At 64.7% G+C, this 115343-nt stretch carries 106 protein-coding genes and 2 pseudogenes (2 of these 108 cut by a window edge); 59 read left to right on the forward strand and 49 right to left on the reverse strand.

The window, feature by feature from the left end; genetic code table 11:
* From P9217_RS05325 to P9217_RS05345, 5 genes are all read right to left on the reverse strand, one after another.
* Positions 1 to 1024, reverse strand: partial view of a tetratricopeptide repeat protein gene (locus P9217_RS05325; protein WP_095823828.1) — the 5' portion only. Its footprint begins 752 nt before the window's first position; 1024 of the gene's 1776 nt are visible here — the first part of the coding sequence; its start codon is at positions 1022 to 1024; its stop codon lies off the left edge, out of view.
* Between the two features lie 187 nt (positions 1025 to 1211).
* Positions 1212 to 1628, reverse strand: coding sequence for a DUF1284 domain-containing protein (locus P9217_RS05330; protein WP_095800916.1), 417 nt, complete (start codon positions 1626 to 1628; stop codon positions 1212 to 1214).
* Positions 1625 to 2233 carry a biotin transporter BioY gene (locus P9217_RS05335; protein WP_095800917.1) on the reverse strand — a complete coding sequence of 203 codons (609 nt, stop codon included), beginning with the start codon at positions 2231 to 2233 and terminating at the stop codon, positions 1625 to 1627. The genes P9217_RS05330 and P9217_RS05335 overlap by 4 nt, the downstream gene beginning before the upstream one ends.
* Before the next feature lie 188 nt (positions 2234 to 2421).
* Positions 2422 to 3087, reverse strand: coding sequence for a GntR family transcriptional regulator (locus tag P9217_RS05340; RefSeq protein ID WP_278086476.1), 666 nt, complete (start codon positions 3085 to 3087; stop codon positions 2422 to 2424).
* Positions 3088 to 3194: 107 nt separating this feature from the next.
* Entirely contained in the window at positions 3195 to 4208 is a 1014-nt protein-coding gene (locus P9217_RS05345; RefSeq protein WP_278086475.1) for a polyprenyl synthetase family protein, read from the reverse strand.
* A 162-nt stretch (positions 4209 to 4370) separates the two neighbouring features.
* Here P9217_RS05345 and P9217_RS05350 point away from each other — a divergent pair, with 162 nt between their 5' ends.
* The 6 genes from P9217_RS05350 to moaB all read left to right on the forward strand — a co-directional run bounded on the left by P9217_RS05350 (position 4371) and on the right by moaB (position 8081).
* Positions 4371 to 4595 (forward strand): DUF2007 domain-containing protein, encoded by a 225-nt coding sequence (locus P9217_RS05350; protein WP_066999078.1) that lies wholly within the window; start codon positions 4371 to 4373, stop codon positions 4593 to 4595.
* A complete protein-coding gene (locus tag P9217_RS05355; RefSeq protein ID WP_067327811.1) occupies positions 4595 to 5389 on the forward strand; it encodes a methyltransferase in 795 nt (264 codons plus the stop codon). Before P9217_RS05350 ends, P9217_RS05355 begins: the two co-directional genes overlap by 1 nt.
* Before the next feature lie 108 nt (positions 5390 to 5497).
* Positions 5498 to 6355 (forward strand): S49 family peptidase, encoded by an 858-nt coding sequence (locus P9217_RS05360; RefSeq protein ID WP_066999014.1) that lies wholly within the window; start codon positions 5498 to 5500, stop codon positions 6353 to 6355.
* Between the two features lie 84 nt (positions 6356 to 6439).
* On the forward strand, positions 6440 to 6625 hold the full coding sequence (locus tag P9217_RS05365) for a hypothetical protein (protein ID WP_066999017.1): 186 nt from the start codon (positions 6440 to 6442) through the stop codon (positions 6623 to 6625).
* 26 nt (positions 6626 to 6651) lie between these two features.
* Complete coding sequence (locus P9217_RS05370; RefSeq protein ID WP_127246438.1) at positions 6652 to 7533, forward strand: 4-(cytidine 5'-diphospho)-2-C-methyl-D-erythritol kinase; 882 nt, start codon at positions 6652 to 6654, stop codon at positions 7531 to 7533.
* Entirely contained in the window at positions 7533 to 8081 is a 549-nt protein-coding gene (gene moaB / locus P9217_RS05375) for a molybdenum cofactor biosynthesis protein B (protein ID WP_067327808.1), read from the forward strand. Before P9217_RS05370 ends, moaB begins: the two co-directional genes overlap by 1 nt.
* 14 nt (positions 8082 to 8095) lie before the next feature.
* Here the strand turns inward: moaB and P9217_RS05380 are convergent, their stop codons facing one another.
* A complete protein-coding gene (locus P9217_RS05380; RefSeq protein ID WP_278055479.1) occupies positions 8096 to 9070 on the reverse strand; it encodes a hypothetical protein in 975 nt (324 codons plus the stop codon).
* Positions 9071 to 9264: 194 nt separating this feature from the next.
* Positions 9265 to 9768 (reverse strand): glycosyltransferase, encoded by a 504-nt coding sequence (locus P9217_RS05385; protein ID WP_067327807.1) that lies wholly within the window; start codon positions 9766 to 9768, stop codon positions 9265 to 9267.
* A gap of 148 nt (positions 9769 to 9916) precedes the next feature.
* On the opposite strand from P9217_RS05385, the gene P9217_RS05390 reads away from it, so the two are divergent.
* Together P9217_RS05390 and P9217_RS05395 are read left to right on the forward strand one after the other, a co-directional pair.
* Positions 9917 to 11071, forward strand: coding sequence for a PA0069 family radical SAM protein (locus P9217_RS05390; RefSeq protein ID WP_127246440.1), 1155 nt, complete (start codon positions 9917 to 9919; stop codon positions 11069 to 11071).
* A 255-nt stretch (positions 11072 to 11326) separates the two neighbouring features.
* Positions 11327 to 12025 carry a ribonuclease HII gene (locus P9217_RS05395; protein WP_067327805.1) on the forward strand — a complete coding sequence of 233 codons (699 nt, stop codon included), beginning with the start codon at positions 11327 to 11329 and terminating at the stop codon, positions 12023 to 12025.
* Between the two features lie 232 nt (positions 12026 to 12257).
* On the opposite strand, the gene P9217_RS05400 is transcribed toward P9217_RS05395, so the two are convergent.
* From P9217_RS05400 to P9217_RS05435, 8 genes are all read right to left on the reverse strand, one after another.
* Positions 12258 to 12749, reverse strand: a complete 492-nt coding sequence (locus tag P9217_RS05400; RefSeq protein WP_066999035.1) for a F0F1 ATP synthase subunit B — start codon at positions 12747 to 12749, stop codon at positions 12258 to 12260.
* A 10-nt stretch (positions 12750 to 12759) separates the two neighbouring features.
* Entirely contained in the window at positions 12760 to 13341 is a 582-nt protein-coding gene (locus P9217_RS05405) for a F0F1 ATP synthase subunit B (protein WP_127241844.1), read from the reverse strand.
* Positions 13342 to 13403: 62 nt separating this feature from the next.
* Complete coding sequence (locus P9217_RS05410; protein WP_066999040.1) at positions 13404 to 13628, reverse strand: F0F1 ATP synthase subunit C; 225 nt, start codon at positions 13626 to 13628, stop codon at positions 13404 to 13406.
* A 79-nt stretch (positions 13629 to 13707) separates the two neighbouring features.
* Complete coding sequence (locus P9217_RS05415; RefSeq protein WP_066999043.1) at positions 13708 to 14469, reverse strand: F0F1 ATP synthase subunit A; 762 nt, start codon at positions 14467 to 14469, stop codon at positions 13708 to 13710.
* A gap of 65 nt (positions 14470 to 14534) precedes the next feature.
* Positions 14535 to 14927, reverse strand: a complete 393-nt coding sequence (locus P9217_RS05420) for an AtpZ/AtpI family protein (RefSeq protein WP_066999046.1) — start codon at positions 14925 to 14927, stop codon at positions 14535 to 14537.
* Positions 14928 to 15217: 290 nt separating this feature from the next.
* Positions 15218 to 16399, reverse strand: coding sequence for a cell wall hydrolase (locus tag P9217_RS05425; RefSeq protein ID WP_067327803.1), 1182 nt, complete (start codon positions 16397 to 16399; stop codon positions 15218 to 15220).
* A 140-nt stretch (positions 16400 to 16539) separates the two neighbouring features.
* On the reverse strand, positions 16540 to 16989 hold the full coding sequence (locus tag P9217_RS05430) for an MFS transporter (protein ID WP_278086474.1): 450 nt from the start codon (positions 16987 to 16989) through the stop codon (positions 16540 to 16542).
* Positions 16986 to 17813 carry an MFS transporter gene (locus tag P9217_RS05435; protein ID WP_278086473.1) on the reverse strand — a complete coding sequence of 276 codons (828 nt, stop codon included), beginning with the start codon at positions 17811 to 17813 and terminating at the stop codon, positions 16986 to 16988. Before P9217_RS05435 ends, P9217_RS05430 begins: the two co-directional genes overlap by 4 nt.
* Positions 17814 to 17931: 118 nt before the next feature.
* On the opposite strand from P9217_RS05435, the gene P9217_RS05440 reads away from it, so the two are divergent.
* Positions 17932 to 18849 (forward strand): LysR substrate-binding domain-containing protein, encoded by a 918-nt coding sequence (locus tag P9217_RS05440; RefSeq protein WP_278086472.1) that lies wholly within the window; start codon positions 17932 to 17934, stop codon positions 18847 to 18849.
* Between the two features lie 108 nt (positions 18850 to 18957).
* Here the strand turns inward: P9217_RS05440 and der are convergent, their stop codons facing one another.
* Together der and P9217_RS05450 are read right to left on the reverse strand one after the other, a co-directional pair.
* Positions 18958 to 20388 (reverse strand): ribosome biogenesis GTPase Der, encoded by a 1431-nt coding sequence (gene der, locus P9217_RS05445; RefSeq protein WP_278086471.1) that lies wholly within the window; start codon positions 20386 to 20388, stop codon positions 18958 to 18960.
* 6 nt (positions 20389 to 20394) lie between these two features.
* Positions 20395 to 21060, reverse strand: coding sequence for a tetratricopeptide repeat protein (locus P9217_RS05450; RefSeq protein ID WP_066999055.1), 666 nt, complete (start codon positions 21058 to 21060; stop codon positions 20395 to 20397).
* A gap of 202 nt (positions 21061 to 21262) precedes the next feature.
* Here P9217_RS05450 and P9217_RS05455 point away from each other — a divergent pair, with 202 nt between their 5' ends.
* Complete coding sequence (locus P9217_RS05455; protein ID WP_278086470.1) at positions 21263 to 22267, forward strand: polysaccharide deacetylase; 1005 nt, start codon at positions 21263 to 21265, stop codon at positions 22265 to 22267.
* Between the two features lie 69 nt (positions 22268 to 22336).
* On the opposite strand, the gene sbmA is transcribed toward P9217_RS05455, so the two are convergent.
* From sbmA to P9217_RS05470, 3 genes are all read right to left on the reverse strand, one after another.
* The gene (gene sbmA / locus P9217_RS05460; RefSeq protein WP_066999060.1) at positions 22337 to 23596 is read right to left on the reverse strand and encodes a peptide antibiotic transporter SbmA; all 1260 of its coding nucleotides are present in this window, start codon (positions 23594 to 23596) and stop codon (positions 22337 to 22339) included.
* A gap of 122 nt (positions 23597 to 23718) precedes the next feature.
* Entirely contained in the window at positions 23719 to 24879 is a 1161-nt protein-coding gene (locus P9217_RS05465) for a YbfB/YjiJ family MFS transporter (RefSeq protein WP_095800926.1), read from the reverse strand.
* Positions 24880 to 24951: 72 nt separating this feature from the next.
* Positions 24952 to 25149, reverse strand: coding sequence for a hypothetical protein (locus tag P9217_RS05470; protein ID WP_095800927.1), 198 nt, complete (start codon positions 25147 to 25149; stop codon positions 24952 to 24954).
* Between the two features lie 95 nt (positions 25150 to 25244).
* Between P9217_RS05470 and P9217_RS05475 the strand changes: the two are divergent.
* The 3 genes and pseudogenes from P9217_RS05475 (at position 25245) to P9217_RS05485 (ending at position 27927) form a co-directional block, all read left to right on the forward strand.
* Positions 25245 to 26160, forward strand: a pseudogene (locus P9217_RS05475) (LysR substrate-binding domain-containing protein).
* Positions 26161 to 26300: 140 nt separating this feature from the next.
* On the forward strand, positions 26301 to 27557 hold the full coding sequence (locus P9217_RS05480; RefSeq protein WP_278086469.1) for an aminopeptidase: 1257 nt from the start codon (positions 26301 to 26303) through the stop codon (positions 27555 to 27557).
* Positions 27558 to 27579: 22 nt separating this feature from the next.
* Positions 27580 to 27927, forward strand: a complete 348-nt coding sequence (locus tag P9217_RS05485; RefSeq protein WP_067327797.1) for a DUF488 domain-containing protein — start codon at positions 27580 to 27582, stop codon at positions 27925 to 27927.
* Positions 27928 to 28125: 198 nt separating this feature from the next.
* Here the strand turns inward: P9217_RS05485 and P9217_RS05490 are convergent, their stop codons facing one another.
* The 9 genes from P9217_RS05490 to P9217_RS05530 form a co-directional block, all read right to left on the reverse strand.
* Positions 28126 to 28461 (reverse strand): ArsC family reductase, encoded by a 336-nt coding sequence (locus P9217_RS05490; RefSeq protein WP_278086468.1) that lies wholly within the window; start codon positions 28459 to 28461, stop codon positions 28126 to 28128.
* A 196-nt stretch (positions 28462 to 28657) separates the two neighbouring features.
* Entirely contained in the window at positions 28658 to 29011 is a 354-nt protein-coding gene (locus P9217_RS05495) for a nuclear transport factor 2 family protein (protein WP_066988871.1), read from the reverse strand.
* 107 nt (positions 29012 to 29118) lie between these two features.
* Positions 29119 to 30096: a 2-dehydropantoate 2-reductase gene (locus P9217_RS05500; RefSeq protein ID WP_278086467.1), complete on the reverse strand. Its 978-nt coding sequence runs from the start codon at positions 30094 to 30096 to the stop codon at positions 29119 to 29121.
* Positions 30096 to 31625 carry an acyl--CoA ligase gene (locus tag P9217_RS05505; RefSeq protein ID WP_278086466.1) on the reverse strand — a complete coding sequence of 510 codons (1530 nt, stop codon included), beginning with the start codon at positions 31623 to 31625 and terminating at the stop codon, positions 30096 to 30098. The genes P9217_RS05500 and P9217_RS05505 overlap by 1 nt, the downstream gene beginning before the upstream one ends.
* 50 nt (positions 31626 to 31675) lie before the next feature.
* Positions 31676 to 33262, reverse strand: coding sequence for a gamma-glutamyltransferase (ggt, locus tag P9217_RS05510; RefSeq protein ID WP_278086465.1), 1587 nt, complete (start codon positions 33260 to 33262; stop codon positions 31676 to 31678).
* A 24-nt stretch (positions 33263 to 33286) separates the two neighbouring features.
* Positions 33287 to 34087: an ABC transporter permease gene (locus P9217_RS05515; protein ID WP_067327792.1), complete on the reverse strand. Its 801-nt coding sequence runs from the start codon at positions 34085 to 34087 to the stop codon at positions 33287 to 33289.
* Entirely contained in the window at positions 34084 to 35007 is a 924-nt protein-coding gene (locus tag P9217_RS05520; RefSeq protein ID WP_278086464.1) for an ABC transporter permease, read from the reverse strand. The genes P9217_RS05515 and P9217_RS05520 overlap by 4 nt, the downstream gene beginning before the upstream one ends.
* The gene (locus P9217_RS05525; protein ID WP_095823935.1) at positions 35004 to 36086 is read right to left on the reverse strand and encodes an ABC transporter ATP-binding protein; all 1083 of its coding nucleotides are present in this window, start codon (positions 36084 to 36086) and stop codon (positions 35004 to 35006) included. Before P9217_RS05525 ends, P9217_RS05520 begins: the two co-directional genes overlap by 4 nt.
* A gap of 76 nt (positions 36087 to 36162) precedes the next feature.
* The gene (locus tag P9217_RS05530) at positions 36163 to 37203 is read right to left on the reverse strand and encodes an ABC transporter substrate-binding protein (protein ID WP_278086463.1); all 1041 of its coding nucleotides are present in this window, start codon (positions 37201 to 37203) and stop codon (positions 36163 to 36165) included.
* A gap of 226 nt (positions 37204 to 37429) precedes the next feature.
* On the opposite strand from P9217_RS05530, the gene P9217_RS05535 reads away from it, so the two are divergent.
* A complete protein-coding gene (locus P9217_RS05535) occupies positions 37430 to 38131 on the forward strand; it encodes a GntR family transcriptional regulator (RefSeq protein ID WP_164748502.1) in 702 nt (233 codons plus the stop codon).
* 9 nt (positions 38132 to 38140) lie between these two features.
* Here P9217_RS05535 and P9217_RS05540 read toward each other — a convergent pair whose 3' ends face one another.
* The 6 genes from P9217_RS05540 to P9217_RS05565 form a co-directional block, all read right to left on the reverse strand.
* On the reverse strand, positions 38141 to 39226 hold the full coding sequence (locus P9217_RS05540) for an ABC transporter ATP-binding protein (protein ID WP_278086462.1): 1086 nt from the start codon (positions 39224 to 39226) through the stop codon (positions 38141 to 38143).
* On the reverse strand, positions 39216 to 39818 hold the full coding sequence (locus tag P9217_RS05545; protein ID WP_095823847.1) for a cupin domain-containing protein: 603 nt from the start codon (positions 39816 to 39818) through the stop codon (positions 39216 to 39218). The genes P9217_RS05540 and P9217_RS05545 overlap by 11 nt, the downstream gene beginning before the upstream one ends.
* A gap of 203 nt (positions 39819 to 40021) precedes the next feature.
* A complete protein-coding gene (locus P9217_RS05550; protein WP_066988891.1) occupies positions 40022 to 41092 on the reverse strand; it encodes an ABC transporter substrate-binding protein in 1071 nt (356 codons plus the stop codon).
* 27 nt (positions 41093 to 41119) lie between these two features.
* Positions 41120 to 41941, reverse strand: a complete 822-nt coding sequence (locus P9217_RS05555) for an ABC transporter permease (RefSeq protein WP_278086460.1) — start codon at positions 41939 to 41941, stop codon at positions 41120 to 41122.
* Positions 41938 to 42825, reverse strand: coding sequence for an ABC transporter permease (locus P9217_RS05560; protein WP_095776234.1), 888 nt, complete (start codon positions 42823 to 42825; stop codon positions 41938 to 41940). Before P9217_RS05560 ends, P9217_RS05555 begins: the two co-directional genes overlap by 4 nt.
* 95 nt (positions 42826 to 42920) lie before the next feature.
* Positions 42921 to 44204, reverse strand: coding sequence for an FAD-dependent oxidoreductase (locus P9217_RS05565; protein WP_278086459.1), 1284 nt, complete (start codon positions 44202 to 44204; stop codon positions 42921 to 42923).
* 195 nt (positions 44205 to 44399) lie between these two features.
* Between P9217_RS05565 and P9217_RS05570 the strand changes: the two genes are divergently transcribed.
* From P9217_RS05570 to P9217_RS05590, 5 genes are all read left to right on the forward strand, one after another.
* The gene (locus P9217_RS05570; protein ID WP_127324340.1) at positions 44400 to 45557 is read left to right on the forward strand and encodes a fumarylacetoacetate hydrolase family protein; all 1158 of its coding nucleotides are present in this window, start codon (positions 44400 to 44402) and stop codon (positions 45555 to 45557) included.
* 271 nt (positions 45558 to 45828) lie between these two features.
* Positions 45829 to 46761 carry a substrate-binding domain-containing protein gene (locus tag P9217_RS05575; RefSeq protein ID WP_066988900.1) on the forward strand — a complete coding sequence of 311 codons (933 nt, stop codon included), beginning with the start codon at positions 45829 to 45831 and terminating at the stop codon, positions 46759 to 46761.
* Between the two features lie 104 nt (positions 46762 to 46865).
* Positions 46866 to 47852 (forward strand): ABC transporter permease, encoded by a 987-nt coding sequence (locus tag P9217_RS05580; RefSeq protein ID WP_095776237.1) that lies wholly within the window; start codon positions 46866 to 46868, stop codon positions 47850 to 47852.
* 5 nt (positions 47853 to 47857) lie between these two features.
* On the forward strand, positions 47858 to 48652 hold the full coding sequence (locus tag P9217_RS05585) for an ATP-binding cassette domain-containing protein (RefSeq protein ID WP_127246460.1): 795 nt from the start codon (positions 47858 to 47860) through the stop codon (positions 48650 to 48652).
* A gap of 55 nt (positions 48653 to 48707) precedes the next feature.
* A complete protein-coding gene (locus P9217_RS05590; RefSeq protein ID WP_067327781.1) occupies positions 48708 to 49730 on the forward strand; it encodes a LacI family DNA-binding transcriptional regulator in 1023 nt (340 codons plus the stop codon).
* A gap of 388 nt (positions 49731 to 50118) precedes the next feature.
* On the opposite strand, the gene P9217_RS05595 is transcribed toward P9217_RS05590, so the two are convergent.
* Complete coding sequence (locus P9217_RS05595) at positions 50119 to 50700, reverse strand: TetR/AcrR family transcriptional regulator (protein WP_095823937.1); 582 nt, start codon at positions 50698 to 50700, stop codon at positions 50119 to 50121.
* Positions 50701 to 50952: 252 nt separating this feature from the next.
* Here P9217_RS05595 and P9217_RS05600 point away from each other — a divergent pair, with 252 nt between their 5' ends.
* The 11 genes from P9217_RS05600 (at position 50953) to P9217_RS05650 (ending at position 66706) form a co-directional block, all read left to right on the forward strand.
* Positions 50953 to 51189: a hypothetical protein gene (locus P9217_RS05600; protein WP_278086458.1), complete on the forward strand. Its 237-nt coding sequence runs from the start codon at positions 50953 to 50955 to the stop codon at positions 51187 to 51189.
* Positions 51183 to 54377, forward strand: a complete 3195-nt coding sequence (locus P9217_RS05605; RefSeq protein WP_095800938.1) for a multidrug efflux RND transporter permease subunit — start codon at positions 51183 to 51185, stop codon at positions 54375 to 54377. The genes P9217_RS05600 and P9217_RS05605 overlap by 7 nt, the downstream gene beginning before the upstream one ends.
* A 14-nt stretch (positions 54378 to 54391) precedes the next feature.
* Positions 54392 to 55546: an efflux RND transporter periplasmic adaptor subunit gene (locus tag P9217_RS05610; RefSeq protein WP_095823938.1), complete on the forward strand. Its 1155-nt coding sequence runs from the start codon at positions 54392 to 54394 to the stop codon at positions 55544 to 55546.
* Between the two features lie 161 nt (positions 55547 to 55707).
* The gene (locus tag P9217_RS05615) at positions 55708 to 56400 is read left to right on the forward strand and encodes a GntR family transcriptional regulator (protein ID WP_095800939.1); all 693 of its coding nucleotides are present in this window, start codon (positions 55708 to 55710) and stop codon (positions 56398 to 56400) included.
* Positions 56401 to 56427: 27 nt separating this feature from the next.
* Positions 56428 to 57531 (forward strand): mandelate racemase/muconate lactonizing enzyme family protein, encoded by a 1104-nt coding sequence (locus P9217_RS05620; protein WP_278086457.1) that lies wholly within the window; start codon positions 56428 to 56430, stop codon positions 57529 to 57531.
* A 326-nt stretch (positions 57532 to 57857) separates the two neighbouring features.
* Positions 57858 to 59522, forward strand: a complete 1665-nt coding sequence (locus tag P9217_RS05625) for an ABC transporter substrate-binding protein (RefSeq protein ID WP_067327776.1) — start codon at positions 57858 to 57860, stop codon at positions 59520 to 59522.
* An 85-nt stretch (positions 59523 to 59607) separates the two neighbouring features.
* Entirely contained in the window at positions 59608 to 60546 is a 939-nt protein-coding gene (locus tag P9217_RS05630; RefSeq protein ID WP_278057229.1) for an ABC transporter permease, read from the forward strand.
* Positions 60543 to 61427 carry an ABC transporter permease gene (locus P9217_RS05635; RefSeq protein WP_278086456.1) on the forward strand — a complete coding sequence of 295 codons (885 nt, stop codon included), beginning with the start codon at positions 60543 to 60545 and terminating at the stop codon, positions 61425 to 61427. Before P9217_RS05630 ends, P9217_RS05635 begins: the two co-directional genes overlap by 4 nt.
* Complete coding sequence (locus tag P9217_RS05640) at positions 61420 to 63441, forward strand: ABC transporter ATP-binding protein (RefSeq protein ID WP_278086455.1); 2022 nt, start codon at positions 61420 to 61422, stop codon at positions 63439 to 63441. The genes P9217_RS05635 and P9217_RS05640 overlap by 8 nt, the downstream gene beginning before the upstream one ends.
* A gap of 321 nt (positions 63442 to 63762) precedes the next feature.
* Positions 63763 to 65085: a homoserine dehydrogenase gene (locus P9217_RS05645; RefSeq protein WP_278086454.1), complete on the forward strand. Its 1323-nt coding sequence runs from the start codon at positions 63763 to 63765 to the stop codon at positions 65083 to 65085.
* Positions 65086 to 65206: 121 nt separating this feature from the next.
* A complete protein-coding gene (locus P9217_RS05650; protein ID WP_127325177.1) occupies positions 65207 to 66706 on the forward strand; it encodes an FGGY family carbohydrate kinase in 1500 nt (499 codons plus the stop codon).
* Here P9217_RS05650 and P9217_RS05655 read toward each other — a convergent pair.
* The gene (locus P9217_RS05655) at positions 66696 to 67658 is read right to left on the reverse strand and encodes a sugar-binding transcriptional regulator (RefSeq protein WP_127246468.1); all 963 of its coding nucleotides are present in this window, start codon (positions 67656 to 67658) and stop codon (positions 66696 to 66698) included. The genes P9217_RS05650 and P9217_RS05655 overlap by 11 nt on opposite strands.
* Positions 67659 to 67897: 239 nt before the next feature.
* On the opposite strand from P9217_RS05655, the gene P9217_RS05660 reads away from it, so the two are divergent.
* From P9217_RS05660 to P9217_RS05755, 20 genes are all read left to right on the forward strand, one after another.
* Complete coding sequence (locus P9217_RS05660) at positions 67898 to 68884, forward strand: ABC transporter permease (RefSeq protein WP_278086951.1); 987 nt, start codon at positions 67898 to 67900, stop codon at positions 68882 to 68884.
* Positions 68885 to 68997: 113 nt separating this feature from the next.
* A complete protein-coding gene (locus tag P9217_RS05665) occupies positions 68998 to 69936 on the forward strand; it encodes a sugar ABC transporter substrate-binding protein (protein ID WP_067327770.1) in 939 nt (312 codons plus the stop codon).
* A gap of 27 nt (positions 69937 to 69963) precedes the next feature.
* Positions 69964 to 71472, forward strand: a complete 1509-nt coding sequence (locus tag P9217_RS05670; protein WP_095776247.1) for a sugar ABC transporter ATP-binding protein — start codon at positions 69964 to 69966, stop codon at positions 71470 to 71472.
* 108 nt (positions 71473 to 71580) lie between these two features.
* A complete protein-coding gene (locus P9217_RS05675; RefSeq protein ID WP_278086453.1) occupies positions 71581 to 72345 on the forward strand; it encodes an SDR family oxidoreductase in 765 nt (254 codons plus the stop codon).
* Between the two features lie 12 nt (positions 72346 to 72357).
* A complete protein-coding gene (locus tag P9217_RS05680; RefSeq protein WP_278086452.1) occupies positions 72358 to 73143 on the forward strand; it encodes a glucose 1-dehydrogenase in 786 nt (261 codons plus the stop codon).
* 188 nt (positions 73144 to 73331) lie between these two features.
* Positions 73332 to 74063: a helix-turn-helix domain-containing protein gene (locus P9217_RS05685; protein WP_127240608.1), complete on the forward strand. Its 732-nt coding sequence runs from the start codon at positions 73332 to 73334 to the stop codon at positions 74061 to 74063.
* Positions 74064 to 74362: 299 nt separating this feature from the next.
* Positions 74363 to 74650 carry a hypothetical protein gene (locus P9217_RS05690; protein ID WP_066988933.1) on the forward strand — a complete coding sequence of 96 codons (288 nt, stop codon included), beginning with the start codon at positions 74363 to 74365 and terminating at the stop codon, positions 74648 to 74650.
* A gap of 11 nt (positions 74651 to 74661) precedes the next feature.
* Positions 74662 to 75039: a hypothetical protein gene (locus tag P9217_RS05695; RefSeq protein WP_067327765.1), complete on the forward strand. Its 378-nt coding sequence runs from the start codon at positions 74662 to 74664 to the stop codon at positions 75037 to 75039.
* A 15-nt stretch (positions 75040 to 75054) separates the two neighbouring features.
* Positions 75055 to 75216, forward strand: a complete 162-nt coding sequence (locus tag P9217_RS05700) for a hypothetical protein (protein ID WP_082953998.1) — start codon at positions 75055 to 75057, stop codon at positions 75214 to 75216.
* A 14-nt stretch (positions 75217 to 75230) separates the two neighbouring features.
* Positions 75231 to 76634 (forward strand): amino acid permease, encoded by a 1404-nt coding sequence (locus P9217_RS05705; RefSeq protein ID WP_066988937.1) that lies wholly within the window; start codon positions 75231 to 75233, stop codon positions 76632 to 76634.
* 45 nt (positions 76635 to 76679) lie between these two features.
* Positions 76680 to 77369: a hypothetical protein gene (locus P9217_RS05710; RefSeq protein WP_278086451.1), complete on the forward strand. Its 690-nt coding sequence runs from the start codon at positions 76680 to 76682 to the stop codon at positions 77367 to 77369.
* Complete coding sequence (locus tag P9217_RS05715) at positions 77366 to 77695, forward strand: hypothetical protein (protein WP_278086450.1); 330 nt, start codon at positions 77366 to 77368, stop codon at positions 77693 to 77695. The genes P9217_RS05710 and P9217_RS05715 overlap by 4 nt, the downstream gene beginning before the upstream one ends.
* Before the next feature lie 84 nt (positions 77696 to 77779).
* Positions 77780 to 78676 carry a glutamine amidotransferase family protein gene (locus P9217_RS05720; protein ID WP_278086449.1) on the forward strand — a complete coding sequence of 299 codons (897 nt, stop codon included), beginning with the start codon at positions 77780 to 77782 and terminating at the stop codon, positions 78674 to 78676.
* A gap of 4 nt (positions 78677 to 78680) precedes the next feature.
* A complete protein-coding gene (locus P9217_RS05725) occupies positions 78681 to 79412 on the forward strand; it encodes a GXGXG domain-containing protein (RefSeq protein WP_164746766.1) in 732 nt (243 codons plus the stop codon).
* 6 nt (positions 79413 to 79418) lie between these two features.
* Positions 79419 to 80747, forward strand: coding sequence for an FMN-binding glutamate synthase family protein (locus P9217_RS05730; RefSeq protein WP_066988947.1), 1329 nt, complete (start codon positions 79419 to 79421; stop codon positions 80745 to 80747).
* Between the two features lie 37 nt (positions 80748 to 80784).
* On the forward strand, positions 80785 to 82092 hold the full coding sequence (glnT, locus tag P9217_RS05735) for a type III glutamate--ammonia ligase (RefSeq protein WP_066988949.1): 1308 nt from the start codon (positions 80785 to 80787) through the stop codon (positions 82090 to 82092).
* 70 nt (positions 82093 to 82162) lie between these two features.
* The gene (locus tag P9217_RS05740) at positions 82163 to 83416 is read left to right on the forward strand and encodes a sarcosine oxidase subunit beta family protein (RefSeq protein ID WP_278086448.1); all 1254 of its coding nucleotides are present in this window, start codon (positions 82163 to 82165) and stop codon (positions 83414 to 83416) included.
* 10 nt (positions 83417 to 83426) lie between these two features.
* The gene (locus tag P9217_RS05745; protein WP_278086447.1) at positions 83427 to 83702 is read left to right on the forward strand and encodes a sarcosine oxidase subunit delta; all 276 of its coding nucleotides are present in this window, start codon (positions 83427 to 83429) and stop codon (positions 83700 to 83702) included.
* 234 nt (positions 83703 to 83936) lie between these two features.
* Positions 83937 to 86918, forward strand: a complete 2982-nt coding sequence (locus tag P9217_RS05750) for a sarcosine oxidase subunit alpha (RefSeq protein WP_278086950.1) — start codon at positions 83937 to 83939, stop codon at positions 86916 to 86918.
* On the forward strand, positions 86911 to 87537 hold the full coding sequence (locus P9217_RS05755) for a sarcosine oxidase subunit gamma family protein (protein ID WP_095823940.1): 627 nt from the start codon (positions 86911 to 86913) through the stop codon (positions 87535 to 87537). The genes P9217_RS05750 and P9217_RS05755 overlap by 8 nt, the downstream gene beginning before the upstream one ends.
* Before the next feature lie 102 nt (positions 87538 to 87639).
* Here the strand turns inward: P9217_RS05755 and P9217_RS05760 are convergent, their stop codons facing one another.
* The 4 genes from P9217_RS05760 to P9217_RS05775 form a co-directional block, all read right to left on the reverse strand.
* On the reverse strand, positions 87640 to 90789 hold the full coding sequence (locus P9217_RS05760; protein WP_127214926.1) for an efflux RND transporter permease subunit: 3150 nt from the start codon (positions 90787 to 90789) through the stop codon (positions 87640 to 87642).
* A 243-nt stretch (positions 90790 to 91032) separates the two neighbouring features.
* A complete protein-coding gene (locus P9217_RS05765) occupies positions 91033 to 92199 on the reverse strand; it encodes an efflux RND transporter periplasmic adaptor subunit (protein ID WP_278086446.1) in 1167 nt (388 codons plus the stop codon).
* A 54-nt stretch (positions 92200 to 92253) separates the two neighbouring features.
* On the reverse strand, positions 92254 to 92859 hold the full coding sequence (locus tag P9217_RS05770) for a TetR family transcriptional regulator (protein ID WP_066988962.1): 606 nt from the start codon (positions 92857 to 92859) through the stop codon (positions 92254 to 92256).
* Positions 92860 to 93126: 267 nt separating this feature from the next.
* Positions 93127 to 94767, reverse strand: a complete 1641-nt coding sequence (locus tag P9217_RS05775; RefSeq protein ID WP_127325032.1) for an acyl-CoA synthetase — start codon at positions 94765 to 94767, stop codon at positions 93127 to 93129.
* 203 nt (positions 94768 to 94970) lie between these two features.
* Between P9217_RS05775 and P9217_RS05780 the strand changes: the two genes are divergently transcribed.
* The 4 genes from P9217_RS05780 to P9217_RS05795 all read left to right on the forward strand — a co-directional run bounded on the left by P9217_RS05780 (position 94971) and on the right by P9217_RS05795 (position 100001).
* The gene (locus tag P9217_RS05780) at positions 94971 to 95936 is read left to right on the forward strand and encodes a sugar-binding transcriptional regulator (RefSeq protein WP_278086445.1); all 966 of its coding nucleotides are present in this window, start codon (positions 94971 to 94973) and stop codon (positions 95934 to 95936) included.
* An 84-nt stretch (positions 95937 to 96020) separates the two neighbouring features.
* The gene (locus tag P9217_RS05785; protein ID WP_127216824.1) at positions 96021 to 98075 is read left to right on the forward strand and encodes a bifunctional aldolase/short-chain dehydrogenase; all 2055 of its coding nucleotides are present in this window, start codon (positions 96021 to 96023) and stop codon (positions 98073 to 98075) included.
* Between the two features lie 216 nt (positions 98076 to 98291).
* Positions 98292 to 98906, forward strand: coding sequence for a hypothetical protein (locus P9217_RS05790; protein ID WP_278086444.1), 615 nt, complete (start codon positions 98292 to 98294; stop codon positions 98904 to 98906).
* Between the two features lie 18 nt (positions 98907 to 98924).
* Positions 98925 to 100001, forward strand: coding sequence for a D-alanine--D-alanine ligase family protein (locus P9217_RS05795; RefSeq protein ID WP_278086949.1), 1077 nt, complete (start codon positions 98925 to 98927; stop codon positions 99999 to 100001).
* A gap of 60 nt (positions 100002 to 100061) precedes the next feature.
* On the opposite strand, the gene P9217_RS05800 is transcribed toward P9217_RS05795, so the two are convergent.
* From P9217_RS05800 to P9217_RS05810, 3 genes are all read right to left on the reverse strand, one after another.
* Positions 100062 to 101114: a substrate-binding domain-containing protein gene (locus P9217_RS05800; protein ID WP_066988974.1), complete on the reverse strand. Its 1053-nt coding sequence runs from the start codon at positions 101112 to 101114 to the stop codon at positions 100062 to 100064.
* A 40-nt stretch (positions 101115 to 101154) separates the two neighbouring features.
* Complete coding sequence (locus P9217_RS05805; protein ID WP_067327737.1) at positions 101155 to 102150, reverse strand: ABC transporter permease; 996 nt, start codon at positions 102148 to 102150, stop codon at positions 101155 to 101157.
* 78 nt (positions 102151 to 102228) lie between these two features.
* Complete coding sequence (locus P9217_RS05810) at positions 102229 to 103740, reverse strand: sugar ABC transporter ATP-binding protein (RefSeq protein WP_278086443.1); 1512 nt, start codon at positions 103738 to 103740, stop codon at positions 102229 to 102231.
* Between the two features lie 137 nt (positions 103741 to 103877).
* Between P9217_RS05810 and mtnK the strand changes: the two genes are divergently transcribed.
* The 5 genes and pseudogenes from mtnK to P9217_RS05835 all read left to right on the forward strand — a co-directional run bounded on the left by mtnK (position 103878) and on the right by P9217_RS05835 (position 108497).
* Complete coding sequence (gene mtnK, locus P9217_RS05815) at positions 103878 to 105146, forward strand: S-methyl-5-thioribose kinase (protein ID WP_278086442.1); 1269 nt, start codon at positions 103878 to 103880, stop codon at positions 105144 to 105146.
* Positions 105143 to 106237, forward strand: coding sequence for an S-methyl-5-thioribose-1-phosphate isomerase (gene mtnA, locus P9217_RS05820; RefSeq protein WP_127214206.1), 1095 nt, complete (start codon positions 105143 to 105145; stop codon positions 106235 to 106237). The genes mtnK and mtnA overlap by 4 nt, the downstream gene beginning before the upstream one ends.
* A gap of 7 nt (positions 106238 to 106244) precedes the next feature.
* Positions 106245 to 106394: pseudogene (locus P9217_RS05825) on the forward strand (6,7-dimethyl-8-ribityllumazine synthase); the annotation flags it as partial.
* Positions 106395 to 106553: 159 nt separating this feature from the next.
* Positions 106554 to 107618, forward strand: coding sequence for a class II fructose-bisphosphate aldolase (gene fba / locus P9217_RS05830; protein ID WP_067327727.1), 1065 nt, complete (start codon positions 106554 to 106556; stop codon positions 107616 to 107618).
* A 177-nt stretch (positions 107619 to 107795) separates the two neighbouring features.
* A complete protein-coding gene (locus tag P9217_RS05835) occupies positions 107796 to 108497 on the forward strand; it encodes an MgtC/SapB family protein (protein ID WP_278086441.1) in 702 nt (233 codons plus the stop codon).
* A gap of 43 nt (positions 108498 to 108540) precedes the next feature.
* Here the strand turns inward: P9217_RS05835 and P9217_RS05840 are convergent, their stop codons facing one another.
* The 5 genes in view from P9217_RS05840 to P9217_RS05860 are tightly spaced (at most 19 nt apart) and all read right to left on the reverse strand, a layout consistent with a single transcriptional unit that may run on beyond the window.
* Entirely contained in the window at positions 108541 to 109773 is a 1233-nt protein-coding gene (locus P9217_RS05840; protein WP_278086440.1) for a VWA domain-containing protein, read from the reverse strand.
* Positions 109766 to 112024: a DUF5682 family protein gene (locus tag P9217_RS05845; RefSeq protein ID WP_278086439.1), complete on the reverse strand. Its 2259-nt coding sequence runs from the start codon at positions 112022 to 112024 to the stop codon at positions 109766 to 109768. Before P9217_RS05845 ends, P9217_RS05840 begins: the two co-directional genes overlap by 8 nt.
* Positions 112025 to 112027: 3 nt before the next feature.
* Positions 112028 to 113107, reverse strand: a complete 1080-nt coding sequence (locus P9217_RS05850; RefSeq protein ID WP_278086438.1) for an AAA family ATPase — start codon at positions 113105 to 113107, stop codon at positions 112028 to 112030.
* 19 nt (positions 113108 to 113126) lie between these two features.
* Complete coding sequence (locus P9217_RS05855; RefSeq protein ID WP_278086437.1) at positions 113127 to 114572, reverse strand: DUF5691 domain-containing protein; 1446 nt, start codon at positions 114570 to 114572, stop codon at positions 113127 to 113129.
* Positions 114569 to 115343, reverse strand: the 3' portion of a protein-coding gene (locus tag P9217_RS05860; protein WP_278088274.1) for an SWIM zinc finger family protein. The gene runs 614 nt beyond the window's last position; the window shows 775 of its 1389 coding nt (coding positions 615-1389); the start codon falls outside the window, past its right edge — the gene reads right to left on this strand; it ends in the stop codon at positions 114569 to 114571. The genes P9217_RS05855 and P9217_RS05860 overlap by 4 nt, the downstream gene beginning before the upstream one ends.

Genomic DNA, 115343 nt, shown 5'->3' on the forward strand with positions numbered 1-115343 from the left:
GCGAGGAGGCCGGAATGCGCCGATAGAGCGCGATCGCGCCTTCGCCGTCCTTCAGCTGCTCGGCGACGGCGGCGAGCTGCACGAGGGCGGCGTCGCTGTCCGGCTTCAGCGCCAGCGCATATTGCAGATAGAGCCTCACGAAAGGCTCGCCGCCGCCACGATTGAGCGCGGTGGCGAGGTCGAGCAGGATTTCCGAGGCGCCGTCGGCCGGGGTAGCGACCAGGGGCTCGATCTTGTCGCCTTTGCTGATCCTGTCGCGCAGCGTGGTGATTTCGAGCTTGCCAGGCGCGAAGGCTTCGGCCTGGTTCAGCACCGCCATCGCCTTTGTCTTGTCGCCCTTGCGGGCGAGGAACGAGGCATAGGCCTGGGCATTGCGCATCCACGTCTCGGGCGCGGAGCCGCCGGCGGCGGTATCGGCCAGGGTGGCGGCGTAGATCTCATCGGCCTTGGCGGAAAGGCCGGCGGCGTCGGCGATGAGGGCGCGATGGAAGGACTTGAACAGGCCGAACCAGTCCGGCCCCTTCAGCTTGTCGATCGAAGCCATCGCCTCGGAGGCATCGCCCGCGCCTTCCTTGGCCCAACCGTCCATGACGCCGGAGAGCAGCCGGTCGAGATCGGATTCGAGCGACAGCTTCAGCCAGTACTGAGCCTTGGCGTAGTCCTTCTTGTGGAAGGAATCGACGGCAAGCGCCAGACGCGAGAAGCGCTCGACATCGGGAACTTCCTTGAGCTTGTCGGCATAGACCAGCGATTCCTCGAAGCGGCCCTGGGCGACCAGCGCCAGCATGAGGCTCTGCTGCAGTTCGGTGTCATTGGGGGCAAAGGCCAGGGCCTGCTTGTAATAGGCGATGGCATTGTCGAGATCGTTGTCGCTTTCGGCAATATGGGCGGCAAGATAGGCGCCCGAAAAGGACGTGATCTGGACCGGTTGGGAGTTTTCCTTGGCATGGGCAGGCGGCACCGACAGCGCCACACCCGCTAAAAATGCCAGCCTCGTCAGCCAGCGCGCACGTCCTTGCCGCATTGTATCCCTTTCAGCCAGACGCGATCCCCCCTTGGCGGACCGCCCACAGAGTCGATGTTTTCCCGACAAAGCATGGCCTTTTTGGGGTCAGGCTTCAATCCGCAGCGAATCACAATGCAATCATCGGGCTTAAAAAATACGGCGTGCATCCAAAAAGTCCGGCGCGGGAAGCCGCAGACAGCGCCGCCTAAAGACGCGTATCTTGGAATCCGCTGAGGGCAACCGCGCTGCACAGGTCGGACCATTCGCAGCCCGAGCACGCCTGACGCGTCAGGCCGGAGGAAAACGCCTTGCGCATCGGCGCCAGGCTGGAGGCATCCAACACGAGCCGGTCGCCGGCCCGGACGGGCCGGCCGAGGAGAGCGCCGACGTCGCGCGCCGCGAGCGCGTCGCGCTCGGCGGCGCCTTCGCCCAGGCAGTGCGGCTCGCGCTCGTCCAGCATCGGGGCGCAGATGGCGTCCGGCCCGGACACGATCAGGACCGCCTCGCCCTCGCCCAGCCGCTTCACCACCTTGTCGTAGTTGGCGGTGAAGGCGGGCGAGTAGCCTTTGCCGACATAGGTCAGCAGGCAGAGCAGATGGTGGGCGCGCAGCCTGACAGTCATTGCATCTTTGACGAGCGGTCGCGCGGTTCGGCCCGATAGGTGGAAAAGAGCTTCAGCGTCGCGGCGCCCAGCGCCGACTTCAGGAGGCCGCCGACAATGAAGGGCAGGAAGCCGAAGGTGATGGCCTTCTCGGCGCCGATCATGGCGGCAAGCCAGGCCGTGCCGAGAACCAGGCAGAGAAGATTGCCGATGAGCATGGCGGCGAAGGCAAGCATCACCCGATTGCCGTTCCAGCCGCGCTCGGCCAGCCAGCCGACGATCGCACCGACGATCGGGAAGGAGAAGAGATAGCCGCCGGTCGGGCCCATAAAATGCTGCACGCCGGCCGCACCGCCGGCCAGAACCGGGAAGCCGGCGGCACCCTCGACAAGCCAGGCCGCGATGGTCAGCGCGCCGAAGCGCCAGCCATAGAGCGCACCGACCAGCGTCACCGCGAAGGTCTGCATGGTCACCGGAACCGGCACCATCGGCACCTCGATATAGGATGACAGCGCCAGGAACAGCGAGCCGAGGACGACGGCGCCGAACTGCCAGGCAACGGAGCGGCTGTGCAGTTGGAGCGGGCTGAAGGAAGACTGGCGGGTCGAAACGGCGATGTTTGTCACGGTGAGGCCCCTGGTTGAGTTGAAATTATAGATAATTCCTGCAATCGATCTATTATCGAATCCACATTTTTGCGGAGATAGCAAGCGCTGCCTTGCGGAGGCAGATCGCAGGAGCAATGAGGCTCAGCCATTCACCGACATTTGACTGCTACGGAGCGCAGAAAGGCAGCTGTGTCTGCGTTCTCGCGCTAGCCGACGATGGCGAAGGCGTCGCGAGTCCTGCCGGAAGCGGTCTTGACCGGTTTCTGCCCGATCCATTGCACATGCCGGCCGAGCGTGGCGGCAGCCGATTCCGTGTTGCCTTGCCTCAGCGCGCTCAGGATCGCGCGGTGATCCTGATCGGTGCGGGTCTCCCATTCGGAGCGCCAGGCGGCGAACAGGAAACGCGCGCTTGCGGCATGCAGGTCATCGATGGTGGAGAGAAGACGCGGCATGTTGCAGGGCGTCAAGATCAAGCGGTGGAAGGTGCGATTGGCCTCCTCCCAGGAGCGGACATCGCGGGATTTGTCGCCCGCCTTGGTCGCCTCGTCGGCGCGGTCGAGGATCGCCGGCGTCAGATGCGGCGCGGCGTGGCGCAGCGCCAACACTTCGAGCGCGGCGCGCATCTCGGCCACTTCCCTGACCTCGCCGAGATCGAAAGCGGCCACACGCACGCCGCGGCGCGGCTCGCTGATCGCCAAACCCTGCGCCTCGAGGCGGCGGAAGGCCTCGCGCACCGGCACGTGGCTGGTGCCGAATTCCTCGGCGACATGATCCTGGCGCAGCCGCGATCCGGGCTCGATAGCGCCCGAAATGATGCGGTCCGCCAGTTCCTTGCTGATGCGGACGGCGATCGTGTCCTCTGTGGTGGCCATGTTTTATAGATAATTTGCTGAGCTGCCGTTTGTCGAGACGGCCAGAGCGGAATCACAGGCGCCCGCCCGGCGGACGCCAGGCGATGCCAAGGAGAACCGACAGGCGCTCAGTTGACGCGGCTGATGCAGAAATCGATGACGTCGATCAGCGCCGATTTCTGCGGCGTCGCCTCCAGCGGCGCGAGCGCGTCGCGGGCGATCTCGCCGAAGTGACGGGCGCGGCCAATCGTGTCGGCGATGGCGCCATGGCGGGTCATCAGACCGATCGCCTTTTCGAGCCCGGCATCGTCGGCGACATTTTCCTCGATGGCGCGCTTCCAGAAGGTGCGCTCGGCCTTGGTGCCCCGCCGATAGGCGAGGATCACCGGCAGCGTCACCTTGCCCTCGCGGAAATCGTCGCCGACATTCTTGCCGAGATCCTTGCTGGAGCCGCCATAGTCCAGCGCGTCGTCTATGAGCTGGAAGGCAAGGCCGAGATTCATGCCATAGGAGCGCAGCGCCGCCCGGTCGGTGCGGGAAGCGAGCGCGATCACCGGACCGACCTCGGCGGCGGCCGAGAACAGGGCGGCGGTCTTGGCCTTGATGACGGCGAAGTGCTCGTCCTCGGTGGTCTCCAGATTCTTGGCAGCCGCAAGCTGCATCACCTCGCCCTCGGCGATGATGGAGGCGGCGCTCGACAGGATGTCGAGAGCCTCCAGCGAGCCGACTTCGACCATCATGCGAAAAGCCTGGCCGAGCAGGAAGTCGCCGACCAGCACGCTCGCCTGGTTGCCCCAGATCATGCGCGCCGTCTTCTTGCCGCGGCGAAGCGCGCTCTCGTCGACGACGTCATCGTGGAGCAGCGTCGCGGTGTGCATGAATTCGACTGCGGTGGCGAGCTTGACGTGCCCCTCGCCCGCATAGCCGAACATCTGGGCGGCGGCGAGCGTCAGCATCGGCCGCAGCCGCTTGCCGCCGGACGAGATCAGGTGGTTGGCGACCTCCGGGATCATCTCGACGTCGGAGCCGGCCTTCGACAGGATCAGCTCGTTGACCCGTCCCATGTCGGCTGCCGTCAGGTCGATGAGATCCTGGATGGAAGCAGGCCCCCGCTTGCCTTCGATATTCAGAACGACACCCACCACGATCACTCCCGTCTCATTGACGCGCCCGACAACACCCTGGTCCCGGTGGGACTCTAGGTCGGCACAACCGCGCACGGCAAGAGGCGAATTGGCGCGGTTTGGCTGGCGCTGGGCGGCCCCGGCGTTTACATGAGCGCCGCAACCTGCGATTTTCATTCCATGATCGAGCTTGTCCGCACCAACGACGCCGTCCTCATCTCCTTCGTCGAATCGCTCATGCGCGACGCCGGCATCGCCTGCTTCGTCGCCGACCAGAACATGAGCGTGCTCGACGGATCGATTGGCATCCTGCCCAGGCGCGTCATGGTCGATGCCGAGAAAGCCGATGCCGCGCGGCGCATCCTGAAGGATGCCGGCATCGAGAACGAGATCCGCCGGCAATAATGGCAGCATCAACCGCCCTCGCCCCGGACACGCCGGCCCACACGGTCGACGCCTTCCATCGCGGGCGCTTCTGGCTGGTGCAGCCGCGACAAGGCCACCGTGCCGGCATGGACGCCATGATGCTGGCTGCTGCCGTCCCGTCCGGCTTTTCCGGCCGGCTCGCCGATTTCGGCGCGGGCGCCGGTGCGGCGACGCTCGCCGTGCTGTCGCGCTGCCCTGAGGCACACGCGGTTCTGGTCGAGCGTTCCGAGGAGATGGCGGCCTTTGCCGCCGCCACGCTTGCCCACCCCGGGAACGCGCATCTCGGCGACCGCGCCTCGGTGCTTAAGGCCGACGTCACGCTTGCGGGACGGGCACGGCACGGAGCCGGACTTGCCGACAATTCGTTCGACTTCGTCGTCATGAACCCGCCCTTCAACGCGGCACAAGACCGCGCAACGCCGGACGCGCTGCGCAGAGAAGCGCATGTCGCGGAGGACGGCCTGTTCGAGCGCTGGATCAGAAGTGCGGCCGCCGTCGTCAAGCCGCGCGGCGGACTGGCGGCGATTGCGCGGCCGGAGCAGCTTGTCGCCATCCTGGATGCGATGGAAGGCCGCTTCGGCGATGCCGAGATGCTCTGCGTGCACCCGCGCCCAGACGCGGCGGCGATCCGCATCGTCGTCAGGGCGGTGCTCGGCGCGCGCGGAAAACTGTCGATCCGGCCTCCGCTCACCTTGCACGGCGCATCCGGCAACGAGCCGACGGAGCGGACCGAAATGATCAACAACGGGCTGGCGTCGCTGTTCGGCGATTGATCAGAGGCCGGCGATGCGGCATTGCCGTTGCGCGGCGAATTCCTACATGCCCGGGAGCAAGGATGAGGTCTGACCTTGCTCTAGCATCTCTTGTGGAGACAAGCTTTCGTGAAACGCTTCTTCAACCGCCTGCTGCCGAAATCCTGGCGCTCGACAGTCGTCACCATTCCGGTCATCCGGCTGCATGGCACGATCATGCCCGGCGGCGGCCAGTTCCGGCCAAGCCTGTCGCTCGCCTCGACGGCCGGGCTCATCGAGAAAGCGTTCGGCTTCGACGCGCCGGCGGTTGCGATTTCGATCAACTCGCCGGGCGGCTCGCCGGTGCAGTCGCGGCTGATCTTCAAGCGCATCCGCGACCTGGCGGCAGAGAAGGATAGACGAGTGCTCGTCTTCGTCGAGGATGTGGCGGCCTCCGGCGGCTACATGATCGCAATCGCCGGCGACGAGATCTTCGCCGACCCTTCCTCGATCGTCGGCTCGATCGGCGTCGTCTCCGCCTCCTTCGGCTTCCCGGAGCTGATGAAGAAGATCGGCATCGAGCGTCGCGTCCACACCGCAGGCCAGAACAAGGCCGTGCTCGACCCCTTCAAGCCGGAAAAGAGGGAAGACGTCGAGCGGCTGAAAGCCTTACAGCTCGAAGTGCACGAGACCTTCATCGATCTCGTCAAGGAACGGCGCGGCACCAAGCTCAAGGACGACCCGGATCTGTTCACCGGACTGTTCTGGACCGCCAAGAAGGGTCTCGAGCTCGGCCTCGTCGATGCGCTGGGCGACATGCGCAGCGTGCTCAAGACCCGTTTCGGCGAAAAGACGCAGCTCAGGCTGATCACCGCGCCGCGCGGGCTTTTCGGCCGTTTCGGCTTGTTCGGATCGCGTTTTTCGGCGCCGGACATCGCCGCGGCCGCGGCCAGCGGCGTCATCGATGCGGCGGAAGAGCGCGCGCTGTGGGCGCGCTTCGGGCTTTGAAAAAGCCATGATTGCGTCTAGCATGGCCGCTTGACCGACCCATCCGGCCGGCCTTGCCGCGAGAAACGCGGGAGGAGTTGTGAGATGCCGCAGATCATTTTCTTCGTTGTCGTCGGCGCCGCCGCCTATTTCGGTTATCGCGCTTTCGTACGCGAGGCCGAGCGCGTGACGGCCAAGATCCGGCGCACCGAGAAGCAGGCGGCCAACGGCACGATGGGAACGCTGGTCAAGGATCCGAAGACCGGCGAGTACCGTCTGGCCAAGGACTGAACACCATCTCGCCAGCAGCCGACATTCTGGAGGCCGAGGCCAAGTCCCGGACATGGCTTGCGCCTGCCAAGATCAACCTCGCGCTGCACGTCACCGGACGGCGCGCCGACGGTTATCACCTACTCGACAGCCTTGCCGTGTTCACGCGCTTCGGCGACCGGCTCGAGATCGAGCTGGCGCAAGACGATGCGTTCTCGGCGTCTGGTCCCTTCGCCGCCGGCGTGCCAATCGATGGCGACAATCTGGTACTCAAAGCGCGCGACGCGTTGCGGCGGGAAGCCGGCGCGCAACAGGCGCCACCAGTCGCCATCCGGCTGGAAAAGAACCTGCCGGTCGCTTCCGGCGTCGGCGGCGGCTCGAGCGACGCGGCGGCGGCGCTCAACGGCCTTTCGCGCCTCTGGGAGCTCGACATCGGGGAGGCGGGGCTGGCGCGGATCGGGCTGACGCTCGGCGCCGATCTCCCGATGTGCCTCAAGGCAAGGCCGCTAATTGCGCGCGGCATCGGCGATGAACTGTCGCCGCTGACGGAGTTTCCGGCGCTTGCGCTGGTCCTCGTCAACCCGGGCGTCGCCGTTTCGACACCCGAAGTATTCAAGGCGCTTTCCGGACCTGACAATGCGGCATTGCCGCCGCTGCCCGGCCGGCTCGATTTTCACGGCATACGCAATTGGCTGGACACGACGCGGAACGATCTCGAACCTGCCGCTCGCGCCATCCAACCGGCGATTGGCGATGCGCTCAAGGCGCTGAAAAAAGCGGGAGCCGCCTTTGCCCGCATGTCGGGCTCCGGCGCTACCTGCTTCGGCCTGTTCGAGACTGGCAATGTCGCCAAGCGCGCGGCGATCGACATCCGCCGCCGCCATCCCGGTTGGTTCGTGGCCGCGACGCGCAGCATGGAGACCGACTGATGGCCAACGAAAGCCGCCCCTTCATCCCGGTGCGCATCGCGGTGCTGACCGTTTCCGACACGCGCAGCCTGGCCGAGGACAAATCCGGGCAGATATTGGCCGACCGCATCGCAGAGGCTGGCCATATACTGGTGGCTCGCGACATCGTCACCGACGACCGCGAGAAGATCCGCGAAAAAGTGCTCGCCTGGTCGAGGGATGAAACGGTGGACGTCGTTATCACCACGGGTGGCACCGGCTTCACCGGCCGCGACGTAACGCCGGAAGCGCTGGAGCCGATTTTCGAAAAGCGCATGGACGGCTTTTCGGAAGTCTTCCACCGGATTTCCTATGACAAGATCGGCACATCGACGATCCAGAGCCGGGCGACCGGCGGCGTCGTCAACGCCACCTTTATCTTCGTGCTGCCGGGCTCGCCCGGCGCGTGCAAGGATGCTTGGGACGGCATCATCAAGGCGCAGCTCGACTACCGGCACATGCCCTGCAACTTCGTCGAGATCATGCCGCGGCTGGACGAGCACCTCAGGCGCGGCGGCAAGCCGGAGTAGCGGCCCCGTCCGGTTCAGCGGATGACCGGCTCGCCGTGGAAGCGGCGGCGCGACGGCCGCGAGACGCCGAAGCCGATTTCCATCATCAGCCGCGGCGTATGCGTCGGCACCGTTCCCATATGGAAGCCGAACGGATCCTCGACGAAGCCGAGGCCCGCCTCGCCCGTCAGCGTCGCAGCGCTTTCCGGACCGTAGACGTCCAGCACGTCTTCCGCGGGGTGGCCGACCAGAAGCGTGAGCTGGTGCTTGAGCGCGCGGCGCCTGTGGCTGCCGCGGACATAGACATGCGGGCCGGTGCCGGCGTCGACCGGCACCAGATAGAAGAAGAATTTCAGCATCCGCCAATCGTCGAGATCGAAATGGTATTTGCCGAGCGAGGCGAGATTCTTGTCGGCATCCGAGGCCTTGCCGGTCGGAAAGCTCCACCACACGCGCGTCGTGATCAGTTTCGCCTGGCCGCCGAGATAGTGCTGCGCGACCTCGAGGAGCAGCGGATCCCGCTGGATGGCAAGCGCCGCCGGGCAATCGAGAATGCGTTCGAAATAATGCCCGCTGAGCAGCGAGCGGCCGAAACGCTTCTCCGCCTCGGCATGGTCGCCCGGCATGAATTCGAGACGGCGGTCGAAATTGCCGAAACAGGGCGTGCGTTGCGCAAAAACGGCGATCTCCTCATGGATCGCCGACGGCAGCGTGAACCCCGAAAACAGTCCATCGGAGCGAAGCGCCGCGACCACCGCCTCGCGATCGACGCCGGCAAACATCGTCTCTCCCGCATTGTCGAGCGGGCGAACGCGTCTGGCGCCTAGCCAGTGCATGCGGCGCCCCGGCATGGTGCGCGCCAGCACGAACATCGGCAGCCAGGCCGGATTTTCGCGTAGATCTTTCAGATAGGTCGGGATGCGCACGGCGATGCGCCTGAACAGGCTGCCATTACGAGCGATCGCCTCCAGGCTGGCCGCGCCTGAATTGTCTGGAGTACCAAGGTTCATCGGGTTCCTCGTATGCATGGCGTCCGACGAAGCGCCAGCCGTCTGCCGCTTCATCGTCACCCAATCCCGATTGTCCCGCTTCAAGCAGATGCTAATCCACTGCAGGTTTTTGTGCAATGCACAATAGAATGGGCCGGCAAAGTTCGCGGCCTTTTTCTCTCTTTTCGCCTTCTGGAGAGAAGGAGGGCATGCGCTCACTTCGGCGGCGCCACCCAGATTTCGGCAATCAGCCTTCTGGTGGCGAGGCCGCGCGCCAGGGCTTCGGCGCTGCGGGCGCTTTTCGCCAGCACCGTGGCCTGGCGCTTGCTGATGACAAGCCCTTCCTCCAGAGCCCGGTTGCCCGAAAAAACCCGGACCAGAAACGGCGTGCGATTGCCGCGGACGCGTGAAAAACGCGCCGGCATCGTCTGCCTCGCCGCGTGAGCGACGACGTCGTCGATCCAGCCTTCGGCGAGCCGGGCGCCGGGTTCCAGAAGCAGGAGCCAGTCGCCCTTGGCCTGGCCGATGCCTGTTGCGATGCCGCCGGCGACAAGGTGGCAGCCGGCATGCTCGGCGACGCGATGCGTCTGGTCGGTCGAGCCGGTGTCGCAGACGATGACGTCGCGCACCACGCCCTCGACCGCGCCGCCGATCAGCGAGGCCAGCGTGCGGGCAAGGCCTTCTTCGTCGTTCCTGGTTTCGATGAGGACGCTGAGCATTTTAGCCGAATAGCGGAAAGCGCGGCGCTGCGCCAGATGCGCGTTCTGAACGAAAAAGTTCTTGCTTTGTTCTCGTTGGCAAAATAGGAATAGTTTCATGAACAGAGCGATTCGACAGCCTGCCGAGAGTCCCTGGGAGAGGGCGAAAATGGAACAGATCGTGCGCGCCGACATTGCCGCTTTCGGAGCAGGCAGAGCCGAGATGGCAAATGCAATGATAGACCAGAGCGGCATGCGCGTGCGGCCGGACCGCAATCGCGGACGCTCCGCGGGCATCAATCCGTCCGGCCGCTTCGAGCCGGTCAGCCGGCATGTGTTCGACGATGGCTGGAACTCGCTGGAGGAACTGCCGCCGTTCAAGACGGAGGTGCAGGTCGAGAAGCCGCGCACCATCATCACGCGCAACGAGTCGCCGGACATTTCCTTCGATCGTTCGATCAATCCCTATCGCGGCTGCGAGCATGGCTGCGTCTACTGCTTTGCCAGGCCGACGCATTCCTTCATGGGCCTGTCGCCGGGGCTCGATTTCGAATCGAAGCTCTTTGCCAAGCCCGATGCGGCGCGAATGCTGGACAGGGAATTGTCGAAGCCCGGCTACCAGCCGCGCACCATCGCCATCGGCACCAACACCGATCCCTATCAGCCGATCGAAAAGCAATACCGCATCATGCGCGAGATCCTGGAGGTGCTGGAGGCGCGTGGCCATCCGGTCGGCATCGTAACCAAGTCGGCACTGGTGACGCGCGATATCGACATCCTGTCGCGCATGGCCGAGCGCGGGCTCGCCAAGGTGGCGCTGTCGGTGACGACGCTCGACCGCATGCTGGCGAGAACCATGGAGCCGCGTGCCTCGACGCCGACAAAGCGGCTGGAAGCGATAAGGCAGCTTTCGGATGCCGGCGTCCCCGCCTCGGTGATGGTGGCGCCGATCATTCCCGGCCTCACCGATCCGGAGATGGAGCGCATCCTCGATTCGGCGCGCGCCGCCGGCGCCAGGGAGGCAGGCTATGTCGTGCTGCGTCTGCCGCTCGAGGTGGCGCCGATCTTCAAGGACTGGCTGTTGCGCCATTATCCGGATCGCTACCGGCATGTGATGTCGCTGATCCGCTCGATGCGCGACGGCAAGGACTACGATTCGGAATGGGGCAAGCGCATGAAGGGCGCCGGACCCTATGCCTGGCAGATCGGCCGGCGCTTCGAGATCGCCGCCAAGCGGCTCGGCCTCAATGCCGAGCGGCGGCAGCTTCGGACCGACCAATTCGTCGCAGGCTCCGGCGTCGGCGAGCAGTTGATGCTGCTGTGAAGATGATGCCGGCCGCGAAGGCCGGCGGCTAGGGCAACTCGGGAGGCAGAGTTTTGCGCCCGGATTGCGATCCGCTAACCCTCTGTTTTGATGTAACTTCGTACGGAAGGCCCGCTACGCACTCTTCCTGGAATTGCTCAAGAATCCCGTCCGGCCCAGTCCCCCGGCCGTGAGACGGTGCCCTCCCGGTCCGAAGCCCCATCCGACCCGGAGGGACTTGCGGAGAATCGGAGCCGATGCGAACCTCGCCGCACCATGGCTCGCGCGCGTTCCGATTCTCCGCTTCTCTTCGAAATGGTCGAGAAGCCCGACTTCTCGATTGAAACGAAAGCGATGGCCGAGGGGCTGTGGCCGGTAGCGGGGATGGACGAGGCGGGCCGCGGGCCGCTTGCCGGTCCGGTGGTGGCGGCGGCCGTGGTGCTCAACCCGGCCAACATTCCCGAAGGGCTCGACGATTCCAAGCGCCTCACCCATCTGCAGCGCGAGGCGCTGTTCCTCAAAATCCTGGGCTCGGCGCTCAGCGTCTCGATGGCCTCGATCAGCGCCGAAGGCATCGACAACAGCAACATTCTGAAAGCCAGCCTGGAAGCCATGCGCCGCGCCGCCGCCGGACTGTCGCTGCCGCCCAAACTGGCGCTGGCGGACGGCCGCGACGTGCCGCCAGGGCTCACCTGCGAGGGACGCGCGCTGATCAAGGGCGACCAGCGCTCGCAATCTATCGCCGCCGCCTCGATCATCGCCAAGGTGATGCGCGACCGCATGATGTGCGGCTGCGGCGGCCATCATGAGCATTACGGCTTCGAAATGCATATGGGCTACGCGACGGTCCGCCACCGGACCGCGATCGAGGCGCATGGCCCGGTGGCGCGACTGCACAGGGCGTCGTTCGCACCGTTCCGGTTTGGCGGCGTCGAGGTGGCGGAAGCGGAAGAGAGCTTCGAGGGAATAGATTAATCTTCCCCGTCGGGGGGGGAAATGGCCGGCTGGCGGAGAGGGTCGTCGCGCGTGAAGCACCGACGCCCTCTTTAGTCGCACAAGGCGTCGAGCTCTACGCGCAACGATCCTCTCTGTCGGCTTCGGCGAAAGCTCCCCCTCAAGGGCCCTCAAGGGGGAAGATTATTCGCGCCCAAAACAAAAAAGCCGCCGGGTTGCCCAGGCGGCTTCATGTCAGCAACGGCAGAGCCGCTCAGTTCAGCTTGGCCTTCACGTCCTGCAGCGCCGACTTGAACAAATCGGCGCCGGCCTTGGCGTCGACCTTGGCGGCAAGCAGCGCACGGGCGGCCTCGACGGCGATGTCGACGGCGCTGGCACGCACCTCGCCGATCGCTTCGCGCTCGGCCTGGCTGATCTTCTGCTCGGCAAGCGCCGTGCGCCGGGCGACGTAGTCCTCGGTCTTCTTATGCGCCTCGGAAGCAAGGAGCTCGGCCTCGCGCTTGGCGGCGGCGACGATGTCGGCGGCCTCCTTCTCGGCTTCCTTGCGCTTCTGCTGGTATTGGCCGAGCAGCTGCTGGGCCTCTTCGCGCAGGCGGCGCGCTTCCTCGAGTTCGCTGCTGATCTTGGCCGCACGGGAATCGAGCGACTTTGCGAGCATGCCCGGCACCTTCAGATAGATGACGGCGCCGAGGAAGATGATCAGGGCAATGGTGGCCCAGAGCGTGGCAAGTGATGTGGCGTCCATGATGGCCTCCTCACCGGGTCGCGGATTTGACCGCGGCCGAAATCTCGGCCTTGTCGGTCTTGCCGCCGACCAGCGCCTCGACGATGGCCGACGTGGTGTCCTCGGCGATCGTGCCGACTTCCTTCATCGCCTTGGCCTTGATCGAGGCGATGCTCGCCTCGGCCTCGCCGAGCTTCTTCTCGAGTTCCGTCTCGAGCTTCTTGCGCGTGCTTTCGGCTTCGCTCTTGGCGGCGTCGCTCGCCTGCTGGCCGATCTTGTTGGCGTTGGCCTTGGCTTCCGTCAATTCCTGCTCATAGGCGGCAACGGCAGCGTCCGCCTCGCCCTTCAGCCTGGCGGCGTGGTCGAGATCCTGGGTGATGCGATCGTTGCGGACATCGATGATACCGCCGATGCGCGGCATCACAACCCGCTTCAGGAACAGATAGAAGAGCCCGAAGGTGATGACGAGCCACAGGATCTGCGACGGGAAGGTCTCGGCATTGAACGGCGGGAACGTGCCATGCTCCTCGGCAGGCACGGCGGTGCCCGCATGCGTATCGCCCTCGGCCGTGGCCGGCGCGGATTCTTGCGCAAAGGCAGATGTCACGAACATCTCATTCCCCTGTCCATACGGCGGGGCCGCACCATGCGGCCCCTTTCGTCAGCGCGTGGTTCTTACCTGAAGACCAGCAGCAGCGCGATGAGGAGCGAGAAGATGCCCAGCGCTTCGGTCACGGCGAAGCCGAAGATCAGGCGGCCGAACTGGCCGTCAGCGGCCGACGGGTTGCGGAGCGCACCCGAGAGATAGCTGCCGAAGATGTTGCCGAGGCCGATGCCGGCGCCGCCCATGCCGATGCAGGCGATACCAGCGCCGATAGCAGCTGCTGCAGTTGCGTCCATTTCAAAACTCCTGTGGTTTTCGTAATCGTTGCGGTTGGTACGTTGGGTATGCTGGCGCCGGGGCGCCGGTGAAAATCGATCAGTGGCTCGGGTGCAGAGCGTCGTTCAAATACATGCAGGTCAGCACCGCGAAGACGTAGGCCTGCAGGAAGGCGACCAGCAGTTCCAGCGCCGTCAGGGCAACCGCCATGGCGAGCGGCAGGACCGAGCCGGCGATGCCGACCGCACCCAGTGCGCTGAGGCTGACGACGAAGCCCGAAAACACTTTCAGCGTGATGTGGCCGGCCAGCATGTTGGCGAAAAGACGAACGGAGAGGCTGACCGGACGCGAGACAAAGGAAATGACTTCGATCGCCACCACCAGCGGCATCAGATAGCCAGGCACGCCATGCGGCACGAACAGCTTGAGGAAGCCGAGGCCGTGCTTGGCGAAGCCGTAGACGATGACGGTGCCAATGACCAGGATCGCCAGCGTGAAGGTGACGATGATGTGGCTGGTGACGGTGAAGAAATAAGGGAACAGGCCGATCAGGTTGGCGACCAGCACGAACATGAACAGCGAGAACACCAGCGGGAAGAACTGCATGCCCTGCTTGCCCGCCGCATCGCGCAGCATGTTGCCGACGAACTCATAGGCCATTTCCGAGACCGACTGCAGGCGGCCAGGAATGAGGGCGCGGCTGGCGGTGCTCATGTAGAGGAAAGCGGAAGCGACGGCGATCGTCACGACCATGAACAGAGCGGAGTTGGTGAAAGAAATGTCATAGCCGCCGATATGAAGCGGGATGATCGGATGGATCTGGAACTGGTGGATCGGATCGACCTGGTCAGCAGCAGCCACTTTAAATCCCCGTCAAAGCCACAACCGGCTTCTTAAGTTTCTTTCGCGCCTTGCGGCGCCTTACTTCAGTCCTTCGGTTCGGGCGGCTTGCCGCCCTGGCCGAATTCCGATGCAAGTCCCGACGAACGCAGGACATTGAGTATACCGGCGCCAAAACCCAGCAGCAGGCCGACGATCAGACCCCAGGGCGCGATTCCCGCCAAGCGGTCGATGATCCAGCCCAGGCCGACACCAACCACCACTCCGGCGATGAACTCGCTGGACAGTTTCAGGGCCTGACCGTAACCGGTCGCAGCTTTCGCTTCGTCTTTCCCCTCGAGCCGGTCCGTGCGTCTTGATGCAAGCGATGCTTCAAGCTCGCGCCGGCGGCGCTCAAGTTCGTCGTCGCGGATGGTGGCTTCTGGCTGCCTGCCGCGGCCGGTTTCTCCGGTTCCGTCTGGCCCGTTTTTGTCGGCCATCGCAACCCCCCTGCCCGGGCAGACGATCACCGTCCGTCCGCTTCTAAAGTCGCCGGCAACATAGTTAGCGGGTCCGCGCCCGTCAAGCCACGGGCCGAACTTCAAAGCGATGTATTTTCCGCTTTCAAATCAATGGCTTATCCGGGTGCGACATCGTGCCCGTCACGCCTGTGCGAGGACTCGGCGCGAATCCGGGCGACAAGCCGCGCTGATCGGTGCGCGCAGCAAACGAGAAAGAGCGTTGCCGCGGGGTGCCGATCAAGCGGCTCAGTTCGAGCCGCCTAAACGGCTCAGCTCCAGCCGCCGCCATAGGTGCGATAGAAGATATGCAGGCCGATCCTGGTCATGCGCTGCATGGCGCGCGCCCAGCCCGGATGGACGTAATTGGCGTAGTAATGCGTCGAGGATCCGACCTCGGGGATGAAGATCTTGCCGGCGGTCACCGCCATGGCGACATCCTGGGCGGTCTTGTACGCGACAGGGTCGTTGATGCGCTTCTTCCTGCCGTCACAGGCGAAGGAGAACTGGCAGCGGTTGAACCAGTTGTCGTTCTGGTAGACGACACCGCAGATCGTCTTCGGATAGGCAGGGTTGCGGACGCGGTTGAGGATCACCTGCGCCACCGCGGCCTGGCCGCGCACCGGTTCGCTGCGCGCCTCGAAATAGATGCCCTTGGCGAGGCATTCCTGTTCCGGCTTGGAGAAGACGGCCGCAGGCAGCGGATTCTGCATCCAGGCGTGATCCCCCTTGCCCATCGGCGGGATGAAGCGGCCGTCATTCGGATCGTCCTGCAGCAGAGCCTCAAAGGGCGAGGCCTTGGCATAGTCCGGCGCCGACTGGGCATAGGCGGTGGCGAGGATGTCCGGCTTGTCGTTGTTGACGAGAGCGACGAGAGCCGCCGGCAAATCCGGATCGGGCTTCTTGTCCTCGCGGATGTGGAAGGCCTGGGCGATCTGGATTTCCTTGCCCTTGATGCCGGGCTTGGCGAAAGTCAGCTTCAGGCCGCTGTCCATCGCCGGACGGAGCAGCGAGGAGGTGCGCTCGAAGATGGAGCCGGCGCTGAAATTCTTCGGCGGCGCAACGGGCGACACCTGGACGAGGCGGCCCTTCTTGTCGGCGCGCACGACGCGGTCCTCATCGGGCGTAGCGCCGGCGACATTGCCCTTGCCGCGGAGCGCCACCGTGCCAACGCCAGGCAGGTCCACGCCGGAGCCGGAGATCGAGCCCGTGGCGGCCGAATCGACGAACGGCATCTCGGCGGCGTGCACCGAGCCGGCGACGGATTTTTCGACATAGGCATTCCAGCGATGACTGGGCGACTCCAGCCCGGACACGAGGCTTGCCATATCCTGGTAAGCGACGACGGACGGAAAGCCGACCCAGAAGCCGAGCCCCAGAACCAAAGGAGGAAGGAAGGAACGTTTATTCGCAACGGCGGCGGCGACGAGCCGCGTAAGAACGCGTCGATGCACGGAACTCTCCAGAAACGCTACTGACCCCGGAGAGCCAAAATGAAGCATTAACCTTGATGGGGGGTTAACGGCACCGATCGTGTTTTTTTCATGTTGCAGATAAGCCGGCCTCCGCCAGCTGTGGAAAGCCGGCGAAAACGTCAGGCCGTGCGCAGAAAAATCGGCCATGCGATCGCCGCGCAGATCGCGGCCGCCAGCCACACGCCCGGCCATGCGAAGAGAAGCAGAAGCCAGGGAATGGCGATCGGCACCAGGCAGAAGCCGACAAAGACCAGAGTGTTGGCGAGGCTGAGCGCGGTGCCGACATGGCCGGCACCGGCAAGTGTCGCAAGCTCGGTATAGGCAACGCCATGCCAGGCCGATACGCAGATGCCGGCTACGATCACCATAAGGGGCAGGAGCAACAGCAGCGACGGCTGCCTGGCTGCAGGGATGGCCAGAACCCATAGCACCAGGAAGGCCAGCGCGCTCAGCGCGCTGCAGAACCTCAGGAACGGCCTTCGGTTGCGGTGGCGGTCGGTGTAGCGGCCGCTCCAGACACGCATCACCATGGCGCCCGTCTGCACGGCGGCGAGGGTGGCGCTGGTCACCCATGTGCCCGTGCCGGCAAAGTCGTGCAGGAAGACGGAGGCAAAGGTGAGCACCGCCACCTGCGGGAGCAGAGCAGGCCGATGGCTGCCGAGATGCGCCAGACCTCGATGTTGCGCAGCGGCGCCGGGCCGGTCGTGACGGCGGCGGCATGCGCGTCGCCTTGCGTCGGCGGCTCCTGCAACCAGCGCCGGGCAAAGCAAGCCGAGAGCGCGGAGAGAGCCGCCAGCAGGCCGAAGACGGCGGCGAAGCCGAAGCCCAAGGCTAGCCACGGCAGGACGAGCGCGCCGAGCCCGCCGCCAAGCGGCACCGCCGTCTGCCTGATGCTCATGGCGAAGCCGCGCTCGTCTTCGCCGAACCAGCCCATGATGGCGCGGCCGCTGGAGCCGTTGACGCTGCCGCCGAGCAGGCCTGCAACGAGCAGGCTGGCCGAAAGCAGCACGACACCGGGAGCGGCTGTTTTCGTCGGCACGACGAGGATTGCCATGGCAAAAAGCCACACGGCGGTCGCGCCGAGCCCGGTCAGCAGCACGCGGCGGTGGCCCCAGCGGTCGGTAAGCACGCCCCAGGGCAGTTCGCTGAGCGCCACGCCGAGGCCGAGCAGACCGAGCGCAGCGCCGAGCGAGGCATTGTCGAGATGGTAGTCCTGGCGCATCACCACAGCCGTCGCCGGGATGCCGGAGAAGGTAGCGGAGAAGCCGGCATTGGCGGCGACGCCGATGCCGAGCACTTTCCATCGATGGGTGGGCCCGAAGGCGCGGCCAGCCGAAGCGGCGGCGCCTGCCGCGGGCCGCCGGCAATCGTTGCGAGTTACGATGGCGGACATGATCTCGTATTCCCTCTGCGCCGGTCGATCGGTCTTGACCGGTCGGATGTAGCGCCATAGCTTCATCCAGAAAATCAGCAAGTTTTTGATCGATAATCCTGAAAATAAGGACGATCTCATGCGACGCGTCACATTCGACCTCGACGTGCTCAGGACCTTCGTCACCGGCATGGAGCTTGGCAGTTTCGCCAAGGCGGCCGAGCGGCTCGGCCGCTCGACCTCTGCCGTCAGCGCGCAGCTGAAGAAGCTGGAAGAACAGGCGGCGACCCCGGTCTTCCGCAAGGCGGGGCGCGGCCTGGCGCTTACCGAAGCCGGCGAGACGATGCTCAGCTATGCGCGGCGTCTCATCGAGCTCAATGACGAGGCGGCCTCAGCTATCCGCGACGTCGAGCTGGAAGGCTGGGTGCGGCTCGGCCTGCAGGAGGACTTCGGCGAGGCCGTGCTGCCGGAGGTGCTCGGCCGGTTTGCCCGTGCGCATCCCAAGATCCGGATCGAAGCGCGGATCGGACGCAGCCATGAGCTCGCCGAGCGCGTCGTCTCAGGCAGCCTCGACATCGCGCTGGCCTGGCACGACGGCACGATCCTGCCCTACAGCCGGCATGTCGCCGAGGTGCAGGCGCGCTGGATCGGCCCGGCGAAACCGATGCAAGCCGGCCACAATGGTGAAGCGCTGCCGCTGGTGTTGTTCGAGGCGCCATGCCTGCTGCGCACCGTGGCGACCGAGACGCTCGACCGCGCCGGCCTCGCCTGGCGCATGGCGTTCTCGAGTCCCAGCCTCGGCGGCATCTGGGCGGCGGTCGCCGCGGGTCTCGGGCTGACGATCCGCACCGATATCGGCCTGCCAGCCACTGTCAGGGCGATCGCGCCGGGCGTGCTCGGGCTGCCGCTCCTGCCGATGATGGCGCTGCATCTGCACCAGAAGGATGCCGAGCTCGATCCGGTGGCGGCACGGCTGGCAGAGATATTGCTGGAGGCGGCGCTGGATACGCTGCCGGAGGGAGCGCGTTTCGGCGAGGGCTTGCGAGCGGTCGCGTAGGATTCCACGCTATTCTTCATCCTCGAGCGGAGCAAGGAGCGAAGCGACACGGCACAGACCCGTGAATGACGACGGGAGGGGCGCTGCCGACCCTTTCCCACAAAGGGCTCAGCGCTTCTTCGCCCGACCTGCGAAAGGATTCTCCGAGGTGCGCAGCGCCATGCGGATCGGCACGCCGGGCATGTCGAAAGCCTCGCGCAGGCTGTTCGAGAGGTAGCGGACATAGGATTGCGGCATCGCGTCCGGGCGCGAGCAGGAGACGACGAAACCCGGCGGCCGGGTTTTTGCCTGCGTGACATATTTGATCTTCAGCCGGCGGCCGGCGACGGCGGGCGGCGGATGATGCGCCAGAATGCCTTCCAGCCAGCGGTTGAGCTTGCCGGTCGAGGCGCGGCTGTTCCAGACCTTGTGCGTTTTGATGACGGCGTCCATCAGCCGATCGAGGCCGCGCCCGGTCTCGGCAGAGACCGTCACCGCCTGAATGCCGCGCACTTGGGGAAGCAACCGCTCGGTCTTTTCGCGCAGCTCGGCCAGAAGCTCCTGCGGGTTGTCGATCAGGTCCCATTTGTTGAAGGCGATCACCGGCGCGCGGCCCTCGCGAATGATCAGGTCGGCGATTTGCAGGTCCTGCTTCTCGAAGGGGATGGTGGCGTCGAGCACGATGATGACGATCTCGGCGAAGCGGATAGCGCGCAGGCCATCCTGCACCGAGAGCTTCTCGAGCTTTTCCTGGACTTTGGACTTGCGCCGCATGCCGGCGGTGTCGAACAGCTTTATCCGGCGGCCGCGCCAGTCCCAGTCGACCGAGATGGAATCGCGGGTGATGCCGGCCTCGGGTCCGGTCAGCAGCCGCTCCTCGCCGATCAGCGCATTGATCAGCGTCGACTTGCCGGCATTGGGGCGGCCGACCACGGCTATGCGCAGCGGCTTGGTCTCGTCATAGGCCGGCTCGGCGTCGGGGTCGGCGATATCCTCGCCGATAAGCACCTCGCTCACGGCGATCTCATCGCCCGGCTGTTGCGCGTCCTCGCCGAAGGCGCGTTCCTCGCCGAGTGCCGCGATCACCGCATCGCGCAGATCGGGCATGCCTTGGCCATGCTCGGCCGAGACGGGGATCGGCTCGCCGAGGCCGAGTTCCCAGGCTTCCAGCATGCCGCCTTGCGCGCCTCGCGCTTCCGCCTTGTTGGCCACCAGCACCACCGGCTTGCCGGATTTGCGGACCACGTCGGCGAAGGTGCGGTCGTCGGGCATCAGGCCCGACTTGGCATCGACAGTGAAGAAGATCAGGTCGGCCTCGCGAATGGCGATCTCGGTCTGCTGGCGCATGCGGCCGGGCAGCGTCGAGGCCGCCGCATCCTCGAAGCCGGCGGTGTCGATGACGTCGAAGTGAAGATCGTAAAGCTTGGCGGCATGGACGCGACGATCGCGCGTCACGCCCGGCGTGTCGTCGACAAGCGCCAGCTTCTTTCCCACCAGCCGATTGAAAAGAGTCGATTTGCCGACATTAGGCCGGCCGATGATGGCGACTTTGAACGTCATCCGGGGTCACGAAGCGTTGCCCGACCCGCGGATCAGCTCGGACATCAACTGCGCCCGCTGGCGCGCATTGCGCGGGGCGCCGTCATCCGAAGCGATCTGGTCGAACAGTTTCAGCGCATCCGCCGACTTGCCTTCCTTCCAGGCGGCAAGGCCGAGCGCCTCACGCGCCGAGCTGCGCAGCGGATTGGTGTCGGCGGTGAGCGCCTCGACACGGCTGGAGACATCGGCAAACGAGCCGTGATCCACCAGCAGCAGCGCCGCTCTCAATCGCGCCATGTCGCGGATGCCTGCGGGAATGGCGCTGTCGGCCGCGACCGCATCGAAATCCTTGACGGCGGCGTCGACGTCTCCCTTGTCGGCCTTGACGGTCGCGGCCCGCATGCGGGCGAGCAGCGGATAGGCGCCATAGCCATCCTTTTCCAGCTGATCGAGAGCGGCGATCGCCTCGTCGTTCTTGCCGTCATTTGCGAGCTTGAGCGCCTGCGAGAAGGCATCGCCCGACCGGTTGGCGCGGGTCTCGTCCCAGTAGCGGTAGCCGACGAAGGCGGCAGTCGCCACCACGATCAGGATCGCGGCACCGAGCAGGGCCGGACCAAAGCGGTCCCACAGCGCCTGCGCCTGCTCGCGACGAATCTCTTCGTTGACTTCGCGGATAAAACTGTCGTCCGACATCAATCAAAAACCATTGCGGCCCCGGAACGGAGCGCTTCTTGAGCCCCGCGTTTTAGCGAAATTTCGTCGGCATGGAAGGGGGATCGCCGGAAAATCGGCGGAGGCTCCCAGTGCCCCACAGGCCTTGCCGGAACGCATCGATGCTACATTTGGGCGATAGACGGCTTTCCTACAGCCCCAAAGGTTGCCCAAAAGGTTGCCAGTGCCACGTTCGTTCCGCGTCCTTGCGTTCAGCCTCGCCTGGCTTGGCTCCGTTGGCACGGGGCTTGCCGATCCGCCGAAACCGATGGCGGCGAAACCAAAGCAGATCGTGCTTATCTCCTTCGACAGCGCACGCGAGATCTCGCAATGGGAGCGCAGCCGCGCGCTGGCAAAGCGCACCGGCGCGCATTTCACGTATTTTCTGTCCTGCGTCTTCCTGCTCTCGCCGAAAACGCGCGCCGAGTACGTCGCGCCCGGCAAGGGTGCCAGCAAATCGAATATCGGCTTCGCCGCCTCGGAGCCGGATGTCGCGGACCGGCTGCAACAGATCCGGCTCGCGGCCGCCGAAGGTCACGACATCGGCAGTCATGCCTGCGGACATTTCGACGGCAAGGGCTGGAGCAAGGCCGAATGGCTGGCCGAGTTCTCAGCGTTCCGCCGCGTCCTCGAAAACGCCTATGCGATCAACGGCATTTCGCCGGAGCCGCCTGGCTGGCGTGATTTCGCCCGCCATGCCGTGATCGGTTTCCGCGCGCCGTACCTCTCGGCCGGCAGGGCCCTTTACGAAGCGCTGCCCGAGGCCGGCTTCCAATATGACGCAAGCGGTGTCTCGAACGGCCCTGCCCTGCCGCGCGCAAAGGACGGCACCACCCGCTTTGCATTGCCGCAGATTCCGGAGGGGCCGAAGTCGAAGCGGGTGGTGGCGATGGACTACAACCTCTATGTCCGCCATTCGGGCGGCTTCGAGAAGCCGTCGATGGCAGGCGAGTTCGCCGACCGCGCCTATCGGGCGTTTCGCGCCGCCTTCGATGCGCAATACAACGGCAAACGACTTCCGCTGGGGCTCGGCTTCCACTTCACGCAGATGAATGCCGGCGCCTACTGGAACGCGCTGGAGCGCGTTGCCGGTGAAGTCTGCGTCATGGAGCAGGTCGAATGCATCAGCTTCCGCGACTATATCGAGCGGCAGCGCTCCGGCGATGCACGGGTTGCCGTGGGCGGCTGAGCCACCCACTTCCAATCTCTTGCCTGGGCGCAATTCCGGACGGAAAGGCGCTCCGCAATTGTTCCGAGTTCAGGCCGGATCCTCCGCGCTCTGCCGCGCGAGATAACGCTGGTCGATGTCTGGCAGCGGCTCGCCTTCCAGCGTCGCCTCGAAGGCGCGCAGGCGCTTGTGCACCGACTGCAGCTCGACGATGGTCGACCAGGAATTCAACAGGAACTGCAGCGAATTCGTCACCTTGCCGAAGGCGTTCGAAATCTGGTTCAGCGCACCGAAGGTGATCTTGTGCGCAACCAGCGAGGGCCCGAGGATCAGCAGCGAGAAGATGTTGTCGGCCTGCAGGTAGGTGTACCGGACGACGTTGAAATAGATGTAGTGGAAATAGAGCCTGAAGTAGTTGCGGCGCACATTGTCGAACAGTTCCGTCGTCGTCGCCGGCTGCGCCCGGTCGGGATGGTCTTCGCCGTAGACGAGTTCCTTGCGATAGGCGGCCTCGACGCGCTGGTTGCGGAACTGGAGGCCCGGCAGCTTGATGCCGGCGAGCATCACCGAGGCCGTGCCGAATATGCACCACCCCAGCGCGGCAACGACCAGGGGCTGCGGCACCGCGCCCAGGATCGGCAACTCGGTGATGTGCGCTTGCAGCTGGATCATCACCGGCAGGAAGGCGATGAGGGTCATGATCGACTGGACGAAGCTCGAGCCCAGGTCCTCCATGATCTGCGAGAAGCGCATCGTATCTTCCTGGATGCGCTGCGAAGCGCCCTCGATGTGGCGCAGCCGGCCCCAGTTCGCCATGAAGTAGTCGTTCATCGCCGTGCGCCAGCGGAAGATCCAGTGGCTGACGATAAAGGCGTTGACCACCTGCACGTTCATGCCGACCAGCGCCAGCCAGGAGAAGTCGGCCAACCCCCTGTAGAACTCGATGTCAGTCGATGGCGTCGTCCCCGACATCAGCCCCTGGACATAATCGAAGAAAGGTCCGTACCAGTTGTTGACGGCGACGCTGACCTGCACGTTGAAATAGATGAAGAAGAGAATGACGGCGGTCATCAGGATCGACCAGTTCTGCCACGGATGCGGAGCATACCAGCTCCAGAACGCGTAGAAGATCGCCACACAGGCCACGAAGTACATGTAGAACCACAAGAACGGCTTCGACCATAGAACCGCGATGCCGATGATGGGCGGCGCACCCGCAGCCGCCGGCGGCATGCCGAGGATGGCGCCCAGCTGTTCGCCGCCGAAGAACCAGAACAGGATCGCCGCAAGGCTCCAGAGGGCGGCCGAGGTGAAGAAAAGCTTCGGCTGCGGGAAGAAGGATACGAACACTGTGGCGGGTTTCCTCGGTCTGACCGCAAATCAGCGGCGTTGCTGTTCGGCGGGCATAAGGTCACACATTACTGGGAAAGAAAATGCCCGGCCCGGCGCTCGGCACCGAACAAGACCACAAATCATGGCGATTTTGGTGCAGCCGACCAGGCAACGACGCCGGAGACCAGCAGAGCGGCAGCCGCCATGATCGAGGCGAGCACATAATTGCCCGAGGCCTGGGCGAGCAAGCCGGCGGCAATCGGACCGATGATCTGGCCGAGGCCGAAGGCGGCGGTCATCACCGCGAAGATGCGGCGCGGCGCCTGCGGCGCAAGCTGCCTTGCTGCCTGCAGGCCGAACGCGGTGATGGCGATGAACGTGCCGCCGAGCAATATGGCAGCCAGAAGCGGCCCGCTGAAACCTTTGACGACGACGCTGGCGATGACGCCGACCACTTCGACCAGGCAGCTCACGGCATAGGCCGTATAAAGCCCGATCCTGGCGGCGAGCTTTTGCCAGAACCAGGTCGAGGGGAAGCCGGCAAGACCGGCGATCATCCAGACCGAGGCCTCGAAGACACGTCCGCCGCCGTCCTGGCGAACGATGGCGACCAGAAAAGTGGCCGTCACCACATAGCCCAAGCCGAACAGCCCATAGGCAAGGATTATCTTCGTCAGCGATCTATCCTTCGGCAACGCCGGTTCAGGCCCATCGACGCCATTGGCGGGCGTGGCGGAGCCCGCGAGGATCGCGACGAGGAGCAGGCCGACAGCGGAAATTGCTCCCGACCATAGCCAGCCCGCGGGCCAGCCGGCATGGGCCGTGACGAGGATGGCCAGCAGCGCCGAGGACGCCGCAATGCCCAGGCCGACACCGCCGAAATGCAGCGCTTGCAGATCGCCGCGGCCTGCCTTTGCAAGATGGCTGAAGACGATCGACGACATGAAAACCATGACGAAGGCGCTGGCCAGGCCGGCGAGAAAACGAATGGCGAGGAAAGCGGCCATCGTCTCGTTCAGTCCCATCAGAGCCGCGAGCACGGCGCTCGCGGCAAGGCTTGCGAACATCAGCAGACGCTCGCGGCCATGCGCCCAGCCGCCGGCCGCGGCGAGCGCGCCAATGAGATAGCCGAGATAGTTAGCGGAAGCGATCCAGCCGGCGTCTGCCGGCGTCAGGTGCAACTCTTCCATCATGCCGGGCAGGATCGGCGTGTAGACGAAGCGGCCGATGCCCATGGCGACGGCGAGAGCCGTCATGCCGGCGAGGGCAAGGCGCAAGGGAGATGGCGAAGCGGCTTTCATTGCAGCGCAGCATAAATGTGTGCACGTGCGAAACAATGCGATTGCGTTGGGCCAGGCCGGCTTGGCCCGCCTTCAGCGGCAAGCCGTCTCGTACACCGTGCGGCCGGCCGTGAGCCGGAACGGCATATCGCCGAGCTCGCGCTCCGACATGGAGTCCAGCACCGGATGCGACAGAGGATCGACCGTCCAGCGGGCAATCTCGCCGTCGTCCTGCCAAGCCTGTCTTGGCTCAGCGCCGGAAAGCCCCTTCAGCAAAGAGAAAATCTTCATCGACCTGCCTCCAAGCCCGGTTTGCCTCGCTAGAATCCGCTTTTCTTCGGCACGTTTCAATTGAGATTTGAGACCAGCAAGTTTAGAAAAACTGGATGACGATCCTGAACCGTGTCCACCTCAATGGCTTGCGTGCCGTCGAAACCGTTGCCCGCGTTGGATCGCTTGCCGCGGCGGCTGCCGAACTCAATGTTTCGGTCAGCGCCGTCAGCCAGCAGATCAAGCGCACGGAAAAACAGCTGGGGCAGGCGCTGTTCGAGCGGACGTCCGGCGGACTCGTGACGACGGAATTTGGCGTCGTTTTCACGGCCCGGCTGAGCGCCGGCTTCCGCGAGCTTGCGCAAGCGGTGGCGTTGGCCGACGAGGCAACGGAATGCACCCTGGTGGTGTCGGTGGCGCCCGCCTTCGCCTCGAAATGGCTGTTGCCCAGGCTGTCGCGGCATTTTGCCCGCCATCCCAACGTGCTCTTGCGCATAGACGCTTCAGGCAGGCTCGCCGATCTCGACCATTCCGATATCGACATTGCGATTCGGATGGGCGACGGCGCTTGGCCGGGAGTAAACGCGGAACTGCTTTTGGCGCAGGAAGTGTTTCCGGTCTGCGTACAAGCGATCGCGGCCAAGCTGAACTCGATCGAGGACCTGGCGCGGACCTGCGCCATCACCGACGAGCGGGCAATGATCAGCTGGGATAGCTGGTTCAAGGCGGCCGGCGTCGAGCCGGTCACTTTCCAAAAAGGCGCGCGCTTCACCGATCCGATGCTCTGCCTGGAATCTGCAATCGCCGGCCATGGCGTGATGCTCGCCTGGCAATTGCTGAACCGCCGATGCGCTGGCCGATGGCCGGCTGGTCGCCCCTTTCGGCGTGCGAGCTGAAAGCGGGCTCGGCTACTGGATGGTGACCTCGGCCACCAAAAGCGAAAGCCGAAAGGTGCGCGACTTCAAGGCCTGGGTCCGCGAGGAGATCGAAGCGACCAAGGCGCAGTTCCGGGCGCTCGACAGCGCCGCCTGAGCTCGTTTGAGCATGATCTTGTCCGAACGCCGCCATGCACTTTTCGCGATCATGCCTGGAGGCCCAGTCGATCGCGGTGGAAAGGCCGGGCGCAGCGGTCTATGTAAGGATCAGACCCCACAATCACGGCAGGCAGGATCATGACCACACATTCGCGCGGCGTCTCGGCAACCATCGACCCGGTGAAGCTCGACAGGCTGGCCGAAGTCGCCGTCAAGGTCGGGCTGCAGCTGCAGCCGGGACAGGACCTGGTGCTGACGTCCTCGATCGCGGCGCTGCCGCTGACCCGGCGCATCGTCGAGCATGCCTATAAGGCCGGCGCCGGGCTGGTGACGCCGATCTTCAACGACGACGAGATCACGCTGGCGCGTTTCCGCTATGGCGCCGACGCCGGCTTCGACCGCGCCGCCGGCTGGCTTTACGAAGGCATGGCGAAAGCCTTCGCCAACAATGCGGCGCGGCTTGCGGTGCGCGGCGAGGATCCGTCTCTGCTGTCGGCGCAGGACCCGGCCAAGGTGGCGCGGGCCAACAAGGCGAATTCGATGGCGTACCAGCCGGCGCTCGAAAAGATCACCGGTTTCGACATCAACTGGAACATCGTCGCATATCCGGATGTTGCCTGGGCTCGCCAAGTGTTCCCGGGCGAGCCCGACGATGTCGCGGTGGTGAGGCTCGCCGACGCGATCTTCTCGGCCTCGCGCGTCGATGTCGAGGATCCGATCGGCAACTGGAAGGCGCACAACGCGGCCTTGGCCGAGCGCACGAAATGGCTGAACGAGCACAATTTCCACGCGCTGCATTTCACCGGACCGGGCACCGACCTCACCGTCGGCCTGGCGGAAGGTCATGAATGGATGGGCGGCGCTTCGACGGCGAAGAACGGCATCACCTGCAATCCGAACATCCCGACCGAGGAAGTGTTCACCACGCCGCATGCGAGGCGCGTCGAAGGCCATGTCTCCTCGACCAAGCCGCTCTCCTACCAGGGCACGCTGATCGACGAGATCTCGGTGCGCTTCGAGGGCGGTCGGATCGTCGAGGCCAAGGCCTCGAAGGGCGAGGACGTTCTGAAGAAGGTGCTGGACACCGACGAGGGCGCGCGCCGGCTCGGCGAAGTGGCGCTGGTGCCGCATTCCTCGCCGATCTCGAAGAGCTGCCTGCTGTTCTTCAACACGCTGTTCGACGAGAACGCCGCCTGCCACATCGCGCTCGGACAGTGCTATTCGAAGTGCTTCGTCAACGGCGGCTCGCTCAGCCAGGACGAGATTGCCGAGCGCGGCGGCAACAAGAGTTTTATCCACATCGACTGGATGATCGGCTCGGACAAGATCGACATCAACGGCGTCGGCAAGGACGGCAGCCGCGTGCCGGTGATGCGCAAGGGCGAGTGGGCCTGAGAGACCCGACGCGGAGACAGCCTTGGACGTGGCGGTAAAGCGCGTCTACGAAGCGCCGGAGAGGAGCGATGGCCAGCGTGTGCTGGTAGACCGCGTCTGGCCGCGCGGCGTCTCCAAGAAGGACGCCGCGCTGGACCTTTGGCTGAAGAAGATCGCGCCGAGCACCGAACTGCGCAAATGGTTCGGGCATGATCTCGAACGATGGCCGGAGTTCCAGAAGCGGTACTGCGCCGAGCTGGACGGCAACGAGGAGGCTGTGGCGCAGCTGCGAGAACTGCTGCGCCACGGCAAGGTGACGCTGCTCTTCGGCGCGCATGACGAGGCGCATAACAATGCGGTGGCGTTGATGGGGTATTTGCGGAGGGAGTAACCTCTCTCTCGTCGTCATCCTCGGGCTTGACCCGAGGATTCCATGCCGTGACTGTCACCGAAGGACGCAACGGAGCAGAACTCTTAAACCGCCACAACGCTTTAGCGTCGCGGCATGGAATCCTAGGGTCTGCGCGCGTCGCTTCGCTCGTTGCTCGCCCTAGGATGACGAGGGATAGTGTGCCGCGGCTGCCGAATCCTACTTCACCGCCTCTTCATAAACATCCGGCTTGAAACCAACCAAGATGCGGCCACCCACCTCCAGCACGGGCCGCTTGATGATAGTGGGCTTGGCGAGCATCAGCTTCTTCGCTTTCTTCTCGTCGAGCGCTTCCTTATCCTTCTCCGGCAGTTCGCGAAAAATCGTGCTGCCCTTGTTGAGCAGTCTCTCCCAGCCGACCTTATCGACCCAACCATTCAGCCTTTCCGCCTCGATCCCTTCGGCGCGATAGTCATGGAAGCGGTAGGGAAGGTCGCGGCTCTCCAGCCAGACGCGCGCCTTCTTGATCGTGTCGCAGGTGGTGATGCCGTACATGGTGATCGTTAATTCGGACCTCGGGCGGATGGATTGCGAATCTGGCCGAATCCTAGGCTTGCCTTGCCCGCTTTGCCAGCGTGACTACGTGAAGACGATTTGGCGCTCTCCATGGCGGCCGGAATATCATCTTGGCCGCCATGTCTGATTTTCAGATCCTGCAACGAAGATTCGGAATGCCAGACGCCGATCGGCTTCAATAGTAGAAGCGCTCTTCGCTGATCTTGCCGTTCTTGACCGTATAGAGGCCAACCTCATCCATTTTGACGCGTTCGCCGGTAGATTTGGGCGTCACGTCAAAGGTGAAGCGCAAGGCGAACTGGTCGCCATTGACGTAGGGGCCCTCGATCGAGCCGCCGTGAACCTCATGGTTCGCTTCCCACCATTCGCCCTTCTGCTTTACGGCGTCCCTGCCGCTGCAAACGGCCATGGGCCCTTCCATCGCCTCGTAGCTGACGATGTTATCGGCATTGTATTTCGCGGCAGCGCCGCGGTTGTCGCCCTGCTTGAGGAGTTCGGTGAAATGCTTGGCGACTTCGGCAGTGGTCATGATTTCCTCCCGGTTTGGACAGACCCGAGATAGGGAGCTCCCTCGTGACCTGCCATCGCCGAAGCGTCGGTAGCTGACAAATCGTGTCAGGATCGAATGCCGGTCTGCTAACAGCAGCCGCGCTGGATCGCCAGCCGGCGCACCAGCGCCAGCACGGTGTCGATGGCGGGCGTCGGCTGGCCGGTCAGGCGGCCAAGCTCCTGCACTGCCGTTACCAGCGCGTCGACCTCCATCGGGCGGCCGCGTTCGAGGTCCTGCAACATCGAGGTCTTGTGCCCGCCGACGTCGCCGGCCCCCTTGATGCGCCGGTCGACGGGGATCAGGAAGCGCACGCCGAGGCGCTCGCCAATCGCCTGCGCCTCCAGCATCATGGCGCGGGCGACGGCCCGCGTGCCTTCATCGGCGACGATCGCCGCAAGCGTGCTGCCGGTCAGCGCCGAGATCGGGTTGAACGAAAGATTGCCCCAAAGCTTCACCCAGATTTCCGAACGTATGTCCTCGCGGACCGGCGCCTGCAGCCCGGCCTTGACCATCTCGCGCGCCAACACACTCACCCGCTCGCTCTTTTCGCCCGAAGGCTCGCCGAGCGAAAAGCGCGTGCCCTCGACATGGCGGATCCGCCCGGGCGCATCGACCTCGACGGCTGGATAGACGACCGAGCCGATGACGCGGCCGGGCCCGATGGTCTCCCAGATCCTTCCGCCGGAATCGACCGCATCAAGCCGCGTGCCTTCGAGCGCGCCGCCGGCCTTGTAGAAGTACCACCAGGGCACGCCGTTCTGCATGGTGACGACGGCTGTCCCCTCGCCCAGCAGCGGTGCAATCTCGCCCAGCGCCGGCGCCAGCGAATGCGCCTTCAGCGCCAGCACCACGTAATCCTGAATGCCGAGTTCTTCGGACGTGGCCGCTGCCCTCACGCGCGCGATCGTCTCCTTGCCGTCCTCGATCAGGCGTAGGCCATCGGCCTCGATCGCTTCGAGATGCGCGCCGCGCGCCACGATCGACAGATCGACGCGGCCGGCAGTCGCCAGCTTGGCGGCGAGATAGCCGCCGATGGCGCCGGCGCCGAAGACTGTAATGCGCATCAGCTCAAACCGAGTTTTGCCGCGAGGCCTATGCGCTGCAATTTGCCGGTGGCGCCCTTCGGGATCTCGTCCAGGATCACCACCTTGCGCGGCACCTTGAAATCGGCGAGCCGAGTCGCGGCAAAGCCGCGAATGTCGGCCTCGCTGGCGCTCTGGCCTTCCCGCAGCACGACAGCGGCAGCCACTTCCTCGCCGAGCTTGTCATGCGGCATGGCGAAGGTGACGACCTGCGCCACCGCCGGATGATCCATCAGCACGCCATCGACCTCGAGCGGAGAGATCTTTTCGCCGCCGCGATTGATGATCTCCTTCAGCCGGCCGGTAACGCGCAGATAATTGTCCTCGTCCAGCACGCCCTGGTCGCCGGTGTGGAACCAGCCATGCGCGAAGGCGCTGGCGTTGGCGTCCGGATTCTTCTCGTAGCCGGCGGTGACGTTCGGGCCGCGAATGACGATCTCGCCGATCTCGCCGGGCTCGAGCAGCCTTCCATCCGGCGCCATGACGGCCACTTCCGGTCCGGCCGAGGCGCCGACGCTGCCCGGCTTGCGCAGTCCGGGTGGCAGCCGGTTGGACGCCATCTGGTGCGCAGCCTCGGTCATGCCGTAGGCCTCGATCACCGGACAGCCGAAAGTCGCCTCCAGCTCTGCCATGACCTGCGCCGGGAGTGAGGCCGACGACGAGCGGATGAAACGCAGCTTCGCTTCGGCCAGTTGCCCGGGATTGCGCGCGGCGCGCGGCAGGATCGCCTGGTGCATCGTCGGCACCGCCGTATACCAGGTTGGCTTCGCTTCGGAGAGCCATTGGAAAAAGCGCAGCGCGTTGAAGCCCGGCGTGCAGAAGACGCTGGCGCCGGCGGCGAGCGAGGACAGCACCGCCGCGATCAGCCCGTGGATGTGAAACAGCGGCATGATGTTGAGGCAGCGGTCGGCCGAGCCCAGGCCCAGCGTGGCGCCGATATGCGCGGCCGAGGCGGCGAGATTGGCGTGGCTGAGCGGCACCAGCTTCGGCCGCGATGTAGTGCCGGAGGTATGCAGAAGGAGAGCGGTGTCGCTGTCTTCGGCCAAGCCGGAGGCAACCGGCGGCCCGACCGGGCCGCCCTCGATGGTAAAGATGCCGGCCGGCGCGCCTTCAGGCACCGCCAGCCGCAGCACCGCAATGCCGAGGCGTTCGGCAACTTCGACCGAGGGTCCTTGCTCGTCCTTGCCGACAAGGATCGCCTTGACGCCGATGTCGCTCAGATAGAAATCGAGCTCGTCGGCCCGGTAGGCTGGATTGAGCGGCGCTGTGGACGCGGCTGCGGCGACCGCGATGAAGGCCGTTGCCATCTCCGGGCCGTTCGGCAGCACGATGGCAACGCGGTCGCCACGGCCGATGCCGAGCGTGTTGAGCCGGGTCACGGTCTCTTGGATCAGACGGCGCAGCCCCCCATGCGAGAGGACTGTCCGGTCGGGCGCGGCGATGGCTGGCGCGTCTTCGGCGCCGGGCGCGAGGCGATGAGCAAGATCAAAGGGATTTTCGCTTGTTGTCATGGTTCCAGACTATGTTTCGAACGATCGGCCGATGTCCAGCAAAGGGCTGCTCAATATCCGAGCGCCGAGCCGTCCTTGCGCGGATCGGAGGCGCCGGTCAGCGTGCCTTTTTCCCAATCGATGAGCACCGCCTGCCCGCCGCCGAGCGGATGGTCTGGCTCGACAACACGATGGCCGCGGCGGCGCAGGCCTTCGATCGTATCGGGACGCACGCTTCGCTCGGCTTCCACGACGTCGTGATTGTAAAAGACGCGCGGCGCATCCAAGGTCTGCTGCGGATCCATGCCGAAGTCGATCATGTTGGTCAAAAGATGGACATGGCCGAAGGGCTGATAGCCGCCGCCCATGACGCCGAAGGGCATCACAGCACGGCCGTCCCTCACCATCATGCCCGGCATGATCGTGTGCATCGGCCGCTTGCCCGGCGCTATTGCGTTCGGATGCTTCGGATCGAGCCGGAACGAAGTGCCGCGGTTCTGCAGCACGACGCCGGTCTTCGGACCGACGACGCCGCTGCCGAAGGAATAATAGGTCGAGTTGATGAAGCTCACCGCGTTCCGGTCGCGGTCGACGACGGTGATGTAGACCGTGTCGCTGCCCGGCAAATCGACGCGCGGCAAATGCGTCATGGCGCGTTCCCGGTCGATCTCGGCGCGCAGCCGGTCGGCATAGGCGATGGAGAGGAGTTCCTTCACCGGCACCGCAACGTGATCCTGATCCGCGAGCAGATTGTCGCGGTCGCGATATGCCAGCCGGCCGGCCTCGATCTCCAGATGCAGGCGCTCTGCGCCATTCGGTTCAAGCGCGCCGAGATCGAAGCCAGAGAGCACGTTCAGCATCAATAGCGCGGTCAGGCCCTGATTGTTCGGCGGCATCTGGTGGATGTCATGACCGCGATAGGAGGTGCTGACCGGCGTCTTGTAGTCGCCTTTCGTCGCGGCGAAATCGTCCAGCGTATGAAGGCCGCCGAGTTGGCGAAGCCGACCGACGATGTCTTCCGCAACAGCGCCTTCGTAGAAACCGGCGCGGCCGCGCTTAGCGATGATGCGCAGCGTTTCCGCCAGTTCCGGCTGGCGATGCACATCACCGGGCTTTGGCGGCTTGCCGCCCGGGAGGAAAATGCGCGTCGCCACTTCGTCGGCCGACAGGTCGGTTTCCGGATCCTCCCAGTCGAAGGCGACGCGGTCGTGTACGACGTAGCCTTGTTCGGCGTAATGGATGGCGGGAGCGAGCGCTTCGGCTATGCCCTTTCGGCCATGGTCTTCCAACAGCCGACACCAGGCGTCGACGGCGCCGGGAATGGTGACCGCGTGCGCGCCCTGCTTCGGCAGCTCGCTGAAACCTCTCTCCAGATACCAGTCGACCGTAGCGGCCTGGGGCGCGCGGCCGGAGCCGTTGAAGGCGATCACATTGCCTTCTCCCTTCGGGCAGTAGAGCACGAAGCAGTCGCCGCCGATACCGGTCGATTGCGGCTCGACAACCGCCTGCACGGCCGCGGCGCAGACAGCCGCATCCATGGCGTTGCCGCCGGACCGCAACATGTCGATGGCGGCAAGTGTGGCGAGCGGATGCGAGGTCGCGGCCATGGCTTCGGTGGCGCGGACCGGCGAGCGGCCTGGAAACTGGAAATCACGCATTCTGTTCGAGGTATCCCTGTATTCTCAACGTCCGCGGCCGAAAAGCTGGGCGGCGGACAACAAGACGATCGATAGCACGATCAGGCAAGTCGAAATGGCGGCAATCGTCGGATCGATCTGGTCGCGCAATGCATTGAACATGCGGCGCGTCAGCGTCGTGGTCTCACCGCCCGAGATGAAGAGCGACACCACCACCTCGTCGAAGGAGGTGATGAAGGCAAAGAGCGCGCCCGAGACGATCGAGAAGCGCAACTGCGGCATGGTCACCTGGAAAAAGGCCGCGAAGCGGCCGGCGCCAAGGCTGCGCGCCACCATCTCCTGGTTCATGTCGTAAGAGCGCAGCCCCGACAGGACGGTGAGCACGACCAGCGGCAACGCCTGGACGGTGTGGGCGATGACGAGGCCGGTCAGCGTGTTGTTGAGGCCAATGCGGGCATAGAGAAAGAAAGTGCCGATGCCGATCAGGATGACCGGAATGATCAGCGACGCCGTGAGCAGCGCATTGATGGCGCCGGTCAGCCTGAGCGTGCCGGCGTTGATGGCATAGGCAGCTGCGGTGCCGAGCGGCGTCGCCACGATCGCGGTCATCACCGCCACCTTCACCGAGACGATGGTGGCGTCGCGCCATTCGACGGAACCGAAATAGCTCTCATACCAGCGCAGCGACCATTGCTCGGGCGGGAACTGCAGCAGCGTCGAGCCGGAGAAGGACATGATGACAATAATCACCGAGGGCGCGATCAAAAACAGCATGACGAGGCCGCCCAGCAGATAGAGCCAGAGGCGTTGCCAATGCGTTATAGGCAGGCTGCTTTCGGCGCTCATCGCTGGCTCCAAACGCCGGTGGCGCGCGCGCCGAGCAGCCACTGGAAGAAGCCGAGCAACGCCAGCGTGACGGCAAGCAGCACGACGCCGAGCGCAGCACCCGCGCCCCAGTTCGAGTAGAGGCTGGTCGCCTGCTCCATGCGCATCGCCCACATGATGACCTTGCCGCCGCCCATCAGCGCCGGCGTGACGAAAAAGCCGAGGCAAAGCACGAAGACGATGACCACGCCGGAGGCGAGGCCCGGCAGCGACAGCGGGAAAAAGATCTGCCGGAAGGTGGCGGCGGGGCTGGCGCCGAGATTCATGCCGGCGCGCAGGCAGTCGACATCGATGGTGTTCATCGAAGCATAGAGCGGTAGCACCAGGAAGGGCAGCATGATGTGGGTCATGCCGATGACGACGCCGGCAAAATTGTTGGCGAGCGGCAGCGGCTGGGCGATCACGCCGAGATCGATCAGCCAATTGTTGATCAGCCCCTTGCGCTGCAGGATGACCAGCCAGGCATAGGTGCGCACCAGCACCGAGGTCCAGAACGGCAGGATGACGAAGATCAGGCAGATCGAGGCGGCGCGGCGCGGCAGTTGCGACAGCATATAGGCCAGCGGGTAGCCGAACAGCACGCAGGCGCCGGTGACAACAAAGGCAACCTTGAAGGTGGTCGCGAAGGTCTTGATGTAGGACGCCTGCTCGAAGAAGCGCGCGTAATTGGCGAGGCTGAGCTGGCCGCTCTCGTCGAACAACGACAACCAGAACAGCCAGCCGATCGGTACGATGATGACGGCGAATACCAGGAACAGCCCGGGCGACAGCAGCGCCAGAAGCCCCAGCGCCTGGCGCCTGGCATCCGAGCGCAATGCCCAGGCGTTGAGTTCCCCGTCCTGCCCGACGGCGTGACCAAGACTGGCGGACCCGACGCTCATTGATCCGACACCAGCACGACGTCCTGGGCATCGATGCCGAGCGCGATCGGCTCGCCCGGCGCCGGCAGCTTCGCCAGCACGTCGCTGCGACAATAGTCGCGCAGCGTCACCTGGCGGCCGTCGCGAAGCGTCGCATAGCAGATGAAGCTGTCGCCCTGATAGATGACATCGCCGACCGTTGCCGGCAGCGCGTTGACGGGACGTGCCTGATCCGCGTCGGCGAGCAGCCGCAATTTCTCCGGCCGCACCACCATCAAGTGCCGACCGGCGGACGGCGCCGGGTCATTCATGCGCAGCTTCCGATCCTCATACCAGACGCTGCCGTTGCGGCATTCGACCGGGATGAAATTGGATTCGCCGATGAAGCCGGCGACGAACTTCGTCTTAGGCCGGGCGTAGAGCACCTCGGGCTGGTCGATCTGCTCGATGCGTCCGGCATTCATGACCGCGATGCGATCGGACATGGTGATCGCCTCGCGCTGGTCATGCGTGACGTAGACCGTCGTCATGCCGAGCCGCCGATGCAGGTTGCGCAATTCGATCTGCATGTGCTCGCGTAAGCCTTTGTCGAGCGCCGACAGCGGCTCGTCCATCAGCACGATGCGCGGCTCGAAGACGATGGCGCGGGCCAAAGCCACGCGCTGGCGCTGGCCGCCCGAAAGCTGGTCGACGCGGCGCTCGCCGAGACCTTTCAGCTGCACCAGGTCCAGCGCCCGCTCGACACGCTCGGCCGTTTCCGCCGCCGATACGCGCCGCTGCTTCAGCGGAAAGGCGATGTTGTGGAAGACGTTCATATGCGGGAACAGCGCATAGTTCTGGAACACCATGCCGATGTTGCGCTTGTGTGGCGGCATGGTGATGATCTCCTCGCCGCCGACCTTGATCGAGCCGGCATTGGCCCGCACAAAGCCGGCCAGGATCATCAGCAGCGTGGTCTTTCCCGACCCCGACGGACCGAGCAGCGTCAGGAATTCACCGGCCGCGACATCGAGGCTGAGATCGCTCAGGATGGAGAGCGCGCCGAAGCGCTTCTCGATACCGTGGATGCCGATGGGAAGCGCTGTCGGCGCAAGAGACAAGAGCATCTCCTTCAACTCCGGATCATTGATAGCGCGGCGGAGCAGCGCCTCGTCGCGCCGCTCCGCCGCGCAGTCGTTATTGCTGGATCAGGTTGTTGAACTTCTCCGTCGCCTCGACGAGGTTGTCGCGCCAGAACTCGGGATCCTGAAGCACCTGCTTCTTGACGTTGTCGGGCGCGGAGTTGATGTCCTTGATGCGCTCCTGCGGGATCTTGCCGGTCTCGAAGGCCTTCTCGTTGGCCGGGCCGTTGTCGACATAGAGCGGCAGATTGGCCTGGAGGTCGGGGCTGACGAACTTGGCCAGCGCTTTCATCGCGAGGTCCTTGTTCTTCGAGCCCTTCGGGATGACCATGCAGTCGGCGGTAAGCACACCCTGGTCGAAGGAGAAGCTGACAGGTGCGCCTTCCTTCCTCAGGGTGCCGGCGCGGCCGTTCCAGATGCTCGCCATATCGACCTCACCGTCCTTGACGAGTTGCATGGCCTGCGCGCCCGAGGTCCACCAAGCGTCGATGTGACCCTTGACCTTGTCGACGGATTGCAGCGCGCCGTCGATGTCGACCGGATAGACCTTGTCGATCGGAGTGCCTTTGGCGAGCGCCGCGACGCTCAGTGTCTCCGTCGCCTGGCTGCCGGAGAGCGCCCGCCGGCCCGGGAACTTTTCCACGTCCCAGAAATCGGCCCAGGTCTTCGGTCCCTTGTCGCCGAAAACATCGGTCCGGTAGATCAGCACGACGGACGTGTAGGAGATGCCAACCCAGTCGTCATGGAGGAGCTTCGGGTTGATGCCGCTCTTGTCGATGACGTTGTAGTCGAGCTTTTCGAACAGGCCCTCCTTGGAACCGCGCGCGCATTCGTCGGCGCCAAGCTCGGTGATGTCCCATTTCACCGCATTGCCGGTGACCTGCAGGCGCACGTCGTCGAGGCCGTTGGTGGTGTCCTGCTTGATGGTGATGCCGAGCTCCTTGGCCGTCGGATCGAAGAAGGCCTTGGTCTGTGCCTCCTGATAGGTGCCGCCCCATGAGGCGACGGTGATGGTGTCGGCGGCCGAGGCCGGAACGGCGGCCGAGGCCAGCAGGCCGGCTACGGCCAGACCGTGAATGCAAAGTCTCTTCGTCATTTTCGCTTCTCCAACCGGTGTTCCCATTATCGTTGATTTGGTATGCGAATTTGTATACAATTTTGAGTGTAATTCTCCGGAAGCCGATGTCAACATGTGCCGAGCGTTTTTTGGGCGGCGATGAGTTGAGGCTTCGGGCCTGGAGCGTTTGATACGGCTCTGTTTCAAGCAGGAGCCAAAAGGCACTAGACTGCGAATCCGTGACTGACCGTTGGAGGCGGGACGCTTGAGCAAGGAGAGAAAGAACACGCTGCGCGATTCGGTGTTCGAGAAGCTGAAGGCGTTGATCATCACCGGCCAGATCCCGCCAGGCGGCCGCGTGACCGAGAACGAGATCGCCGAGCGCCTGAAGGTGAGCCGCACGCCGGTGCGCGAAGCCTTCAACCGTCTCGAGCGCGACGGCCTGGTGATCGGACGTCCGCGCCAGGGCTATATTGTTGCCGAGTTCAACCTGACCATGTTCCGCGAGGCCTTCGACATTCGCGAGCTGCTCGACGGGCGCGCGACCGAGCTGGCAGCGGCGAACGCGACCGCCGCCGACAAGGCGCGGCTGCGCCACATGCTCGCCGAATGCGAACGGCTGGCGGCAATCCCCGACCGCAGCACACGAGAGAAATTTGAGGAGCTGCAGGTCGGCATCGATCTGCACCGGGTGATCGCCGAGATCAGCGGCAACGAGATGCTGCACGGCATGCTTTGCGGCATCCTCGACAAATGCCAGCAATATGTGTGGACCGAGCTTCTGTGGCTGGACGAGTGGAAGCTCACCCGCGAGGAGCATACGGGCATCGTCGACGCGATCTGCGCCGGTGATGTCGCTTTGGCCGGCGAGCGCGCTCGCGCGCATGTGCGCGGCTCGCGCGAGAACATCCTGCGCCTGCTGCAGGCCAAGTCCGATTATCAGGGCTTTTTCGCCAAGGCTTCGTGAGGCCGGCGATCAGTTCGAGAGCACAGGGCAGTTGGCGCCACGCCGCAGGCTGATGTGCGCTACGTCGCCGATGCTGAATCGAAAACCGTCGGCGCGGCGTGGGGCATCGATGACGATTGCAGTCCCCTGCCCCAGTTCGGCGTGAAGGCGCAGCGTGCGACCGTGGAAGACGATGCCACTCACCCGCGCCGGCGCGGTGCCTTCGGCGGCCTCGGTGGCCGCCACAAGATCCTCCGGACGAACGCCGATGGTTCGTGCGTCGCCGACAGCCGGTATCTCGCCGGTTTCCGGTATGGCCACCAGCGGCAGCTCGCCGGCGGTAAACCGCAGCCGCTCGCCGTCGCGCCCGACAAAGCGTGACTGCAGGAGATTCATGGTGCCGATGAACGAGGCGACGAACCGCGTCGCCGGACGGTCGTAAAGCGTCGCGGGCGGCGCGATCTGTTCGATGCGGCCCTTGTTCATGACGACGATGCGGTCGGAAATCGACAGCGCCTCGGTCTGGTCGTGCGTGACCATGACGAAGGTGGTGCCGAGCCGGGACTGCAGTCGCTTGAGCTCGACCTGCATCTGCTCACGCAGATGCGCGTCGAGCGCCGACAGCGGCTCGTCGAGCAGGAGCACACGCGGCTCGCAGACGATGGCGCGGGCAAGCGCGACGCGCTGGCGCTGACCGCCCGACAGTTCGGAGATGCGGGCGCGCAGCTTGTCGGCTAGGCCGACCATGTCAAGCGCCTGACCGACGCGCTTGGCCTGCTCGGTGCCGGACAGTTTGCGCAGCGAGAGGCCGAAGCCGACATTCGCCGCGACGTCCATATGCGGGAACAGCGCATAGTCCTGAAAGACGGTGTTGACCGGACGGTCGAAGGGCCTCAGACCGGTGATGTCACCGCCTTCGAGCAGCACGTTGCCGCTGGTCGGGCTCTCGAAGCCGGCGATGACGCGCAGGCTCGTCGTTTTGCCGCAGCCTGAGGGGCCGAGCAGGGTCAGGAACTCGCCCGCCGCAATGTCGAGATCGACCGCATCGAGCCCGACCACGCCGCCCGGGAAGACCTTCGAGACGTTCTCTAGACGAACGAGCGCGTCAGGCGCCATCGCGCACCTCGGAGGGTTTTGTCGTGTTGACCCACAGAATCTGGCAGCGCTCGGCGCCCGGATTGCGGAAGGCATGCAGCAGCGTGCTCTTGAAGCCAAAGCTGTCGCCGGCCTTCAGCACATAGGCCGTGGCGTCAACCACCAGCTCGACCTCGCCCGTCATCACGAAGCCGAATTCGTGGCCGGCATGGGCATAAGCTTCGGCGGTGCCGCCGCCGGCCTCGACCGTCACCAGCATTCCGGTGAGTGTGGCGGCGGGCGGCGAGAGCAGCGCCTTGGCGATGCCCTCGGACTTGACCGGGATTGCGCGCCGCTTGTCGGCGCGCACGCAGTAGAGGTCGTTGACCGCTTCATCGCCGTCGGCGATCAGGGCCGAGGGCTCGATGTCGAGGGCGGCGGCCAGCGGCCAGATCACCTTGACGCGCAGCGAGGACATGCCGCGCTCGATCTGGCTGAGCGCGCCGATCGATATGCCGGCCTTGGCTGCAAGCTCGGCCAGCGACAGCTTGCGCTCGAGCCTTAGCGCCCGCACGCGCCGGCCGACACGGACGTCGGCATCGTCCTTCGGTTTTGCCTCGTCAGCAATGTCCATCAAATAGTCCTTGTTGTCTTTCCACCGGTGCGGCGCAGCGCCGCCAGACTCCCCCTTCTCCCCTTGTGGGAGAAGGTGTCGCCGAACGCGACGGATGAGGGGTGTTCCAGCTTGGCAAAGACGGCGATCCGTCACGCACCCTAATCCGTCTCGACGCTGCGCGCCGATCCACCTTCTCCCAAAGGGGGAGAAGGAAAGTGCGCTCAGCCGCCGGCTTTCACCTTCTCGAACATCTTGGCGACGTCGTCGTTCTGCTTCATCGGTCCGGTGAAGATCGTGCTCTTCAGCATCACGTCGGGATCCGCCGGCAGTTGCAGCTTGTCCAGTTCGTCTTTCGACACGCCGGCGAAGGCGGTCGAAAGCGAGCTGCCATAGCCGTAGGACTGGATGAGGTACTTGCCCGAGTCGGCGTCGAGCCGGCTGTTGATGAAGTCATAGGCGAGATCGACGTTCTTGGCGTCCTTCAGCATGACGAAGCCGCAGGCCCAGGTGAGCATGCCTTCCTTCGGCTTCATGAACTCGACCGGCACGCCCTGCTTCTTCAGCGATGTGGCCGACGCGTTCCAGGTCATGGCGGCGACCAACTGGCCGCTGGCCAGCGCCTGCTCGACCGAGGTCATGTCGGTGGTGTAGCTCGACAGCAGCGGCCGCTGCTCGCGCAGTTTCGCCGCGACTTTTTCCATCTGCTCCGGCGTCATGTCGAAGGGGTTCACGCCTGCCAGAAGTGCCGCGACGATCGGCGTGTCATGCACGGCGTCGATGGTCGCCATGCGGCCGGCATATTGCTTGTCCCACAGAAGGTTCCAGCTCGCCTCGGGGTTCTTGACCAGATCGGTGCGGTAGAGGATCGAGGTGTTGCCCCAGTCCCACGGCACCATCCAGACCTTGCCGTCGCCGGCCTGCAGGTCGGGCAGGTTCTTGAACACCGGAAAGATCGAATCCCAGTTCTTGATGCGCTTGGTGTCGATCGGCTGCAGCAGGCCTTCCTTGTTCCAGCGCGCCACCTTGTCGTAGCAGGGATGGGCGATGTCGGGCCGGAAGCCGGCCTTGACCTTGGTGAAGGCATCGTCGTCATCGCCGAAGATCGTGGCCTCGACGCCGTCCGGATGCGCGGTGAGGAAGCTCTTGTTGAAGTCGGGCAGCTCGTAGCCCGACCAGGTGAAATATTGCAGCTTGTCGGCAGCCAAAGCGACGGTCGACGACAGCGCCAGGGCGAGTGCGGCTAGACCCGCGCGGGCCTTGTATCCCGTGATCGATTTCAGGTGGACTGTCATTTTCGTTCTCCTCTTCTTTGTTGTGGTTCAGGCTGGATTGCGGCGCGCGGCGCCGAGGCCGCGATGGCGCAGGATCTCGGCGAGGGTGGCGATGACGAAGGACACGGCCAGGATCACCGTTCCGAGCGCCATCACCGTGGGCAGCGAACGCGGGAAGCGCAGTTGGCTCCAAATGTAGAGCGGCAGCGTCGGCTCGGTGCCGGCGAGGAAGAAGACGACGATGAACTCGTCGAAGGAGGTCAGGAAGGCGAGCATGAAGGCCGACAGCACCGCCGGCAGGCTGAGCGGAAGCATGACGCGCCGGAACGTTGTCCAGTCCGACGCCCCAAGGTCGAGCGCCGCCTCGCGAATGGTCTTTGGGATCGCGGCGAATCGACTGCGCATCACCACCACCGTCGTCGGCAGCGCCACCAGGATATGGCCGAGCACGATTGCAACGCGCGAGGGGCCGAGGCCAATGAGATTGACCAGGATCAAGAGCGAGATGCCGATGATGACGCCGGGGATTAGGATCGGCAGCCGGGCTATGGCACTGATCGTAGCCGCGAGCGGCGAGCGGCCGTAAAGGTCCATATAGGAAACGGTGATGCCGCAAAGCGTTGCCCCCGAGGCAGCAACGACACCGATGACGAGACTGTTGGCCAAAGCGCCGGACAGCGCCGGATTGCCGTAGAGGGTCTCGTACCAACCGAGCGTGAAGCCCTGCAGCGGAAACGCCGCCTGGATGGAATCGTTGAAGGAAAACAGCGGGATCAAAAGGATAGGCAGATAGAGGAAGACGAGATAGGCAAGCACATAGAGGCCGAGCCAGCGACCGCCCGCATTTGCCTCTTTGCGCGCCGCGCTCATGTGCGGCTGCCAAACCGGCGGTCGGCGCCGCGCGCGACCAGGACCACGCACAGGATGACCAGCATGACGCAGACCGACAGGGCCGCGCCGAACGGCCAGTCATTGGCCTTGCCGAATTGCGACTGGATCAGCGTGCCGATCATGGTGCTGGCCGGGCCGCCGACCATAGCCGGCGTGACATAGTCGCCGACGGTCGGCACGAAGACGACGAGAGCCGCCGCCAGCACGCCCGGCATCGAATTGGGCAGCACGACGCGGCGGAACGACGTGAACGGGCGCGCGCCGAGATCGGAGGCGGCTTCGAGCAGCGATTTCGGGATGGTATCCAGCGCCACGTAGATGGGCAGGATGGCGAAAGGCGCGTAGGCGTGCGCAAGCGTCACCACCACCGCCGCCGGCGTGTTGAGGAAGGCGAGCGTCGGCTCCGACCAGAGGCCGCTTTCGATGAAAGCCGAGTTCAGGACGCCGTTATAGGCAAGCACGATCTTCCAGGCAAAGACGCGCAAAAGGTAGCTGGTCCAGAACGGCAGCGTGACCAGGAAGAGCAGCAGGTTGCGCCGACGGCCGGCATGGAAGGCGAGGTAGTAGGCGACCGGATATGCAGTAGCGACGGTGGCGAGCGTCACCAGGCCGGCGATGACCAGCGAGCGCAGCGTCACCGTCCAGTAGAGCGGATCGGTGGCCACAGTTACGAAGTTTGCCGCCGTCAAGCCGGCGCCGAGCAGCGAGCCGTCATTGCTCCTGAAGGCAAGGAAGAGCACAAGGCCGAGGGCAAAGAGGATGAGGAAGAAGGTGACCAGCCCGCCGGGCAACAGCATGGCAAAGCGGAAGACCGGCGAGATGCGGGTTTCCGGCGATGGCCGCGCTGCAACGATGGTGGACATCTGCTAGCTGCCCATCGGATTTTGAAATCCGCCAATGATTTTTCATATTCCTGAAACTGTCAAGCTAAATCGGTGATGCGCTGCACGCGTTCAACTCAGCGCTCGAAGGCATCCAGCATCCGATACCAGGCGATGGTGGCGGCAACGCCGACCTGGCGGAAGGCGTGGAGCGGGATCGGCCGGATCGGCGACAGCGGGAAAGGCAATTGACTGACATCGCCGGTCGCGAGGTAACCCGCCATGCGCTTGCCCAGCGCGCTCATCAGCCCGACGCCCCTGCCCTGGCAACCGACCACGGCGAGCAGGCCCTTCTCCGGCTCATGCAGGTGCGGAAGATGATCCGGGGTCATCGCCACACGGCCGAACCAGCGCTTTTCGACGGCGATGCCGGCAAGCGCCGGATAGAGGCGCAGCAGCGCGCGTTCGCAATGCGCCCAGTCGGCCGCGCTTGAAGGCAGGGCCATGCGGCCGCGTCCACCCAACACCATCCGGCCATCAGGGCCCTTGCGGTAATAGACCAAGATGCGGCGGGAATCGGAAACGGCTTGCCCCCCGGGCAGGATGCTTGCCGCAAGCTCGGCCGGCAGCGGCGCCGTGGCGATCTGGAAGGAATGCAGAGGCACAATCGTCCCGGCAAGCCCGGGGAGCAGGCCGTCCGTATAGGCGTTGGTGGCGAGCACGACCGCCTTCGCGCGCAGTTCGGCGCCGCCTTGCGTGGAGACCCGCCAGACGCCCGCTTCCTTGGTGAGCCTCACCACCCGCTGCTGTTCGGCGATCCCGACGCCGACGTCCGAGGCGAGGCGGGCAAGCTCGAGCGTGTAGGACAGCGGATCGATGACGCCGGCGCGGCGGTCGAGCCAGCCGCCAAGATAGCCCTTGGCGCCGGTCATCGCGGCGATCTCGGCTCGGTCGAGCAGCTTGACGTCGGCGCCGCGCGCCCGCCATTGCCGATCCCGGTTCGCCGCCGCCTTCAATGCGGTCTCGGTGTGCGCGGCCTGGATCCAACCGTTCCGCGTGAACGGCACCGCAAGCTTCTCGTCACGGATCACGTCGAACACCGCGTCGGCCGTCGAGGCGGCGAAGTCGACCAGGGCCTCGCCGCGCTCCTTGCCAAAGTGCTCGATCAGCCATTCGGGATCATATTTGAGGCCGGGAATGACCTGGCCGCCGTTCAAGCCCGACGCGCCCTGCCCGATCGCGCCGGCATCCAGCACCTGGACGGAAAGACCGGCGCGGGCCGCGTGCAAGGCGGTCGACAGACCCATGATGCCGCCGCCGACGATCACCGCGTCGAGCGTGCCGTGGCTCGACAGCTCGGACTGGAACGCCGGAGCTGTTGGGGGCTTTTGCCAGATCGGATCGGAAAAGGCTGCGGGCAATTGGTCACCTGAGGCGCTGGAGGCTCGTGAAAATCCTATTGCTGATTTCATGAGCTTGAAAGGGGACCCGATGGGCCAGTCGGCGCTTGGCTATGTGACAGCATGCCATTGGCTCATAACCTCGCCATCGATGGGATAGACGTTTGCCTTAAATCCGGGGAAAGTGCCGCGCGACAATCGAGAGGACAGAAGACCATGACCGATTTAACCCGCCTCCCTGGCGACGGCCTTTTCGTCGGCCGCGCCAGGATCAGCGAAGCCTCCCATCCGCTGGTGGTCACGGTGCGCGCAGGCGAGGTCATCGACATCACGTCGAGCGCGGCGCCTACCGTGCGCGACCTCTGCGAGCTGAAGGACCCGGCCGCCTACGTGCGCTCGGCCCGGGCCAAGGCGATCGGCACACTGGAAGACATCGCAGCCAACAGCTTCGAGTCTCAGCGCGACGCCAAGAAGCCGATCCTGCTCTCCCCCGTCGACCTGCAGGCGGTGAAGGCTTCCGGCGTCACCTTCGTCGTCAGCCTGCTCGAGCGCGTCATCGAGGAGCAGGCGCGCGGCTCCGCGGAAAAGGCCGACGCCATCCGCGCCGACATCGCCGGGCTGATCGGCCATGATCTCTCCAAGCTCAAGCCAGGGTCGCCGGAAGCGATGGAGATCAAGGCCAAGCTGATCCAGCGCGGCGCCTGGTCGCAATATCTGGAAGTGGGCATCGGCCCCGATGCCGAGATCTTCACCAAATGCCAGCCGATGGCCTCCGTCGGCTTCGGCGCCGATGTCGGGCTGCATCCGGTCTCCACCTGGAACAATCCGGAGCCGGAGATCGCGATGATCGCCGACAGCTCGGGCCGCATCGTCGGCGCCACGCTCGGCAACGATGTCAATCTGCGCGATGTCGAAGGACGCTCGGCGCTGCTGCTCGGCAAGGCCAAGGACAACAATGCTTCCGCCTCGCTTGGACCTTTCATCCGGCTCTTCGACGAGACCTTTTCCATCGCCGACGTGAAGCGCGCCACGGTGCGGCTAAGCGTCGAGGGCGAGGACGGTTTTTCGCTGGAGGGCGCAAGCTCGATGGCCGAGATCAGCCGCTCGCCGGAAGAGCTGGTCAGAGCCGCGATGGGACCGCATCACCAATACCCGGACGGGCTGGCGCTCTATCTCGGCACCATGTTCGTGCCGTCGAAGGATCGCGGCGAAAAGGGCAAGGGCTTCACCCACAAGGTCGGCGACATCGTCACCATCTCGTCGGAAAAGTTGGGCGCGCTGACCAACCGGGTGCGCCTGTCGCCCGACTGCCCGCCCTGGACCTACGGCGCCAGCCACCTGATGCGCGATCTCGCCAGAGCCGGTCTGATCTAGCAGCGGATCACAACGGCATACGCTTGCTCATCACTGGAGGCTGATGAGCGCAGCGGCGTTTGCCGGGAAAATATCACGGTAACTGATGCAATCTGATGGGATTGCTGATGGCGTGCGGAGCTGTGCCAACATCCATTGACGATCGAGGCTTGCCAGCGGCCGAAAAAGGGAATGCTCTAGAGGCGTCCGGTCGGCGCGGGCAGGAAGATGCGACCCTTGAGGACCGCATCGCGCCTGATGTGGAGGTGGTTTTCAACATGGGAGGAAATCGATGCTTTCGAGGCTGAGACTGTTCGTGCTTGGCTTGATCGCGGCAATCGCCATTCCGGCGATGGCCGAGGCCAAGACCTTCTACTGGATTTCGCATGGCGGGCCGGCCGATCCGGTCTGGACCTACTTCCTGGCCGGTGCCAAGCAATGGGCGACCGACACCGGCAACAAGGTGAACACCTCGTTCCACAATGGCGACGTTGCCTCGCAGCAGGAGGCTGTTCGCGCCGCCATCTCGGCCAAGGCCGACGGCATCGTCACCACCAGCCCCGATCCGGGCAGCCTCGTCGAGATCGTCAAGGAGGCCCGTGCGGCCAACATTCCGATCATCAACTTCAACACGCCCGACCCGAAGGCCAACTTCAACGCCTATGTCGGCGGCGACAACGTCACCTTCGGCAAGCACTGGGCGCAGTATCTGGTCGACAAGGGCCTGGTGAAGAAGGGCGACTTCGTATGGATGCCGGTGGAGGTGCCCGGCGCCACCTATGGCGTGCAGGAAGAGGAAGGCATCAAGAGCGTGTTCGAGCCGCTCGGCATCACCTATGAGGTGACCGAGGCGACGCTCGACCAGGCCGAAGTGATCAACCGCATGGTCGACTATCTCACCGCCCACAAGGGCAAGGTGAAGGCGATCATCGGCCTCGGCGACCTCGTCACAGGCTCGGTCAAGCGCGTCTTCGACCAAGTCGGCGTCAAGCCGGGCGAGATCCCCGTTGTCGGCTGGGGCAACTCGCTCGACACCACCCAGGAAGTGCTGAACGGCTATGTCAACGCCGCGCAGTGGCAGGACCCGCAGGCGACCAGCTACATCGCACTTTCGATGGCGGCGATGGCGTCTGCCGGCATTCCTCCGGGCTTCAACGTCATCACCGGCGCGCTCTATGAAAAGGATACTGCCGGCGTTTATGACAAGATCCTGTCCGGCAAGTAATTGCTGACATTAACGGTCGCGGCTTTCGGGCCGCGATCGCTTCCTGGACCGTCGAGTCCTGACTGATCGCAGCGGGCTCGCCAATCATTCACATCGCGGGCCCAATGGAAAACCGTTCCTTCATCCAAAGTTTCATCGCGCGGCCGGAATTCGGGCCGTTGGTGCTGCTGATCGTCGAACTCGTCATCTTCTGGGGCATCAATCCGGATTTCCTGTCGCCGCAGAACATCTCGAACATCCTCGCCTTCACCGTCGAGCTTGGGCTGATCGCGCTGGCGATGACCTTGCTGATGACGTCGGGCGAATTCGACCTGTCGGTCGGCTCGTTGTTCGGCTTCTCGCCGGTGCTGATGTGGACGCTGTTCAACGGCGGGGTCACCTCGCTGGAGATGGGCTTAGCCATCGCGCTGGTGGTCGCGGCCTTGATCGGGCTTGTCAATGGCTGGTTCGTCACGCAGCTCAAGATCCCGTCCTTCCTGGTCACGCTCGGGATGCTGCTCGTCGTGCGCGGCACCGCGCTTTTCGTCACCGACGGCTTTCCGCAGCGCACCTGGAGCGCCGAAGGCAGCTGGCTTGCGGACATCCTGGTCGGCGACTTCTACATCGGCCCGTTCCGCATCTATGCCTCGCTGTTTTGGTTCATCGGCGCCGCGATCGCGCTCGGTTACGTGCTGACGCAAAGCCGCACCGGCAACTGGATCCAGGCGGCCGGCGGCAATCCCAACGCGGCGCGCGCCCGCGGCGTCAATGTCAGCCGGGTCAAGATCGGCCTGTTCATCCTCTCGGCGGTGATGGCCTCCCTCGCCGGCGTGATCTCGTCGCTGCGCACCTCGGCCGCCAATCCGAACAGCGGCACCGGCTACGAGCTCGAGGTCATCGCCATGGTGGTCATCGGCGGCACGGCGCTGACCGGCGGCCGCGGCACCATTATCGGCACGGTGCTCGGCATCCTCATCCTGCGCGTCATGCGCAACGGCATCGTGCTGATCGGCGTGCCGGGACTCGCCTACAACATCTTCATTGGCGCGATCATCCTCGGGATGATGGCGCTGCACTCATGGCTCGAACGCCGGCACCAGGCAGGGACTTGAAGACGATGGCTGAGCCTCTGATCCGCATGACGAACATCCGCAAGTCCTATGGGCGCGTACAGGCGCTGGTGGATGCCAACTTCCACGTCAACGAAAAGGAGATCGTCGGCCTGCTCGGCGACAACGGCGCCGGCAAATCGACGCTGATCAAGGTGCTGTCGGGCGCGGTGCCGCTGACCAGCGGCGACATTTTCGTGCGCGGCAAGAAGGTGAATTTCCGCAGCACCAGCGACGCGATCGCTGAAGGCATCGAGACGATCTATCAGGACTCCGCGCTTGTCACGCAGCTGTCGATCGCCCGCAACCTGTTCCTGGGGCGCGAGCCGATCAAACCGCCGCGTTTCCTCAACCGCATGGACCAGGAGGCGATGAACACGGTGGCGCGCGACCTGCTCAAGCAGGTCGGCATCTCCAAAAACATCCCGCCGACGACGCCGATCGGCTCGCTATCAGGCGGCGAGCGGCAAGCAGTGGCGATCGCGCGCGCCATGCATTTCGACAGCGACCTCATCATCCTCGACGAGCCGACCAACAATCTCGGCGTCGCCGAGACGCAAGGGGTGTTGAGCTTCGTGCGCGGCGCCCGCGATTCCGGCCACTCCTGCATCTTCATCGCCCACAACATCCACCACGTGTTCCAGGTCGTCGACCGCATCGTGGTGATGCGCCGCGGCAAGGTGGTGGCCGATGATATCGATCCGAAGAAGACCACAGTAGCGGACGTCGAACGCGTCATCACCGGCATGTCGGACAAGGAGATCCGCGATGCGATTTCCGACGGCCCGCAGCCGCATGGCTGATTTGGCCTGACCTTGATTTTTGACTGGGGCTCGATCCTATCCCATGACCGGACCCATGAAAGCGACCGTAGCCGACATCGCCAGAAGCTGCGGCCTGTCGACCGCGACGGTCGACCGAGTGCTCAACAACAGGCCGGGCGCAAGCGCGGCCAACCGGCAGCGCGTCTTGGAGGCGGCAAAGCAGCTCGGCTATCTGCCGACGCTCGATCAAGTCGTGCTGCCGTCGAAGCCGGCGCATCTCGAATTCTTCCTGCCGATCGGCAGCAACGCCTTCATGGCCGACCTTGCCCATCATATCGAGGACTTTGCAGGGCGCCTGCCGCTGGTCGCCTCCTGCCGCATCCACAATCTCGCCGGGATCTCGCCGGGCGCGCTGCAGGGCGCGATCGAGAACCTCTCGCTCAAGGCCAACGGCGTTGGCGTCATCGCCGTCGACCATCCACGCACGCGCAACATTTTGCGCGAGCTGGTCGAGGCCGGCATTCGGCTGGTCACGCTGGTTTCCGATGTGCCCGCGGCCCCTCGCTCGGCGTATGTCGGCATCGACAACCGGGTTGCCGGACGCACGGCGGCGCTGCTGATGGGCCGCTTCCTTGGCGGCCGGATCGGGCACCTCGCGATGGTCGTTGGCTCGCGCTCCTACCGCGGCCACGAGGAGCGCGAGATGGGTTTCCGCTCGGTGCTCGCAGAAGAGTTCCCCAATCTCACCGTCTCCAGCGCCGTCGAGATCAACGACGAGCCCGACGCCAGCTACAGCGCGACCATGAAGGCCTTGCACAACGAACCGGAACTGCTCGGCATCTACTGCGTCGGCGCCGGACGCTCCGGCGTGGCCAAGGCGTTGCTCGAGGCCAAGCCGCGCAGAAAGCCCGTCTTCATCTGCCATGACCTGACCAGGGAAACGCGCCGCTACCTCGTCGACGATCTCGCCGACGTGGTCATCGACCAGAACGCCCGGCTGATTGCCGAGCAAGCAGTGATCCGCCTGCTCGGCTCGATCGCCTCGTCGGCGCCGTACCTGACCAAGAAATTCATCGAGCCCCGGCTGATCATGAAGGAAAACGTGCCGGTGCAGTAGGCGCGAATGGCATCATGCCGTCGCCTCACTGATTTGTCAGACGATTGATCCGGCAAATCTGCACACCAGCTATGCACGTTTCGCAGTTGCCGAATGGTTGGGCAAATCGTAATTATTGCCGCGTCGGATGTCTTCCTCCTCCCAGACACCGGCGCTGAATGCGGTGCTCCTCCTCCCGCGCCGTATTCGAAATCGAAGCCCGCTGCCTCCTCCTCCCGGCAGCGGGCTTTTTCTTTGCCTGCACTTAGGCGGAGCGCCCCTCACCCGGATATTGCCGAGTCGAATTGCCTTGCAATTCGAGCAATCCGAACTCTCCTGGGGAGAGAGGAGACGGGTCAGCGCCGGCGCTAGCCTGGCCGCGAAGCGGCCGCATCAGGGGAAGCCGCCTTCAGCGTGCCCGGAACGAGGCGATCAGGCTCTCGGCCATGCGCACGAACTGCGCGCTCGGGCCCTCGGCGCCAACGCTCTGCATCGAGACGCGCGCGCCTTCGAGCAACAGCGACAGCGTATCGGCGAGCAACTCGGCCTGGCCGATGCCGGCATCGCGGCAGAGCGCAACCAGCTTCTCGCGCTGGGCTTCCTTCAGTTCCTTGATGACGCGCCGTGCCGGGTGATTGGTCTCGGTGAGCTCGACGGCGGCATTGGCCATGTCGCAGCCGCGACTGTCGGCGCTGAGCAGCTCTGAAGCCTTGCGGACCCAGGCATGCAACTGCGCGAGCTTGTCGCCGGGATGCTCGGCCTCGAACTCGTCCCATATCCTTGAAGCCTTCGCCGCCGTGGCGCGCAGGCATTCGATGATCAGATCGTCCTTGGATTCGAAGTGACGATAGAGCGTCATCTTGTTGGTGCCGGCAGCCTCCGTGATGGCGTCGACGCCGACGCCCTTGATCCCGTGCTTGTGGAACATGTCCTGCGCCGTTTCCAGGATGCGATCCCGGGGGCGGGAACGTTCCGCAACGCCGTCAGTCATCATGCTCTCCTTTCGTCGTTTCCAAAAAAACCGAGGTCACCTCTTGACTAGGGTGTTACCGGTCTGTAACTTTCAGATGTTACTTACTGGTAACACCTATATCGCTCCCCGTCAAACGACAAGGCCCCCCGATAGAGCCCTGCCAGAGTGAGATAGGACGAAAAACCTGCCTGTCATGCGGCTTCGGCCGGTGAAAACGAGAAAAAAGCGTCCGTGATCATCCGATGCGGGCCGCAGCAAGGAGCCGCTCCTATGCAAAAGCGCAAAGACCTGACGATCGACGAAGCCATCCGGGATCCGATGATCCGGCTGGTGATGAAGGCTGATGGGGTCGATCCCAACGCCTTCGAACGGATGCTGCGCTCGCGCGCCGCGGAACAGGCGCCGGAAGATGTCCCGCCATCCTTCCTGGAGGATTCCGGTTCCGTCCGGGCCCGGCGCCTGCGCCATTTTGCAAAACCGTTCGGCGAGGCATCCGCGTCATGGTGAACTTCTTCATCCACCGCCCGATCTTCGCATCGGCGATCGCCATCATCATGGTGCTCGCTGGTGCGATCGCCTATTTCCTGCTGCCGGTCTCGCAGTTCCCTGACATCACGCCCCCGCAGGTCGTGGTCAGCGCCCATTATCCAGGCGCCAGCGCGCAGGTGGTGGCCGATACGGTCACCACGCCGCTGGAGCAGCAGATCAACGGCGTGCAAGGCATGACCTATATGTCGTCGACGAGCTCGAATGACGGCTCCTCGACCATCACCATCACATTCGACGTCGGCTATCCGCTGAGCACGGCGGCCGTCGACGTCCAGAACCGCGTCTCGCAGGCCGCATCCTCCCTGCCGGCCATCGTCAACCAGGGCGGCGTCACGATCAAGAAGCAGAACCCGAACTTCGTTCTGATCGTCGACCTCACCTCGCCCGACGGCTCGGTCGATCCGGTCGCGCTGAGCAACCTCGCCTATCTCCAGGTCGTCGATCCGCTGAAGCGGCTGCCCGGCGTCGGCGACGTGCAGATTTTCGGCGAACGGCGCTATTCGATGCGCGTCTGGCTCGATCCGGACAAACTGGCCAATCTCGGCATCACCGCCGTCGATGTGCAGAACGCCATTTCCGAGCAGAACGTGCAGGTGGCGGCGGGCAAGATCGGCCAATCGCCGGCGCCGGCCGGCACCGCCTTCGAGATGCAGGTCAATGCGGTCGGCCGTTTGAGCGACCCGAAGGAATTCGGCGACATCGTCGTGCGCGCCAACTCGCAGAACGGCTCGCTCGTGCGTCTGCGCGACGTCGCCCGCATCGAGCTCGGCGCGCTGCAATATTCGTCATCGGCCTTCTTCGGCAAGGACCCGACCGTGGTGCTCGCCGTCTACCAGATGCCCGGCTCCAACGCGCTTGACCTGCAGCAGCGGGTCAAGGACAAGATGCAGGAATTGTCGGCGCGCTTCCCGAAGGGCGTCCACTACGCCATGCACTACGATACGACGCGCTTCGTCTCGGCCTCGATGCATGACGTGCTGATCACGCTCGGCGAAGCGCTGGTGCTGGTGGTGGCTGTCGTCTTCATCTTCCTGCAGAGCTGGCGCACTACCATCATCCCGACCATCGCCATCCCGGTGTCGTTGATCGCGACGCTGGCGGTGATGTACATGCTGGGCTTCTCGCTCAATATGCTCTCGCTGCTCGGCATGGTGCTGGCGATCGGCCTTGTCGTCGACGACGCCATCGTCGTGGTCGAGAACGTCGAGCGACAGCTGGAGGCCGGCCTCAAGCCGCTCGCCGCGACGCGCGCGGCGATGGCCGAAGTGACTGGCCCAATCATCGCCACCACGGCGGTGCTGATGGCGGTGTTCATCCCGGTCGCCTTCATTCCCGGCGTTTCGGGACGGCTCTACAACCAGTTCGCGCTTACCGTTGCGATCTCGGTCGGCATCTCCGCCTTCAACTCGCTGACGCTGAGCCCGGCGCTGAGCGCCGCGTTCCTGCGCCATCGCGGCGAAACGCAGTTCGTGCTGTTCCGCTGGTTCAATGCCGGCTTCGACTGGCTGTCGCATGCCTACGCGCATGGCGTGCGCATTCTGATCCGGCTGCGCTGGGCCATGCTCGGCCTGTTCGCGGCGGGCTTGGTCGCCACCTATTTCGTCTGGCAGAAGCTGCCCTCGACCTTCCTTCCGGTGGAGGACCAGGGTTATTTCTTCGTCGTCATCCAGTTGCCGGACGGCGCTTCGCTGGAGCGCACCGACGCGGTGGCGCAGAAGGCGCGCGACATCCTGCAGAACACGCCCGGCGTCGACATCGTCGGCTCGATCAGCGGCCTGAACTTCCTCACCAGCGCCGCGCAATCGAACTCGGCGGTGGAGTTCGCCATCCTGAAGCCGTGGGACGAACGCGGGCCCGACCAGAACGCATCGAAGCTGGTCGCCGAGGTGCGTAACAAGTTGCTGCAGATACCGGAGGCGTTTGCGCTCTCATTCGATCCACCCTCGATCCCGGGCCTCGGCACGACTGGCGGCTTCGAATTCCAGGTGGAAGACCTTTCGGGCCGCGGCAGCGCCGCGCTCAACGAGGTCACGCAGGCGCTGATCGCGGAAGCACGCAAGCAGCCGGAGCTCAATCCGCAGCAGCTGTTCTCGTCCTTCTCGACCTCGACGCCGCAGTTCAACTACGACCTCGACCGCAGCAAGGCGAAGCTGCTCGGCCTCAACCTGCCCGACGTGTTCAACACGCTGCAGATCTATCTCGGCTCCCTCTACGTCAACGACTTCAACCTTTTCGGCCGCACGTTCCGGGTGACGATCCAGGCCGACAAGGACGCGCGCGGAAACGCGAACGACATCTCGCGCCTCTACGTGCGCAATGCGTCCGGCGGGATGGTGCCGCTGAGCACACTGGGCAAGCTGGTGCCGATCGTCGGTCCCGAGACCGTGCCGCATTACAACAACAATGCATCCGCCCTCATCAACGGCGGCGCGGCTCCCGGCTTCTCGTCCGGCCAAGCGGTGGCGGCCATGGAGCGGGCGGCGGCAAACGTGCTGCCGCGGGACTTCGGCTATGAATGGACCGGCATCACCTATCAGGAGCTCCAGGCCGGATCGATCGCCTCGATCGTGTTCGGCCTGGCGATCGTGTTCGTCTTCCTGATCCTGGCGGCGCAGTATGAAAGCTGGGCGATGCCCTTCATGGTGCTACTCGCCGTGCCGCTCGCTTTGTTCGGCGCCTTCGTCGTGCTCTTGCTGCGCGGCATGCAGATCGACGTCTACTCGCAGATCGGTTTCGTCATGCTGATCGGCCTGGCGGCGAAGAACGCGATCCTGATCGTCGAGTTCGCCCGACGGCGCCGCGAGGAAGGCCTGACCATCGTCGAGGCGGCGATGGAAGCCGCGCGGCTGAGGCTGCGGCCGATCCTGATGACGGCCTTCGCCTTCATCCTCGGCGTGCTGCCGCTGATGTTCGCGACCGGCGCGGGCGCCGCCAGCCGGCAGTCGATCGGCACCACCGTCTTCGGCGGCATGGTGGCGGCGACGATCCTGTCGCTGGTCTTCGTGCCGGTCTTCTACGCGGTGATCGAGAAGCTGCGCGAGCGCGGCGGCGAGAGCGAACCTGCCGCGGGGCCTCAACATGCCCCGCACCAACAAGAGATTGAACCGACCGCCGAGCCCGTCCGGCTCGCCCAGGCGGCCGAATAGGATTGGAGACCAACATGCGTAAATGGAAAATCGCTTTGGGAACGGCGGTCGCGCTGGGCGCAATCTCGGTGGCAAGCGTGCACCTGCTCGACATGGGCAATCTCAGCCTCAGCGCCAGCACTGCGGGCGCGGCACCTGCGCCCAAGGCGTTCGTCATGCCGGTCCCGGTGGTCAACGTCGTCAAGAAGACGCTGCCGATCTATCTCGACTACGCCGCGCGCGTCGAGCCGATCCGCAACATCACCCTGCAGGCGCGCGTGCCGGGCTATCTGCAGGAGCAGACGGCGCAGGACGGCAGCGACGTCAAGCAGGGCGACCTGCTTTACCGGATCGCGCCCGAGGACTACCAGGCAGCGCTCGACCAGGCGAAGGCGCAGGTGCAGCGCGACGCGGCAGCGCTCGATTACGCGCGGTCCAATCTCGGCCGCGGCACCGACCTTGCCAAGGCCGGGTACCTCGCCAAGGACAGCTTCGACCAGCGCACCAGCAACTTGCGCACGGCCGAAGCCGCCCTTGCGGTCGACCAGGCGGCGGTGCGGACGGCCGAGCTCAATCTCGGCTATGCCGAGATCAAGGCACCGTTCTCCGGACGGATCGGCCGCAACCAAGCCTCGGTCGGCACCCTGGTGAGCGTCGCCGGCACGGTTCTCAACACGCTGGTGCAGCTCGACCCGATCTACGTCACCTTCAATCCGAGCGAGACCGACCTCGTCCAGATCGAGCAGGCGAAGGCCAACGGTCCGATTGCGGTCGACGTGCTGTTGCCCGGCGAGACCGAGCCCAGCCAGAAGGGCCAGCTCACCTTCATCGACAACACGATCGATCATTCGACCGGCACGATCACGGCGCGGGCAACGATCGGCAACGCCAAGTTCGCGCTGCTGCCCGGGCAGTATGTGCGCGTGCGGCTGCATGTGAAGCAGCAGCCCAATACGCTGATGGTGCCGCAGGTGGCGCTGGGTTCCAGCCAGCTCGGCAAATACCTGTACGTCCTCGGCAAAGACAACACTGTAGACCAGAAGCTGGTGTCGCTCGGCCCGACCGACGGCGATCTGATTTCCGTCACCTCAGGCATCTCCGAGACCGACCAGGTGATCACCGGCAATTTGCAGAAGATCGGACCCGGAATGCCGGTTTCTCCCTTGCCGGAAACGAAACCGGCCAGCTGATAATCCCCCATCAGTCCCGGTCCGACGGCGCCCTCGACACCCACACCGAGGGCGCCGTTTTGTTTGCGCGCCTGCAACCGGGAAAAAATCGATAGCCACCCTCTTGTTGGATTGTCGACAATCTGCTTGTCTTGCAGTCGGTTCATCCCGGAGTGGCCCACATGTCAAAGCTGGATTTCAGTCCGATCGCGGATACGACGCGCAGGGCCGAGATCGTCGCGCTGCTCAGGCGCGCCATTCTGACCGGCCAGCTGGAGCCTGGGCAGAAGCTCAACGAACTCCGCATTTCCGAGCAGATGCGGGTAAGCCGCGCGCCGCTGCGCGAGGCGATGCGCGAGCTGGTGCAGGAAGGCATCCTGACCAGCATTCCCTATGCCGGAACCTTCGTTGTCGACGTCGCCGCCAAGGACATCGTCGACGCCTATTCCCTGAACAAGGTGCTCGACGACTTCGCCATCCAGCTCGCCTGGCCGCAGCGCGACCAGCGCTTCTTCGACGAGCTCGACCGCCGCCACGAAGCGGTGAAGCAGGCGACCCGGGCGCTCGACACCACGCGCCAGATCGAGACGGCGCTGCAGCTGCACGGGCTGGTCTATGAGTGGGCCGACAATTCGGTGCTGCTCGAAACCTGGCAGCGGCTGACCAGCCGGCTGCAAATGTATTTCGCCCTGCACCAGCGTGCGCGGAACGAGCCGGTGCCGGCCGAGGACCTGCACGAAACCTATGTGGCGCTGCTCAAGGGCACGGACATGCGCGCCGCCCAGCGCCATGCCCGCGAGCATATCGACAACGATTTCGAAGCGCTTCTTGCCTATGCGCGCAGCCTCGAAAAGCGCGCATCGAAGGGCGCCTGACAAACCCGCGGACAAACGGATACAAACGTGAAGATCAAGAGCATAAAAGCCTACCATGTCGTGCAGCCCTTCGTGGACGGGCCCTACCGCATGTCCAAGGGCCGGGTCGCCGACTGTTTCGATGCGGTGATCGTCGCCATCACTTCCGACACAGGCGTGACCGGCTGGGGCGAGATGGCGCCGCTCGGCAATTTCTACTCGGCCGCGTTTCCGGCGGGAACGCGCGCGGGCGTGCCGGAGATCGCGCCGCATCTCATCGGCCATGACCCGCGCGGGCTGGCCGGCATCGGCAGGTTGATGGACACGGTGTTCAAGGGCCATCCCTACGTCAAAGCCGCGCTTGACATGGCTTGCTGGGATCTCGCCGCCCGTGCGGCCGACGTGCCGTTGGTAGCGATGCTCGGCGGCCGCGAGAGCGAGACGGCGGAACTTTACCGGGTCGTGACCCACGGCACGGTCGACCAGATGGCGGCACTTGCCAAGCGCATCGTTGCCGAAGGCTACCATCGGCTGCAGGTCAAGGTCGGCGGCAATGTCCGTGACGACATCGAGCGCGTGAGCGCCGTCGCATCAGCCGTGCCGAAGGGCACGGTGATCTTCTGCGACGCCAATGCCGGCTGGACGCCCTACCAGGCGCGCCAGTTCACCGATGCCACGCGCGGCATCGACTACACATTCGAACAGCCCTGCACGACGATCGAGGAGAACATGTCGGTACGCCGCATGCTCGACAAGCCGATGGTGCTCGACGAATCCGTCACATCGCTGGGTGAGATGCTGGAAATCCATCGCCTAGGCGCAGCCGATGGGCTGACGCTGAAGATCTCGCGCCTCGGCGGCGTGACGCAGACGCGGCTGATCCGCGATGTCGCCGTCGATCTCGGTTTCATGATCACCGTCGAAGACACCGGCGGCGCGGAGATCGACACCGCCGCGATGGCGCATCTGTCGCTGTCGACGCCGGAAGAGCGCCGTCTGCATGCCATCGCCTTCCACGAATGGGTAACGGTGCGCACCGCCTCCAACAAGCCGCCGGTCGCGGGCAGCCGTATGGGCATTCCCGACGGCGCCGGGCTTGGCATCGACGTGGTGCCGGACCTGCTCGGCAAGCCGTTCTTCAAGATCGGCTGAGATGAGGATCGGGAGCAGCGCGGCAACCCGATCCGGCTAGCAGGCTTTTCGCTGACCTGAACTGGGAGATCGTCAAAAGGAAAGGAGACCGGCAAATACCGAATCGAGGCGGCCACGATTTCGATCGGGGGCTGCGAGCCCGAGCTAGGCATGCATCAAGAAAATCTGACCTGTCCGCTTCAAGGAGCGGATGGACCGGACCAAAGTGCATGTTACAGTTCGTTCGGCCGAATTCTTGACGATGGCCGGGACCGGAGAACTCCACGGAACGTCGTCAACCGGAATGCACTCGCCAACCACAAGAACTGGGGAAAGGGTTTAGACCCATGAGCAAGAACTACCGCGTCCTCGATCTCATCCGGCGCAACCGCACGCCGCTTGAAAATCACCTCATCGACGGCCTCATCGACGGCCGCGTCAGCCGCCGCGATTTCGTGCGCCACGGCAGCCTGCTCGGCCTGTCGCTGCCGCTTCTCGGCCGCATCGGCATGGCCGCCGGCTTCGGCGGCGCGCCCTCGCTTGCCCGCGCCCAGGGCGCGCCGGGCGCCACCATCCGCGTCGGCAGCAGCGTGCCGGCCGCCGCGATCGACCCGGTCACCATCGCCGACGCCGGCGGCCTGCTCGTCATGCAGCAGGTCGCCGAATTCCTCTGCGTCGACGGCCCCGACCTGGTGCTCAAGCCGGCACTGGCCGAAAGCTGGAAGCCGAATACCGATGGCTCGGTGTGGACCTTCACGCTGCGCAAGGGCGTCAAGTTCCACTCAGGCGGCGAGATGAAGGCCGAGGACGTGGTGGCCAGCATCGACCGGCTTGCCGATCCCGCCAACTCCTCCAACGCGCTGTCGGTGTTCAGCGGCATCCTCTCGAAGGGCGCCAGCAAGAAGGTCGACGACTACACGGTGGAATTCCATCTCGACGCGCCGAACGGTAATTTCCCCTACATGCTGTCGTCCGACAACTACAACGCCGTCATCATCCCGGCGAGCTACAAGGGCGATTACGAAAAGAGCTTCGACGGCACCGGACCGTTCAAGCTGGAGAAGTACACGCCCAAAGTCGGCGCCTCCTTCGTTCGCAATGAGAACTACTGGGGCGAAAAGGCCCTGCCGGAGCGCACCGAATTCACCTTCTTCACAGACATCCAGCCGCAGATCCTGGCGCTACAGGGCGGCCAGATCGACATCATCAATCAGATGCCGGTGCTGGCGGGCGTCGCCGTCCTCAACGATCCGAACGTGAACGTCATCAGCCTGAAATCGTCGGCGCATCAGCAACTGCATCTGCGCTGCGACGACGGTCCGATGAAGGACCCGCGGGTACGCCGCGCCATTGCGCTCAGCATCGATCGCAAGAAGTTGGTCGCCGGCCTGATGAAAGGCCGCGCCCAGGAGGGCAATGACAGCCCGTTCGCCGGGGTCTATCCGTCGACGGACACCACCGTGCCGCAGCGCGAGCAGGACATCGCGCAGGCCAAGCAGCTGATGGAAGCGGCCGGCGCCGGCAAGGGGTTCAAAATAACGCTGACCACCGAGCGCTATCTGGAAATCCCCGAATACGCGCAGCTGATCCAGAACTGGGTCAAGGAGATCGGTATCGAGCTCGAGCTCAACATCCTCGACCAGAGCGCCTATTACGGCGATGCCGTGTTCGGCAAATCGAACTGGCTGGATTCGGTGATGGGCATCACCGACTACGGCCACCGCGGCGTGCCGAACGTCTATCTCGCGGCGCCATTGAAGAGCGAAGGCACCTGGAATGCCGCGCATTTCAAGAACAAGGACTATGACCAGCTGGCGACGAGCTATATCGCTGCCCTCGACCTCGAGGCGCAGAAGGCTGCAGCCGGCAAGATCCAGAAGCTGCTGCTCGAGGAAACGCCGGTGATCTTCGGCTATTTCTACGACTACCTGACTGCGACGGCGAAAGGCGTGGCGGGCGTACAGCCCACCGCCATGTCACAGCTGTTCCTCGAAAAGGCTTCGAAAGCCTGACGCGAGGGAGCAAGCTTATCCCTGACATCCGGCTCTCGACGGAGAGCCGGCTCCAATAGGAGTATTCGCCATCCTCGGCTTCCTCATCCGGCGCCTGGCTCTGTCGCTCGTGACGCTGTTCCTGCTCAGCGTCATGGTGTTCCTGGGCGGCCAGGTGCTGCCCGGCAATGTCGGGCGCGCGATATTGGGGCCGTTTGCCGACCAGCGCGCCGTCGACGCGCTCAATCACTCGCTCGGCGTCGACCGGCCGCTGCTCGTCCAGTACGGAAGCTGGATCTGGAACTTCCTTCATGGCGACATGGGCACGTCCTACATTTTCCGCGCGCCGGTGGCGCCCTTCGTCATCGACGCTTTGGGCAATTCGATGAAGCTGGCGCTCGTCGCCTTCGTGCTGGTGGTGCCGATCGGCATCCTCGGCGGTGTCATCGCTGCGCTCAACCTCAACCGGCCGCTCGACCGCATCATCAGCCTCGGCGGACTGTCTGTGACGGTGCTGCCCGAGTTCGTCACCGGCATCATCCTGATCCTGATCTTCGGCGTCTGGCTGCGCTGGCTGCCGATCGCGGCGGCCTGGCCGAAGGGTGCCGGCGTCTTCACCCAGCTCTATTATCTCATCCTGCCGTCGCTGCCGCTGTTTCTGGTGCTGTTCGGCTATATCGCTCGCATGGCGCGGTCGGGGATGATCGAGGCGCTCGATTCCGACTATACGCGCACCGCGGTGCTTAAAGGTCTGCCGTGGCGCACGGTGATCTGGCGGCATGTGCTGCGCAACGCGCTATTGCCGACCATCACCGTCATCGCAACCCAGACCGGCTACCTCATCGGCGGCCTTGTCGTGATCGAGACGCTGTTCCGCTACCAAGGCATCGGCTCGCTGATCTTCACCGCCGCGCGCGGCAAGGATTTTCCGATGCTCGAGGCCGGCATCCTCACCATCGGCATCGTCTATGCGGTGGCCACATTGATCGCCGATTTCCTCTATTCGGTGCTCAATCCGCGCATCCGGCTGGGAGCGGAGCAATGAGCGCGACAGACACACCCGCTAACCTGCCAACGCCGGACGCCGCGACACAGCGCAGCCCCTGGGGCGAGGTGCTGCATTCGCTCTTGCGATCGGGAACCTTCCTCACCGGGCTCGGCATCGTCCTGCTCTGGATCGTCTGCGCGCTGTTCGGCGAGCATTTCGTCCCCTACGATCCGCTTGCCGACGACATCATCAACGCGCTGGCGCCACCGTCGGCCGAGCACTGGTTCGGCACCGACCAGATCGGCCGCGATGTCTTCTCGCGGGTCATCGTCGGCTCGCGCGATATCCTGACGGGGGCACCTTTGGCCACGATTCTGGCGACCATTGCCGGCACCGCGCTCGGGCTCGTCATCGGCTATTTCCGCGGCATCGTCGACGATATCGTCAGCCGTATCCTCGAAGCCTTCATGGCGATCCCGGTGGTGATCATCGCACTGCTCGCCATCGTCGCGCTCGGCACCTCCAAGATCACCGTGATCGTCGTCATCGGCTTGAGCTTCGCACCGATCATCGCCCGCACGGTGCGCTCGGCGGTGCTGGCCGAACGCGAGCTCGATTATGTCGCGGCGGCAAAACTTCGCCACGAAGGCGCGCTGCACACGATGTTCGTCGAGATCCTGCCCAACGTGATCCCGCCGATCCTGGTCGAGACGACGGTGCGTCTGGGCTATGCGATCTTCGCCGTCGCCACGCTTTCCTTCATGGGCTTCGGCATCCAGCCGCCCTCGCCCGACTGGGGACTCTCGATCTCCAGCAATTACGGCATGATCGGCGGCGGGTTCTGGTGGACGGTGCTGTTCGACGCGCTGGCGATCGCCTCGCTGGTGATCGGGGTCAACCTGGTGGCCGACGGCGTCCATGGAGCGTTCAATGACTGACAGGGACGCGCTCGAGCTCAACGATCTCTCGGTCGCCTATCGCGTCGGGCGCCGCAACCGGGCGGTGCTGCGCAATGTCAGCTTCAAGATCGGCCGCGGCGAGGCCTATGGGCTGGTCGGCGAATCCGGCTGCGGAAAGTCGACCGCGGCGCTGTCCGTGGTCCGCTACCTGCCGCGCAACGGCTCGATCACCGGCGGCTCGATCGCGCTCGACGGCCAGGATGTGATGAAGCTCGATGCCGAGGCGCTCAGACGCGCCCGCGCGGAAAGTGTCTCCATGGTCTATCAGGATCCCGGCAAGGCGCTGAATCCATCACTGCGCATCGGCCGCCAGCTCACCGAGATCTTCGAGCTTGCCGGCATGTCGGGACAGGCGGCGAGCGACAAGGCGATCGCGATGCTCAATCTTGTGCGCATCTCGGATCCGGCCAGTGTCATGCAGCGCTACCCTCACCAGCTTTCCGGCGGCATGCAGCAGCGCGTGGCGATCGCCATGGCCTTGGCCAACGACCCCTCGATGCTGATCCTCGACGAGCCGACGACGGGTCTCGACGCGACGGTCGAAGCCGAAGTGCTCGACCTCATCGCGCAACTGCGCCGCGAGCTTTCGGCCTCAATCCTGTTCATCAGCCACAACCTCGCCGTGGTCTCCAACATGTGCGACCGGGTCGGCGTGCTCTATGCCGGCATGCTGGTCGAGGAAGGCTCGACGAAGGACGTCTTCAACGATCCGCGCCATCCCTACACGGTCGCTTTGCTGCGCTGCCTGCCGCGCGGCGGCCAGCGCAAGGACCAGGGCCGGCTCGACACGATCCCCGGCTTCCTGCCCGGCATCGGCGCCACGATCGTCGGCTGTGCCTTCGCCGACCGCTGCGCGCTGGCGACCGAGCGCTGCCGCACCGAGCCGCCGCCGCTCTATGAGCTTGGAGGCGGCCGGCTGTCGCGCTGCCACTATCACGACAAGGCGCAGTCGCTGCCGCGCGCGACACCCGCCGAGATTGCCGCCGTCGCGCCGAAGCACGCACCGCCCGTGCTGCAGGTCGAGGGGCTGAACAAGACCTATGCCAGCCATGGTCGTGCATTGAGGGCGGTGAAGGACGTTTCAGTCAGCCTCCGGCCCGGCGAGACGCTCGGGTTGGTCGGCGAGTCCGGCAGCGGCAAGACCACCTTCGCGAGGCTGCTGCTCGGCCTCGTGCCGCCGGACGAGGGCAGCAGCATCGAACTGGAGGGCAAGCAGTTGGCGCCGCGGCTTGCCAGCCGCTCGGAGGACCAGGTCAAGGCGGTGCAGATCGTCTTCCAGAATCCGGATTCGGCGCTCAACCGTTCGCATTCGATCCGGCATATCCTCAGCCGCGCTTTGAAGCGGTTGGGCGGGCTCACCGGCAAGTCGCTGGAAGCGCGCCTCGAAGAGCTCGTCCGCTCGGTGCGGCTCACCGACCGGCATCTCGCCGTCAAGCCGCGGCAGCTTTCGGGCGGTCTGAAGCAGCGCGTGGCGATCGCCCGCGCCTTCGCCGGCGATCCGCGCATCGTCGTCTGCGACGAGCCGACCTCGGCGCTCGACGTGTCGGTGCAGGCGGCGATCCTCAACCTCTTGGCCGACCTGCAGTCGAAGCAGGATGTGAGCTACATTTTCATCTCGCACGACCTCGGCGTGGTGCGCTATCTGTCCGACAAGATCGCGGTGCTCTATCTCGGCCGCATCATGGAGTTCGGACCGTCGGAAGCGGTGTTTTCCGGCCCGCATCACCCTTACACGGAAGCTCTGTTGTCGGCCGTTCCGAAACTCGACCGGACGGAAAGCTCGCGCATCCGCCTCGACGGCGAAATCCCTAGCGCGGCCAACCCACCCACGGGTTGCGTTTTCCACACGAGATGCCCGCGCAAGATCGGCGCGATCTGCGAGACGCAGGAGCCGGAACTAAGCGAGGCCGAGCCCGGGCACACAATCCGCTGCCATATTCCTTTCGCGGAGTTGGCAAGGCTGCAGAAGCCGAAGGCCGTGGAGCCGGCATAGTCGCCGCCAGCAAACGACAACGCCTGCTGGATTCGCTGCGCCGATGGCTGGCGCAGGGCGGCAAGCGCGCTGACACCGGCGCGGCCCTCCGTCAGCGACGTCCACGGCGTCCGCCGGGCGGCAAACCTCGTTTCGCCGCATAGGGGTTCCCTCGCGCCTCGATCCTGCCGGATCTTCCCCCGCCCCGCATCGTCAGTCTCGTTTTGAGCTCAATCCTAAGACACCGCCGAAATGTCGGTTGAAATATTTTTCAAACGGTCATAGGAATGTTCAAAGAGTGATTGCGGCGCGGGCGGCGCGCCAAGGACCGGAGGAAGCGACATGTCCCATCCGCAATTCGCAGCGGAACTCCTGCAGCGCGCTGAGAAACAAGGACCGATCACCATCGGTCTCGCCGGCGCCGGACAGATGGGAACGGATATCGTCGTTCAGGTCGCACTTATGCCGGGCATGCGCATCGGCGCCATTTCGGAGGTCAGGCCGCAGGCGGCGATCGATGCAGCGCTGCTTGCCGGCCATGACCGTTCCGATATCGTAGAGGCGCCCAATGCCCCGGCCATCGATCGCGCCATCGAGGCCGGAAAGATCGCGGTCACCGAGGACCTGCATGCGCTCGCCGCCGCCGGCCGCATCGACGTGATCATCGACGCAACGGGAAATCCCAACATCGGCACGCTGTTCGCGCTCGAGGTGATGAAGAACGGCAAGCATATCGTCATGCTCAATGTCGAGGCCGACATCACCATCGGCCGGTTCCTGAAGGAAGAGGCGCGCAAGGCCGGCGTCGTCTACACAGGTGCGGCCGGCGACGAGCCTGCCTGCACGCTCGAGATCATCGGCTTCGCCAAAAGCCTCGGCTTCAATATCGTTGCCGCCGGCAAGGGCAAGAACAATCCGCTGAAGTTCGACGCCGTGCCGGCCGAGTACGAGAAGGAGGCGGCCGAGCGCAACATGAATGCGCGCATGCTGGTCGAGTTCGTCGACGGCTCGAAGACGGCAATCGAGATGGTGGCAATCGCCAACGCGACGGGACTGGTGCCCGACGTGCCGGGCATGCACGGCCCTACCGCGACGCTAGAAGAACTAGCTAGCGTGCTCTGCCCGCGCGAGGATGGCGGCGTGCTTCATCGCAAGGGCGTTGTCGACTATTCGATCGGCAAGGGCGTCGCGCCCGGCGTGTTCTGCATCATCGAAACCAAGCATCCGCGCGTGCTGGAGCGCATGATCGACCTCAAGGTCGGCAAGGGCCCCTATTTCACGATCTTCCGCCCTTATCACCTCACCAGCCTGGAAGTGCCGCTGTCGGCGGCGCGCGCCGTGGTCTACAAGCGCGCCGACATGGAACCGCTCGATCATCCGGTGGCCGAGGCGGTGGCGGTGGCCAAGACCAGTCTCGGCACCGGCCAGTCGCTCGGCATGATCGGCGAGAACGACTACCGCGGCTTCGCCATGACTTGGGATGACGCGCGAGCCAAGGGCGCGCTGCCGCTCGGGCTTGCTGAACGTGCCAAGGTGGTGAAGCCGGTCAAGGCCGGCGACTTCCTGACCTATGAAAACTGTGTACCCGACGATTCGATGGTGATAACCCAGATCCGCCGTCGTCTCGACCAGTCGGACGGACGGTTCGTAACCAACGCGGCCTAAAGCGCGTCGCGCGGAATCGGATCTAGGCGACGCGCTTTAGGTCCTTTTTTATGCATGTCGTTTTCGCAAAACCGCTGCACACTTTTGCGCGACATGCTCTAACCTTCCGGATCCCAGCCTGATGGACGATGTGGTAATCGGGATCGACGCCTCGACGACCGCCGTGAAGGCGATTGCTTTCGCGCGCGACGGCTCGGAGCTTTTCCAGGCACGCGAGACCTATCCGCTTTCCAATCCGGCGCCCGGCCATTTCGAGCAGGACGCCGAGCATTGGTGGGCGGCGCTGCTGTCGGCGCTGCAGCAAGTCGCCAAGGCGATCGATGCCTCACGCGTGAAAGCCATCTCAATCGCGCACCAGCGCGAGAGCTTCACGCTGATCGACAACGCCGGCAAGCCGCTCATCCCCGCCATATTGTGGCTCGACGAACGCGCCCGCCGCCAGGTGGCGCGGCTTTCGGAAGAACTGGGCCGCGAGGCGATCCGCGACTGGAGCGGCAAGCCGCCGGACCCGACGCCGGCGCTCTACGCTTTGGCCTGGCTGATGGAGCACCGGCCGCAGGCGCTGGCGGAAGCGGCCGCGCTGGTCGACGTGCACGCGTTCTTGGTCCACCGGCTCACCGGGCGACTCGTCACCAGCACGGCGAGCGCCGATCCGCTCGGCCTGCTGGACATCGCGCATGGCGTCTGGCACCCGAGGCTGGTCGAGGCGGCGGGACTGCGGCCGGAGCAACTGCCGGAGCTCGCAGCCCCTGGCGCGGTCAGCGGCACGTTGTCGGAAAGCATCGCGGCGGCGATCGGCCTGAAGGCCGGCACGCCGGTTATTGCGGGCGCCGGAGACGGCCAGGCGATGGGCCTCGGCATGGGAGTCTACGGGTCCGGCAAAAGCTATCTGTCGTTGGGCTCAGGCGTCGTCAGCGGAAATTATTCCGGCACGGTCACGACGTCGGATGCATTCCGCACGCTGGTTTCGCCGACCGGCTCCGGCTTCATGCTGGAGACGGTGCTGCGTTCCGGCATGCAGTTGGTCGACTGGATCGTGCGCACCACCGGCGCGCCTTCGGCCGCGGTGCTGGAGAAGGCTGCGAAGGATGTCGCGCCAGGCAGCGACGGATTGCTCGTCATGCCCTATTGGGCCGGCGTCATGAGCCCTTACTGGGACGGCTCGGCGCGCGGCGCCATCGTCGGCCTGTCGCTCGATCACGAGCCAAGGCATCTCTTCCGCGCGGTGCTGGAGGGCGTAGCGCTGGAGCAGGCGATCGCCACCGAGGCGATGGAGGAACAGACCGGCAAGGCCGACGCGATGATCGCGGCCGGCGGCGGCACCAATTGCGCACTGCTGATGGAAATCATGGCGAGCGTGCTCGAGCGCCCGCTCTTCGTCTCGCCGGTCAACGAAGCAGCGGCGCTGGGAGCCGCCATGCTCGCGGCCTCGGCAATCGGCTGGTTCGCGTCACCGGAAGAAGCGGCAAAGGCGATGGCGGCACGGCCGGCACGCCAGGTCGATCCTGTCGAGGCGCTTGTTCCGACCTACCGCGCACGCAAAGAAGTCTATCGTGATCTCTATCACGCGACACGCGATATCCACACGCGGCTCGGCGCGATTACCGGAACTACCGGCTAAGCAGCCCCTTGGCCGCGTCTTCGTCGGTGATCAGCACCGAGACCTTCGTATTCGCAAGTGCGGCGCGCATGACGGCGATCTTCTCCCGCCCGCCCGACACCAGGATGGTGGTCGGAATGTCGGAGAGATCCTGCAGCGGGTAGGCGCAGACGCGGCGGTTGACCTCATGGTCAACGATGCGGCCCTCGGCATCGATGAAGTGGCAGAGGATATCGCCGACCGCGCCCGCCGCCTGCAATTCCTCCAATTCGCTGGGCTTGATGAAACCGTAATTGGCGATCGGGCTGTCGTTGGAAAAGGAGCCGACGCTGAGCACGGCGATGTTGGCGCGCCGCGCCCTAAAGACCACATCCTGGACGCTGCGCTGGCTCATGAAGGCATCGCGCTGCTCCGGCCTGTCGGCATAGACGGGCACGGGCAGCAGATAGCATTCGGCGCCGATCTTCTCAGCGAATTCCCAGGCGCTCTCGGTCGGATTGAGCGGCTGCGCATGGGTGAGGCCGCCAAGCATCGAGACCACGGTGGTCCTGGCGATCGGTCGCCTGGGCAATTCGTTGATGGCGAATTTCAGCGTCCTGCCCCAACCCAGTGCGATAACGTCGCCCGGATTGACGTTGTCGGCGAGATAGGCGGCGGCGGCATGGCCGATCATCAGCGGCGCGTTGCTCCGGTCGGCGGCCGACGGCACGACCACCGCCTGGCTGAGGCCGAAGCGCTGCTTCAGGCTTTCCTCCAGCTGCACGCATTCGACGACGCTGTCGCGAATGCGGAACTGGACCACGCCCTCCTCGCGCGCGGCCGACAGAATCCGGTGCACCTTGATACGGCCGACGCCGAGGATCTCCGAGATCCGCTCCTGCGTCAGCCCTTCGACATAATAGTGCCAGGCGGCTCGGGCCTTGAGCTCGGCATCCGGAAAACGCGAGACCCTGTCGTTCTCGATCACCGCCATGCTTTATGCCTCCGTATGCGCTCGACTTCCCTATGGCAAACTGTCGGTTCACGCAAACTGCCGCCGAATGGCTGCGCGGCACTTGACAATTTTCTGATGAACGTTTTAGCTGAACAAAATTGCAGATCAAAGATAAATTGTTCACAAGGGAGGATGCCTGGTGAACAAGAGCGGAAGGCAAGGCACGCCTAACCGCTGACGGAGGAGACGAAGTGGCCGTGAGCAACGAGACGAGCGAGTTGAAGGCTGGCACCGGCGCCGCGCAGGCCGCTTCCGGTGCGAAGCTTTCGGCGTTGTTTGCCGGAACGATGGGACCGCTGATCGGGCTGGTGCTGCTGTGCCTGGCGCTGGCGCTGACCACCGACACCTTCCTGACGGTACGCAATATCCTCAACGTGCTCGACCAGGTGACCGTCCTCGGCATCATGGCGATCGGCATGACGCTGGTCATCCTGATCGGCGGCATCGACCTTTCCGTCGGCTCGGTGCTGGCGCTGGCCTCGATGGTGATGGGCTATGTCGCCTATCCCGACTATCTCAATCTCGGCATCCCGGCGGGCATCGCCGCGGCGCTCGTCGTCGCCGCTCTCTGCGGCCTGGTGTCGGGCCTGCTGGTGACGGTGACGAAACTGCCGCCCTTCATCGCGACGCTTGCCATGATGTCGGTGGCGCGCGGCCTCGCCAACATGATCACCGACGGCTCGCAGATCGTCGGCTTTCCCGACTGGTTCACCAACCTCTCGATCGTGCGCCACTTCGGCTTCCTGTCGGTCACCGTCGGGCTGATGATCGTGCTGGCGATCGTCTTCGCGATCTTCCTCAATTACCGCGCCACCGGCCGCAGCCTCTACGCGATCGGCGGCAGCGCCGAGGTTGCCCGCCTCTCCGGCATTCCGGTGAAGTCGCTGACCAACTGGGTCTACGCAATCTGCGCACTGCTGGCGGGACTGGCCGGCATCGTGCTCGCGGCCCGGCTCGATTCCGTGCAGCCGAGCTCGGGCGTCGGCTACGAGCTCGACACGATCGCCGCGGTGGTGATCGGCGGCGCCAGCCTTTCCGGCGGCATCGGCTCGATCGGCGGCACGGCGATCGGCGTTCTCATCATCGGCGTGCTGCGCAACGGCCTCAACCTGCTCGGCGTGTCACCCTTCATCCAGCAGGTGGTGATCGGCGTGGTGATCGCGCTGGCGGTTGCCACCGATACCTGGCGGCGGCGCCGCCAATAGGAATTCGCCCGGATGTCCGGGCGGAACGGATCGGTCGATCCGAGACTGGGACTGTCCGGCCGAGGGCGCCGCGATGCGCAGGCGGACAGATCGAACACCAACGGAGGAAAAACATGCTGACCAAACGTTCACTGCTGCTTGCGGCCGCGGCCATCGTCCCGCTGCTCGGCCTGTCCGATGCCGCCTCGGCCAAGGACGCCAAGAAGCTCGGCCTCGCCGTCGCCAATCTGCAGGCGGACTTCTTCAACCAGATCAAGCAGTCGGTCGAAGCCTATGCCAAGGAGAAGGGCATCGAGGTCATCACCGTCGACGCCAAGGGCGATTCGGCCACGCAGGTCAGCCAGGTGCAGGACCTCGTCACCCAGAACATCGACGCGCTGATCTATATCCCGGCCGGCGCCACCGCCGCGACGGTGCCGACCAAGACCGCGAAGGCCGCCGGCATCCCGGTGGTCAATGTCGACCGCAACGCCGACGGCGCGCCCGGCGACACCTTCATCGCCACCGACAGCGTCAACTCGGCCAAGGGCGTGTGCGACTACATCGCCAAGCAGGCCGGCGGCAAGGGCGAGATGGTGATCATCCATGGCCAGAAGGGCACGACGCCGGAAGTCGACCGCTCCAAGGGCTGCGGCGAGGCGCTCAAGGCGTATCCGGACATCAAGGTGGTCGGCGAGCTCTGGAGCGATCAGTGGCACCAGGACGAAGGCTTCAAGCTGGCGCAGGACCTGCTGCAGGCCCATCCGAATGTCTCGATCATCTTCGGCCAGGCCGACGCGCTGGCTCTGGGCGCCGCGCAGGCGGTCAAGGTCGCCAACCCCGACCACAAGGTCTGGATCGCCGGCTTCGACGGCGACGTTGCGGCGCTCAAGGCGCTGAAGGACGGCGTGTTTGACGTCACCGCGACCCAGCAGACGCAGGGCATGGGCCGGCTAGCCGTCGACTCGGCGATCAAGATCGTGGCGGGCGAAAAGCTGCCGGCCGAGCAACTGCAGGACGCGACGCTGACCACCAAGGACAATGTCTCGCAATTCATCGAGAAGCATCCGTAAGGCGGCAACCGTTGAGAGAGCGCCACGATGTCCACTGAACCTCGCCATAGCGAAGGCCCGCATAACGGGCTCTTCGTCAACGGCCTCTGCAAGAGCTACGGACCGGTGCAGGTCCTGGCCGATGCGAGCTTCGAGGTGCGGCCGGGCGAGGTCGTGGCGCTGCTCGGCGAGAACGGTGCCGGGAAGTCGACGGTGTCCAACATCATCGCCGGTTCGACCAAGCCTGATGCCGGCACCATCATCTGGCGGGGGAAGCCCTATTCCCCCGCCAATCCCGCCGCGGCCATCGAGGCCGGCGTCGGCATGATCCATCAGGAATTGAAGCTGCTGCCGGACCTATCGGTGGCGGAGAATGTCTATGTCGGGCGGCTGCCGATGCGGGGCGGCCGCATCGACCGGGCAACCATGAACGCGAAGGCCTCGGCGCAATTGAAGCGCCTCGGCCTCGACGTCTCGCCGGAGCGCAAGGTACGCACGCTGCGCGTCGCGGCACAGCAGCAGGTGGAGATCGCCAAGGCGCTGACGCTGAATGCCGAGCTTCTGATCCTCGACGAACCGACCGCCGCGCTCGGCGGCGAGGAGACGGAGCTGCTGTTCAAGCAAATCCGCAAGCTCAAGGCCGAAGGCATGTCCTTCATCTATATCAGCCACCGGCTGGACGAGATCGCTCAGATCGCCGACCGTGTGGTGGTAATGCGCGACGGCCGCATCGTCGCCCGGCACGAGCGCGCCGACATCCCGGTGCGCACGGTCGTCGAGCAGATGGTCGGACGCAGCGTCGAACGCATGTTCCCGAAGCTGTCGGCGCCGGGCACCGAGACAGTGCTCGAAGTCGAGAACCTGTCCTCGCCGGAGCGCAGCTTCAACAATGTTTCGTTCGCGGTGAAATCGGGCGAAATCCTGGGCATCGCCGGGCTGATCGGCGCCGGCCGCACCGAACTGGTCAGGGCGATCGCCGGCGCCGATCCAATCTCGTCCGGCGCGGTGCGGGTCGCGGGCCAGCCTGTTCATCTCAGCGGCCCCGCGGCGGCGATCAGGGCCGGCGTCGTGCTGGTGCCGGAGGACCGCAAGGAACAGGGCGTCGTATTGGAGCAGACGATCGGCGAGAACCTCGCCATCGGCAATTTCGATCATGTCGCACCGAAGGGCTGGGTGTTTCCCAAAGCGGTTCAGAGGTTCGCCGAGGCCGGCATATCGAGGCTCGGCGTCAAGGGTCGGCCGAACCAGGCGGTCTCAAAACTTTCCGGCGGCAACCAGCAGAAGGTGATCATCGCCAAATGGGTGTCGCGGCCGCCCAAGGTGTTCATCCTCGATGAGCCGACGCGCGGCATCGACGTTGGCGCCCGCGCGGCGATCTACGATGTCATCGCCGACCTTGCCCGCTCGGGCATGGCCGTGGTGGTGGTGAGCTCGGATCTCGAGGAGGTGCTGGGGCTTTCGCACCGGGTTCTGGTGCTGAGCCGCGGCCGCCAGCGCGGCATCCTCGATCGCGACGAAGCAAGCAATGTCGCCGTGATGGAACTCGCCACGAGCTGAGGGCACGGCAGATGGGAATAAAGCGCAGCAGGTGATAGCCTCCCAAGCACCGGACCGCGCGGGGCGCCAGCAGGGCTGGCGCCCCTTCTTTCAGGGAGAGGGAGAAAGATGAAACTGTTCGATATTGATGGCGACGTGGCGCTGGTGACGGGCGCCGGCAGCGGCATCGGTCAAGCGATCGCCATCGGTCTGGCGGAAGCCGGCGCCGATGTCGCCTGCTTCGGCCACAGCTCGAAGGGCGGGCTGGGAGACACGGCCGACAAGATCAGGGCGCTCGGCCGCAAGGCGCTGGTGCTGACCGGAACTGTCACATCGCAGAGCGATCTCGCGGCAGCGGTCGAACGCGTCGAAAAGGAACTCGGCGCGCTGACGATCGCGGTCAACAATGCCGGCGTCGCCGGTGCCGAACCCGCCGAGACGCTGCCGATTGAGAAGTGGCAGAAGCTCTACGACGTCAATGTCAGCGGCGTGTTCCTGTCCTGCCAGGCCGAGGCGCGCGTCATGCTGCCCCGGCGCAAAGGCTCGATCATCAACATCGCCTCGATGTCCGGCTCGATCGTCAACCGCGGCCTGACGCAGGCGCACTATAATTCGTCCAAGGCGGCGGTGATCCACATGTCGAAGAGCCTCGCCATGGAGTGGGCCGATCGCGGCCTGCGCGTCAATGTGGTGAGCCCCGGCTACACGCTGACGCCGATGAACAAGCGGCCGGAGGTCGCCGAGCAGGTCAAAATCTTCGAGCGCGACACGCCGATGGGCCGCATGGCGACGCCTGAGGAAATGGTCGGGCCGACCGTGTTCCTGGCGAGCCGGGCCGCGAGTTTCGTCACCGGCATCGACCTCATCGTCGATGGCGGCTTCGTCTGCTGGTAGGAGAAAGAAAAAGTGCAGAAGCGTTTCGAAGGAAAGACGGCAATCGTCACAGGCGCCAGCGGCGGCATCGGTGCGGCCATGGCGAAGCGTTTCGCGGCGGAAGGTGCTGCGGTCGTGATCAGCGCCATTGATCCGCGCGTCGACGAGGTCGCCGCCGGCCTGAAGGCTGCGGGCGCGAAGGTCGCCTCGATGCGCATGGACGTGACGAAGAAGGACGAGGTCGAAGCGCTTTACGATCTCGCGGAGAATGAATTCGGTCGGGTCGACATTTCGGTGCAGAACGCCGGCGTCATCACCATCGCCAAAATCGAGGCGATGACGGAATCCGAGTGGGACAAGGTGATGGCGGTGAACACGAAAGGCGTGTTCCTGTGCTGCCAGGAAGCGATCGCGCGCATGCGCAAGCACGGCCAAGGCGGCCGGCTGATCAATACCGCGTCCGGCCAGGCGCGGCAGGGTTTCATCTACACGCCGCATTACGCCGCGTCGAAGTTCGGGGTTGTCGGCATCACGCAGAGCCTGGCCAAGGAAGTGGCCAAGGAGAAGATCACCGTCAACGCCATCTGCCCCGGCATCATCGACACCGACATGTGGGCCTATAACGACACCGCATGGGGCCAGCTGCTCGGCGACTACAAGCCGGGCGAGCTGATGGCGGAATGGGTGAAGAACATCCCGATGGGCCGCGCCGGCAGCGGCGAAGACGTCTCGGGCCTCGTCAGCTTTCTCGCCAGCGATGACGCGGCCTACATCACCGGACAGACCATCAATGTCGACGGCGGCCTGATCATGTCGTGAGAAGGCCTGCGATGCGTTGAGTGACCGCGGCGCCAGCCTCGCTGCGACCCAGGCAGCCGGGTCGCGACAGCCGATTTCATCGCAGGTTCTGCGACATAAGACGGCTTGCCGCCGTGATTGCGCTCCTGTATCGCCACCGAATATGTTCACCTCGAGTGAAATAAATCGGCGGAAAGTTGAGGGGCGCCATGGCGAAGAAGACGACCGACACCAAGCCTTCCGGCGCGAGCGACCAAGCCAAGCCGTTGCCGAAGAGCGTCTCGGCGGACGGGCGAACCGTGCGAACCATCCGCGCGCCGCTGACGCAGAATCCGCACGCCGTCCGCGACACGCGCGAGAAAGTGCTGGAGGTGGCGATCGGCCATGAGGTGCGCGCCTTCCGCAAGAAGCTCGGCATCACCGTCGCCGATCTCGCGGCCGCCACCGACATTTCGTTGGGCATGCTGTCGAAGATCGAGAACGGCATCACCTCGCCGTCGCTAACCACGCTGCAGGCGCTGTCGCGGGCGCTCGGCGTGCCGGTCACGGCCTTCTTCCGCCGCTTCGAGGAAGAGCGCGCCGCCGTCTTCGTCAAGGCCGGCGAAGGCGTCGACGTCGAGCGGCGCGGCACACGCGCCGGCCACCAGTACAATCTGCTTGGCCATATCGGCGCCAACACCAGCGGCGTGGTGGTCGAGCCCTATCTGATCACGCTGACCGAGGACTCCGACGTGTTCCCGACCTTCCAGCATGCGGGTATGGAGTTCCTCTATATGCTCGAGGGCGAGGTCGTATACCGGCACGGCAGCAATCTCTATCCGATGAAGCCGGGCGACAGCCTGTTCTTCGACGCCGATGCGCCGCATGGGCCGGAAGAACTGACACAGCTGCCGATGCGCTATCTCTCCATCATCTGCTATCCGCAGAACAGCACGACCTGACCAACCCGAACCCGGACATCGTCGGTGACGCATTCGTCGAAGGTCCGACCTCGCGAAGCATTTCCGTGGCATTTCCACCAGCTCGTGCCGGCGCTGTGCCGTCCGCGGCAATTATCCTGCAGGCAAATAGTTTTATCCACAGGCAATCCTGCGGCGGACCCCCAAACCGTTTACCGAACGGAAAACCGGCTTGACAACTTCGCGGTTCGGGCAGAACTTATGAAAAAAATTTCACTCTGTTGAAAGAGTGGACGCCCGGTCGATTGCGGGGCCGGACGTCGAGAAAAGGGGAAAAACCGATGTCCGACCTTAAGCAGCGCATCGAAGCGCTGTACCGTTCCGACGTGCGCGGATCCGTGCTCCTGATCGTCTGCCTTTGGGCGACGATCCTCTTCGTCCTCTTGATGACCTGGGCCTACATCCCCGACAGCGGGATCAAGCTCGTGGTGGTGATCGCCGCGGCCGCGGTGCTGATCTTCAACACCGCCGCCATCCTGGCGATGCTCAACCACTACAAGGAAGACAAGGATTTCATCTACGGCCTCGACATCAAGAACGCCGATGCGTTCCGCAACCGCCAGTCCTGAAGGGAGAAAGCATGTCCCGCTACATTCCGCCGGAGCAGAGCAAGGCCGGTCAGGTCTTCGACATCGCCGTCGTCGTCGTCGCCATTTTCGTGGCGCTTTGGTTGCCGCTGAAACTCGGCCTCGCGGGTGCTGCGAAATCGATCGACGTGCTCGACGCCAAGACCTGGGAAGCGCTCGGCCAGAACGCGACCATGGCCTCCATCTGGGAAAAGCTCGGCTACACGCCGGAGACCGCCCACGACATCATCCAGAACCGCTTCCACTACATCATCGACTGGCCGACGCTGATCATCATGGCGGTGGTGCTGATCGCCTATTTCGTCTTCCTGTTCCGCGCCTCCGATCGCGAATATCGCGAGGTGATCAACGAGAAGTTCGACGGCAAGTAACCCGGGAACACGATCATGTGGATGACAGTCTCTTACGCATGCTGGGGCATCTCGATCCTGCTCGCGCTGTGGATGCTCTACGACTGGTTCAAGGTCGACACGACCTATTCCGAGGAGACGCTGACCTCCTCGCGCGAAGGCGAGCTTGAAGCCGTCTCCGAAAAGCACCGGATCTGAGTGGAGCCTCACCAATGACAGTCGCGGTTGAAACGAGAGAAACGGTGGTCCACGGCGACCGCGTCTCGCTGCTACGCGTGCTCGGCCCCGCCCATGTCTGGGCGCTCGGCGTCGGCATCGTGCTGGTCGGCGAGTTCACCGGCTGGAATTTTGCCGCCGACAAGGGCGGCGCGCTCGCCGCGCTGATCGTCTGCTGGGTCGTCGGACTGCTCTACACCTCGGTCGCGATGATCGATTCGGAAGTGACGTCGACGGTCGCCGCCGCCGGCGGCCAGTACGCGCAGGCCAAGCACATCGTCGGGCCACTGATGGCTTTCAACGTCGCGCTGTTCCTGGTCTTTGCCTACACGATGCTCGAAGTCTCGGATGCGATCCTGCTCGGCGACACCATCGTTGCCAAAGCAGGTGTCGAGGGATTGACCCACAATTCCTTCATCGCCGCCACCATCGTCGTGCTGGCATGGCTCAACTATCGCGGCGTGCTGATGACGCTCAACGTCAACTTCGTCATCACGGCGATCGCCTATATCTCGATCGTCATCCTGTTCTTTTCGGTCAGTCCATGGACGCAAGGGGCGGTGCTGAAGCTCAACGAACTGGTCACTCCCGGCAACGCGCTGCCCTATGGCTGGATCGGCGTGATCGCCGCCTTCCAGTTCGGCATCTGGTACTATCTCGGCATCGAGGGCACCACGCAAGCGGCCGAGGAAGTGCGCTCGCCGGCGCGTTCCCTGCCCTACGGCACGATGGCCGGCATGATCACGCTTCTGATCGCCGCCGCCATGACCTGGTATGTCTGCGCCTCGCTGATGCCGTGGGAATATCTCGGCATCACCTATTATCCGCTCTGGGACGCCGGCAAGCTGACCGGCAGCCCGCTGCTCGAGAACCTGCTCTTCATCGCGACGCTGCTTGCAGCCCTTGCCTCGGCCAATGGCTGCATCAATGACGCCGCCCGCGCCTGGTTCTCGCTCGGCCGCGACCGCTACCTGCCGAGCTGGTTCTCGGCGGTGCATCCGAAGTATCGCACGCCCTATCGGTCGATCCTGTTCCTGCTGCCGATCGCGCTGGCCTTCGCCTTCATCGCCGATCTCAACCAGGCGATCACCTTCTCGATCCTGTCGGGCGTGCTGCAATACACCTTCATGAGCATCAACATCATGATGTTCCGCAAGAAGTGGCCGCTCGGCTCGATCCGCCGTGGCTACACGCATCCCTTCCATCCGCTGCCGGCGATCGTGCTGTTCTGCCTGTGCGTGGTGACCTTCTTCGCCATCTTCCTCGGCTTCGGCTCGCAGCTGATCGCGATGATCGCCTTCTACTTCCTGATCTCGCTGTGGTTCCACTTCTACCGCTACAAGTTCGTGCGCCGCGGCGACCAGTTCACCATGCCCTGGCCGAAGCCGCAGGGCTATTGAACGGAAAAAGACCCGCCGCCTGGCGGCGGATCTTGGCGTGTCGAGATGTCTGAGTTGACGTCAATCTTGTTTGCCGGGGCGATCGTATTTGCGGTCGTCCTTCACCTTGCCTGGCTTGCGCGCTCCAGCCGCAACAGGGCCAGGGCGGCGCTCGCCGACGACGAGGCCGCCATCCGCGCCGTTATTCGCGACGCGATCGACGTCTCCGGCGGCACGGCCGGCGTCGCTACCTGGGCGGGTTCGCACAAGGGCGAGCGAGCGCAGGTGCGTACCATCGTTGACACGCTCGCGACCAGAAAGCTTCCCGCGCGCTGGCTCAGCGTGTCGATCACCGAGCCGGTGGCGGTGCCGGGCGTTTTCGACATGATGATGCGGCCGGGATCGCCGACGAGCTTCTCCAATTTCGACCATCTCGAACACACGCTGCCGAAGACGGCGGCGTTCCCCGACGAGGCGGTGCTGCGGACAGACCGCAAAGGCATCGTCTTCCCGCAGGAGGTGATCGCCGCGCATGCCGGGATATTCGGCGAAAGCCGCGCCAAGGAATTGCTGATCACGCCGAAGGGCGTGCGCATCGTGTGGCTGCTGGCCCAGGCCGATCGGGCGCGCTACGGTGTGTTCCGGCAAGCCGCTTTCGGCGACGCGAGGCTCGATCCGACATTGATCGAAAAACTGCTCGAAGCCGCAGCCTCGGTTCGCGACGCGATCAACCAGTGCGAAAGGCAGGCCGCATGAGCAACGCCACCGAACCCGCCGCCCGGCCTTCGAACCCTTATCTTGTGCTGGCCTCCGCGATCGTCCTGCCGGGCAGCGGACATGTCATGCTCGGCTTGCCGGCGCGGGGCCTGCAGTTCCTGTTCTTCATGGTGATCCTCGGCTGGGTCACAACCAAGGTGGCGCCGGCGGATGCCAGCTTCATCGGTCGCCATGCCGGCGGGTTCCTGATCTATGCGTTGTCGATCCTCGATGCCTACACGATAGCGCGGGTCCGCCACGCGATATGGGCCCACGGCCATCCCGACGGCGACAACGCTACAGGCGGCGCGAGAACGGAAATATAATCAGAGGAAAATTTCTTTCATGCCATTGAATTCGCGGATTTCATTCGGTACACCATTTGGAAGCCACAAACGTCGGAGGCTGACATGTGCGGAATCGTCGGACTTTTCCTCAAGGACAAGACGCTGGAGCGGAAGCTCGGCGCCATGCTGTCGGAGATGCTTATCTCGCTCAGCGACCGCGGTCCGGACAGCGCCGGCATCGCCATCTATGGCGCGGCGACCGGCAACGAGGCCAAGATCACCGTGCAGTCGCCGAAGCCCGAGCGCGATTTCCGCGGCCTCGACGTCGAGCTCGCCAAGGCGGTCGGCGCGCCGGTGAGCGTCGCGGTGAAGTCGACGCATGCGGTTATCCGCACCACGCCCGACAAGGTCGACGCCGCGCGTGAGGCGCTGCAGTCGCTTCGGCCCGATATCCGCATCATGGGCGCCGGCGAAGCAGTCGAGATCTACAAGGAAGTCGGCCTGCCGGAAGCCGTCGTCGATCGCTTCGACGTGCGCTCGATGACCGGCACGCATGGCATCGGCCACACCCGCATGGCGACGGAGTCGGCGGTCACTACGATGGGCGCGCATCCCTTCTCGACCGGCGCCGACCAGTGCCTGGTGCACAACGGTTCGCTCTCCAACCACAACAATGTCCGCCGCGAGCTGGTGCGCGAAGGCATGACCTTCGAGACGGAGAATGATACGGAAGTGGCGGCCGCCTATCTCTCCAACAGGATGGCGCATGGCAAGAATCTCGGCGAAGCGCTCGAAGGCACGCTCTCCGACCTCGACGGCTTTTTCACCTTCGTCGTCGGGACCAAGAACGGCTTCGGCGTTGTGCGCGATCCGATCGCCTGCAAGCCGGCCGTGATGGCCGAGACCGACCAGTATGTCGCGTTTGGCTCGGAATATCGCGCGCTCACAAAATTGCCCGGCATAGACAATGCGAGGGTCTGGGAGCCGGAGCCCGCAACGGTCTATTTCTGGGAGCATTGAGTTCATGCCTGCAACACCCATGCCGAAGGCGCAGCGCGAGCAAGGCCATGCGAGGGTCTTCGACCTCGCAGAACAGTCGCTGCGCGAGCTGAACCAGGCGCTTCATCAGCTGACCCCCGGCTCGAACGAGACCGCTTGGGAAGTGCTCAACCCGAAAGGCAGCCATTCGGTCGCCGTCGGCGTCGACCAGCCGATCAGCATCGATGTGCGCGGCAGCGTCGGCTATTACTGCGCCGGCATGAATGATGGTGCCGCGATCACCGTGCATGGCTCGGCCGGCCCCGGCGTCGGCGAGAACATGATGTCCGGCTCGATCGTGGTCAAAGGCGATGCCAGCCAGTATGCCGGCGCCACCGGCCGCGGCGGGCTGCTGGTCATCGAGGGCAATGCTTCCTCGCGCTGCGGCATCTCGATGAAGGGCATCGATATCATCGTGCACGGCAATATCGGCCACATGTCGGCCTTCATGGCGCAGTCCGGCAATCTGGTGGTGCTGGGCGATGCCGGCGACGCCCTGGGCGATTCCATCTATGAGGCGCGGCTCTTCGTGCGCGGCAAGGTCGAAAGCCTGGGTGCCGACTGCATCGCCAAGGAGATGCGGCCCGAGCATATCGAACTGCTGCAGGGCCTGCTCGACAAGGCCGGTGTCACCGACGTCGAAGCTTCGGAGTTCAAGCGCTACGGCTCGGCCCGGAAGCTCTACAATTTCAATATCGACAACGCCGACGCGTATTGAGGCAAGATGACCTACCGCAACCCGCCGACGACGCCACGCAAGTCCGCGACCTTCGACGACTACACGCTTTCCGAAATACGCCGCGCGGCCGCGACCGGCATCTATGACATCCGCGGGGCCGGCGCCAAGCGCAAGCTGCCGCATTTCGACGACCTCCTGTTCCTCGGCGCCTCGATCTCGCGCTATCCGCTTGAAGGCTATAGGGAGCGCTGCGACACCAGCGTGGTGCTGGGCTCGCGCCACGCCAAAAAGCCGATCGAGCTGAAGATCCCGATCACCATCGCCGGCATGAGCTTCGGCTCGCTCTCCGGTCCGGCCAAGGAAGCGCTCGGCCGAGGCGCGACGCTTTCCGGCACCTCGACCACTACCGGCGACGGCGGCATGACCGAGGAAGAGCGCGGCCATTCGAAGACGCTGGTCTACCAATACCTGCCGTCGCGCTACGGCATGAACCCGCGTGACCTGCGCCGTGCCGACGCGATCGAAGTTGTCGTCGGACAGGGCGCCAAGCCCGGCGGCGGCGGCATGCTGCTGGGACAGAAGATCTCCGACCGCGTCGCCGAGATGCGCACGCTGCCCAAGGGCATCGACCAGCGCTCGGCCTCGCGCCATCCCGACTGGACCGGCCCGGACGATCTCGAGATCAAGATCCTGGAGCTGCGCGAGATCACCGACTGGGAGAAGCCGATCTACGTCAAGGTCGGGGGCGCCCGTCCTTATTACGACACCGCGCTTGCGGTGAAGGCCGGCGCCGACGTCGTCGTGGTCGACGGCATGCAGGGCGGCACCGCCGCGACCCAGGAAGTATTCATCGAGAACGTCGGTCAGCCGACGCTCGCCTGCATCAGGCCGGCGGTGCAGGCCCTGCAGGACCTCGGCATGCACCGCAAGGTGCAGCTGATCGTCTCCGGCGGCATCCGCAACGGCGCCGATGTCGCCAAGGCGCTGGCGCTCGGCGTCGACGCGGTGTCGATCGGCACCGCCGCACTCGTGGCGCTTGGCGACAACGACCCGCGCTGGGAGACGGATTACAACGCGCTCGGCACCACGGCCGGCGCCTATGACGACTGGCACGAAGGCAAGGACCCGGCCGGCATCACCACGCAGGATCCCGAGTTGATGAAGCGCGTCGATCCGATCGCCGCCGGTCGGCGGCTCGCCAACTACTTGAAGGTGATGACGCTCGAGGCTCAAACCATTGCCCGCGCCTGCGGCAAGAACAGCCTGCACAATCTCGAGCCCGAGGACCTGGTCGCGCTCAGCATCGAAGCAGCCGCCATGGCCGGCGTGCCGCTTGCCGGCACCAACTGGATACCGGGGAAGAACGGCTTCTAGGACACTCCATCCAGGATCACATAAGCGAGGAACTATAATGGGGAACGATCTCGCCGCATTCGCCAAGGAGAACGGCGTCAAATACTTCATGATCTCCTACACCGACCTGTTCGGCGGGCAGCGTGCCAAGCTGGTGCCGGCGCAGGCGATCGCCGACATGCAGAAGGACGGCGCCGGATTTGCCGGCTTCGCCACGTGGCTCGATCTCACGCCGGCGCACCCCGACATGCTGGCGGTGCCGGATCCGGATTCGGTGATCCAGCTGCCGTGGAAGCCGGAGGTAGCCTGGGTGGCGGCCACGTGCGTGATGGACGACAAGCTCGTCGACCAGGCGCCGCGCAACACGTTGAAGCGGCTGATCGAAGAGGCCGCCCGCGACGGCATGCATGTCAAGACCGGCATCGAGGCCGAGTTCTTCCTGATCTCGCCGGACGGCAGCGCTATCTCCGACCAGTACGACACGGCGTCGAAACCCTGCTACGACCAGCAAGCGGTGATGCGTCGCTACGACGTGATCGCCGAGATCTGCGACCATATGCTGGCGCTGGGCTGGGGTCCGTACCAGAACGACCATGAGGACGCCAACGGCCAGTTCGAAATGAACTGGACCTTCGATCACGCGCTGGCGACCGCCGACAAGCACTCTTTCTTCAAGTTTATGGTCAAGTCAGTTGCGGAAAAGCATGGGCTGCGCGCGACTTTCATGCCCAAGCCCTTCCAGGGCCTGACCGGCAATGGCTGCCATGCGCACATCTCGGTGTGGGACGAGACCGGCAAGACCAATGTCTTCGCCGACAATTCGGAGGAGCTCGGCCTGTCCGCCAAGGGCAGGAACTTCCTCGGCGGCATCATGAAGCATGCTTCGGCACTTGCCGCGATCACCAATCCGACGGTCAACTCCTACAAGCGCATCAACGCGCCGCGCACCATTTCGGGCGCCACCTGGGCGCCAAACACGGTGACCTGGACCGGTAACAACCGTACCCACATGGTGCGCGTGCCGGGACCGGGCCGCTTCGAGCTGCGTCTGCCGGACGGCGCCGCCAATCCCTATTTGCTGCAGGCAGTGATCATCGCTGCCGGCCTCGACGGCATCCGCTCGAAGGCCGATCCCGGCAAGCGCTACGACATCGACATGTACCAGTTCGGTCATACCGTGACGGATGCGCCGAAACTGCCGCTCAACCTGCTCGATGCGCTGCGTGAGTTCGACAAGGACAAATCGCTGAAGGCGGCGCTGGGTGAGGAATTTTCGTCGGCATATCTAAAGCTGAAGCAACAGGAATGGAATTCCTATGCTTCGCACTTCACGCAGTGGGAGCGCGACCACACGCTGGACATCTAAAGCCCGTCGGCCGTGCAATCCGATGCGATAGAGAAGAGTCGGCGTGGGCGAGCGGCCTCGGAATGATTTCATGAAATACTCGATCTTCTCGCTCGCCCGTGCCGCCCTCTCCGGCCACAAGACCTGGAAGCCGACCTGGCGGGATGCGGCTCCGAAGGATCGCTACGACGTGGTGATCATCGGCGGCGGCGGGCACGGGCTGGCGACCGCCTGGTTCCTCGCCAACGAGTTTGGCATCCGCAACGTTGCGGTGCTGGAGAAGGGCTGGATCGGCTCCGGCAATGCCGGCCGCAACACCACCATCATCCGCTCCAATTACGGCCTGCCCGGCAACACCGGCTTTTACGAATTGTCGATGAAGCTGTGGGAGCGGATGGAGCAGGATTTGAACTACAACGCGATGGTCAGCCAGCGCGGCGTCATCAACCTCTACCATTCCGACGCGCAGCGCGACGTCTTTGCCCGACGCGGCAACACCATGCGCATCAACGGCATCGATGCCGAGTTGCTCGACCAGGCGGCGCTCAGGAAGATGATGCCGTTCCTGAACTTCGACAATGCGCGCTTCCCGGTGCAGGGCGGGCTGTTGCAGCGACGCGGCGGCACGGCACGTCACGATGCCGTGGTCTGGGGCTACGCGCACGCGGCGAGCGAGCTCGGCGTCGACATCATCCAGAACTGCGAAGTCACCGGCTTCATGCGCGACACCAACGGCAAGGTCTCCGGCGTAGAGACCTCGCGCGGCCGGATCGGCGCCGGCAAGGTCGGCATGGCGGTCGCGGGCAGTTCCTCACGCGTCGCGGCGATGGCCGGACTGCGCCTGCCGATCGAGAGCCATGTACTGCAGGCCTTCGTCTCCGAAGCGATCAAGCCGCTCCTGCCCAACGTCATGACCTTCGGCGCCGGGCATTTCTATGTCAGCCAGTCGGACAAGGGCGGGCTGGTGTTCGGCGGCGACATCGACGGCTACAACTCCTATGCCCAGCGCGGCAATCTGCCTGTCGTGGAGGATGTTTGCGAAGGCGGCATGGCGCTGATCCCGATGATCGGCCGCGTGCGGCTTCTGCGCCAGTGGGGCGGCATCATGGACATGTCGATGGACGGCTCGCCGATCATCGACAAGAGCCCGGTCGACGGCCTCTATCTCAATGCCGGCTGGTGCTATGGCGGCTTCAAGGCGACGCCTGGCTCCGGCTTCGTCTTTGCTCATCTCATCGCCCGCGATCAATCGCACAAGGAAGCCGCCCGCTTCCGCCTCGACCGGTTCCAGCGCGGCGCCATGATTGACGAGAAGGGCCAGGGCGCCCAACCGAACCTCCATTGAAGACCCGACCATGCGCATAGTCTGTCCCTTCTGCGGCGAACGCGACCTCGGCGAGTTCACCTATCTCGGCGACGCCAAGCCGCAGCGCCCGCCTGCCGATGCCGGTGAAGACGCCGTCTACGACTACGTCTACCTGCGCGACAACATCGCCGGTGTGATGAGCGAGCATTGGTATCACGGCGGCGGCTGCCGGGCCTGGCTGAAGGTCACGCGCAACACGCTGACGCATGAGATTTCTTTGGTTGAGGCCGCCGCCGGCGTTGGAGCGAGGCAGGGTGCGAAATGAGTCTCACGCTCCAGGTCGGCGCCGCCCCTCACCTGCCTGCCGGCATCCTCTGCCCGTATAGTGACGGGGAGAGGGGCGCTCTCGCCAACAGTTTCGCCAATCGCCAGCGTTGCAAGATAAGAGCCGGCATCGGGGCCAGCCCACTTCTCCCCGTCTCTATACGGGGAGAAGTGCCCGGCAGGGCGATGAGGGGCAGCGCTGCCCTTCACCATGATATCGAACCGAGAGGGTGACATCGTGACCTCTCAAGCCAATCGCCTCTCAACTGGCGGCCTTATCGACCGCTCGACGCCGCTGAGCTTCCGCTTCGACGGCAAGACACTCTCCGGCTTCCAGGGCGATACGCTTGCCTCGGCGCTCGTCGCCAACGGCGTCAAGCTGGTCGGCCGCTCGTTCAAATATCACCGCCCGCGCGGCATCCTGACGGCGGGCTCGGAAGAGCCCAACGCGCTGGTCGAGCTGCGCAGTGGCGCGAGGCGCGAGCCGAACACCAAGGCAACGACCGCCGAGCTCTATGAAGGGCTCGAGGCCGCCAGCCAGAACCGCTGGCCGTCGCTCAATTTCGACGTCATGGCGGTCAACCAGCTCTTCGCGCCGATTTTCGTCGCCGGCTTCTACTACAAGACCTTCATGTGGCCGGCGAAATTCTGGGAAGCGATCTACGAACCGGCGATCCGCCGCGCCGCCGGCCTCGGCCGCGCGGCGGGCATTCCCGATCCCGATCGCTATGACAAAGCATGGGCGCATTGCGACGTGGCGATCGCCGGCTCCGGCCCGGCCGGTCTCGCCGCCGCCGTTGCCGCCGCGCGCTGCGGCGCGCGCGTCATCCTGTGCGAGGAGGATTTTGTCCTCGGCGGGCGCTTGCTGGCCGATGGCGGTACGATCGACGGGCTGCCGGCGGCCGAATGGATTGCCCGTACCCTGGACGAACTCGCGGCGATGCCGGACGTTCGCATCATGACGCGCACGACGCTGTTCGGCGTCTATGACGGCGGTACCTATGGCGCGATCGAGCGCGTCAACGACCATCTGTCCCTACCGCCGGAGCATCAGGTGCGGCAGCGGCTTTGGCGTATCGCCGCCAAGCGCTGTGTCGTCGCGGCGGGCGCGATCGAACGTCCCATCGTCTTTGCCGGCAACGATACGCCTGGCGTGATGATGGCGTCGGCCATGCGCAGCTACATTAACCGCTACGCCGCTGCACCGGCGCGACGTATTGCGCTGTTCACCAACAATGAGGATGGCTGGCGCACGGCGGAGGCTGCGATCGCAACCGGACTGCAGGTCGCTGCGGTGATCGATGGGCGGCCAGACGTTTCGCCGGCCCGTCGCTCGCTGGCCGGCAAGGGCGGCTTCCCGGTGCTCAACGGCTCAGTCAGTGGCGTCGACGGCGGCAAGAGCGGTGTGCGCAAGATTTCCGTGTCGCTGACCGGCGGCGCGCGCGCCGAAGTCGAGGCCGACGGGCTTGCCGTCTCTGGCGGCTGGAACCCTGTGGTCGGCCTCACCTCCTATCATCGCGGCCGGCCGAAATGGCGCGACGATATCGCCGCCTTCGTGCCGGACGGCGCGCCGCCCGGCATGGCGGCGGCAGGCGCGGCGAACGGCGCCTTCGGCCTTGGCGCCTGCCTGCGGGAAGGTTTCGAGGCAGGTGCGGCAGCGGCGCGCGATACGGGACGGAGCGGCAACGCCGGATCGGCGCCCCTCGCCGACGACGAGGCCTTTTCGCTGACGCCGCTCTGGCATGTCGCCGGCAAAGGCAAGGCCTTCGTCGACCAGCAGCATGACGTGACGGCGTCCGATGTCGAGCTGGCGCAGCGCGAGGGTTTCGAGTCGGTCGAGCATCTGAAGCGCTACACGACGCTCGGCATGGCGACCGACCAGGGCAAGACCTCGAATGTCGCCGGCCTCGCCATCATGGCGGCGGTGTCGGGTAAATCCATTCCCGAAACCGGAACGACGATCTACCGGCCGCCTTATGTGCCGGTCGCCATCGGCGCCTTCGCCGGTCACCATCGCGACGAGAATTTCCATGCGACGCGGCTGACGCCGTCGCATCACTGGGCGGCCGAACAGGGCGCGGTGTTCGTCGACACCGGCCTGTGGAAGCGCGCGCAATGGTATCCGTTGCCCGGCGAAAAAGACTGGCTGGAATCGGTGACCCGCGAGGTCAAGGCGGTGCGAAGCGGCGTCGGCTTCTGCGATGTCTCGACGCTGGGCAAGATCGACGTGCACGGCCCGGATGCCGGCGCCTTCCTGGACCGCGTCTATATCAACGCGTTCTCCAGCCTCGCAGTTGGCAAAGCGCGTTATGGACTGATGCTGCGCGAGGACGGTGTCGTCTATGACGACGGCACCACCTCGCGCCTGGCCAAGGACCATTATTTCCTCACAACCACGACCGCCAAGGCTGGGCTGGTGATGCAGCATCTCGAATTCTGCCGCCAGGTCCTATTCCCCGAACTCGACGTGCAGCTGACCTCGGTCTCCGACCAGTGGGCGCAATTCTCCATCGCCGGTCCGAAGACCCGCGATCTGCTGAAGGAGATCGTCGATCCGGCCGAAGACCTGTCGAACGAAGGCTTTCCGTTCATGGGCGCGCGCGAAGTCAAGCTGCGCGGCGGCATCAAGGCGAGGCTGTTCCGGATCTCCTTCTCCGGCGAGATGGCGTTCGAGATTTCGGTGCCGGCGCGCTACGGCGAGGCTCTGGCGCGCAACCTGATGATCGCGGGAAAGCCGTTCGGCGTGACGCCTTACGGCACCGAGGCGCTCGGCGTGATGCGCATCGAAAAGGGCCATGTCGCCGGACCGGAGCTCAACGGCACCACAACGGCTGCCGATCTCGGTCTCGGCAAGATGATGTCGACCAAGAAGGATTTCATCGGCCGCGTCATGGCCGGCCGCGAAGCACTCGTCGCGCCGAACCGGCAGGTGGTCGTCGGCATCAAGCCGACCGACAAGGCGCGCCGCCTACGCTCCGGCGCGCACATCGTTCCCAAGGGCGAGACCCCCGGACCAGACAACGACCAGGGCTATATCACCTCGGTCTGCTTCTCACCGGTGCTCGACCAGTGGATCGGGCTCGGCCTCGTCGAGCGTGGCCGTGCGCGCATTGGTGAGATCGTGCGCGCTCATGATCCGCTGCGTGGCGAGGAGTACGATGTCGAGCTCTGCAATTCCGTCTTCTACGATCCGGATGGAGGGCGCCAGCGTGGCTGATTTTTCCTGGAACATCCGCAGCCCGCTCGAGCGCGCCCTGGTCGCCGGCCGTTATGGCGCGCCGGGCGAAGCCGGCGTGTCGCTGACCGAGATCCGCAATTTCGACCTCGTTCAGGTGATGGCGCGTCGCGGCAAGGCGGCCGAGACGGTCAATGCCGCGAAGGCTCGCTTCGGCGTCGCCGCACCGGAAACACCCAAGGCGGCCGACACGGCCGACGCGACGCTGATCTGGTCAGGACCGGACCAGTTTCTGGTGCTGTCGAGAGGCGGCGGGCAAAGGATGGAGACCCTTGCCCGCGTGTTTGCCGGTTTGGCCTCGCTTTCCGATCAATCACATGCGCGCGCGTTGATCAGCGTTTCCGGCGACAAGGCGCGCACGATGCTGGCCAAGCTGTCGTCGATCGACCTGCACCCCGAAATATTCCCGGTCGGCACGGCAGCCGCCACCTCGATCGACCATACCAGCGTGACGCTCTGGCGCGGGAAGAACCGACAAGACGGCCAGGCCGTGTTCAACCTCTTGGTATTCGCAACCTTTGCCGAAAGCCTGTGGCATACGATGCTCGACTCGGCCGCGGAGTATGGCGTGACGGTCGCGCATTCCGAGGAATTGGCGTAGGCGCCTCGCCGAGCGCGCCGCGGCGGCGCGAGGCGTTCTTTCGATGCGCATCATCCGCCACCGGCTTTCGCCGATGGCGGATGATTCGAGGTTGCCACCTTCTTATTCCGCAGCCAGCGCCAGCTGCGGTCTTTCGATGCCTTCGACCTGTTCCGGCTCCTGCGCCTGCTCGCCTGTCTTGGCCTTCTTGGGCTCGCGGCCAAAGAACAGGGCATAGCCCGCCGGCAGCACCAGGATGGTGAGCACGGTGGCGACGAGGATGCCGCCCATCATGGCGTAGGCCAGAGGCCCCCAGAAGACGGCGCGCGAGATCGGGATCAGCGCAAGCACCGCGGTCAGCGCCGTCAGCATGATCGGGCGGAAGCGGCGCACCGCAGCGCCGACGATCGCTTCCGATCGATCCATGCCGGCGGCGATGTCCTGGTCGATCTGGTCGACCAGGATGATCGAGTTTCGCATGATGATGCCGAGCAGCGCGATGACGCCGAGGATGGCGACAAAGCCGAAGGGCGCGCCGCTGATCAGAAGGGCTGCCGCGGCACCGATGATGCCGAGCGGGCCGGTGGCCAGCACCAGCATCGACTTGCCAAAATGCTGCAGCTGGACCATCAGCAAGATGACGATGACGGCCAGCATGATCGGTGCCTTGGCGGCGATCGAGGCCTGGCTTTCGGCCGAGTCCTCCGCGCCGCCCTGGATCTCGATCTTGTAGCCGGGGGCAAGGCCGGCGCGCAGGTCCTTCATGTCGTTGTACATCTTGGTGACGACGTCGTTCGACTGCACGCCATCCGGCAACGTGGCGCGCACGCTGATGGTCGGCAGACGGTCGCGCCGCCACTCGATGCCCTGCTCCATCACGGGCACCACTTTCGCCACCTGGGACAGGGGCACGGAGCCGCCGAAGTCGGTCGGGATGTAGACGGAGTCGACCGAGGACAGCAGATGACGGGTCGCCTCCGGCTCGCGGGCGACGATCGAGACCGTCTCTTCGCCGTCGCGGAAATCGTCGAGCGGCGCACCGGACATGGTTGCCTGCAGCATCTGGCGAATGCGCTGCGATGTGACGCCTAGTGCCCGGGCTCGGTCCTGGTCGATCACCAGCTTCATCGCCGGCACCGGCTCCAGCCAGTCGTCATGGACGGCGCCGAGCAGCGGGTTTGCTTCGAACCTTGCCTTCACCTCGTCGGCGATGCGGCGCACCTCCTGGCGATCCGGCCCCATGATGCGCATTTGCACCGGCCAGCCGGTCGGCGGCCCGAGGAACAAACGATCGACCTTGGCGCGGATCGACGGGAAGTCCTTGGCGAGGATGCCTCGCATCTTGACGATCAGCCGCTCGCGCGCCGGCTCATCCTTGGCCATCACCAGAAGCTGGGCAAAGTTCGGATTGCGAAGCTGCTGGTCGAGCGGCAGGAAGAAGCGCGGAGCGCCCTCGCCGATATAGGTAGCGATGAAGCGCTTGTCCTCGTCGTCCATCATCTTCGCTTCGAGCGCCTTGGCTTGGTTCTCGACCTCCTTGATCGATGTACCTTCCGGCAGCCAGAGATCGACCAGGATTTCCGGACGTGACGACTGCGGGAAGAAGTTCTGCGGGATGAACTGGAAGGCCCAGAGGCTGGTGCCGAAAGTGACCAGCGTCATCGCCAGCACGATGATGCGGTGGCGCACGGCCCAGGTGACCGTCGCGCGCAGCCGCCGGTAGAAGCCGGTGTCGAAGACGTCGTGGTGGGTGCCGGCGTGCTTGCGCTGCTTCAGGATCATGTAGCCCAGCCAGGGCGTGAAATAGACCGCGACGAACCACGACACGACCAGTGCGATGCCGACGACATAGAACAGCGTGCGCACATATTCGCCCGCGGTGGAGGCCGCGAAGCCGACCGGGATGAAGCCCGCGGTGGTGATCAGCGTGCCGGTCAGCATCGGGAAGGCGGTCGAGGAATAGGCGAAGCTCGCCGCCTCGATCTTGACCAGCCCCTCCTCCAGCTTGCGCTCCATCATCTCGACGACGATCATGGCGTCGTCGACCAGCAGACCGAGCGCGATGATCAGCGCGCCGAGCGAGATGCGCTGCAGGTCGATGCCGATCTCGTACATGATGGCGAAGGTGGCGGCTAAAACCAGCGGGATGGCGATCGCGATCACCAGGCCGGAGCGCCAGCCGATCGACAGGAACGAGACGACGAGAACGATCAGCAACGCTTCGCCGAGCGCCTCCATGAATTCGTTGACGGCATCCTTGACCACCTCCGGCTGGTCGGAGATCTGGTCGACCGCAACGCCATAAGGCAGACCTTCCTCGAAGCGCTTGTAGGTCGCCTCGACATCCTTACCGACGTCCCTGACATTGAAGCCCTTGGCCATGACGACGCCGACCTGGACGCTTTCGTGGCCGTTGAAGCGGTACTTGCGCTCATAAGGGTCCTCGAGGCCGGAAGAGACCGTGGCGATGTCGCCAAGACGCGTCACCTGATTGCCGGCGCGCAGCCTCAGCTCGCGGATATCGGCGGCCTTGGTGACGTCGCCCTCGACCGAGATGCGAACCGAGCGCAAGCCGGTATCGACCGAGCCCGCCGGATCAACGGCGTTCTGCCCTTTCACGGCATTCTGCAGGTCAAGCACCGTCAGGCCGCGCTCGGCGAGCGCCTTGGAGGACACATCGATATAGATCTTCTCGGGCTGGTCGCCGATGATGACGGCCTTTTCGACGCCCGGCGTCGCCAGCAGCATGTCGCGCGCCTGAACGGCGAATTTCTTCAGCTCGGGATAGGTGAAGCCGTCGCCGCTGATCGAATGCAGCGTGATGAAGGTGTCGCCGAACTCGTCGTTGAAATAGGGGCCGAGCAGGCCCTGCGGCAGTTCGTTGGCGATATCGCCGACCTTCTTGCGCACCTGGTAGAAGGCATCCTTCACCTCCTCGGCGTTGGTGTCGCCCTTTACCTGGAGCGTGATGATGGCGCTGCCGGCGCGGGTGTAGGAGCGGACAAAGTCGAGATGCGGCGTCTCCTGCAGCTTGCGCTCGATCTTGTTGACGACCTGGTCTTCCATGTCCTGGATCGAGGCGCCCGGCCAGACTGCCTGCACGACCATGACGCGGAAGGTGAAGTCCGGGTCTTCCTTCTGGCCCATGCGCATCAGGCCTAGCGCGCCGGCCAGAATAATGAGGCCGAACAGGAAGCGCGCGATGCTCGGATGCCCGATCGCCCAGCGCGAGAGGTTGAAGGGACGCTTTTCAGTGCTGCTGTCCGTGGTCATGGCGCAGGTCCAGTCCAATTGGCGGCAAGGCAGCATGCCTTGCGGCTCATGAGTTCTCAGTGGGCTTCCGGGCGACGAGCACCTCAAGCGGAGAGAGACTCGCAATCGCGCTCGACGCGGCCGTGGTGCGGGGGATACCAATGCCGCGTCTCGTCGATCGGGCGATTTCGCCGCCCGGAACCCATGCCCTGCCCGGCTCGCGGCTCACGGCAGCGAGGTCGGGAAAGGCGTTCTTTCGCCTGGTTAGCGCAGGCTGCTAGTGGCGGCGACGTCATCCTCCGCCGAGGCGGACTGCTGGGCGGCATCGCCGGAAAGCTTCACTTTCAGATTGTCGGTCATGAACTGTGTGCCGGCGGCCACCACCACGTCGCCCTGCTTCAAACCTTCGGCAACGGCAACGCCGTCGGCGGTGAAGTTCGCCACCTTGATTGGGCGCGGATGCACCGTGTCGGACGCGCGGTCGACCGTCCAGACGATGTGCTTGCCGTCCTTCTCAGCCATGGCGGTCAGCGGGATCGACACCAGCTGCGCCTTGCTGCCGACGGTCGCCGCGACATTGGCGGTCATGCCGAGCAGCACGCGCGGATCGTTGGGCAGCGACACCCGGACCGCGAAGGTGCGCGACTGCGGATCGGCGCTGCCGGCCACCTCGCGGACCTTGCCGTCAAGGGTCAGCGCCTCGTCCGACCAGAAGCTCGCCTTGACCTCCTTGCCCGGCCGGAAGCCGGCGATGTCCATTTCCGGCACCGCGATCAGCACTTCCTTCTCGCCGTCGACGGCAACCGTCATGACCGGCGTGCCGGCGCCGACCACCTGACCGATATCGGCCGAGATGGCGGTGACGATGCCGGCCTTGCCGGCTTTGAGATCGGTGTAATGGACCTGGTTCTGCGCCTGGGCCAGGGTCGAACGGGCGGCATCGCGCGTCGCCACGGCCTGATCATAGCTCAGAACGGCCTGATCGAGCTGCGACTTAGGCGCGAAGTTCTTGGCATAGAGCTGCTCGGCGCGCTTCCTGGCGAGATCGACGGTCTCGACCTGCCGCTCGGCGGCGTCGAGGCTCGCCTCGGCGCTCTTCACCGACAGCTCGTAGTCGGAGGGGTCGACGCGGGCAAGCACATCCCCCTCGTTGACATGCTGGCCGATGTCGACGAGACGCTCGGTGACCTTGCCGGCGATGCGGAAGCCGAGATTCATCTCGGTGCGGGCGCGCACCGAACCGGAATAGTCGAGCTGGCGCGTGGTCTCGGCCTCGCCGATCTCGACGACCTTCACCGGCCGGATGACTTCCTGGACTTCCGCTTTCTTCTCTTGGCTGCAGCCGGCAAGCCCGAGCGCCGCGACAACGACGCCGACGACTGGGAGGCCGGCGGCCGGCAGCCTGCGGAGGATGGAACTGGACAAAGACACCTTAGCACTCCCGAACTGGAGATAAACGTCGACCGGCACCCGGCGGGGCAGCGGCTATTTCAAGGCTCTGATTGCATAGTCGATAAGGTCGTCCGGCATTGCCCGGTTGGTCTTGGCAAGGCACTGGGCGACCATCTGCGGATGGCACAGGATGACGGTGGAGGCGCCGAAACAGCGCGAGGCGATCACCGGGTCCTGCTTCCTGAACTCGCCGGCCTCTATGCCGTCGCGGATGACGTCGGCGAGCAGGTCGTGGATGCGGTCGACATGCTTGTCGATGACGCCCCAGTCGCGCTCGAGCGCGACGATCACCATCTCATGCACCTTCTGGTCGTCGAGCATGACTTCCAGCGTCATCTTGTACTGGGCGTGAACGTAACGGCGCAGCCGCTCCTCCGCGCTAATCGGCAGGCGCGAAATCTCGTAGGCCATCGCGTAGCTGGCGCCGAGCATGCGGCCGCAGACGGCCTGGTGGATTTCGACCTTAGAGGCGAAGAAGCGGTAGATGTTGGCCGGCGACATGCCGAGCTCGCGGGCAATGTCGGCAACGTTGGTCTTGCCGTAGCCGTAATGCCGGAACAGGCGCTCGGCACAGTCGAGAATGCGCGTCACATTCTCCTGTCTGGCGGGGTCGGCCACGATGTTGGCGGCTTCTGACATGGTGCTTTCGATTTACGAGTGACGAATTTCAATTTTCGTCACTCGTAAATCGAAAGCAGCAAAGAGTCAACGCGGAATCGATATACGCGTACAAAATGGTGACAGATGGTGACAGTTGCGAGGGGCCAATGAGCGACGTTGGCGGTTGGCCAATGACGCCCTGTGCCGTCCTCATCCTAGGGCGAAGCAAGGAGCGAAGCGACGCGCACAGACGTCGCGGCTGCTGGCGCAAACTGTCGACATCAAGGCCATGTTGGAGGGAGTGAACTACGCCCCCTTCGCCATTTCCCTCAACCTGAACTTCTGGATCTTCCCCGTAGACGTCTTCGGAATGTCGGCGAACACCACCGCCTTCGGGACCTTGAAGCGGGCGAGCAACCCACGGCAATGCTCGATGATCTCGGCCTCGGTCGCAACCTTGCCGGGCTTCAGCTCGACATAGGCGACAGGCACCTCGCCCCATTTCTCGTCTGCGCGGGCAACCACTCCGCAAGAGGCGACGGACGGGTGCTTGTAGAGCGCGTCCTCGACCTCGATGGACGAGATGTTCTCGCCGCCTGAGATGATGATGTCCTTGGAGCGGTCCTTGAGCTGGATGTAGCCGTCCGGGTGCATGACACCGAGATCGCCGGAGTGGAACCAGCCGCCGGCAAAAGCCTCGTCGGACGCCTTGCGGTTCTTCAGATAGCCTTTCATAACGATATTGCCGCGGAACATGACCTCGCCGATGGTCTGGCCGTCGGCCGGCGTCTCGACCATCGTCTCGGGGTTCATCACGGTCAACCCTTCCAGCGCGGCGTAGCGCACGCCCTGGCGCGCCTTCTTCGCTGTCCTCGGGCCCTTCTCCAACTCGTCCCACTCATTGTGCCATTCGTTGACGACGGCCGGCCCATAGGTCTCGGTCAGGCCGTAGAGATGGGTGACGGCGAAGCCGGCATCGGCCATGCCGGAAAGCACCGCCTCGGGCGGCGGCGCGGCGGCCGTGTTGAAGGTGACGGTCTGGGCAAACTGGCGCTTGTCCTCGTCTTTCGCGTTGATCAGCACCGACATAACGATCGGCGCGCCGCAAAGATGGGTAACGCGATGGTCGGCGATGGCGTCATAGATCGGCTTTGCCCGTACCCAGCGCAGGCAGACATGGGTGCCGGCCTGCACGGCGAGCGTCCAGGGAAAGCACCAGCCGTTGCAGTGGAACATCGGCAGCGTCCAGAGATAGACGGCGTGCTTGGCCATGCCCGCGTGGATGGTGTTGGTGTAGGCCATCAGGGCCGCGCCGCGATGATGGTAGACGACGCCCTTCGGATTGCCGGTCGTGCCGGAGGTGTAGTTGAGCGAGATGGCGTCCCACTCGTCGTCGGGCATCGACCATGCAAAAGCCTCGTCGCCGCCGGCGACGAAGTCCTCATAGTCGAGCGTGCCGATCCGCTGGCCCTTCGGATAGGGCGCATCGCCGGCGTAGTCGGGGTCGTCATAGTCGATGACCAATGGCTTGGCCTTGGCCGATGCCAGCGCCGCCCTGACCACGCCCGAGAACTCGCGGTCGACGATGAGCACCTTGGTGTCGGCATGGTCGAGCTGGAAGGCGATGACCGCGGCATCGAGGCGGGTGTTCAGCGAATGCAGCACCGCCTTCACCATCGGCACGCCGAAATGCGCCTCCAGCATCGGCGGCGTGTTCGACAGCATCACCGTTACCGTATCCCCCTTGCCGATGCCATGCCTCGACAGCGCCGAGGCGAGCTTCAGCGACCGCCGCCAGAAATCGCGATAAGAGATGCGCTGGCTGCCGTGGATAATGGCGACATGGTCGGGATAGGTCTTGGCCGCCCGCTCAAGGTAGGTGAGCGGCGTCAGCGGCTGGTGGTTGGCGGCGTTCCGTTCGAGATCCTGTTCGTAGGGATTGGCCATCCCATCCTCCCCAAAAGTCTTTTCAAGCTTTCTAACCGCAGGCCCGCGATCATGCCATCCCCCTGAACGACCGGGAAATGCTATGACATGAGTGCTCGGTAGAAGGGCAGCCCCGAACATGCCGGCGCCGGAGGACGAATAACCCAGCCGGCTGGATTTGACTTTTGTCGAGAGCCGTGACTAATGTCAGCCGAGGAGGCGGCATGGCGATCCGACCGGCAGAACAGCTCATCCACAAGGCCGCCTGGCTTTACTATGCGCATGGCCTTCGCCAGGACGAAGTGGCGAACCAGCTCAAGATTTCGCGCGCATCGGTCGCCATGTATCTTCGCAAGGCGCGCGAGACCGGCATCGTCAACATCTCGACCTCGACGCAGCTTTTCACCGACGATGTCATGGCGCGCAGGCTGGAGGACGCCTTCAAGCTCGACGCCGTCTGGATAGCGCCGGAAAACGCCTATGTCGCCGACCCGTCGACCGACATCGCCGTCCTGGCGGCGAGCGTCTTCCTGGAACTGGTGAGTAAGGGCGACCGCATCGGAGTCGCCTGGGGCCGCACGGTCTACACCATCGCCGACATCATGTCCTATGCCGATCTACAGGACGTCACCGTGGTGCAGCTCTGCGGCAATCTCGGCGCGCCCTATTCCTACCGACCCGATCAGTGCACGATGGAGATCGCGCGGCGGCTGAACGCCAAGGGTCTGAATTTTTACGCGCCGCTGGTGCTGTCCACGGAAGAATTGGCAGAGGGCCTGCGCGCCGAGCCGGTGATCCGCGACCAGCTTGCCGGCATCAGCGACTGCGATGTCGCGCTCTATTCCGTCGGCGCCGTGGACGCCGACAGCCATCTGGTCAAATGCGGCGCGCTGACGCCGGCCGAAATGGCCGCGCTCCGCAAGGAAGGCGCGGCCGGCGTCATCGCCGGACAGATCATCGATGCAAGCGGCGAGGCGCTCGACTGTAGCTACAACCGGCGGGTCATTTCCGCCGAGCTCGCCTCGCTGCGCGCCATCGGAAAGCGGCTGATGGTGGTGCAGGAGGACAGCAAGTTCGAGCCGCTGCTGGCCGCAATCGCCGGCGGCCTCTGCACGCATCTGGTGGTCGGCGCACATATGGCGGGGCGCCTCCTCGATCACGCCGGCGCGGTCAGCAAAAAGGCCTCGTAGGAAACCACCCTCGCCGCGTCTGTCATCAAGACGTCGCGGCTTCCTGTTCATGAGCAGACAAAATACGGAATCGGACGGAACGACATGAAGAACCTTTGGAACGACGCTGACGCGGAAAAGATGGTTGCCGACTACGCCAAGCAGGGCGTCCGCCGCGACCTTGCGCTGCGCGTCTACACGACCCGCCTGCTCGGCGGAGAGCCGCGGCTGGTGCTGCATGGCGGCGGCAATACTTCCTGCAAGACCAAGGCCACCGATCTGGTCGGTGACGAATGGGACGTGCTTTGCGTCAAGGGCAGCGGCTGGGACATGGCCGTCATCGAGCCGCAAGGCTTGCCGGCGGTGAAGATGGGCGCGCTGCTCAAGGCGCGCGCGCTGGACACGCTCTCCGACGAGGACATGGTGGCGCTGCAGCGTTCCAATCTCATCGACCCCGCCTCGCCGAATCCATCGGTCGAGACACTCCTGCACGCCTTTCTGCCGCTTAAATTCGTCGACCATACGCATTCAACCGCGATCCTTGCCATCGTCGACCAGGAGAACAGCAAGGCGCTGGTGAAGACGGTGTTCGGCGACAAAATGGGCTACGTGCCCTACATCAAACCGGGCTTCGAGCTCGCCAAGGTCGCGGCGGACGTTTTTGACGCCGACCCCAGCGTCGAAGGCCTGATCCTCGACAAGCACGGCATCTTCACCTTCGGCGACGATGCCAAGCAGGCCTATGACCGCATGATCCACTATGTGACCATCGCCGAGGACTATATCGCCAAGAACGGCAAGCCGCAGGCGACCAAGGCGGCGCTGCCGGTAAAGCTCGCCAAGGCGAGCGACATCGCGCCGACTCTGCGCGGCGCTGTCGCAGTGGCGCGCGGCGAAGGCCGCTTCGACCGCATGATCAGCGATTTCCGCACCTCGGATGCGATCGTCGATTTCATCAATTCGGCCAGGATCGCCGAGCTGGCCGGACGCGGCGTGTCGACGCCCGATCTTTCGATCCGCATCAAGACCGGACCGATGGCGGTCCCGGCTCCCGACGCCGACAAGCTCGGCGACTACAAGGCCGCCGTCCGCAGCCATGTCGAGGCTTTCGCCAAGGACTACCGCGCCTATTTCGAGACCAACGACGCGCTGGATGACGTCAAGCGCACCATGCTCGACCCGATGCCGCGGCTGACATTGGTGCCGGGCCTCGGCATGTTCGGCCACGGCCGCACGCTGAAGGACGCGAAAATCGCCTCCGATGTCGGCGAGATGTGGATCGAGGCGGTGCGCGGCGCGGAAGCCATCGGCAATTTCCAGCCGCTCTCCAAGGCCGACCTCTTCCCGCTCGAATACTGGTCATTGGAGCAGGCCAAGCTCGCCTCGAACAAGCCGAAGCCACTGACCGGCCAGGTGGCGTTGATCACCGGCGGCGCCGGGGCGATCGGCGCCGCGACGGCGAAGCTGTTCGCCGCAAACGGTGCGCATGCGGTCATCGTCGATCTCGATCCGGCCAAGGCCGCGGAAGCGGCAAAGGCGGCGGGTAACAATTCGATCGGGGTCGGCGCCGACATCACCAGCCCGGCCGAGGTGCGCGCCGCCTTCGACAAGGCGGTCGCGGTCTATGGCGGCGTCGACATCCTGGTCTCGAATGCAGGCGCGGCCTGGGAAGGCCGGATCGGCGAAATCGACGACGCGCTGCTGCGCAAGAGCTTCGAGCTCAACTTCTTCGCCCACCAGTCGGCGGCGCAGAACGCGGTGCGCATCATGCTCGAACAGGGCACGGGCGGCGTGTTGCTGTTCAACACCTCCAAGCAGGCGGTCAATCCCGGGCCGAAATTCGGCGCCTACGGCCTTCCCAAGGCGGCGACGCTGTTTTTGTCGCGCCAGTATGCCCTGGACTACGGCGCCTACGGCATCCGCTCGAACGCGGTCAACGCCGACCGCATCCGGTCCGGGCTTTTGACCGACGCCATGATTGCCAGCCGCTCGGGCGCGCGCGGTGTCTCGGAAAAGGAATACATGTCCGGCAATCTGCTCGGCCAGGAAGTGACGGCCGACGACGTGGCGCAAGCCTTCCTGCATCAGGCACTGGCCGAACGCACCACGGCCGACGTGACGACGGTGGACGGCGGCAATATTGCCGCGGCGCTGCGCTGAAGAAACAAGGAGATCTCCCTGAGCGGCCCGTCGCTTTCCCAGAACGACGGACCACTCTCTCCGTGTCGCGACCCAGGTCAGGACTGAAGCCCATTTCACGTCTGCTGGAAAACTGCTCCAACCGGTCAAAATCCGCGCAAATCTTTTGCTTATTGCTCGAACAGCTTTAAGGGGGTGCCTTGCCCCTCGCTTGCGGGACACAAAGCTGGAGCCGCTATGCAAACCAGGGAAGTGCCTTATTTCAGCCAGTGGGAATCGCCCGGCATGACTCTGCCGCTGTTGGCGGAGGGACCATCGGCTCTGCACCGCGACCCGCTGTGGCGCAATTCCGGCGCCGAAACGATTGAGGATTATGCACGCTGGGCCGTGAATGTCTGCGGCATGGCCTGCCTGGAGATGATCCTTGCCGCGCGCGGCGAAATTCATCCGACGCTTGAGCTCGCCCGCGCCTGCACGGCCTATGGCGGCTATGTCGTCAATGAAGGCGACGGTACGATCAAGGGGCTGATCTACGAGCCCTTCGTCCGGTTCGTGCGCGAACGTTTCGGCCTGTTCGCCGAGACGATGACGAATGTCGATGCGGCCACGGTGCCCGGTCTGCTTTGCAAGTGGCGCTACTTCATCGCCTCGGTTCATCCAGGCATCCGCTGGCCCGAGCGCGAGCCGCCGTCGAAAGGCGGGCATCTGGTACTGGTGACGGCCGCCTCGCCAGGCGAAATCCGCTTCCACAACCCTTCGGGACACGTCAGGCAGAGCCAGGCGGACGTCACGCTACCGCTCGCCAGTTTCGACCGCTTTTTTGCCCGGCGCGGCATCGCCGTCGGTTTCTGATCCTTGAGCATTGTCGAGATGTCGATGGCCGAAAAAAGACTGCGTATTGGCGTGCTCTTTGGCGGGCGGTCCGCCGAGCACGACGTGTCGGTGCTTTCGGCGAACAATGTCATGGGCGCGCTGGAGCCGGGGAAGTACGATGCCGTTCCGATCTTCGTCACCCGCGAAGGGCAATGGCTGCTCAGCCGCTTCGAGGACGGCGCGCTGGCGACACCGTCGAACGGAGCGGAGGTCTGTCTGGTGCCCGGCGGGCATGGCCGAATGCTGGCCGTTCCGGCCGAAGGGCCGCCTTACGAGTTGCCCGCGATCGACATTCTGTTTCCCGTCCTGCACGGTCTCCATGGCGAGGACGGCGCCGCGCAAGGACTGGCGGAGGTGGCGCGCGTGCCGCTTGCCGGCTGCGGCATTCTCGGTTCGGCCACGGCGCTCGACAAGGATATCGCCAAGCGGTTACTGAAGGCGGCCGGCCTGCCCACGGCACGGTCCAGCACCATCCTGCCCGAGGCCGCGCCTGGCTTCGCGGAGATCGAGCAGGCGCTCGGACTCCCGGTCTTCATCAAGCCGGCCCGCCAGGGCTCTTCCGTCGGCGTCAGCAAGGTCTCCGACGAAACGGGCTATCAGGCAGCGCTCGCCGAAGGCTTCAGGCACGACGGCAAGCTGCTGGCGGAGGAATTCATCCGCGGCCGCGAGATCGAATGCAGCGTGCTTGAGGACACGGAAGGTGGCCTCTTCGTCTCCCGTCCCGGCGAGATCGTGCCGTCCGAAAGCCACGGCTTCTACAGCTATGACGCCAAATATATCGATAAGGATGGAGCAGCACTTAAGGTGCCCGCCGAACTGCCCGAGACGATCGAAGGCGAGATCCGCGAGACGGCGGCGAAGGCGTTTCGCACGCTGGGTTGCGACGCGATGGCGCGCGTCGACTTCTTCGTGAGACCGGACATGACGTTCCTGATCAACGAGCTCAACACCATTCCGGGCTTCACCGACATCAGCATGTACGCCAAGGCAATGGCGGCAAGCGACATCAGCTACCCGGAAGTCATCGACCGGCTGGTGGCGCATGGGCTGGCGCGTGCCGCCCGATCTACCTGAGCGACTCCGGCAATAAGAAGAGCGGCCCGGGAGCCGCTCTTTTGCCTTCAGGCGCGTGGCCTACTTGGCGTTGGGGTTCGGCATCCAGGCCGGCATGGCGACATCGGCATGGGCGAACTGCGGCAGCTTGGCCGACAGGTCTTCCATGTTCTTGATGTCCTTGTCGATAAGTTCCTTCTGGGTGATCAGCGTCGGCGGCACGATGACGTTGTGGCCGGGATCCTCGCCGGCGAGCAGTTGCGCCAGCGCGCGCACCGAGACCTGGCCGACGACTGCCGGGTTGGTCGCGGCGGTGGCGGCCCAGGCGCTGTCCGGCTCGCGCATCGCGGCGATGTCGGACGTCGATATGTCGGCCGAGTAGATCTTGATGCCCTTGTTGAGGCCGGCTTCGTCGACGGCGATCTTCACCCCCTTGGCGAACTCGTCGTAAGGCGCGAACATCACCTTGATATCGGGATGCGCCTGCAGCACCGAGCGCGCCTGGTTGGCGACGGAATTGGCGATCGGATTGTCGAGCGTGCCGAACATGGCGACCTCGCTGATGCCGGAATGTTTCTTCTTCACGTCGACCCAGGTTTCGTTGCGGCGGTCGAGCGGGGCGATGCCGGCGACATAGACATAGCCGGCTTTCCAGGCGTCGCCATTGTCCTTGACCGCCTGTTCGAGCGCGAGGCGCGCGAGATCGCGGTCGGACTGCTCGATCTGCGGGATCTTCGGGTTCTCGACATTGACGTCGAAGGCGACGACCTTGATGCCCGCGTCGACGGCGCGCTGGGCGGCGTCCTTCATCGATTCCGTCAGGCCGTGCTGGATGATGATGCCCTGCACGCCGAGCGCGATCGCCTGGTCGACCATGTCGGCCTGGAGCGCTGCGTCCTGGCGGCTGTCCAGCACGCGCAGATCGACGCCGAGCGCCTTGGCCTGCGCCTCGACGCCGGAGAGATAGGCCTGGAAGAAGTCACCGGTGGAGAGATAGCGCACCAGCGCGATCTTGACGCCCGGCTTGTCGAATGGCGCCGGACGGTCCGCCGCCAATGCTGTGCCCTGCATGAGTAGCGCCGCGCCCGCGAGGCCGAGTGCGGCCTTCCCTAAAAGTCTCCTTGTGATGCTCACTTCGTCTTCCTCCGTTTTGTTCTCAATGCCCCGGTCGAAACTATCTCTTGCCCCTGCCGGAAAGGGCGAAGGTGAAGACAAGGGCGACGACGAGAACCGCGCCCTTGACGAAATCCTGCGTGTAGTAAGGGGCGTTCATCATCGTCAGGCCCTGCAGCAGGACGCCGACGAACACCGCGCCGACGGCCGTGCCGAAAGCGTTCGGCTTGGCGGCGCCGAGCACCGCATAGCCGATGAGCGCCGCCGCTACTGCGTCGAGCAGCAGGTTATTACCCGAGGCGATATCGCCGCGTCCAAGCCGGGCAGCGAGCAAAATCCCGCCGATCGAGGCAAAAACTCCCGAAATGACGTAGGCCCAGATCTTGTATGCCTTGACAGGCGCGCCGGCGAGTTCGGCGGCGCGTTCGTTGCTGCCGACGGCATACATCATGCGGCCGAAGCGGGTGTATTCGAGGAAGAACCAGATGAGCGCGGCGAGCACGATGAGCACCACCACCGAGACCGGGATCAGGTTCGGAATGAAGAAGTCGATGCGGTGGCGGCCGAGCGCCAGGAAGGCTTCCGAGAACTTGCCGTTGGCGACCGAGCCGTCGGGCATCGTCATGCCGGTGGCGATCGAGCGGCCTTCGGTCGGAATGCGTTGCAGGCCGAGCAGCAGGAACATCATGCCGAGCGTCGCGAGCAGATCCGGCACGCGCATGTAGACGATGAGCCAGCCATTGATGAGGCCGACGACCGCGCCGATCACGAGGCAGGCGATGACGGCGACGACGGCGTTCTGCTCCAGCACAACCATGGCATAGGAAGCCGCCATCATGGCGCTGGTGGCGACCGAGCCGATCGACAGATCGAAGCCGCCGACGACAAGTGTCGCGGTGACGCCGAGTGCCAGCACGCCGGTGATCGCGACCGACTGGAAGATGAAGACGGCGCTTTGCGGCGAGGCGAAGCCGTCGGCGGCGATCGCGAAATAGGCGATCAGCCCGACCAGCAGGATGATGAAACCATAGCGGATGGCATAGTCGCGCAATGTCATCGAACGCCCCCGCGCTGCTGCCCTCTCCGCCAAACTGGAACTCATGCCTGCACTCCAAGTCTCGTCATCCATACGATCTCACGCCGCGCTGGTGAGCGGCCCGCCGGCCACCTCAGCCAGCAGCCGATCGAGATCGATGTCATCGTTCCTGTGCTCGCCGACGATCGCGTGCTCCGACATCACCAGGATGCGGTCGGCAGTCTCCAGGGCCTCGTCGATCTCGGTGACGAAGAGCAGTGTGGCGCGGCCGTCGGCGCTCGCCCTGAGCTTGGTTGCGATGTCGCGCCGAGCCGAGATATCGACGCCCTGGAACGGCTCGTCGAGGATGAACAGGCGCGAGGCCTGCGACATCCAGCGCGCCACCATCACCTTCTGCTGGTTGCCGCCCGAAAGCGCGGAAAGCTCGTCCTTCTCGGAGCGGCAGACGATGCCGAGCTCGTCGATCTGGCGGCGTGCGGCAGCCCCTTCTGCCCGCTTCTTCATGACACCGAAGCCGGACATGCGCTTGAGAAACGGCAGGCTGATGTTGCGTTCGATGTTGAAGCCGCCGACGATGCCGCTCATCGCGCGGTCCTTGGCCACAAGGAAGGCACCGGCAGCGATCGCCTCGCGCGCGGATCCCGGTGCGTAGGGCTTGCCGTCCATATGCATGGTGCCGGCGAGCGGCCTGCGCACGCCGAACAAAGTTTCGGCGAGCGCCGTCTTGCCGACGCCGACCAGGCCGGTGATCGCCACCACCTCCCCGGCGCCGAGCGTCATCGAAATCGGTCTGGCGCCGGGCGCCAGCTGCAGGCCTTGGGCGGTGAAGACCGCGCGCGCCGAGCTTCTGGCAATGACCCGGTCGAGCAGGATCTTGCGGCCGAGCATGGCATTGACCGCGCCCTCATAGTCGAGCGGCTTCCGGTCGAACACGCCGGAGACGACGCCGTCACGGATCGAGACGATGCGGTCTGCCAAGCGCCTGATGTCGGACATGCGATGCGAGATATAGAGGATCGCGACACCCTGCCCGCGCAGCCTGTCGATCAGCGCAAACAGCCGGTCGGCCTCGGCGCTCGACAGCGAGGAGGTCGGCTCGTCGAGGATCAGCACTTTCGGCTGGTGCGCCATGGCACGGGCAATCGCGACCATCTGACGATCGGCGAGCGAGAGGTCCGCGACGCGTGCCTTAAGATCGAGCGTAAGCCCCATGCGGTCGGCTACGGCCCTGGCTTCGACGCGGACATTGGCGGGCTTGAACAGCAGCGATGCACCCTTGCCGCTCAGCCGGTCGAGGGTCAGGTTGGTGGCGACGTCGAGATCGGCGACAACGCCGTCATTGATGTTCTGATGAACGGTGACGACGCCGGCGCGGATCGCTTCTGCCGGCGAGCCGGGATCGAAGGCCTGGCCGGCGAGCCGCATCGTGCCGCCGCCGCGCGCGTAGACGCCGCTGACGATCTTGACCAGGGTGGATTTGCCGGCGCCGTTGGCGCCCATCAGCACGGTGACCTCGCCCGCATAGAGATCCAGCGCGATGCCGCCAAGCACCTCGTTCTGGCCGAAGGATTTCCTCAGGCCGCCCACACGGAACACGGCATCTGCGCCCATTCGTTCCTCCCTGATCCATGACGCTATGGGCTCACTCGGCAATTGTCAACACGATTGACAATTGCCAGTGCGCTCCCTAGCTTGGCCCGGCCGCCGTGGCTCCGTTATCGTGGGACACCACGCGCAGGAGGGAGAGGATGACCGGGAAGTTCGAAGCATTGTCGGTGGAGACGCTGCCGCAGCGCCTCGGCGAGACCACGGCGCTTACCGAGCGCATTGGCAAGGACGCCGGCCACTGGAAAGTACGCGAGGTCGGCGACGGCAATCTGAACCTCGTTTTCATCGTCGAGGGCGACCAGGGCGCGGCGGTGGTCAAGCAGGCGCTGCCCTATGTGCGCCTGGTCGGCGACAGCTGGCCGCTGCCTTTGAAGCGCGCTTTCTTCGAGTATCACGCGCTGACGAGGCAACAGCGCCGAGCGCCAGGCTCGGTGCCGGCGATCTATCATTTCGACGAGGACCAGGCGCTTATTGTCATGGAGTATCTGGCGCCGCCCTACATCATCCTGCGTCGCGCGCTGATCGACGGCCGCGAGCTGCCGAACATTGCGCGCGACATCGGCCTGTTCATGGCCCGCACGCTGTTCCGCGGCTCGGACCTCTCAATGCCGACAAAAGAGCGCAAGGCCGATCTCGCGCTGTTCGCCGACAATGTCGAGCTCTGCGACATCACCGAGAACCTGGTGTTCTCCGATCCCTATTTCGACGCCGAGATGAACCGGCACACCAGCCCGCAGCTCGACCGCCTGGTGGCCGAATTGCGCGCCGACCGCGACCTCAAGGTCGAGGCGCAGCGGCTGAAGCACCTATTCGCCGCCAATGCCGAAACACTGCTGCATGGCGACCTGCATTCCGGTTCGATCATGGTGACCGACACCGAGACCCGGATGATCGATCCGGAATTCGCCTTCTACGGCCCGATCGCCTTCGACGTCGGCATGCTGCTCGCCAATTTCTGGATGGCCTTCTTCTCGCAGCGGGGCCATGAGCAGAAAGGTAGCCGGGATTCGATGCGCGCCTACCTGCTTAAGGTCACGGCCGAGAGCTGGGCGGTGTTCCGCGCCGAGTTTTCGCATTTGTGGCGAACCGAGCGCACCGGCATCCTCTACCAGAAGAGCCTGTTCGAGGATCAGGGCGACCTGCTCGGTTCCGAACAGGCGCTCGACCACATGCTTTCCGGCATCTGGACCGACCTGCTCGGCTTCGCCGGCATCGAGGTGCACCGACGTATCCTCGGTCTCGCCCACAATGCCGATTTCGAGACCATTGCCGACGCAGACCTTCGCGCCAAATGTGAAGCAAAGGCGCTGCGCTTCGGCCGCCACATCGCCGTGAACCGGCGTCAGATCCACAGCATCGACGAGGTCAACGCATTGGCCGCGCTGGTCGAACAGGAGAAGAGCCTTTGAACGTCGGCGAACGCCACTATCGTACAATTTGGCTCAGCGACGACAAACGCTCGGTCGAGATCATCGACCAGCGCTGGCTGCCGCATGAGTTTCGCGTCGAGACGATCGGAACCGTTCCCGGCATCGCCACCGCGATCCGCGACATGTGGGTGCGCGGCGCGCCGCTGATCGGCGTCACCGCCGCCTACGGCGTCGCCATCCAGATGACCGACGATCCCTCGGACGAAGCGCTCGACGCGGCGTGGGAGACGCTGCACAAAACGCGACCGACGGCGATCAACCTGCGCTGGGCGCTGGACGAGATGCGGCGTTTTCTGAAGCCGCTGGCGCCGGGAGAGCGCGCCGAGGCCGCCTACCGGCGCGCCGCCGAGATCGCAGACGAGGATGTCGGGCTCAATCGCGCCATCGGCGAGAACGGGCTTGCCATCATCAAGGAGATCGCGGCGAAAAAGAAGCCTGGCGAGGCGGTCAACATTCTCACCCATTGCAATGCCGGTTGGCTGGCGACGGTCGACTACGGCACCGCCACGGCGCCAATCTATCTGGCGACGGAAGCCGGCATTCCGGTCCACGTCTATGTCGACGAGACCAGGCCGCGCAACCAGGGCGCCCAGCTGACCGCCTGGGAAATGGCCGGCCACGGCGTGCCGCACACGCTGATCGTCGATAACGCCGGCGGGCATCTGATGCAGCATGGCGACATCGACATGGTGATCGTCGGCACCGACCGCACGACGGCCAATGGCGACGTCTGCAACAAGATCGGCACCTATCTCAAGGCTTTAGCCGCCGCCGACAACGACGTCCCTTTCTATGTCGCGCTCCCCTCGCCCACCATCGACTGGACGGTCGCCGACGGGCTTGCGGAAATCCCGATCGAGGAGCGCGCGAGTGACGAGGTTTCGCTGGTGTGGGGTAGGACGGCCGACGGCAAGGTCGCGCAGGTGCGCGTCTCGCCCGACGCAACGCCGGCGGCAAACCCCGCCTTCGACGTGACGCCGGCTCGGCTGGTGACAGGGCTGATCACCGAGCGCGGCGTGGCGAAGGCTTCGCGCGAGGCGCTGAAGGCAATGTTTCCCGAGCGCAGCTAATCTTCGCCCGGTGCTCTCGGCCGTGCTCACGCCGCACAACTATCATGAGAGCGCCGAGCACCGCCGCTTCTCCCACGAGCATTTTTTGGTGAAGGGCAAGGAAGCGGCGAAGGCCTGCGTCGAAATCCTTGCCGCGCGCGAGCGGATCGCTGCTTAGACTCGACTCGGGCCGGATTTCAGCCCTGCAACAAGAATTGCGGCCGAAAGGGCTTCAAAAGGTTGCGGTAGGTCAGAAATCCGGCCAGAAGCAACGGGGCCGCCCGCCCGGGCCGGCCTTTTCAAACACGGGCTCGAACCAGATACGGGAGACTATTCGTTGGCTCGCATCACACTGAGACAATTGCTCGACCATGCCGCCGAACAAGGCTATGGCGTGCCTGCCTTCAACATGAACAACATGGAACAGGGCCTCGCCATCATGGAGGCGGCCGAGGAGACCAAGTCGCCGGTCATCCTCCAGGCGAGCCGCGGCGCGCGCGCCTACGCCAACGATGTGGTGCTGGCCAAGCTGATCGACGCGCTGGTCGAGATTCACCCCGACATTCCGGTCTGCATGCATCTCGACCACGGCAACAACGAAGCGACCTGCGTCACCGCCATCCAGTACGGCTTCACCTCGGTGATGATGGACGGTTCGCTGAAGGAAGACGGCAAGTCGCCGGCCGACTACGCCTATAATTCAGGCATCACGCGCCGCGTCGTCGATATGGCGCATTGGGGCGGTGTCTCGGTGGAAGGCGAGATCGGCGTGCTCGGCTCGCTGGAGAGCGGCGGCGGCGAGCAGGAGGACGGCCACGGCGTCGAAGGCGCCATCAGCCACGATCAGTTGCTTACAGACCCGGTGCAAGCCGAGCAGTTCGTGCGCGACACCCATGTCGATGCGCTGGCGGTGGCCATGGGCACCAGCCACGGCGCCTACAAATTCTCGCGCAAGCCGGATGGCGCGGTGCTGGCGATGAACGTGATCGAGGAGATCCATCGCCGCCTGCCCAACATGCATCTGGTCATGCACGGCTCGTCATCGGTGCCGGAGGAGCTGCAGGAGATCATCAACAAATATGGCGGCCAGATGAAGCCGACCTGGGGCGTGCCGGTGGAAGAGATCCAGCGCGGCATCAAGCACGGCGTGCGCAAGATCAACATCGACACCGACAACCGCATGGCGCTGACCGGCGCGATCCGCAAAGTGCTGACCGAGAACCCTTCCGAGTTCGATCCGCGCAAATATCTGACGCCGGCCATGGCGGCGATGAAGAAGCTCTGCAAGGAACGCTTCGAGCAGTTCGGCACAGCCGGCAACGCGCCGAAGATCAAGCCGATCCCGTTGTCGGAAATGGCCAAGCGTTACAAGGCCGGCAGCCTGGACCCGAAGTTCGGCTGAGCCACCTCCTCCCGCGACCGGGTTCCAGCCGGTCGCGGGAGCACGCCCGCCCTCCCACGGCACCAGTCCCGCGGAACCTCACGTCATCGGCATTGGCCAAGGAACCATCCATGGCCGAGCTTAGTTGAACTGTCCTGACGCAATGGAGGGTGCGCCGACCGGCGTCGCCGACGGGAAATGCTCGAGCCGCTCTGCTGCGACATGCCGCTTCATCCGACATGGCCGGATCTCGTTGCGCGGCTGTTGCTGACGCTGGTCGCGGGCTTCCTCATCGGCTTGAACCGCGAGGCACGCGGCCATTCCGCCGGCCTGCGGACGACCATCCTGGTCGGCCTCGCGGCGTGCGTGGCCATGGTCCAAGCCAACATGCTGCTCGACGTTGCCGGCAAGGGACCGGACTCATTCGTGCGCATGGATGTGCTGCGCTTTGCGCTCGGCGTGCTCACCGGCGTCGGCTTCATCGGCGGCGGCGCCATCCTCAGGCGCGGCGATCTCGTCACCGGAGTGACCACCGCCGCCACCATGTGGATCATGACGATGATCGGGCTGGCCTTCGGCGGCGGCCAGTTCGGCCTCGGCGCGATTGCTACAGCATTGACCCTGGTGACGCTGCAGGCCCTGAAGTGGGTCGATCTCAGGATCCCGCGCGACCATAAGGCGATCCTTGCGGTCTCATGGCCGACGCCCCGCCCGACCTCCAGGAGATGGTACGGCCGCTCGGATACGATGCCCGCTTCGTTGGCATGGAGCACGTCGCCGACCGCGACCGCTTCGTGTTTTCCTTCCAAGTCAAATGGCGGCAGCCAGATGCAGTCGAGCCGTCAACTGAGGTGCTGGCGCTGGTCGGCCAACACTGTGAGATCGAGCGGTTTGAATTGATCAGCGAGAAAGCGCCCTGATCAGCGTCGGAAGGGTGGCGAAGCTATTCGGCTGCGCTTGGCGTTTCCGAATCCGGGCGAATAAGCTTGATGTCCGCTCCCGCCGCCCAAGCGCCGATGTCCTCCCGGCGCAGCGCCGCCGCCATCATGTCGGGAAAATGGTCCGGCGTGCAGGCGAAGACCGGGACGCCCAATGCCGCGACCGAGCCGGCCATGGAAGAGTCGTAGCCGGGACGGCCCTGGTCGGTGAGCGCCAGGAGCACAACGACATTGACGCCCGACCGCACCAGCGCAGCCAGCCGACGAAGCAGTTCCTGACCGTTGCCGCCTTCGTAGAGGTCGGTGATGAGGACGAAATGCGCCTTGGTCGGCCGCTCGATGCGCTCGGCGCAATAAGCGACCGCCTGGTTGATGTCGGTTCCGCCGCCAAGCTGGACGCCGAACAGCACCTCGACCGGATCGCTGAGCTCTTCGGTCAGATCGACGATCGCGGTGTCAAAGCAGACCAGCTTGGTGCGTACGACCGGCAAGGAGGCCATCACGGCCGCGAAGATCGAGGCGTAGATGACCGAACTTGCCATCGAGCCGGACTGATCGACGCAGAGCGTCACTTCGTCGAGGTCGACCAGCCGACGCTGGCGGCGCATGAAGCCGACGAGCTTTTCCGGCACCACGGTCTTGTGGTCTGGCTGGTAGTGGCGAAGGTTCGCCGCGATCGTGCGCGGCCAGTCGATGTCGCGCTGCCGCGGCCTGTTGGTGCGCCTTGAACGGTCGAGCGCGCCGCGGATCGCCTCGGCGGTCTTCTGCTCGAGACGCTGCATCAGCTTGGCGACGATGTCGGAAATGATCGAGCGGGCAATGTCCTTGGTCTTTTCCGGCATCGCCGAGCGCAACGAGACCAGATCGGCAACGAGATTGACGTCGGCCTCGATCGCCTTGAGGAATTCCGGCTCCATCAGCATCTGCTTCAGGTTCAGGCGCTCGAAGGCGTCCTTCTGCACGACCTGGACCACCTGCTCGGGGAAGAAGGAGCGGATATCGCCCATCCATTGCGCGACGCGCGGCGCCGAACGGCCAAGCCCGCCGCGCCGCTTGCGCAGATCGCCGGCGTCGCCGCTGCCGTCGCCGTAGAGCGCATCGAGGGCTGCCGAAAGCCGCCGGTCCTCCTGCGACAGCGCCGAGGAGGACTCATCGTCGGCGCCGATCGCCAGGCGCCAACGGCGCTCCCGCGTCCCTTCGATCGGGTGAAGATCGGGTCCGACCGTTTCATCATCCATGGTTGAGCTCCCCCGTAAGCAGCTTGCCGAGGAGACCAAAATGCCGGCGCCAGGCCTCGCCGCCATCGGGTGCCGGCTTCAGTCCGGCGGGCAGGCTCGCCCTGCGGCCGAGCACGGCCTCGATCAGGCGGCGGCGCTCCATGCTGTCGAGATTGGAAAATACGCGGCGCAGCAAAGGCAGATGCGCAACGAAGGCGTCCTCGTCGAGCGATGCCAGCCAGGAATCGACGGCGCCGCGCAGCCCCTCGTCATAGATCAGCCTCTGGCCGGCGCCGCTGAAGAAGCCTTCGAAAAAGGCGGCGGCATCGATGACCGGCGTTCCGGGCGACAGCCGCTTTGCCAAAAGGCCGGCCGTGGCCTCGGCCGAGAGGTGCCCGGCCTCGTAGAGCAGATGTGCGGCGCAGCCAGCAACGAGCGCCGTCGAGCGCGATGAATCGAGCACGGCCGCAAGGCCGTTCCGCCAGGCATCCAGGACATGCTCGTCCGGTTCGACCAGCCTGATCGCCTCGTCGGCCTTGCGCAGCGCCGCCATCAGCGCTGCGGCGGCCTGCGCGTCGAGATCGCGCGCGGCGTAAGGCAGCGCGATCGCGCCTTCGATGACCAACCGCTCCAAGAGGCCGGCAAGGCGCTGCGTCTCGGTTTTGCGCGCTTCGCCATAGCGGATGATGTCGGCAAGTGGGGGCACCGACGCAAGGAGCTCCAGGCATTCGCTGCTATGCGCCGCCTTCTCCTCGAGCGCGGCGAGGCCGGCCGCGGACGCCTCGCTCAAGGCGGCGGTGATCGCGCTTTGCACCAGCGTGGCCAGAGCATCGAGCGTCGAAGCGGCGCCGATCATCTGGACAAGCCGGCCGTTGGCGGCCTTCTCGATGGTCGGTCCGTAAATCAGGTTTTCGACCAGGCGCACGGCGTATTCCGGCTGCCAGGCCAGCAGCCAGCGCTCGCGGAACGTGCCGCGGCTGCGGCCGACATCCGTCAGCCTGCCCCAGTTCACGCCGAGCACGTTCAGCCGGTGCAGAAGCGTCGAACGAAAGAGACCGCTCTCGCTGCGCAGGTCGATGGAGAGCTCGCGCTCCAGTGCTTCAGGCTTGAGCCGCGCGGCCTTTTGGTTGCGCTGCAAGTCATCGATCAGCGGCGCGAGCGGCGTGTCGGCTGGAATCTCGCCGACATCGGCGCCGAGCAGAAGCTCGGCCTCGACCATCTTCCACAGCAAGGCCTCGCCGTTGAAGAGCGCCGCGATCGAGGCCTCGCGCAGTTCCTCGAAACCCGGTTTCGGGCGCTCGCGTATGGCGGCAAGCGCCCGCGCCAGACGCTCCGCCTCGATCAGCGAGGCGGTCGAAATCATATGGCCCTTCGCCCTGAGAACCGAAGCGATCCGCGCGAGCCACAGCACCGAAGCGTCATCCTGCCCGCGCGTCTGCCACAGGTGCTTGCTCCAGCCCGGCGCGACGACACCGGCGCCATAGCCATAACCCAGCGCCAGCCGCGGTCCGGTCCATGGCGCGAAGGTCATCGTGGTCTTGTGCCGGCCGATGCCCTTGAGCAGTGCCTGGTCGATCTTTTGCGGATGCGGAGCTTGCAGGGCGGGCACATGCCACGCGCCGCAGACGACGGCTAGCGGCCCGTTGATTTCTTTGCGCGCAGCGGCGATCTCCAGCCGCATATGCGCCTCGCGCATGGTCGCGAATTTGCCAATGGACGTCTCGCCGTCGCGCAGCGTCGTCATCGCGTCGGCGATGGCCGCGAAGATCGGCCCGGGTGCGGGATTCTGCTCGATGATATCGGACCACCAGCTTTCGCCGTCCTCATAGCCGGCGGCGCGCGCCAAGGTGCCGATCGGATCAAGGATCCGCGAGCTTGCTTCGCTCTGCTCTTCGGTGGCCTCCGGTTCGTCCGCATCGGCGTCGGTCGAACCCTCGGGCCCTTGCTCGGCAAGCCGCGCGGCGGACGGCAAGTCGATGAAACGCAGCGCCGCCTTGTTGGCGACAGCCCACAGCGCCGCCTGATATTCGGGAGAGAATTCGGCGAAGGGCCAGAAGCGCGTCGCGGCGGGATCGTCCTCGGGGTAGCAAAGCAGTGCCACCGGCGGCTTCATGTCCGGGCTGGCAAGCAGAGGCAGCAAGGGCGAGGCATCCACCGGCCCCTCGATCAGCACGGCGGCCGGCTGCAATTCCTGCAACGCTCTAAGCAGGCTCGCGGCGGAGCCCGGCCCATGATGGCGAATGCCGAAATAGCTGATGCCGCCTTGCGTCATGGCTCAGATGGCCGCGTTGAGCGCCGCGTAATAACCGGCGTAGTCCGGCCGCTTCTTCAGCACCGTCTCCAGATATTCCTCCAGCACGACCTTGTCCTGGACCGGGTCCTTGACGATGGCGCCGACCAGGCTTGGCGCCAGGCCTCCGGCGTGGAGCTTGCCGCCGTCGAACCAGGCCGCCTGGCTGAGGCCGCTGATCATCGTGGCGATCGCCTCGGCGGTGGAGAGCGAGCCCGACGGCGTCTTCAGCGTCACCTTGCCGTCCGAGGTCGCGCCGGAGCGCAGCTCGCGGAAGATAGTCAGCACGCGCGCGATCTCCTCGCCGACATCTTTCGGCACCGGCAGGTCCAGTCCGCCGGCCATCTCGCCGACGCGCCGAGACACGATCGAGACCTCTTCCGCCATGTCCTCCGGCAGAGGCAGCACCACGACATTGAAACGGCGCTTCAGCGCCGAGGAGAGTTCGTTGACGCCCTTGTCGCGATTGTTCGCGGTGGCGATGATGTTGAAGCCGCGCTGCGCGTAGATCGAGGTGTTCAGCTCCGGCACCGGCATCATCTTTTCGGACAGCACGGTGATCAGCGTGTCCTGCACGTCGGAGCCCATGCGCGTCAGTTCCTCCAGGCGGCAGAGCTTGCCTTCCTGCATGGCGCGGTAGAGCGGCGTCGGCACCAGCGCCTCCTGGCTCGGCCCCTTCGCCAAGAGCTGCGCATAGTTCCAGCCGTAGCGGATCTGATTCTCGTCGGTGCCGGCCGTGCATTGCACGATCAAGGTCGAGTTTCCCATGATGGCGCCGGCGAGATGTTCGGAGACCCAGGATTTCGCCGTTCCCGGCACGCCGAGCAGGAGCAGCGCCCGGTCGGTCGCGAGCGTCGCCACCGCGGTTTCCATCAATTGCCGACGTCCTACATATTTCGGGGTGATAAGCGTGCCGTCGCTTGCCTTGCCACCCATCAGGTAAGTGAGGACGGCCTTGGGCGACAGGCTCCAGCCGGCAGGCTTCTGGCGGTCGTCGTCGCGCGCGAGCGCCTGCAGTTCGGAGGCATAGACCTGCTCGGCCGGAAGGCGGATGGCTGCGTTCATGCGATCTTCTCCGGGTTTATCATCTGTCGGATTGCGAAGGGTTTCCGGCCAGCGCCGCATTGAGCCGCAGCAGACCGAGCGAGGGGGAAGCGGGCGGCAGGCCGGCGGCGACCACCTCGTCGATCAATTTTTCCGCCGTCTCCGGATTGGCCAGAAAGCCCAGGGTCTCGAGATACTGCTCGGCGCTTCGTTTCATGACGTCGTTGTCACCCGAGACGGCGGAACGCAGCGCTGGAAGCGTCTTGCTCCTTGCGAGGTCGCTCCATTCCAGCCAGCCTGCTTCCGCGCCTTCGACCAGGTTGAGCGCGGCCAGATTTTGCCCATCATCCAGGATCTGCCTGATCAGGACACGCTTCCTGCCGTTGTCCAAGCGCGACATGAGCTGGAGGACGAGAAGCGCCAGCCTGCCGCCGGCGGCGACAAGGAAATCCGCCAAACAGGCGACCGCCGCATCGCTGCCGGACACCGCGATCATTCGAACGAGAAAGAGATCGGCACCCTCATCGACGCCGAACTGCCATGCGCCAATGAAATCGGGCTCAGTCTTGCCGAATTGGGCGACGAGATCGCCGAAGTAACAGGACGCGAACAGGTCGGCGCGACGCGACTGTTGCGCAGGCGACTTGGGTTTTATCGGCGTGTAGGTGGTGCGGCGGCGGATGAAGCCGGATTTGCCTTCCTCAATGAAAGCGGCGAGCTCGGCTATCGGATCTTTCGACACGCCATCCGCTGGATCGCTACGTTCACCCAACCTTGCCAGGAGCCGGCCGGCCGTTTCGCGCACCTTGCCTGAGCGATCGGCGGACAGGCTCTTTAGAAATGGAATGTCATCGGCACTCAAGCCGAAGCGCATCAGCTCCACCAACGCAAGCCTGACCTCCGCCGGCTCGCTCGCTCCCTTGGTCTCAATCAACGTCCGCGCCAAGACAGGCATGGTGCGCCGTAATTCGACCAAAGCTGTACGGCGCGCGGCAGGATAAAAATCATCCCAGGTTTCAGCGGTGAGTTGTCCTCGTCGAGACTGCCTGTCGCCATCCGCGCCTGCTTGCCAGTCGACCCAGGGAGCATAGATATCTGGGCTTTCCTGATCCGACGCAGCAGGCATCCAATCCATCGGATGCAGCACGAAGCCTCGGCTGGCGACGAGTGTGGCCACGCGGGTCTTGAGCCTCGCATCAGCGGCGTATTTCAATGCGGCACGCAGCAACGGTCGCAGCCAATCAGGAAGCATCGGCAGCGCGAGCATCGGCAGCGGCGGACGGCGTTTCAAGGTTTTGGGCGCCGCCGGCCGAAGCGCGACATCCAGCGCCTGCGCGGCGATCGCCAAGAGCCGACGTTCCTGCTCGTCCGAGCTGGAGGCAGCCGCGAACTCCTTCCATTCGGCGGGCGCCAATTCGAAAGCGGCGCCGCCCGAAATCCAGTTGTCGCGAAGCCTCGCCAGCCCTGCCTGCTCGAGCTCGTTCATGAGAGATTGAGCCTCCCGATGCTGCTTTGTGAGGCCAGAAGCTCGAGCCTGGCGCCGTTCCACAGTGCTGCCGTGACTGTCAGATCGAGGCCAAGCAAGGTCTGGTTGACGGAGCCGGCGACTGGCAGGGCGATGCCATGCGAATCGTTCGCCGCCTGCCACCAGGCGCCATCCTTCTCGTCCAGCGCGATCGCGCCCGCCGGCAGGAGGATCGGACAGTCGGACAGCCACGGCGCGCCGTCCTGGAAAGCTGCATAGGCGGCCAGCGGATCGCCGGCAGCGTTCGGAGCAAAATCGGGCCAATTGCCGGGCGACGCATCGCCCAGGCGTTCTGCGACCAGTGCGCGAAGCGGAATTCGGGATGGATAGAACACCAGCCTCGCCTTGAAGCGATCCCCCGGCGCGAAGGCGCCGGAGCGGCGCCCGGCCGAGGCCGGGAAGAAGTCCAGGAGGACGGCAAATCGTGGGATTGGGCTTTTCAGATCGAGCAGCCAGGTCGCGTGGCTGACCAGGCCGTCGCGACGGGCCTCGATCTTCTCACCCAGCACCTCCCAGTCGCTCTCGACCTTGACGGCATCCGGATTGGCAAGGATCTGGTCGCGTGTTTCGGATGTCGAGACCAGGCGCTTCAGCTCGGCATCGTCGGGCGCGGCACGCCAGGCCTTGGCGAGCAGCACCAGCTTACCCAGCTCTCGGATAGCGGCGTCCGGCCGCTCTTCGCTGCGCAGCGCCATCAGTTTCGCGGGCAGCTCGTCGATACGCCCGGCCAAA

Source organism: Mesorhizobium sp. WSM4989 (genome assembly GCF_029625795.1).
In the GTDB taxonomy this organism is placed as follows: Bacteria; Pseudomonadota; Alphaproteobacteria; order Rhizobiales; family Rhizobiaceae; genus Mesorhizobium.

Bases quoted from the DNA above. Each gene is read 5' to 3' on its own strand.
- P9217_RS05670 (WP_095776247.1), top strand. From the start codon at position 69,964: ATGTCCACTGAACCTCGCCATAGCGAAGGCCCGCATAACGGGCTCTTC.
- P9217_RS05665 (WP_067327770.1), top strand. From the start codon at position 68,998: ATGCTGACCAAACGTTCACTGCTGCTTGCGGCCGCGGCCATCGTCCCG.
- P9217_RS05355 (WP_067327811.1), top strand. From the start codon at position 4,595: ATGGCAGCATCAACCGCCCTCGCCCCGGACACGCCGGCCCACACGGTC.
- der (WP_278086471.1), bottom strand. From the start codon at position 20,388: ATGACGTTCAAAGTCGCCATCATCGGCCGGCCTAATGTCGGCAAATCG.
- P9217_RS05495 (WP_066988871.1), bottom strand. From the start codon at position 29,011: ATGACCACTGCCGAAGTCGCCAAGCATTTCACCGAACTCCTCAAGCAG.
- P9217_RS05400 (WP_066999035.1), bottom strand. From the start codon at position 12,749: ATGGACGCCACATCACTTGCCACGCTCTGGGCCACCATTGCCCTGATC.
- P9217_RS05740 (WP_278086448.1), top strand. From the start codon at position 82,163: ATGAAATACTCGATCTTCTCGCTCGCCCGTGCCGCCCTCTCCGGCCAC.
- P9217_RS05500 (WP_278086467.1), bottom strand. From the start codon at position 30,096: ATGCGCATTACAGTCTTCGGCGCCGGCGCCATCGGCGGCTATCTCGCC.
- P9217_RS05590 (WP_067327781.1), top strand. From the start codon at position 48,708: ATGAAAGCGACCGTAGCCGACATCGCCAGAAGCTGCGGCCTGTCGACC.
- P9217_RS05745 (WP_278086447.1), top strand. From the start codon at position 83,427: ATGCGCATAGTCTGTCCCTTCTGCGGCGAACGCGACCTCGGCGAGTTC.
- P9217_RS05605 (WP_095800938.1), top strand. From the start codon at position 51,183: ATGGTGAACTTCTTCATCCACCGCCCGATCTTCGCATCGGCGATCGCC.
- P9217_RS05850 (WP_278086438.1), bottom strand. From the start codon at position 113,107: ATGAACGCAGCCATCCGCCTTCCGGCCGAGCAGGTCTATGCCTCCGAA.
- ggt (WP_278086465.1), bottom strand. From the start codon at position 33,262: ATGCGTGATTTCCAGTTTCCAGGCCGCTCGCCGGTCCGCGCCACCGAA.
- P9217_RS05380 (WP_278055479.1), bottom strand. From the start codon at position 9,070: ATGAACCTTGGTACTCCAGACAATTCAGGCGCGGCCAGCCTGGAGGCG.
- P9217_RS05540 (WP_278086462.1), bottom strand. From the start codon at position 39,226: ATGGCGCCTGACGCGCTCGTTCGTCTAGAGAACGTCTCGAAGGTCTTC.
- mtnK (WP_278086442.1), top strand. From the start codon at position 103,878: ATGACCGGGAAGTTCGAAGCATTGTCGGTGGAGACGCTGCCGCAGCGC.
- P9217_RS05520 (WP_278086464.1), bottom strand. From the start codon at position 35,007: ATGAGCGTCGGGTCCGCCAGTCTTGGTCACGCCGTCGGGCAGGACGGG.
- P9217_RS05790 (WP_278086444.1), top strand. From the start codon at position 98,292: ATGCAAACCAGGGAAGTGCCTTATTTCAGCCAGTGGGAATCGCCCGGC.
- P9217_RS05650 (WP_127325177.1), top strand. From the start codon at position 65,207: ATGGACGATGTGGTAATCGGGATCGACGCCTCGACGACCGCCGTGAAG.
- P9217_RS05640 (WP_278086455.1), top strand. From the start codon at position 61,420: ATGACTGACAGGGACGCGCTCGAGCTCAACGATCTCTCGGTCGCCTAT.
- P9217_RS05705 (WP_066988937.1), top strand. From the start codon at position 75,231: ATGACAGTCGCGGTTGAAACGAGAGAAACGGTGGTCCACGGCGACCGC.
- P9217_RS05795 (WP_278086949.1), top strand. From the start codon at position 98,925: ATGTCGATGGCCGAAAAAAGACTGCGTATTGGCGTGCTCTTTGGCGGG.
- P9217_RS05725 (WP_164746766.1), top strand. From the start codon at position 78,681: ATGCCTGCAACACCCATGCCGAAGGCGCAGCGCGAGCAAGGCCATGCG.
- P9217_RS05530 (WP_278086463.1), bottom strand. From the start codon at position 37,203: ATGACGAAGAGACTTTGCATTCACGGTCTGGCCGTAGCCGGCCTGCTG.
- P9217_RS05845 (WP_278086439.1), bottom strand. From the start codon at position 112,024: ATGACGCAAGGCGGCATCAGCTATTTCGGCATTCGCCATCATGGGCCG.
- P9217_RS05615 (WP_095800939.1), top strand. From the start codon at position 55,708: ATGTCAAAGCTGGATTTCAGTCCGATCGCGGATACGACGCGCAGGGCC.
- P9217_RS05580 (WP_095776237.1), top strand. From the start codon at position 46,866: ATGGAAAACCGTTCCTTCATCCAAAGTTTCATCGCGCGGCCGGAATTC.
- P9217_RS05450 (WP_066999055.1), bottom strand. From the start codon at position 21,060: ATGTCGGACGACAGTTTTATCCGCGAAGTCAACGAAGAGATTCGTCGC.
- P9217_RS05490 (WP_278086468.1), bottom strand. From the start codon at position 28,461: ATGTACGGCATCACCACCTGCGACACGATCAAGAAGGCGCGCGTCTGG.
- P9217_RS05600 (WP_278086458.1), top strand. From the start codon at position 50,953: ATGCAAAAGCGCAAAGACCTGACGATCGACGAAGCCATCCGGGATCCG.
- P9217_RS05710 (WP_278086451.1), top strand. From the start codon at position 76,680: ATGTCTGAGTTGACGTCAATCTTGTTTGCCGGGGCGATCGTATTTGCG.
- moaB (WP_067327808.1), top strand. From the start codon at position 7,533: ATGGCCAACGAAAGCCGCCCCTTCATCCCGGTGCGCATCGCGGTGCTG.
- P9217_RS05835 (WP_278086441.1), top strand. From the start codon at position 107,796: ATGCTCGAGCCGCTCTGCTGCGACATGCCGCTTCATCCGACATGGCCG.
- P9217_RS05645 (WP_278086454.1), top strand. From the start codon at position 63,763: ATGTCCCATCCGCAATTCGCAGCGGAACTCCTGCAGCGCGCTGAGAAA.
- P9217_RS05470 (WP_095800927.1), bottom strand. From the start codon at position 25,149: ATGAAGATTTTCTCTTTGCTGAAGGGGCTTTCCGGCGCTGAGCCAAGA.
- P9217_RS05555 (WP_278086460.1), bottom strand. From the start codon at position 41,941: ATGAGCGCGGCGCGCAAAGAGGCAAATGCGGGCGGTCGCTGGCTCGGC.
- P9217_RS05625 (WP_067327776.1), top strand. From the start codon at position 57,858: ATGAGCAAGAACTACCGCGTCCTCGATCTCATCCGGCGCAACCGCACG.
- P9217_RS05700 (WP_082953998.1), top strand. From the start codon at position 75,055: ATGTGGATGACAGTCTCTTACGCATGCTGGGGCATCTCGATCCTGCTC.
- P9217_RS05465 (WP_095800926.1), bottom strand. From the start codon at position 24,879: ATGAAAGCCGCTTCGCCATCTCCCTTGCGCCTTGCCCTCGCCGGCATG.
- P9217_RS05720 (WP_278086449.1), top strand. From the start codon at position 77,780: ATGTGCGGAATCGTCGGACTTTTCCTCAAGGACAAGACGCTGGAGCGG.
- P9217_RS05810 (WP_278086443.1), bottom strand. From the start codon at position 103,740: ATGGGCGCAGATGCCGTGTTCCGTGTGGGCGGCCTGAGGAAATCCTTC.
- glnT (WP_066988949.1), top strand. From the start codon at position 80,785: ATGGGGAACGATCTCGCCGCATTCGCCAAGGAGAACGGCGTCAAATAC.
- P9217_RS05785 (WP_127216824.1), top strand. From the start codon at position 96,021: ATGAAGAACCTTTGGAACGACGCTGACGCGGAAAAGATGGTTGCCGAC.
- P9217_RS05545 (WP_095823847.1), bottom strand. From the start codon at position 39,818: ATGGACATTGCTGACGAGGCAAAACCGAAGGACGATGCCGACGTCCGT.
- P9217_RS05715 (WP_278086450.1), top strand. From the start codon at position 77,366: ATGAGCAACGCCACCGAACCCGCCGCCCGGCCTTCGAACCCTTATCTT.
- P9217_RS05405 (WP_127241844.1), bottom strand. From the start codon at position 13,341: ATGTTCGTGACATCTGCCTTTGCGCAAGAATCCGCGCCGGCCACGGCC.
- P9217_RS05770 (WP_066988962.1), bottom strand. From the start codon at position 92,859: ATGTCAGAAGCCGCCAACATCGTGGCCGACCCCGCCAGACAGGAGAAT.
- P9217_RS05365 (WP_066999017.1), top strand. From the start codon at position 6,440: ATGCCGCAGATCATTTTCTTCGTTGTCGTCGGCGCCGCCGCCTATTTC.
- P9217_RS05695 (WP_067327765.1), top strand. From the start codon at position 74,662: ATGTCCCGCTACATTCCGCCGGAGCAGAGCAAGGCCGGTCAGGTCTTC.
- P9217_RS05350 (WP_066999078.1), top strand. From the start codon at position 4,371: ATGATCGAGCTTGTCCGCACCAACGACGCCGTCCTCATCTCCTTCGTC.
- P9217_RS05655 (WP_127246468.1), bottom strand. From the start codon at position 67,658: ATGGCGGTGATCGAGAACGACAGGGTCTCGCGTTTTCCGGATGCCGAG.
- P9217_RS05390 (WP_127246440.1), top strand. From the start codon at position 9,917: ATGGAACAGATCGTGCGCGCCGACATTGCCGCTTTCGGAGCAGGCAGA.
- P9217_RS05420 (WP_066999046.1), bottom strand. From the start codon at position 14,927: ATGGCCGACAAAAACGGGCCAGACGGAACCGGAGAAACCGGCCGCGGC.
- P9217_RS05675 (WP_278086453.1), top strand. From the start codon at position 71,581: ATGAAACTGTTCGATATTGATGGCGACGTGGCGCTGGTGACGGGCGCC.
- P9217_RS05560 (WP_095776234.1), bottom strand. From the start codon at position 42,825: ATGTCCACCATCGTTGCAGCGCGGCCATCGCCGGAAACCCGCATCTCG.
- P9217_RS05730 (WP_066988947.1), top strand. From the start codon at position 79,419: ATGACCTACCGCAACCCGCCGACGACGCCACGCAAGTCCGCGACCTTC.
- P9217_RS05340 (WP_278086476.1), bottom strand. From the start codon at position 3,087: ATGGCCACCACAGAGGACACGATCGCCGTCCGCATCAGCAAGGAACTG.
- P9217_RS05805 (WP_067327737.1), bottom strand. From the start codon at position 102,150: ATGACATTGCGCGACTATGCCATCCGCTATGGTTTCATCATCCTGCTG.
- P9217_RS05855 (WP_278086437.1), bottom strand. From the start codon at position 114,572: ATGAACGAGCTCGAGCAGGCAGGGCTGGCGAGGCTTCGCGACAACTGG.
- P9217_RS05570 (WP_127324340.1), top strand. From the start codon at position 44,400: ATGACCGATTTAACCCGCCTCCCTGGCGACGGCCTTTTCGTCGGCCGC.
- P9217_RS05775 (WP_127325032.1), bottom strand. From the start codon at position 94,767: ATGGCCAATCCCTACGAACAGGATCTCGAACGGAACGCCGCCAACCAC.
- P9217_RS05690 (WP_066988933.1), top strand. From the start codon at position 74,363: ATGTCCGACCTTAAGCAGCGCATCGAAGCGCTGTACCGTTCCGACGTG.
- P9217_RS05550 (WP_066988891.1), bottom strand. From the start codon at position 41,092: ATGACAGTCCACCTGAAATCGATCACGGGATACAAGGCCCGCGCGGGT.
- P9217_RS05635 (WP_278086456.1), top strand. From the start codon at position 60,543: ATGAGCGCGACAGACACACCCGCTAACCTGCCAACGCCGGACGCCGCG.
- P9217_RS05780 (WP_278086445.1), top strand. From the start codon at position 94,971: ATGGCGATCCGACCGGCAGAACAGCTCATCCACAAGGCCGCCTGGCTT.
- P9217_RS05575 (WP_066988900.1), top strand. From the start codon at position 45,829: ATGCTTTCGAGGCTGAGACTGTTCGTGCTTGGCTTGATCGCGGCAATC.
- P9217_RS05330 (WP_095800916.1), bottom strand. From the start codon at position 1,628: ATGACTGTCAGGCTGCGCGCCCACCATCTGCTCTGCCTGCTGACCTAT.
- P9217_RS05440 (WP_278086472.1), top strand. From the start codon at position 17,932: ATGCGACGCGTCACATTCGACCTCGACGTGCTCAGGACCTTCGTCACC.
- P9217_RS05435 (WP_278086473.1), bottom strand. From the start codon at position 17,813: ATGTCCGCCATCGTAACTCGCAACGATTGCCGGCGGCCCGCGGCAGGC.
- P9217_RS05480 (WP_278086469.1), top strand. From the start codon at position 26,301: ATGACCACACATTCGCGCGGCGTCTCGGCAACCATCGACCCGGTGAAG.
- P9217_RS05385 (WP_067327807.1), bottom strand. From the start codon at position 9,768: ATGCTCAGCGTCCTCATCGAAACCAGGAACGACGAAGAAGGCCTTGCC.
- P9217_RS05515 (WP_067327792.1), bottom strand. From the start codon at position 34,087: ATGAGCGCCGAAAGCAGCCTGCCTATAACGCATTGGCAACGCCTCTGG.
- P9217_RS05760 (WP_127214926.1), bottom strand. From the start codon at position 90,789: ATGACCACGGACAGCAGCACTGAAAAGCGTCCCTTCAACCTCTCGCGC.
- P9217_RS05595 (WP_095823937.1), bottom strand. From the start codon at position 50,700: ATGACTGACGGCGTTGCGGAACGTTCCCGCCCCCGGGATCGCATCCTG.
- P9217_RS05410 (WP_066999040.1), bottom strand. From the start codon at position 13,628: ATGGACGCAACTGCAGCAGCTGCTATCGGCGCTGGTATCGCCTGCATC.
- P9217_RS05610 (WP_095823938.1), top strand. From the start codon at position 54,392: ATGCGTAAATGGAAAATCGCTTTGGGAACGGCGGTCGCGCTGGGCGCA.
- P9217_RS05395 (WP_067327805.1), top strand. From the start codon at position 11,327: ATGGCTCGCGCGCGTTCCGATTCTCCGCTTCTCTTCGAAATGGTCGAG.
- P9217_RS05840 (WP_278086440.1), bottom strand. From the start codon at position 109,773: ATGGATGATGAAACGGTCGGACCCGATCTTCACCCGATCGAAGGGACG.
- P9217_RS05505 (WP_278086466.1), bottom strand. From the start codon at position 31,625: ATGACAACAAGCGAAAATCCCTTTGATCTTGCTCATCGCCTCGCGCCC.
- P9217_RS05585 (WP_127246460.1), top strand. From the start codon at position 47,858: ATGGCTGAGCCTCTGATCCGCATGACGAACATCCGCAAGTCCTATGGG.
- P9217_RS05685 (WP_127240608.1), top strand. From the start codon at position 73,332: ATGGCGAAGAAGACGACCGACACCAAGCCTTCCGGCGCGAGCGACCAA.